The organism is Mesorhizobium sp. B2-4-1 (assembly GCF_006442185.1).
In the GTDB taxonomy this organism is placed as follows: Bacteria; Pseudomonadota; Alphaproteobacteria; order Rhizobiales; family Rhizobiaceae; genus Mesorhizobium.
Window position 1 is genome coordinate 57672 of sequence record NZ_VFVN01000007.1, and the last position, 115343, is coordinate 173014.

A 115343-nucleotide genomic window follows, 5' to 3' on the forward strand; every position below is an offset into this window, starting at 1 on the left:
CGATGGGTGGGAAGGTGCAAATCTTCCGCTGGAGGTGAAAAGACCATATGAAACGAACAATTGAAGGAAGGTTATGCAATTATTCCCGGTAGTTTTGCTTTTCGATTTTTCAAAACCTACTTTTTCGTTTGTCCATTTTGAGACGTGATGGACGAGCCATTGCTTCGGTGCCCTGCAATGGTTGGCTAACAACAGGGATCGGTCCCTTCGGACTGGTATAAGAGGAGAAATGTCATGAAGAAGAACTGGAAAAAACCGACCATGTGCCAGGTTGCTGCGGGCATGGAAATTTCTCGGTATCTGCCTGCCGAAATTGCTCCCAAGAGGTAGGCCGCAGAGGTGCGTGTCCCTGGCAACAGGGGCACGCATCCCCGCAAGGGTTTTGGCGAAAGGTTTTGACGCGTGTAGGGCGCGCGCGGCACTTTTCAGGGCTGCAAATTGCCTGCTGGTCAGAGAAGCCGCGGGGCGGGCGTTCTCATGCATTTGAGGATCATCGGATCGGCGGCAGGCGGCGGCTTTCCGCAATGGAATTGTAATTATCGTCTCAGTCGTGCGGCCCGCTCCGGGATGGCTGGCGTGCATTCACGAACCCAATCAAGTGTCATCGCTTCGACGGATGGCGTCGGCTGGGTTCTTTTCAATGCCTCACCCGACATTCGCCAGCAGATCGCGGCAACGCCAGAGTTGCAACCTGCGCGCGACGCGCCGCTGCGTTCGACGCCTATCCGCGCGGTGGTGCTGACCAATGCCGATGTCGATCATATCGCCGGACTGCTCAGCCTGCGCGAGCGGCAGCCTTTCGCCATCTATGCAACGGCGCAGGTTCTGGCGACGCTGGAGGCGAATTCGATTTTCAACGTTCTCGATCCGGCGGTCGTGCCGCGGCGCATCCTGCCGACAGCGAAAGAATTGGTCATCTGCGATGCGGAAGGCAGCGAGACCGGCGTGATGATCGAGAGCTTTCCGGTGCCTGGAAAGATAGCACTCTATCTGGAGGACAAAGACCATCCGGATGCCAATTTCAGCTCCGACGCCGGTGACACGATTGGAGTCCGAATTGCGGGTATCGGCAGCCGCGATTCTGTCTTCTACATCCCGGGCTGCGCGCGCATCGATGCGACGCTGCGCGCGCGTCTTTGCGATGCAGCCTGTCTTCTGTTCGACGGCACTGTCTACACCGACGACGAGATGATCGTCGCCGGCGTCGGTCAGAAAACCGGCGCGCGCATGGGGCATCTGGCGATTTCGGGAGACGCGGGTTCGATCGCCAGCCTGGCCGATGTGAGGCTGGGCCGCCGCGTCTTCGTCCATATCAACAACACCAATCCGATCCTTGACGAGAATTCGGCCGAACACGCGGCGGTCAAGGCGGCAGGCTGGGAAGTCGCAGGCGACGGCATGGAGATGGAATTTTGAACGATTTCCGCGATGCGGCCAAAGGCGGCCTGTCCACGAGCGATCTCGAAGCCGTGCTGAGGCAGGTCGGCGCCGAGCGCTACCACAATCATCATCCCTTCCATCACAGGATGACCAGCGGCGCGCTGTCGAAGGCCGAGATGAAGGCCTGGGCGCTGAACCGTTATTGCTACCAGGCTGTCATCCCGCGCAAGGATGCCATGATCCTCGCACATGCCGAGGATCCGGCGTTTCGCGCCGCCTGGCGCAAACGTATCGAAGACCATGATGGCGAGGACGGCTGGAGCGGCGGTATCGCGCGCTGGCTGCATCTGGCAACCTCACTCGGTCTGGACGCCGAGGCCGTGAAGAGCGAAAGGCTGGCACTGCCGGCGACACGGTTCGCCGTGGGGGCCTACCTCTCCTTTTGCACCAACCGGACGCTGTTCGAGGCGGTCGCGTCGTCGCTGACCGAGATGTTCTCACCGCTCATCATCGGCGAGCGCGTACCGGCGATGCTGGCCAAATACGATTATATCACCGAGGATACGCTGGCCTATTTCAAGCAACGGCCCGAACAAGCCTCGCGCGACGCCGACTTCGCCCTCACCTACGTGCTCAGCCATGCTGATACGGCGGAACGCCAGCAGCAGGCAATAGATGCGCTGGTGTTCAAATGCGATATACTCTGGGCCATGCTTGATGCGCTTCAACACGCCTATGGCGAGCCGGGAAACATACCGCCCGGCGCCTTCCGCCCCGAGGCAGCCCCATGATGCTGCGCGAAAGAGCCTTGGTGTCGCTGCGATCGATACCCTTCCTGCCGAAGCACGTGCGCATACAGTACGATTCCGTGCGGCAGGCGTTCGCCGTGCTTTCACCGGAGAGAATATTCTGGCCGAACGATATCAGCCTCGACATATTGCGGCGCTGCGACGGACGGTCCACGGTCGGCGAAATCATCGCCGGCCTTGCCACGGATTATGAGGCCGAGGAGGAGGCCGTGGCGGCCGACGTCATCGCCTTCCTGCAAGAGTGGTCGGACAAGCTGCTGGTGAAGCTATGAACACGCCCCTCCTCCCTCCTATCGGCATGCTGGCGGAACTGACACATCGCTGCCCGCTGCAATGTCCTTATTGCTCCAACCCGCTCGAATTGCAGAAGGCCAATCGCGAACTCGACACACAGACCTGGCTCAGCCTGTTCTCGGAGGCCGCCGATCTCGGTGTTCTGCAGGTGCATCTGTCAGGCGGTGAGCCGACGCTGCGCCGCGACCTCGAGCAATTGATCGCCGGACTTTCAGCGCGCGGCGTCTATACAAATCTGATTACCGCGGGCGTCGGCATCGCCGAAGGCCGCATCGAAGCATTTGCCGAAGCCGGGCTCGACCATCTGCAATTGAGCTTTCAGGGCGCACGGCCTGAGACCACCGAACGCATCGGCAACCACAAAGGCAGCCACGACAAGAAGCTGGAGACGGCACGCCGCGCGCGAGCTGCCGGCTTGCCTCTCACCATCAACGCGCCGATCCATCGCCATAACATCGAGGAGGTACCGGAGTTCATCGATCTTGCCCTTTCGCTGGACGCGGAGAGGCTCGAGATCGCCAACGTCCAGTACGCTGGCTGGGCTTTGATCAATCGCGATCAGCTGATGCCCGAGCGTGCAGCAGTCGACCGGCAGGCGGAAATCGTCGCGGAAGCACGCGAGCGGCTGGCCGGCATTATCAACATCGATTTCGTGACACCAGACTATTTCGCCATCTACCCCAAACCGTGCATGGGTGGCTGGGCGCGTGACGCGTTCATGGTGGCGCCTGACGGCACCGTGCTGCCGTGCCATGCCGCGCAGACGATCCCGTCGCTCAGCTTCGAGCGTTTCAAACCACACACCCTCTCCTCGATCTGGGCCGATTCGCCGGCGTTCAATGCCTTCCGCGGCACGGACTGGATGCAGGAACCCTGTCGCGGCTGTGAACGACGCGAGATCGACTGGGGCGGTTGCCGCTGCCAGGCGATGGTGATCGCCGGCGATGCCGCCGCAACGGATCCGGCTTGCGCGAAGTCGCCGATCCACGCGCGCATGGCGATGCTGATCGACGAAGCCAAGCGTACCGCGACAGTTCCTTCGGAGGACGAACCATTCACCTACCGGCGTATCGGCGTCGTGACCGAGCCCGCCTGACAGGTTCTTTCATTCCGCCGTATTCTCGCGCTCGCGCACTGCGTCGGCGAAAGCCAGGGCATCGCGATTGATCCCGACATTGTGCACACGAAAAATCGAAGCACCCTTCAACCGCAGGATGACGCTGGTTGCAGCTGTGCCAACGTCCCGCCCTTCGTCGCTTTCGCCGACCAGGTGATGGGCAAGCCGCTTGCGCGAGGTGCCGACGAGCCATGGAAAACCAAGAGCGCGCAGTTCGCCGAAGCGAGCCATGAGTTCAAGGTTCTCCTCTCCGCTCTTGGCGAAAGCGAAGCCTGGGTCCAGCACGATGCAGTCGTCCGGAATGCCGGCGTTGCGAGCGATCTCCAGCGATCTGTTCAGGAACAGGAACTGGTCGGCGATTACATCGGCCAATTTTTCCCGGTCGCGCCCGGTGTGCATGATGACGAGGCCAGCGCCGGCTTCCGCTGCGACGTGCGCAATGTCGGGTTCGCGCTGCAGGCCGTGTACGTCGTTGACGATATGTGCACCCGCCGCGACCGCGAGACGCGCCGTCTCGGCCCGATAGGTGTCAACCGAAACGATGCAGTCGCCGTCCGACGACAGCGCCTCGATGATCGGGAGGATACGCGATTGTTCCTCAAGCGCCGAAACGCTGCCGGCGCCGGGCCTGGTGGACTCGCCCCCGACATCAATGATCGCCGCGCCCTCGCCGATCATACGCCGTGCCTGTTCGAGTGCCCGCTCCGGCCGATCGAATTCTCCACCGTCGGAAAAACTGTCCGGCGTAACGTTCAAGATCCCCATCAGTAACGATCTCGCACCAAGATCGAGATACCGTCCATGAGCAAGTTGCCAACGGTTCATCGGGCGAGCGCGGCGAGCATCGACGCCACGCCTCCCTGGTGATCGCTCGGACATAGTCTGCCGGGTGCATTCTCGCGAGGGATGCTGAGCTCCATGCCACGCAATACCGCAGTTGGTGTCGTGGTCATCGTCATTGTGGAATTCGCGTCGTATTCGATCTTTCGGTCGCCCAGGCTATCATAACCCCACAGTGCGAGAAGCGAATGTTCGGGCGCCGCAGGGTGTGCGAAAGCCGCCGAGGAAGGAACCACGGAGATGGCAATGGCAATTTCGATTTTCGGCTGGTGTCGTCAGTTCGGGCCAGAGATTAACGGAGCCATCGCTGCATAGGTGTCTGCCTCAATGAGTATGGACGGATTCACTCATGCGCAATATGTATGAGGATTAAGCCTGCCGTGGCGCTCACATTTTGCCCGCATCGCTAAGGCAAGTAATGCTCGTTCAATGACGCTGCTAACGCCGCCCGCCTAAGTGTCGATATCAGGGGATCTGGTCAATGACCGACAACAAGTCAGACGTTACCAAGGATTGGCAAGCGACGCAGGGCCAGAAGTCCTCCGCCACGCGTCTTCGTCTTTTCGCCGCACTCTCGTGGATCGTCGCCATTGGCGGCGAAATCTACGGGATTATGCTGCTTCGCCAGAACAAATTCGATCAGGCACACCTGCCGCTGATCATCGGCCTTCTGGTCGGCATCGCGATTTTCGCAATCGCCGGCAACTTGCTGTGGAAGGCGGCGAACAGGCATGATCCGGCCCGTGCATCCGACACGGCCAGGTTCTTCTTCCAAAACCAACTCGGCGCAATCATCACGCTGATTGCCTTTCTCCCGCTGGTTTTCCTCATCCTCACCGACAAAAACATGGACCCGCGGACCAAGAAGGTTGCCGGCGGCGTCGGCGCTGCGCTGGCCGTGCTCGCGACGGTCATGGGGATCAGCTTCAAACCCCCGTCGGTCGAACAATACACCCAGGATATGAACGCATGCGCAGCCCAGATCAAGTCGGGGCAGCCCACCACTGCCTGTTCGCCCGACGTCGCCGCTCAGGCGCAGGCGATCGCCACGGACACCGCCGCGGTGACGGCGGCGACGCGGGACGCGAGCCACCCCGCAGGTCAGGATGTCGTCTACTGGATCGCGCCCGAAAACGGAGCCGCGAAGTCCACCGAGCCGCATGTTTTCCACCTCTGCGCAGGCGTGAGTCCGCTAAAGGACAAGACCGTGAATAGTGGCTCCGTGACGGAAGCCTACGCACAGAACGCCGTCCGCATCACGAAGCAGATCGATATGGAACAGAAGCAGTGCGGGTTCACAGCCACAACCAGCACCAACTGAACCTGGCTGCGCTCGATCGCTTCCAGCCGTTGGTCTTGTCGAGAGAGGCGCGCAAGCGCAGGTCAGTATCGACTCGCCGGAGCAACGCTATTTGCCATGGCTCAGAGCCCTAGCAGTCCGGCATGGCGTTGCTTGCCAACAGTGACGGCCCGATGTCTCGGTCGAGCGTAAAGCGCTCGCAACGCTCGCCGTCGGACTCGTCGATGAAGCTTTCGACAGGTTTGAATCCAAGCTTCGCAAATATCCGCACCGAGGCAAAATTGCGCGCCGCCGCTTCGCCCGTCACCCGTTCAAGCGCCAGAGTTTCGAAAGCGTAGCGGAGAACTTCGCGCGCCGCCTCGCTGCCCAGTCCGTGCCCCCAATGCGCACGCGCGAGCACAAATCCCAATGCGGCTGCCTTGGCGTCGGTTGCGCCGAAGGACAGGGTTATTGTCCCGATCGCTTCCGAAACTCCTACTTGATCTATGGACCACTGGATCGCCGTACCGTCAGCGAAACGCTGACGCGAACGGGCGAACCATCGCTCGCCCGCGCTTATGTCGTCGGGAACAGGATCGCCGGCAAGAGAGGCGGATTCGACATCCGTCGCGCGCGCAAACCATGCCGGGATATCCCGTTTTCTCGGCGCCCGAAGCACGAGCCTTGGTGTCGTGAGCTTGGGAAATCGGACAGTTTCCATCGAAGCATTTTCCACTTGAGACGGCGCCAATGATAGCCGGAAAGCGGCGATCATAAGCCGTCGGCAAGGCAGGCCGTCAAACCGCCAAGTGTCAGTCGCGCGATATGGACAGTCCCGCGAGAAGCGGAGCGTACGCGGCGAGCCTGCGGGATACGAATTCCGTGAAGAGCCGCACGCGCTTCGTCTTGCGTGTCTCCCCCTGCGTGAGAAGCCAGAGCGTTCCGTACATGTGCAGGTCGGTGCCCGGCACCCTCACCAGCAGGGGGTCGGCATCTCCGACGAAGCACGGCAGTGTCGTGATCCCGAGCCCTTGCCGTACAGCAACGATCTGCGCCTCGGCGTCCGTGGTCCTGAATGGAACCCCCGTGGTGCGAACCTCGCCCTCGCGGGCCCAGTCCGGAATTCCATGAATGCTTATGACGATCCACCGGATGGGATCAGGCGCGCCCACATGCCAGGCGGCCAGTCGATCGCGGGCCATATAGACGCCGCCGAACAACTCCGGCCCCTTCAGGCCGTGAAGATTGAGCGGCAGGGTTTTGCGGTCATAGACGACGCGGATCGCCACGTCGGCCTCTCGGTTGGTCAGATTTGCCAGCTCCCCGGACGACAAGATTTCCATCTCGATGTCCGGATGCAGGCGCGCGAACTCGGCGAAATCCGGCATGAGCAGGTGTGTCGCGAGGGTCGGAGCCAATGTCACCCGCAGAAGCCCGCGCACGCTCTGGTCGCGCCCGAAGACGCGTGTCTCCAACTGGTGCGACGACGCTTCCATCTGGTTCGCGAGCTCGAGCACCTCCTCGCCCGCAGCCGTCAGGCGGTAGCCCGAAGGCAGCTTTTCGAACATTTGCGCCCCGAGGCGTTCCTCGAGCTGTGCGACGCGTCGTAGCACGGTCGAGTGGTTCACACTGAGGCGCTCGCCGGCAGCCCGCACCGAGCCTCCGCGCGCCACGGCCAGAAAATAGCGAACATCATCCCAGTCGATCATGGCGCGATCCCGCACCGCGCGGTGCGCTTTCCAAAGCCCGTATCCAACGCAGTCGTACAGCAGTGTGGGCGGTTATCATAGCTTATGTCGACGAGCGCGGCCCAATTCCGAACGACGGACACCGATTCGTCGCGGCTGGCGGCAGTCGTCCGACCGGATCGATTTTGCACCACCGATGTGCGCACTTCCGCACTCAAAGCCTGACCCCTGCAGACTTATTTCCAGGCTCTCGGGGTTCTTCCCGAACGATCAAAGGCAGAGCCTGGAAGGAAAAGTCATGGGAAAGCTAAACGGGAAGGTTGCAGTCATCACCGGCGGCGCTACCGGCATCGGCCGCGCCGCGGCAAAGCGCTTCATCGAGGAGGGCGCCTTCGTCTTCATCTTCGGCCGCCGGCAGGAAACGCTCGACGCGGCTCTGGCCGAGCTCGGGCCAAATGCCCGCGCGGTGACGGGCTCGGTCTCGGATGAGGCCGACCTCGACCGACTCTACGCGACGGTGAAGGCCGAGCGCGGAACCCTCGACATTGTCTTCGCCAATGCCGGGGCGGGAAGCCAGCTTGCGCTCGGCGAGATCACCGCCGAGCACATCGACGAAACCTTCGACACCAATGTGAAGGGTACGATCTTCACTGTCCAGAAGGCGCTGCCGCTGATGGGCCAAGGCGGTTCGATAATCCTGACCGGATCGAGCGCCGGCACCACGGGCGCCCCGGCAATGAGCGCCTACAGCGCGAGCAAGGCGGCAGTGCGCAACCTCGCGCGGACCTGGGCGGAGGACCTGAAGGGCACCGGCATCCGGGTCAACGTGCTGTCGCCCGGGGCGACCGCCACCGAACTCGCGAAAGAAGCGCTGGGCGAGGAGGGCCAGAAGGTCTTCGCCGCGATGACACCGCTCCAGCGAATGGCTGATCCGGCGGAGATCGGGGCCGTCGCCGCCTTTCTCGCGTCGTCGGACAGCAGCTTCATGACCGCCAGCGAGGTCGCCGTCGACGGCGGCCTTGCGCAACTCTGAGGCGCCACGCCCGGCCGGCACTCCATTCAATTAACCAGCGCCGTTGAGGGCCGGGAATCGACATCAACACGGATCGGAGAAGTATTATGAGCTATGCGATTGTAGGATTCGGTAAAATAGGCCAGGCCCTCGCGCAGGCCTTCGCCCGTAAGAACATCAAGGTGGCCGTCGCAAGTCGCCGGCCGCCCGAGGCATTGGCGCCGCAGGCTCGGGCAATTGGACCCACGGTCATCGCCAAGTCGCTGCGGGATGCGCTCGAGGCCGACACAATCATCTTGGCGGTCCCGTTCTGGGAGCATCGCGAGGTCGCGAAAGCCCTGCCGAACTGGGAAGGCAAGACGGTCATCGACGCGATGAACACTTTTGGAGTTCTCCCCGAAGAGCTGGACGGTCTGCCGTCCTCGGCCTTCGTCGCGAAGGCGTTCATCGGCGCCAAGCTCGTCAAAGGGTTCAATCACCTGGCTGCGGCCACCCTGGCTGCCGATCCGATCGTCGAGGGCGGCCACCGCGTGGTTTTCCTGTCGAGCGACGACGAGGACACGACCGCTCCCGTGGCGGCCTTGGCCAAACAACTCGGGTTCGCACCCGTCAAGCTGGGAAAACTCGACGAGGGTGGCGCGCTTGTGCACGCACGCGGCCGCACTTGGGGCCATCTCATCTTCCAGGATTTGTTCAAGAAGGAGCAGTAATCGATCTACGACCGCGTGATCGACGCTGGTCGCGCGCTAACTTCTTCGAGCAGCGCGCGACCGAATATTTGAAGACCACAAGGTCGCGAAGGCTGGCGTGGGATTGACGGCGTATGGGCGCCGTTCGAAGAGCGGGGAGCGGCCAAGCGTGCGCCATGCGGCGGCCGCAATTGGTCGTAGAGCTTTGGGCTGCGGACTGACCGATTGCGCCGGCAGCAATGCCATGCGGCGGCGCGAAAAGGCACTTGGTTGCTGGGCAACGCCCTAAAAGGGCGGAAGTACCGCGGTCAGTCTAATGATCCCTGACCAGCTGCATGAAAGCCTCTATCGGACGTAGCGTTTGGCGAACCTTCAGACACGCCGCGAAGGATTGCGTGAACGGCTTGTGATCCGAGATCGAAAGCGCCGTCAAACGATCGTCCGGAAGGTACTCGGTCCTGGAAACAATGCCGGCGCCAAGGCGGCTATGGCACGGTCCACGGGCGGGCCCATCGGCGCTTCACGGTTCGGCCACAGCACGATGCCATCATATTGCTTGGCGATCCACGTATCGATCACCTGGCCCATCTTGTTGTCGTCGAACTCGGCGTCGATCACCTCCAGTTCGATATTCGGATGGCGCTTGGCTTCCCAGGCGGCGGTGTCGGCGAGGCTGATCAGCCAGGGATGGTTGAAGCCATGGAAGACCAGGCCGATGCGATATTTCTTGCTGGCGTCGAGCACCGGACCTTCAGGCAACGGCAGATAATCCGTGAAAGGCGCCTTGATGTGCAGCTTGCTGTAAGGGCCGACGAAGCTGGCGCCCATGCCCGGCTTCCAGACGAATCCGCCGGCGAGGTCCCCGACCGGATAGACGTCGAGATAGTCCCGGAACCGTCCTTTTCGAACAGCGCACTGACGTCGGCATTCGATATGCCCGCCTTGGCTTCGTCGGAGTATTTCTTGATCAGGCCATTGAGAACGGCGTGGACGGAGTCTTCGGCGAAGGCCGGAACTGTCGTCAGCGGTGCAGCAGCGAGAACGGAAAGCGCCCCGGCTGTCTTCAGCAGATGGCGACGTGATAATTTCAGCATTTTAGGTCTCCTCCATATTTGCTTTCAGCCCGGGATATATCCCGACAAGTTCAAGTCACTCCTCCTTCCACCAGGATGTGGACGTAGCCGTCCGACACCTTGGTTTCGTAGGTCTTCAGCCGCTCGGTAACGGGCGGTGAAAGCGGTGTGCCGGTGGGGATGTGGAACAGTCCCTGATGCAAAGGACACTCCACCGTCTGGCCGTCGATATAGCCTTCCGAAAGGAAGGCGTGGGCGTGCGTGCAAATGCCTGAAGTGGCGTAGAACTTGCCGGCAAGATTAAAGATGGCGATACATACCCCCTGGTGCTCGATGCGCGTCGCATCGTCGACAGGAAGACTGTCGGCACGGACCGCCTGGATCCACTGCCTGCTTTCTGGATTAGTCTGCGCGTCCATGCGCCTCCCCATATCCGTTTGTTTCGTTTATTTTCGTTCTCTTTCCTTCGCTCGCAAATTCATTGTGGGAATAGAGATATCGATGAACCCCATGCCGAGTGATCGACCACAGGCAAGCAATCGCCGAAAATACGGCTGCATGGCAGCCGGACGCGGCGATATGTCAGGCACGGAGATCTATCGGAGGGGTCGAACTGGTCGTGCCCGAGACAATGCGCGAAGCGCCAATCTGGTGATCAGAAACAATGCCCTCACGTCCATCGCGATGCGAACGGCCGGAGGGGCCTGCAATTCGTGCACGGAACGCTCCAAAGGAGCCGGAAACGCGAACTTGGAAGCGGGCTGCCAAGGCAGCATCAAGCCGGCAATTGGCGACGATAGTGACTTGCTAGCTCGCTTCGAGATGGAAAAATCGTCTGGGGCAGATGTACCAAAACACTGATCCCGTATGCCGAAGATCGTGGACCGTGAATGGCTCTAGCGGTAACTTCCTTCTTCGCCCGAACGCTTCCTCGGAGATGGAGTCAGCGGGAAGCGTCATCAGAAACGTCCGTGGTCGATCACGCTCCTCTGCCTGCGCGAGCTTGCGATCGAGATATTCCACCCGCTGTTCTTCGAGCTTGGCCAGCCGCGCCTGCTCGGCACGCCGCTGGCGGGCAATCTCACGAGCCGTGCCCGCTCGTGGGTGAAGCGGAACACGCTTGTTCGTTCAGATCGCGGCGAGCGCGATCTTTCGCAAATCGTCGGCGTAGAGTTCCGGCGTTTCCCAGGCCGGAAAATGCCCGCCACGCGGAAAGACGGTGTAACTCTGCACATTGTAGAGCCGCTCGGCCCGCTCGCGCGGCGCGAGCGCCAGATCATGTGGCCACATCGCGACGGCGGTGGGAACATGCACGAAGTCATCTGCCCGCAGCGGCGGCCGCAGCCGGGCGGCATCGTAATAGTAGCGGACAGACGACCCGATCGTGTTGGTCATCCAGTAGATCATCAGGGTGTCAACCAAGGCTTCGAGGGGCCAGACAGAGAAGACCTCGCCATCGCAGTCCGTCCAGGCCCGGAATTTCTCGACAATCCACGAGGCGAGGCCAACAGGACTGTCGGCAAGCCCAAAGGCAAGAGTTTGTGGCCTCGAGCTCTGGATCGCCTGATAGCCCCCTTCCTCCCGGATCCACAGTTGGAGGCGCTCGTCATAGTCGATCTCGGCTTTCGACAGGGGCGACGCATCTTCTGGAATCGGCTTCGGCGCGACCGCCGAGACATGGAGAGCCAGCAAACGCGCCGGATGCCGAAGCGCCATCCGGGTGGCAAGGCCGGAGCCGATGTCAGTCCCAGCCACGACGAACCGCCTATAGCCCAGCATCGTCATTAGCTTCGGATAAAGGTCGCTGGGCTCCGCCTCGTAGGGCCGGGTTGGCCTGTCCGAGTAGCCGAAGCCGGGCATGGTGGGGATCACGACATCGAATGCCGGCGTTCCCTGGGTAAGCAGCGGTGCTATACGCTGAAACTCCACGAAGCTTGACGGCCAGCCGTTCATCAGCAGTAGCGGGATCGATCCCCTTTGGCCGCTGCGAAAATGCAGAAAGTGTATGCCATGGCCGTCGACCGTCGTCCGGAAATGGGGAAGCTGGTTAAGCCGGTCTCGTCGCTGCGCCCAGTCATAGCCGTCACGCCAGAAATCGATGAACTGGTTGAGGACGCCGCGCTCGGTTCCCATGGTCCAGTCGTCAGTTACCGCGTCGGCCCAACGCGTCCGTGCGAGGCGGCTACGAAGGTCAGCGGCCTGGTCCGCATCATAGGGAATCTGGAAGGGAGTGATCATGATCGATTCCTTGGCTGTAGTGCAGCGGAGGGCTGATGTCGGTGGTTCAGCCGATATCGACGTTCATGGCGAAGTCCCAGGTGCCGGCGCCGTTTTTGGCGAGGCCAATCATCATCAAACCGAGCGCCTCCAGCGTCTGGGCCATGTGCAAGCCGCCCACGTCGAGCGGACGCAGCCCGAGACTTTCGAGAAACGTCGAGACGCGCGCTTTCGCCTCCGCATCGTCGGCTGCGATGAACGCGTCGAGGCGTCCGCCCTTCGCAAGCACGTGACCAAAGATCGTGTTGAATGCCTTCACAACATGCGCGCCGGCGGGGAGGCCCTTTGCGGTCTCCTGCGCGCCGGAACTGCCGTGGGGCGTGACGAGGCCTGAGAGGTCGGGGGCAACCGGGTTGGCGATGTCGACGATCACCTTGCCATCGAGCGCTTTCCCAAAGTCGACTACCGCCGCCGCGGCACCGCTGTACGGCACGGCGAGGATGACGATGTCGCCCGCGGGGGCGGCGCCGTATGTCCCGGTGGTCGCTCCGACTCCAAGTTGGTCGACGAGCACCCGCGCCTTGGCGGGGTCGCGGCTGACAACCTCGACGGTATGTCCGGCCTTGGCGGCACGGCCCGCGATCGCGGCGGCCATGGCTCCTGAGCCGATGATGCTGATAGTGCTCATGTGTTGTCTCCTTGTGAGTTGGGTGGACGGATCACGGGATCGCGATACGATCCGCCGGGAAGTAATGGCCGTTGTCGAGGTCCTCGAGCAGGCCCGGCTGAGCTGGCTCCCAGCCGAGCGTCTGGCGGGTGATGGCGTTGGACGCCGGAAGGTCCAGCGTGACCAAGTTCGCGAGAAAGCCGAAGAAGCCCGGCAACATCAGTACGTCCGCAGGGATGGGCACAGCAGGCATGCCCATACGGCTGCCAATGGCCTCAGCGATCTCGCGGAACCGGATGCCCTCACCCTCAATCCCGTGCCAATATTTGCCAGCCGGCTCCTTCTCCAGCGCCAGGCGGAACAGGGAGGCCAGGTCGCGGGCATGCACAGCCGGCCAGAGGTTCGCGCCGTCTCCGGGGTAACCGATTACGCCCTTCTCCTTCGCGAGACCGATCAGCAGCTGGAGGAAGCCGGCATCGGTCGTGCTGTGCGCGATGGGAGGAATTCGGACGACCGAAGACCGCACGCCCCGTCCCGCTAAGCCGATCACGGCGAGTTCCACGGCGTTGCGAACCCGCAGGGTGCCCTTGTATGCTTCGCCGCCGGGAAGAGCCGGATCTTCCTCGGTGGCTGGCCGGCCCAGGCCTTCCCACCCCGGCGAGCCGATGCTCCCTGAGACGACGAGCGGCTTTCCGGTCCCCGCCAGCGCCTCGCCGTAGGCGAGCATGATCTGGAGCTCCGCGGCTGCCACGGCGTCGATCCCGCCGGAGGGCAGCAGGTCTTGCCGGTGCGCGACGTGGATGACGCCGTCGGACTCCGCCGCCGCGACCTTGAGCCGATCGAGGTCGGTGATATCCCCGCGACGTACCTTGGCGCCGAGTGCCGATACCGCAGTCGCGGACGTGTCCGACCGGGCCAGGCCAATGACCTCATGTCCGGCCGCGATGAGCTCGGGGATGACATACGAACCGATATGGCCGGTCCCGCCAGTAACGAAAACGCGCATGCTGCTGCTCCTTGGGTAATGTGATGCGAGACGTGGTGCCGCGGGCTCAGCCGAGGAGGCTGACGCGGATTGAGAAGTTGGTGTGTTTGACGGAGTGGGTCATGAGGCCCAGCCACAGCATGCAGGCGTGCTCCAGCGTTCGGGCCATAATCAGCCGCCCGGTATCCATCGGACGTAGTCCGAGGCTGTCGATGAACGCCGAGACGCGCGCCTTCGCTTGAGAGTCGTCCCCGGCGATGAACACGTCCAAAGGATGGCCCCCGATTGGACCGGCAGCCAAGACCCGGGCGTTCTGGGTGTTGAACGCCTTGACGATAGTGGCATTGGCAGGAGCAACCTTGGCGATCTCCTGCGCGCCGAAACTGTCTTCAGGAGTCAAGAAACCCGTGAAGTCGGATTTGATGGGGTTGGTGATGTCGACAATGAGCTTGCCTGCCAGCTTTTCGCCGTACTGCTTCACCACGTCGAGAACGGCCGAATAGGGAACCGCCAGGATGACAATGTCCCCGACCGGAGCGGCGCCAAACGTTCCGGTCGTCGCGCCGGCTCCGACCTGCTCGGCCAGCGCCCGCGACTTGGCACTGTCGCGGCTCATCACCTCGACGGTGTGTCCGGCCTTGGCGGCAAGGTCGCCGATCGCTGCGGTCATACCGCCTGACCCGATGATGCTGGTAGTGCTCATGTTCATTTTCCTTGCGGGGCGGGCAGCGCCTTTGTTGCCATTTGTGCAGACGCACTCTATTTAGTGGTTCACCGATCCGCTTAGTAACTGGATCATCGATCCACATATACGGATCACTGATCCGCTTATCAAGGCATCTCATGCGAGCCGACGCAAAAAAAAATTACAGCCATATCCTCGCGGTCGCGCGTGACGTCGTCGCCGAGCACGGTATCAATGCGTCCATGCGCGATATCGCCCGTCGGGCCGAGGTCGGGTTAGCCACGCTGCTTCGTCATTTCCCGACGCGAGAAGCCCTGTTCGAGGCGCTGCTGTGTACGAATCTGGACGCACTGACTCAGAGGGCAGATGAACTCGAAACCTCGGATTCGCCTGACGAAGCGCTCATCTCCTGGTTCCAGGAGTGGTTGGCGTTCGCCCAAAGCTATAGGGGCGTCGTCGCCATGATGGCCGCCGCCCACACGAATCCGAACTCCGCTCTTTACGCTTCATGCGCAGCGGTGCACTCGGCGAGCGCGCGACTGCTGCTCCGCGCACAGGCCGAAGGCGCGGCGCGGCCCGACATGAATGGGGATGACCTGTTCGCCCTGATGACGGCGCTCGGCTGGGCGGTCGACCAACCCTCATTCGCGCCGCGGGCCGATCATCTCTTTCGCATCATTACGGGCGCCATCCTGGCGAACCCGTCGACCGGATCGGCTTCTGCTGCGCTCGACCGTCAAAACTAAGTATTCATCATACTGCTGACGAGAGGCGGAGCACTTCATCGTTTGCTTCCAAGCATCACCTCGGCCGCACGCATCGGATAGTGCTCGATCCGATGCGTGCATCGTGTCCCTGCCGGTGGGGACGTCATGTTCATCAGTCAAACTTGACCAGGTCCTTGAAGACCAGCCGGCCCCAGTTGTTCCTGCGCGCCTGCACGAGCAGTCGCCTTCGGAAAGCCCGCCTAGCTTTATCGGCGCAAAGCCGAGATTTTCCGCGAGCGTACCAATCTGCGCCGCGGCGTCTTCATCATCGCTCGCCAGGAATATGACTCTCCTGCCGCCCTTTACGGCCGGATCCTGGTCAAGGATGGCAGCGATCAAATGATTGAAACCCTTGACCAGTTTGCACCTGAGAAGGCCTGCTCAATGAACTTGGAAGACGGCTGTCAGAGTTGGGCTAGGCCGCCGTCGACCGCTACCTCGCTGTCATGAAGCTGCTGTCCGATGAGGCGAGGAAGGGTGCCGCCGCCCCGAGCTCTGCCGGATCGCCCATGCGCTGAAACGCAGTCATTGAGCCGTAAGCCTTCAAGCCGTCCTCTCCGAGCGCTTCGGTCGCGAGTTCGGTCGCGATGCAAGCGGGAATAGCTGCAAAGTCCAAGCTGAAACGTGAGTGTACCGCTTCTCAGGCCGCATACGGAACGGCCGGTTTCGGAATCGCCGTGCACACTCCTGACCGACGACAATGGGGCTGCCGGCTTGCGAGTTGAGCCGCCTCTCCTTAGGGCCGCCATCTGTCAGGTTACGATCACCAGAAGGCGCAAGCGAACAGAGTGATTGAAAAGGAACTCGATTTGCTGTCGCGAACGAACTCGGTCGCCTCGCGCGCCAATTTGCTGTCCGGGATCTTGATCCTGGAAATCACGTTACCATTCATTATTCTGCTCCATCAATTCTCGAGAACGGCCTGGGGCGTATTCCGAAAGCTGATGGCCATTCGGTTGTAGCTGTTCATCAGGCTGATCGCGATCGTCAGGTCGACGAGCTGCTTTTCATCGAAGACGGCACGCACGGCTTCATAGGCGGCGTCCGGAACCCCGGTCTGTGCAACATTGGTCACGCTCTCGGCCCAGCGAAGCGCGGCGCGCTCTCTCTCGCTGAACAGGCTGCCGCCTTCCTGCCAGGCTTGCACCAGCGCGATCTTCTCGATCTTCACGCCCTTCTTGACGAGGTCACGCGTGTGCATGTCAAGGCAATAGGCGCAGTTGTTGATCTGGGAGACCCGCAGATAGACGAGCTCGACCAGTTCGGCAGGCAAGCCGCTCTGGAGAACATAGCCGTAGACGGTGCCGAGCGCCTTGGCGCCGCTCGGGGCGATCTGGTTGTAGTCGAGCCTCTTGGCCATCGTTCCGATCCGTTCAATTGAGGGGAGTAGTGAGGGCCTTGTCGTCGGAATCGACGACGAAGACCGCAAGCAGCTTCGCTGGCCTGGTCTTGCTGGCGTTGCGGCTGACCGAATGGGTTGCGTTGGGCAGCTCCGACCAACTCTCGCCCGCTTTGTAGATGCGGGTCTCGCCATCGTTCACCTTGGACTCGATCTCGCCCGAGACGACATAGGCGAAGATAAAGGCGGACCTGGCATGCCGGTGCGGCTGCGAAGCGGCGCCCGGCGCATAATCGACCTCGACGACGACCATCGATTTGCCGGGGATGTTGGGGATCACCTGCTCGAACTTCGGCGTGACCCTCTCCGATTGGTCGTCGCGCGCCCAGGCCGGCCCGACGATGGCAATCGCGGCGCAGGCGGCGGTGAAAATGGCACGAATTCGCATTGGCATCTCCTTGCCCGTCTAGATGCCGGCGAATCGGGCCAGGAAAAAGCACCAAGAACGCAAAAAAATCGTGTACTGAGGCTTCATGAGCAAGCCGCTGGACCTGGATTTGGATCGCGCCGCCAAGACTTCCCTTGCGGAGCAAATTCGCAAGGGCGTGGCCGTCGCAATCGAGGAAGGCGCGCTGGAACCAGGCGCACGGTTGCCCTCATGGCAGGACCTGGCAGCACAGCTGGGCGTCGCGCGCGGCACCGTCCGGACCGCCTATGAGAAGCTCGCGGCCGCCCAGTTGATCGAGGCAACGCCAGCTGAGGGAACGCGCGTCGCACAGCGCCCCCGCACCGTCGCGAAATCCGAGCCGGTGCCGGATGAAGGCTCCTTCATGCGGATTTATCAGGAGATGACACAGGGTCCCCGGATCTTCCAGATGGGCATCCCCGCAAGCGATATCTTCCCCGCCACCTTGTTCGCGCGGATACGCGCGCACGCCATCCGCGCCGAAGCCGCTGCCGCCGCCCTCTACCCCGATCCTCGCGGCGAACTCGAGTTGAGGCGGGAAATCGCTGGCTACCTCGCCGTAGCACGGGGCATCATCTGTCTGCCGTCGCAGGTCATTATCACTGGAGGTTTCGGTGCGGGGCTCGGCCTGGCGCTATCCGTTCTGAAGCTGGCGGGGGAGACCGCCTGGATCGAGGAGCCCAGTTTCCCATGGACCCGAAAGGGGCTCGAACTCGCCGGTTTGTCTCTCGCTCCGGTCCCGGTCGATTGCAACGGCATCGATCTCGATGACGCACTGTGCCAGCATCCGACCGCGAAGCTTGCCCTGGTCACACCGGGTCAACATGCGCCGCTCGGCTCGACCTTGTCGCTCGAGCGGCGCCTGCGCCTGCTCGAATGGGCAGCTTCGACCCAGGCCTGGGTGATCGAAGACGATTATCTGAGCGAGCTTCAGCTGACCGGCAGGGCCGCGCCGGCGCTCGCGTCGCTCGACCGCGACGGGCGCGTCATTCACATCGGGTCCTTCAGCAAGACAATCAGCCCGACCCTTCGGCTGGGTTTCGCAATCGTGCCGGCCAGCCTCGTATGCGCTTTCGCTGAAGTCGCGGCGTGCTTAGCGCCCGCCCCGGGGCCGGCAGTGCAGCTCGCGACCGCCGAATTCATGCGGGAGGGCCACTATATTCGCCATCTCCGCCGCACGAAGCGGGCCTATGTCGCAAGGCGCGCGACGTTGCTCGAGCAGCTTTGGGCGAATGTGAATGCTGACCAGATTGCAACGCCGGGCCTGGCCGTGCTGCTGAAGCTGCCGAGGGAAATATCGGACATTGCCGTGGCGCGCGAGGTTTCGGCCTTCGGGATGTCGCCCGCACCGCTCTCCGCGTGGTATGCGTCGCCCGCAACTGCCGAATCCGGCCTCTTGCTCGGGGTCGCCACCACGCCGGGCAAGAACCTGGCAAAATCCTGTGATCGGCTCTTCGAGGCGATTAGGCGGATCGACGGCGGACAGCCGATTTGAGACTGCTCCAAGTAAGACGTTGCTAGGCAGCGACACTCGTTGAAACAAGCGACCACTGAACGAGGCCGTCTATGGTAACGCGAATCTTCGCCGGCAGCGCCTTTGTCTGCGGCCACAGGACGCTGATCGGCAGTTCGCCGCCTGACAGGCCCTCCAGGACAATCTGAAGGGCCCCGTCTTGAAGATCGCCTTCCACCATCCATGACGGAAGTTGCGTCAGACCGTGTCCTGCCTTAGCGGCCATTAGCACCGTCTCGAAATCCTGCAGTTCATGCTTGACGGGGACGGCCTGCCGCGCTGTCGAGCCGTCGGGTTGCTTCATCAGCCAGGCGATGCGGTTGCCTTGCCGTCGTCCGACGATGCAATCGTGTCCGGCAAGATCGCTCCAGGATCGCGGAACGCCCCGCCGTGCGAGATAGCCAGGTGCTCCGACTATCACCGTCTGCTGGACCCCAATCTGTCGCGCGACGAGGTCGGTCGAATCCTCAAGATTGCCGATACGCACGGCGAGGTCGATGTTTTCGCCGATCAGGTCGACCCGCCGGTCGGTGAAGCTGACATTGAGGTTCAGCGCTGGATAGCGTTTCGCAACCCCTAACAGTACGGGCATGACGTGCAGTCGACCGAACGCCGTCGGGAGATCGATGCGGACTTCGCCGCCAGGCGTGTCCCGCGCGAGCGCGAGGGCGCTCTCGCCACGCTCAAGTTCGTCGAGTGCCGCGACGCAGTGCTCCAGCCAGGCCTCTCCGGCAGGCGTCAAGGTCAGGCGGCGGGTCGTCCGGTGGAGCAGCTTGGAGCCCAAGCGCGCCTCCAGACGCGACACCGCCCGGCCGATCGCGGACTTGGCCATGCCCATTTCCGCCGCAACCGCGGTGAAACTACCGAGCCGAATAACGGCTACGAATTCGGCGATGCCATCGAAACGCGAGTTCATCCGCCTATTGTAGCTTCAGGCCGGCACTAATCTGCTGAGGAGTATCCCTTTATATCTTCTGGAGCTTTAATTCTCCACAGGAGCCGCCCCATGCCCTCTCTATTCGATTCCTTCGATCTAGGTCCCGTCCACCTCACGAGCCGCATCGTCATGCCGCCGATGACGCGCACCCGCACCTCCGAGGGTGCTCTTCCGACAGATGGCGACCTCCCGAACGAACTGACCGTCAAATATTACGGTCAGCGAGCTAGCGCCGGCCTGATCATCTCCGAAGTCAACGACGTGGATCAGTCCAGCCACGGCTACGCGCGGATTCCCGGGATTCACTCCGAAGCCCAGAAGCAGGCCTGGCGCCCGGTGACCGAAGAGGTTCATCGTCAGGGCGGCACCATCTTCATGCAGCTGTGGCATGTCGGCCGACTGGCGCATTCCTCGCTTCTGCCGAACGGCCAGGCGCCAGTGGGCGTGACCGCGGAACAGGCCGTCGGCTCAGAGGTGTTCGCCCATGGCCCGGACGGCCGGTTGCGCTTCATGGCGGCAGAGACGCCGAGGCCGCTCAGCACCGAGGAAGTGACGGCCATGGTGGGAACCTTCGCCAAAGCCGCCGCCAATGCGCGGGAGGTCGGGTTTGACGGCATCGAGATCCATGCCGCCAACGGCTATCTGATCGAGCAGTTCATGAACTCGGTGCTCAACACCCGTACCGACCGCTACGGCGGCGGCAGCATGGAAGATCGTGCGCGCTTCCTGATGGAAGTCGTCGACGCGGTCGTGGCGGAATTCGGCGCGGGACGCGTGGGGGTTCGCCTCTCACCGTTCGGCAAATATGGTTCAATGCCCGCTGATCCGCTCGTCGAGGAGACGTTCCTGTACATCGTCGAGCAGCTCGGGCGCCGTGGCGTGGCCTATGTCCATCTGCTCTACGAACTGCTGCCCGACGGCAACATGGAATCGGCCACATTCGAGGCGCGCCATCTCGACCACGACATGCTCGCCAAGGCGCGAGCGTCGTTCCCCGGCGCGTTCATCTGGTGCGGCGGCTTCAATGACGTCGAGCGCGCCCAGGCAGCGCTCGATACCGGGCTGGTGGACCTGATTGCCTTCGGCAGGCCGTATATCGCGAACCCGGATCTCGTCGAGCGTCTTCGGAGCGGCTGGCCATTGGCCGTAGCGGACCGGTCCGTCTATTACACCCGCAATGGCGAGGTGGGGTACACGGACTTCCCCACCTATTCGAAGAATGGCGCCGCAAGCAGGGCCGCCTGACACGACGATAGGCCGAGCAGGAGTCCGGCGCAGCGCCACGCACTCCTGCCGGTCGAGACGACCTCCATAGGTTCCGGCGGAGTCGCCCTGTGCCCGCGCAGATCCTGGATCTGGGTGCGCCTGACCGCCCTTCTTTCACGACAGGTAGAGACATCATGACAAAGCGAACATTTCTCGTCACCGGCGCCAGCAAGGGCATCGGCCGCGCGCTCTCGGCGCGGCTCGCCGCCGACGGTCATCACGTTGTCGGCATCGCTCGTGGCGATGATCCAGCGGACGAGCTTGGCGTGAAGGCCATCGCGAAATGGAAGAGCAGCCCGCCTCGAGGCCATTGGCAGGAGGCGGGCGTGACGATTAAATATTCGCTTGTGCTAATATAAAAATGACGTAACGTAATGTCCGGCATCTTGAGGATGCGCAACCGTGGGGGAGTACGATGAGAGTTGCTATATTTTGCGCGGCTATCATGATCGCTGCGACTGGTGGCACCATTGCCAAGGAAAAGAAAGTGGTGGTCGGTGATGCTGCGGCCCTGTGCTCTACGAAGCATTCGACCAAGAAGCAGGTGAGAGATCTGGACTGCGGTTTGACTGGCACAGCCAAAATGCCGGATGGAGCAACCCCGGAAAAGCCGCGCCTCGGATACGACACCGATCCGTGGATGGTCATTGGCTTTTAAAGCTGGCTGCAGATAGCCGCCAACTTGCGGCGTGGCCGATGGTCGCCAGGTACTTGGAATGACACTCGTATCAAATTCCAGTACAACCAAACGAATTACCGCAATCCACCAGCAATCCCCAATTGCCGTGAGCCCATCGGGCGCTTGGCGAATTGGGACGATGGTTTCGCACGACTACCTGCCGACAAAGTAGCTATCTGCGTGCCGATTGTTGCTGATTATCTATGGAATGTTTTACTTTTGTTTTCAGCACGTTACGTCGCGGGTTTCGGCGACGTTTGAGTGGGGGTCAGTAATGATCCGGTGGTGGGCCGAACTCGACGATCCTGCCACGATGCATGACAGAGAACCGCTCGCCAAATGGGCGACGACGGCAACATGGCATGGTGCACCGGCTGCATACGATCTGAGGCGTCACGTTTGCACTCACAAAAAGCTCCATCTCGGCCCTGCGATATTCATGGATGAGGCGTAGGTGTGATAGTTGTGGTAAGGGAATGACGCTTTCTTTTCATGGAGATTGCGATGAGGGAGAGAACCATTGAAAGCGGCCTCAGCCCGCAAATGCAGGAGGCCATTCCGATAATTCGACGCGTTTTCAGACAACATGCGCCGAGGCGGCTTGAGCTTGAGCTTACTGCTGGAAAAGAGTGGTATAATCATTCCCGCTGGTCCCTGCATCATTCCGGCAATGCGGTTGATATTAGGACGAAAAAGCTGGCGGATCGCGGGACCGGTATGTTGTCAATCCTTTTAGGATACTTTTTGCAGCAGGAGCTTAACTCTGAACTTGGCAAGGCCAAGTATTTAGTCCTGGTGAACGATCAAGGGCCTATGTTTCCGCATATTCACGTTCAGTATAATCCAGGGGCCAGAATGAGCACACCTGGGGACTATGACGGCAAGCGACGGCGAGCGGTCTAGCCGCCCAAAGGAACTCATTTGCGTGCTTGGTTGCCTTTTGCACGCTAGCGCGGACAAAAGCCTCGCCGCGCTCTTGCGCCATGCCGTGGAAGGCATCCTTCAATCCACCGCGCGGATACAAAGCCGTTTGATGCGCCGGTACCATCCGCCCAAATTACTCGAAGAAATAAGTAAAGCCCCCGTCGGAGGCTCCGACGGTCACCTTCGTCATCTTTTCACCGTCAAGCGACCGGTTGAGCACGCCGCGGCTTAATTCCGGCAGAAGCGTGTTGGTTAAGATGGCATCGATCATCCGCCCGCCGGATTCGATTTCCGTGCAGCGTGCCCTGACCAGATCGATGACGCCGTCGCCGATCACCAGTTCCGCGCCACTGGTTGCACGCAGCCGGCGAGCGATCCTGGCGAACTGATGACGGGTGATCGCCTCGATCATCGAATCCGACAGCGGGTAGTAAGGAATGGTTACCACCCGTCCAAGAAACGCCGCCGGAAAAACCTTCAGCAACGGCCGGCGCAAGGCCGTATCCAGATCTTCGAGGCCGGTCCGAACCGTGCCGTTCCTCGTCCGGTCCATGATGACTTCGGAGCCGACGTTCGAGGTGAGCAGGATCAATGTGTTCTTGAAATCGATGCGCCGCCCTTCGCTGTCGTCCATCATGCCCTTGTCGAAAACCTGGAAGAAGATTTCATGGACGTCCGGATGCGCCTTCTCGACCTCGTCGAGCAGGATCACCGAATAGGGTTTGCGCCGAACCGCCTCTGTCAGGAGGCCACCCTTGCCGTAGCCGACATAGCCGGGGGGCGCTCCCTTTAAAGTCGAGACAGTATGCGCCTCCTGAAACTCCGACATGTTGATCGAGATCAGGTTCTGTTCGCCACCATAAAGCGTCTCCGCCAAGGCCAGCGCGGTTTCGGTCTTGCCGACGCCGGAGGGGCCACAAAGCAGGAACACCCCCACCGGCTTTTCCGGCGCGCCGAGCCCGGCGCGGCTGGTCTGCACACGCTTGGCGATCATCTCCATGGCATGCTCTTGGCCAACCACGCGCTCGCACAGAGTGGCCGCGAGCCGGAGGGCTTTTTCGGTCTGGCTCGACAGCATGCGCCCCGTGGGGATGCCGGTCCAGTCCTGGACCACCGCGGCCACGGCATTTCGATCAACCGAGGGCAGGATCAGCGGCGCCTCGCCTTGCGCCTCGGCCAGTTCAGCCATGCGTTCGCGCAACCGGGTAAGATCGGCGACCGGATCAGGTGGAAGTCCATCGGCAACAGCCGTTTTCACTTTGGGATCGGATGCCTTGTCCTTGGGCGTTTGGATCTCAGGCAACTCAGACTCAGAGGCGTTGGCATCCGCTGGCGTTTCCATCGCATCGAGCGGCATACCGTCGCCGCGCAGCCGGGCACGCAATTCGAGTATCTCGGCAACTAAAACTCTTTCGCGGTCCCAACGTTGTTGCGCGGCAGCCAGCGCGACCCCTGTTTCGGCAAGTCCGGTGTCGACCCGTGCCTGCCGTTCGGTCACCTCGATCCCGATCGCCGCCTCACGATCGATGATGCCGCGCTCGACCTCCAGCGCCTGGCGACGCCGTATGATATCCTCGAGCTCGGCCGGCGTGGCATGCTGCGAGATTGCGACCCGGGCGCAAGCGGTGTCGAGAAGGCTTACCGCCTTGTCGGGTAGTTGCCGCGCCGGGATATAGCGGTGTGACAGGCCCACTGCCGCCTCGATCGCCTCATCCAGTATCTGCACCCGGTGGTGCTGCTCGAGAACTCCGGCCACCCCGCGCAACATGAGAACGGCCACAGCTTCGGAAGGCTCGTCGATCTTTATCACCTGAAACCGACGGGTCAGCGCCGGGTCTTTTTCTATGTGCTGCTTGTATTCAGCCCAGGTCGTTGCCGCGATGGTACGCAGTTCACCGCGTGCCAGCGCCGGCTTCAGGAGATTGGCCGCGTCGCCGGTTCCAGCAGCGCCGCCTGCGCCGATCAAGGTGTGAGCTTCATCGATAAAAAGGATAACCGGTGTTTCGGACGACTGCACCTCGTCGATTACAGCCTTAAGCCGTTTTTCGAACTCGCCCTTTACGCTTGCCCCGGCCTGCATCAAACCGACATCGAGCATGCGCACGCTGACGCCCTGTAGCATCGGCGGCACATCGCCCTGGGCAATACGCAAGGCGAAGCCCTCGACGACCGCGGTCTTGCCTACCCCGGCTTCGCCCGTCAGGATCGGGTTGTTCTGCCGCCGCCGCATCAGGACATCAACGATCTGCCTGATCTCGGGGTCGCGGCCGACGACGGGATCGATCTTGCCGTCGCGGGCGCGCTGGGTCAGGTCGGTGGCGTATTTCGCCAGCGCCGAATCCCCACCCGGAGCCCGCCGTGGCATCTCCGTTGCGGAGACCGTGGTCGAGGTGCCAGCTTCGAGTGAGCCCTCCATGACATCGGCGAACCGCGCGATCACCGCGTCGGCGTCGATCTCGTCGAATGCGCCGCTGATCTTCGACAGCAGGCCTTCTAGGACCGGGGTCTTCAGGCAAGCGAGCAGAATATGCGCGCTGCGGACTTCCTCGACGCTGAACTCAAGCGTCGCCAAGTTCCAGGCCTCCTGGATGGCATGAAAGATGTGGTCGGAAAATTCCTCGATCGATGTGGCGCCGTATGGCAGCTTGTCCACGGCGCGGGTCATATCGGCCGTGAGCCGGCTGGCATCCACTCCCGCATCGGCGATGATCATTTGCACGTCCGAGCGATCGGAAAGCACCAGTTGCTCGATGAAGTGGACGAGTTCGACGTAAGGGTTGCCGCGCAGCTTGGCGGTGTCCGCGGCTGCCTTGAAGGCGCGCACGCCGACAGGATTGAGCTTGCCGACCAGTTCCTTACGCTTGAAGCTCTGTGACGACCGGCGCTGTTCCATCGAACCTGCTCCTGCAATCTGCCAGTCGACAACCTGCCACATAAGCCGTCGCTTGACAAAGCGCCTGATGGACGGCGTCGCCAAGGCCGTTCGCGGGGCCGTCAGCCTTTGGAAACCCGAACCACTGGCGGCAGAAGAATTCGCGCACCCGTGTGGTGTATTTTGCCGACTGGGTTCGGCAGTCTCGCCAAGCCATCCCATAGCGAACACGCGGTGGTCAGCTTTCGTTAGCTTTTAAGCAGCGGCTTTAATTGGCGTACGGCACATCAGTGTGGTAACCTTGGGTCAGGTGCCGTTGAGGGCCGGTCGCTGGGGGTCTGTGTGATTGATGTCGCACTTTGGCTTACTCCGCTCGACGGTGAAAATCCGTCAGGGGAGGATTTGCGCAACGACCCGGCCTTTCATGAGCTGGAGCGACTGACGGAACAGCAGAAGAAAGTCGAGTTCCAAGGCAGCAAAAACACTGAAGTCGACGTTCCGATAGACTGGCCTACCGTGCTTACCAGGGCTGAAGAGTTGCGGTCTCACGGCCGGGACCTGCGCCTTCTCGTCATTGTTACGCGTGGACTGGCCAACGAGCATGGGTTGGCCGGCCTGGCTGCCGGCCTGACCCTCATCGCGCAAACTGTCGATCAGCATTGGACGACCATGCATCCGGCCCTGCGGTCCGGTGCCACGCCGCGCGAAGCAGCCTTGCGCCGCATCAATGCGCTTACCGACCTTCAGAACAGCCAGGACGGTCTACTCAAAGATTTGCGGAAAATGACATTCTTTGCGCCGCGCGCCATTGGGCCGATCCTGGGCGCGGATCTGGAGAAGGGTTCGCTTGACGAGCGGGTCATGCTGCAGGAGGCTGCTTCGGGACTGAATGCGGCCGAGAAGGCGAAGCTGGCAAGCGAGCACAGCCAACTGGTGAACCGGGTGCGCAGCGCATGCGCGGCGCTGATTGATCAGGCCGGGCCAGAAATGACGTTGCTCATAGCCGACGCCCGCGCCGCGATCGCCGCTCTCGAGAGCGTCGAAGCCGCCTTTAACTCCCGCCTCGAAGGCGCTGGCGCCACGCTTCCCGAGTTAAAGCGGTTTCTGCAGCGTCTGCTGACGACCCTCGAACGAAACGCGACCGGTGCCACTGCCGCGAACGGCCTCGCAAAGCCGGTCGCGACGCCAGCAGAACCGGCAGCACGTGTTCGCAACGGCGATGGAGCCGATACGATGGCAAGCGTGGCAAGCTACGCAGAATCCGGCGACAGCGGCCTGCCCGACCGGATCTCCTCGCGCGACGATGTCGTCAAATGCCTCGATCTCGTCGTCGCCTTCTATGACAGCACCGAACCGTCCAGCCCGATCCCGCACCTGGCGCGGCGCGTGCGCCGAATGGTGCATATGGATTTCGTTGAACTGATGGAAGATCTCGCCCCGTCGGGACTGAAGGAATTTCGGCTTCTTGCCGGCGTTCCCGATGTCAAGAAGACGGCACAGAAAGATGAAAGGTAAGACACATGCCAGCCGAAAGCAAAGCCAAGGTCATCGAACGAAATCGCGCGCCACGGGTGCAGATCGCCTATGACGTGGAAACCTACGGCAGCCCGACGACGATCGAACTGCCGTTTGTCATGGGCGTGATGGCCGACCTTTCCGGTGCTTCGCAAACCAAGGAAGCGTCAAAGTCGGTTCTGGACCGCTCCTTCGTCGAGACCGACGCGAACCGCTTCCCCAAGTTCATGGAGGCGCTCGGACCCCGCGTCAAAGCGCGGGTGAAGAACACGCTGCCGCAGGCCGAAGGCCAAGAGCGCGACGAGGAACTGGCGCTCGATCTCACCTTCACCAAAATGGGCGATTTCGCCCCCGACAAGATCGCCGAGCAGGTTCCGCAACTGGCCGAGATCCTCAAGATGCGTCGTCAGCTCGAGGAATTGCTGGGCTTCATGGATGGCCGCGTAGACGCCGAAAAGCGTATCGCGCAGTTGCTGAACAACGAGCCACTTCTTGGCAAGATCGCCAGCCAGGCGCTGACTGACGACGACAAGGCGGGAGAATAAACCATGGCCGAACAGCAAAAGACCGCCACCCTCGCCGCCGAGGCTGAAGCCATAGACCTTGGAGAATTCAGTGGACTCCTCGAGAAGGATTTCAAGGTCAAGAAAGACGACAGCGAGAAGCTGCAGCAACTCGTGCGCAATCTCGCGCTCGCAGCGCAGTCCCGTTCCGACACCACAACCATCTCGTCCAATGCCATCAAGTCGATCAAGTCGCTGATCGCCGGTATCGACAAGATGCTGACGGCTCAGGTCAACGAGATCCTGCACGCGCCGGAAGTGCGCGAAATGGAAGGCACATGGCGCGGCCTGTGGTACCTCGTCAACAACACCGAGACCGACCAGAAGCTTAAAATCCGGGTGATGAACATCTCCAAGGAGCAGCTGGCCGACACGCTCGAAGACTACGAAGGCCAGATGTGGGATCAGAGTCCGATCTTCAAGAAAGTCTACACAGACGAATATTCGATGCTTGGCGGTGAGCCGATCGGCTGCGTGATCGGCGCCTACGAATTTTCCAACCACCCGCGCGATGTCGGTCTGCTACGCAACATCTCCGGCATCTGCGCTTCTGCGCACACGCCTTTTATCGCGGCCGCCTCGCCTCGACTGTTTCGTATGGATAGCTGGCAGGAATTGCCGAACCCTCAGGATTTGCAGCAGATCGTTTCCAACCCGGCCTATGCCTCCTGGCAGTCGCTGCGCGAAAGCGAGGATGCTCGCTACATCGGGCTGACCATGCCCCGCGTCCTGGCCCGGCTGCCATATGGCACGGACACCGTTCCGGTGAAGGGCTTCACCTTCGAGGAAGAGGTGCAGGGCGATCACAACAAGTATGTCTGGATGAACGCCGCCTTCCCGATGGGCGTCAACATCAACCGCAGCCACAAGCTGTTTGGCTGGGGTACCCAGATCCGCGGCGTCGAGAACGGCGGAACGGTGCTTAATTTGCCGGTGCACAGCTTCCCGACCGATGATGGGTCGATAGCGATGAAATGCCCCACGGAAGTCGCCATTGATGACCGGCGTGAGGCGGAACTCGCCAAGCTTGGCCTGATGCCGATCCTGCACCGGAAGAACACGGATCTTGCGGCTTTCATCGGTGCCCATTCGTTACAGGACGACGAAACGCGCGCCGGCCGACTGGTGGACCCCGATGCGCAGTCTAATGAGCGGCTGAGCGCCAACTTGCCCTACTTGTTCCCGGTTTCGCGCTTTGCGCACTATCTCAAAGCCATAGCGCGAGACAAGGTCGGGTCGTTTAAGGAACGCTCCGACATGCAGATCTGGTTGACCGAGTGGATCAACCGCTACGTGCTGGCCAACCCGGCCTTTGCCGACGACAAGGCGCGCGCCAAGCGCCCGCTCGCCGCCGCCGAGGTCCAAGTGGACAGCGTGGAGGGGCGGCCGGGCTACTACAACGCCCGCTTCTATCTGCGCCCGCATTACCAGTTGGAGGGCATCAATGCCTCGCTTCGACTGGTGTCGGAACTGCCGTCCGTTAAGACTTGATTGCAGCAACAACAATCTTTTTTTTGACAATGGTGGAGAGAGACAATGCCAGTAAAGATTGATGGTTTTCTGAAGGTTCCCGATATCAAGGGCCCCAGCACCCGCGACGGCCACGATGATGAGATCGAAATCCATGGCGTCGACTACAAGATGGTCGCACCCTATGACCCGAATTCGCTCTCACGTCGGGGGCGCGTGTCCATGGGCATGATCAAGTTCATCAAACACTACGACAAATCTTCGCCTTATCTCAAGAAAGCCTTGTTCGAGAACAAGGCCCTCGATGAAGTGGTGTTCTCGGCACGTCGGACGATCGATGGCGAGACTAAGGATTATCTGGTCGTCACCCTCACCGACGCCTCGATCATGGAATACGACATGTCGCAGGCCGAGGATGAGGAAGACCTGATCCAGGAAGAGGTCAGCTTCGCCTACAAGAAGATCAAGTTCGTCTATGACGGCAATGATGAAGCCGAAATGGATGTCTATGTCGGCAAGTGAGGGTCGGCGACCCGACGCTGGCAAGCAGCACAGTACCGGCAGCTTGCGGGCAAAAAGCGAGGCCGTCCAGCCGTCGCTTTGGGATCGCCTCGTCAATGACCTGCCTGGTCTGACCTCGGAGATAGACGGGCTGCGCCATGTCTTGCTCGACGAGCTTGGCGCCGACCGTGTCGACGCCCTCGTTGGCGCCAGCGCGCGGGCCATCGACGCTGATGCCGAACTCACAGCCGAGCAAAAACGGCGTCTGCATCGATTGGCCTTTCAGACCCAGCATCGGGTCGAGATCGAAAGTCGCGGCGTTGTGGTGTCAGCCCGCGTGCTCAGAGAAGCAGTGCGGCGTGACGTCGAGGCGCTCTTCAACACCGAGCGCTTCGAGGCCACGCCGCTCCTGTCCGATCTGGAAAATGAACAGGTATCGGACAACCCACCGTCGCTCGCAGATTTCCCGGAGGTGCGCCGGAGCGTGGTCAATTACGGCGTCCCCTCCTTCTCGGGCAGGTCTTCGCGCGACTTTGATCGCGATGTGCTGGCGCGTGAGATCCGTGCGGTGCTCGCCACCTTCGAGCCCCGCCTCAAGGAAAGCGCAACAAAGGTCACAGTGACGCTTGGCGACAAGACCGCCGGCCTCAAGATCGAGATTGACGGTGTGCTGATCATAACCCCGACACCGGAACGCATGCGCCTGCGCACTACGATCAATCTCGATAACGGCGCGGCGCGGACCGAAATCAGGGACGCCTGAGATGGATCGGGTCTTCGTCGAATATTACGAGGAGGAGTTGACCCACATCCGCGGCCTTGCGGCCGAATTTGCCGATATGCATCCAGCGGTCGCGCGCAACCTTTCCCTCGACACGGTCCCCTGTCCGGACCCCTATGTTGAGCGGCTGCTGGATGGCGTGGCTTTCCTCGCGGCGCGCACCCGGCTAAAGGTCGACGCCGAGCGTTCGCGATTTTCGCGCAGTGTGCTCGACGTTCTTTATCCCGATCTGGTCACCCCGGCGCCGGCAACGGCGATGGTGGTGCTCAAACCAGGCCAGCAGGTCCAGACCATGCTCGACGGCCACGTCGTCAGGCGCAACACCCGGCTGGTTTCCAGCCTGCGGCCCGGCCTTTCGACGCGCTGCACTTTCTCGACCGCGCAAGAGACGACCCTGTGGCCGATAGCAATCACTTCGGTCAGCTATTTTCAGGACCGCAGCGCGTTGGCGGCGGCCGGGATGGCCACGGTCGGCGGTGTGCGCGGCGAGGCGGCGCTCCGCATCACGCTGGCCCCGACCGGTAAAGGCAAGCTCCACGAATTGACGCTCGACCGGCTCGATATTTATTTTGCCGGGCGAACCAAGGCGCCGCTGCTATTCGACGCGATCTTCGGCACTTGCTCAAGCGTTGGCGCACGCGCTGAGGGCAAGAGCAACCCGTTGTCGCCCTTGCCAGCGCCCGAAATGGTTGGCATCAGCGACGACGAAGCCTTGATGCCGCGTACCCGCCCGACATTCGAAGGATATCGCCTCCTGCGAGAATACTTCATAATGCCCGAGCGCTTCCACTATGTGCGGGTTTCGGGGCTACAGCCTGTCGTGCGTCGATGCGACGGAGGGCTTGAGATCGTCTTCCAATTCAGGCGTCCGGTGCCAGAGTTGGCCGATCTGACATCGGCCGACTTCGAACTTTTCGCAACGCCGATCATCAATCTTTTCGAACGTGAGTGCAACGTCGTCGAGATCGATGCGCGTAAGACACGCCAGGTTTTGCATGCAGACCGCACGAGGGCGCGCGACTTTGAAATCTATCGGATCATTCGTGTTGAGGACGCCGACACCGAAGGCAACGACGCCGAAATTCCGGAACTGTTCAGCCTGGGGCAGAACAGCGGCAGTGGGTGGGTCTACTCAACCGAGCGGCGCCCTCGGCGCGCGACCGAAGACGAACGGCGCGACGGTCTAACGCGCACGTCATACACCGGCGACGACGTTTTCCTGGCCGTATCGCGACCGCTCGCAAGCCCGGCGTACCGACCTCTGAAGCGTCTCGACGTCGTAGCACTGTGCACCAATCGTGACCTGCCGATCCTCGATGACAATCCCACATTGACGCTTGAGGCCGGCGACCCGGTCGAAATCGTCAGGCTCCTTGGAGCCCTGCGTCCACCGCAGCCGGCGATCCCCGCAGCACTGCCCACAGGGGCCGAGGGTGAATCGCGCGCCGACGATCTCGCCTGGCGGTTGGTGGCACAGCTCATGCTCAACTTCCTCAGCCTTGCCAAGGAGGGCCGCGGCGTCGACCCGTTGCATGCGCTTCTCGATATCTATGCCGACCGAGGCGATCCCAGCCTGGCTCGCAATGTACATTCGATCGCCCGCATCGACTCGCGGCCCGTCGTGGAGCGGCTTCAGATCGAGGGGCCGATGTGCTTCGGACGCGGCACCGAGGTGACGTTGCATGTCGATGAATCCATCCTGGCTGGCCAAAGCACTTTGCTGCTTTCGGCTTTGCTGGCGCGGCTGTTCGCCCGATATGCCGGAATAAACGGTTTCGTGCGGACCCGCACGCGGCTGCTGCAGAAGCAGGAGGATGTGCCATGGCCGATGACGCCCGGCAATCGCTCCCTGATCTAGACAAGCCCAGCCCAAACCCCGCTGAAGGTCTGTCCGAAGGGTTCGACTTTTTCGAATTGCTGCGCCGTCTCGAACAGCAAAATGCCGTGTTCGGCCATTCCGGCCGTCCCGACCGTGAGCCGGCAAGGCTTGGCCAGCATGTGCGCCTCGCCTTCTCGGCCAGGGACCTAGTCCATTTCCGCGAAGCCGACAACGGCAAGCCGGCCCGGGTCACGATTGCAAATCTGGGTCTCTTGGGCCCCGAGGGTCCAATGCCGCTGCATCTGACGCGCTGGGTGCTCGACCGGCTGTCGCAGCGGTGGTTCGCCGGGGCCAACGCACAGCTGACCAGCGACACTACTTTCGTCGATTTCGTCAACATTCTGCAGCACCGCATGATCGCCCTTTACTATCGGGCGTGGGCGGATGCGAATCCGGCCGTTCAGGTTGAACGCGCGGTCGGTGGCCGGGTTCGCGCCATGCTTGCGGCCATGGCCGGTATCGGACTTCCCGGCACCCGAAACATCGATCTCGACGTGGTGAAGCTTCGCCAGGCGGCTTCGCTCGCCAGCCAGGTCGAGGGCCCGGAACGACTGACACTGTTCCTGGCGGAAGCCTTCAAGGTGCCGGTAAAGATCAAGGAATTCGTCGCCGCCTGGACAATCATACCAGCAGGCCTCCAGACCCGCCTCGCAAAATCCTTTGCTGTGCTCGGTCGGGGGGCGACGATCGGCCCACGCGTTTTCACCCGCCAAAGCAGGATCGAACTGCGGGTCGGCCCTTTGAAGTATGATGATTTCAAGACATTCCTGCCGGGCAGCCAGCGGCTCAAACTGTTCCAGCACGCGGTTCGCGACATGGTCGGAGAATCTCTCGATGTCGATCTGCGTATCGTGCTTGCGCGTGAAGCAGTGCCGCCGCCCCGTATTGGAGCGGTGCAGCTCGGGCGAACCGCCTGGCTTGCGCGACCCGCTGAAAGGGGAGATGCTGATGATATGCGGCTGCGCACAATCGTCGGATGGCGGCCGGAAATGGCGGGGGGCGCGGCATGAGTCTGCTGCTAACGCTAGAGCAAGGGCCACGCACCCAGGCGGTGCGGCAAACTCGCCTGGACGAAGGTGAGCTGGTGATCGGCCGCAGCGCCGATGCAGGCTGGCAGATCGATGATCCCGACATGTTCGTTTCACGTGCTCACTGCAAAATCTCTGGCGGGCGAGATGGATATTTCGTCACCGACACATCGAGCAGCGGTTTGTTCATAAACGATTCCGATAGCCCGCTTGGTCCAGGCAGGTCCGCACGCCTTCAAAGCGGCATGCGGCTCAGGCTGGGCGATTACGTCGTCTGTGTCGACCTGCAGATCGCGGCCGCTCAAGCGCCCGCAGTCATCCAGCCGGTACCAGAACGTCTGCCAGCGGCATCGCGGGCGCCGGTAAGCATCGGCCGCGATGACTTCTTTTCCGCCAAGGTCGAAGAAGCGCCGCAACGGCCTCGACCTGCTGATCTGCCGAACCCGTTCGAGCAGCCGATCCCAGGGGCGTTCGAGCGCGCGTCTTCCGGCCAGCGCAACTCGCCTGCTTTCGACGACCCGTTCAGCCTCGATCCGGTTTCAACGCCGGTGTCGAAAAACGCCGCCGCTTATGTCGAGCAGGGCGGGGTGGGCAGCCGGGCGGATCCATTCAGCCTCGACCGGCCCCCCCCTCCCAGCCACGGAGCTGAATCCGCAGCGGGAAAGCTGTCCGACTTCAACGATGATTTTGGTTTCGGACCGGTCTCCTCGCCCAGTTCGACAAATAACTCGGCCTCGACCGGCCAGCGCGAGCGCATTGCCCAACGGCCACCATCCGCCAATCCCTGGGATATTCCCGCGCAACCGGCCGATGTCCTGCCTCCAGCGCGCATGGGTGCTGCTTCCAAACCTGCCCGCCCGCCGGCAAGCGCGCAGCCCGCCGAGATGGCGCTCCGCGCCGCCTTCTTGCGCGGCATGGGCGTCGAGGAAGCCGATTTCCCCGGGCGCGACAGCATCGTGGAAATGGAGAAGTTCGGCCGCGAATACCGGCTGATGATGGAAGGGCTGATGCAGCTTCTGCGCAAGCGGACCGAGGAGAAAGGAAATGCTCGCGTCGCCCAGACAATGGTCGGTGCCTCCGAAGTCAATCCGCTCAAATTTCTGCCGACGGTCGACGACGCCATCGTGACGCTGGTCGCCGAGCGCAGCCCCGGATTTCTCGCCGGGGAGGCGGCAATCGCCGATGCAGTTCGCGATCTCGCGCAACATCACGTGCGCGCTTGGCGAGGCATACAGGCCGCTTTGCGACGGATGATCGATCGTTTCGATCCCGCAGCGATCGAGGACGAGCTGAAATCGAATTCGGCGATCGGCACCCTGCTTTCGGGCGGGCGCGGCGCCAAGCTGTGGGAGCTCTATCAAAAACGCCATCGCGAAATCGCCGAAAGCGCGGAAAAAAGCTTCCTTGGCGAAATCGGCACTGATTTTCGAGATGCATATGAGGAGGAGTAAGCCATGATCGACCGACGTGAATTGATGATTGCCCTGGGCGCGACCGGGCTGGTTGCAGCGTGCCAGAGCGGTCCGCCAAAGCCGTCGGTGATCACCGTCAACGTGACCGGCGGGGCCGGCATGAATCCGGGGCCAGGTGGCGGCGACCGGCCGGTGACGGTTCTCGTGATGCGGTTAAAAAGCACCGGCAAATTCAATTCCGCCGACTATTTTGCGCTGCAGGGGGATGCCGGCAGCGCACTCGCAGGAGATCTTATCGGTTCCGACCAGATCGCCGTCGGGCCCGGAAAATCCGCATCCAAGACCATCACGGTCGAGCCGGACGCGACGGCTCTGGGCTTCGTTGCACTGATCCGCGAACCTGGCGGCAGGAACTGGCGGACAACCAAGTCGGTGTCGCCGGGATCAAAGTTCACCATCAATGTCACGTTGGGCAGCGGCGGCATCTCCGCCTAGCAGCCAAGGTAAGGGAGCTCAATGCAGAGAGTAGCGGCATGAGCGATGCAAACAGGGTGCTATGGTCCGAAGGACTTTTCCTGCGAACCCAGCATTTCCAGCAGCAGGATCGTTTCTTCGAGGCGACGGTGCGCGGCGCGTTGCAGGCCGGACAACTGCATACGTTCGGCTTTCGACAGCTGACGCTGGACCAGGCATTGCTGGAAGCCGGCCAGGTCGCGATCCTGTCGGCCCGGGGCATCTTCCCGGATGGGACACCTTTTTCCATTCCGGATTTGATGGACGCGCCGCGACCGCTGCCGGTCACCCCCGAGACGGGCGCAGGGCCAGTGCTGGTCGCCTTGCCGCTGGAGCCTCCCGGTGGTGCCGGCTTCGATCCGGCACACGCCGCCGCCTCTGGAGCGCGATATCACGGGCGGATCGTTTCGGTGCGCGACGCTGTCCAGGGCGGTTCGGATCCTGAAGAAATCGAAATCGCCCGTCCGCAGGCGCTGCTGCTTGCACCTGGCAAGTCGGTTGGTGGCTACACCGCCTTGCCGATAGCCGACCTCAACGGAGTTCGAGCCGATGGCGGCGTCTCTCTGGACGAGAGCTTCCTGCCACCGGCACTGGTTACCGGCGCGGTGGCCTGGTATCGGCAATTGCTTCTGGAAGTTGTCACCGGCCTCGACCAGATCGCCGAGGCGCATGGCAAGATGGTCATGGGCGGGCCTGGGCGCAGCGTCGAAGACCTGTTGATGCTCAACCTCGCCAATGCGGCGCGTCCGCGACTGGCTCACATGCTGGCGCAGGATGTCTTCCATCCGGCCGAGCTTTACCTGGAACTCGCCGGGCTCGCCGGTTCGATGGCAACTTACGGATCGAGCGCGCGGCGGCTGGGCGAGTTGCCCGCTTACGATCACATGGCGCCCGGCCCTGCCTATTCGGCGCTGGCGGATGCGCTGCGCTCGCTCATTCTCAGCCTTCGCTACATCGAGCCGAAATCGCGTGCGCTGCCCGTCATGCGGCACTCGACCAATGTCTGGAAAATTCGCATCGACAACCCAAAGCTGTTGGTGGCCAGCCGCATCGTCATCCGGGTCGGCTCGGAGCTGTCGGAGGATGCCTTGCGCAAGATCTTCGTCAATCAGGCGACCGTCGGCTCGGCCGACGAGTTCGAGGGCCTCTGGAAATCGCGCTTGCCGGGCATTCCGCTAAAGCCGCTTCATTCCCAGCCACGCGAAATCCCCTACGACGGCGATCGACTGTGCCTCGAATTGGATCAGAAAAGCGAACACTGGGCCTCGCTGCTCGACGCACCAGGCTTCGTCATCGGTGTTTCGGGCGTGTTGCCAAGCGAGCCGCAGGTGGACTGCTATTCGGTGAACAGGTGAGATCATGAGCCGCGATGATCCTTTCGGACTGTCGGAGGATCGCGAACGCACTCGCATACGATTGAGCGGCGCGCCGATGCCAAGGCCCATGGCGCCACTTTCGCCGGGCGCACTGGTAAAACGCTCTCGCACCCACCCGAACGCGCTTGTCAACGCCTTTGCGCCCTTGCTCGAGTTCGCTCCCGAGCTCGAAAGCGCAATGCCGCCAGACAATCCGGAAGTCTTGCGCACCCGCTTGCTCGAAGAACTGGTTCGGGCACGCGACACGGCTATGTCGACGGGGTCCTCGATGGAGCGAGCCGACCAGGCAGCCTGGGTGGTGGCTGCGTTGCTCGACGATCTGGCCCTGAACACGCCTTGGGGCGGGGCCAGCGCCTGGCCGCGGCAGCCGCTCGTCGTCATGCTGCGCGGCGATGTCGATGCCGGCACGCAATTCTTCACGCGACTCGACGAACTGGAACGACATCCTAACCGGGACCGAGAATTGCTTGAACTGCAGTACCATTGCCTGGCGCTCGGCTTCCGTGGCAAATATCGCGTGCCCGGCCGCTCAGGCGACCGCTCGCTCAATGCGGTTCGCGTGGCGGCGGCCCGCTTCCTGCGCAATGCCGACGCCGAAGGCGCGCCTTTAGCGCCAAACTGGAAAGGTGTCATCGCCTCCGACCAGCCGCAGCGCTTCATCGTGCCGATCTGGGTCATGGCGCTCGGTGCTGCGGTTGCAGCCGCGGCGATCCATATCGGGCTGTCGATGGGACTGAGCAGCCAGGCGGTCGAGCTTTCCGCACTTGTTCGTGCCCTGCCACCGCCTGCCCGCGGCGACATCATCCGCGCGTCGCCCAAAGTCGACGCCCCGCCACCGGAAAAAGTGGATTTCGCGCTGTTGCCGGAATTCCAGGCGGGGGCGCCGGCCGAGCTCAAATCCGCTCTCAGCGGCACCGAGAGCGTTTCACTGGCCAAGCTGATCATCCAGGCCTCCAACCCCGAGCTATTCCAGTCATCGCGGCCACAACTGACCGATGGTTTCGAACCCTTGATTGGTTCGATCGCCAAGGTGATCCTCGCCAATCAGGAGCTGATCGGAAACATCACGGTGGTCGGCCATACTGACAGCGTTCCTTTGCAAAAGACCAACCCGCTGTCGACCAACCAGCGACTATCCGAGGCTCGCGCCCGGACGATTGCCGACATGCTGGTTCAAAACGGAGTGCCGCAGGATCGCGTCCATTCGGAGGGCCGGGCTGCCACCGATCCTGTGGCCAGCGACAGCACGCGCGAGGGGCGAGCCTTGAATCGCCGCGTCGAGGTGCTCGTCGAAAAGAGGCTGTGAGATGTTCATCCTGCGCTTCCTCTGGGCGGTCCTGACATCGCGCTGGCTGTGGACGCTGATCGGCCTGACGCTGCTATCCCTGGTTATCTGGATCTTCGGTCCGATCGTCAGGGTTGGTCCCTACGACCCCTTCGCCTCCGAAAATGTGCGCATCGTCATCATCGCGCTGCTGGTCATCTTCTGGCTGGTCTGGCTGATCGTTGCCCAGCGCCGGGCGATCCGCGCCAACCGCATGTTCGTCGCCGAGATTGCCGCGCCAGCGGTGGAAAAGCCGCTCAGCCCAGGCGAAGAGAACGTCGCCGCCGTGGGCGCCAAGTTCGCCGAGGTGATGACCGAACTGAGGCGCCGCAAGCTGGGCGGGCGCAAGTTCCTGCGCGAGATGCCTTGGTATGTGATCGTCGGGCCGCCGGCCACCGGCAAGACCACCGCCTTGCGGCAGTCCGGACTGAATTTTCCGATCGACCTCACAGACGACTTGCAGGGGGTCGGTGGCACGCGCAACTGCGACTGGTTCTTTTCCGAAAACGCGGTTCTAATCGACACCGCCGGCCGCTATGTCCAGCAGGAGAGCCAGCCGGATGTCGACGCGGCCGAATGGCTCGGTTTCCTCGACCTCTTGAAGAAACATCGCGGCCGCCGTGCGCTGAACGGCGTGATCGTCGCGCTTTCGATCGACGTCCTTTCGGAGGGCGACGAGGCCATCAAGGCGCACGGGCGCAAGATCCGCCGCCGGTTGGCCGAGCTCAACGACCGGCTTGAAATCCGCCTGCCGGTCTATCTGATGCTGACCAAGGCCGACCTGATCAAGGGCTTCGAGCCCTTCTTCGGCGGCCTGTCGACCGCCTCGCGCGAACAGGTGTGGGGGACGACGTTCGCGCTGGATGCGCGCGTGGATGGCAAGACCATCGAACGAGAAATCGCGACGCTGGCGACCGAACTCGAGCGGCGCCTGGTGACGCGCCTGGAGGACGAGGACAAACTCGCCGCCCGTGCCGAAATCTTCAGGTTTCCCGCCCAACTGACAAGCTTGTCCGAACCGATCCAGGTGCTGGTCGAAGCCATGTTCGGCGAAAGCCGGTATGAGGAGGCTGCCTGGCTGCGCGGCCTCTACCTGACATCGGCGACGCAGGAAGGGGCGCCTATCGACCGGCTGACCGCCGCGCTGTCTTCCTCCTTCGGTCTTCCGCCGCGGCGCGCCTTGCCCGCATCTCGGGTCGAGAAACGCAGCTTCTTCCTGAAGAACCTCCTCACTGAAGTCATCTTCAAGGAAGCAGGCCTCGGTACATTTGACCCACTGGCGCAACGCCGCCGAGCCTGGATCTGGCGCGGCGCCGCTGCCGCATGCGCTGCGGCGGCGTTGCTGGCAGGCGGCCTGTTCACCTGGTCCTATTTTGACAACCGCCATGCGATCTCGGCGCAGGCAAGCCAGTTCGAAGCGCTGCAAACGCCGCTGACCTCCGCTGCCGCAACCCCGGCATCGGTGGAGCGGCCTGCCATGGACGGCGCGCTCGAGGCGATGGACGCGGTCGCAAATGCCCGGACAGCACCGCCGGGCGCTGCCCACGATCTGCTTGGCCCATCGGCCTCGGCGGAACTGGTCAGGGCACAGGCCGACACTTATGACCACGCCCTCCGCAACGTGCTCGAGCCCCGGATGGTGGCCCTGCTCGAGGCGACGATGTGGCGCCAGATCCGCGATCCCGACTTCATGCTCGGTGCGCTCAAGACCTATCGCATGATGACGGGCCTGTCGCAGATGGATCCAGACTACGCCCAGAACTGGTGGGTGAACAGTCTGCCCGAATTCGCGGCCGCGGCGCCATTTCCGACAGCCGACGCCGAAGAGCATCAGCTTGCCGCGATCCGCCGGATGACGGTCGACGAAAGCTACGTCGCGCCGGACCAGGCCCTGGTTGCCGAAGCTCTGAAAACGGTCTGCACGATTTCGTTGCCGGCGCGTGGCTACAAGCAGTTGTTGGCCGATCCGGCAGTGGCCGGGCTGAAGGAGTGGATACCGGCCAATTTCGCCGGCCCAAACGGCGGCAAGGTGTTTGCACGGCGTTCGGGCAAGACACTACGCGTCGGCATTTCGGGCGCTTTCACCTATTCCGGCTTTCACGACGTCATTCTCGACCGCATCGACGATGTCGCCGCCCAGGCGGCGCTCGATCGTGCGGTTTTCGCCGGCGGTTGCTCGGAAAATGCCGAGACATCCGTCTCGGCGCTGTCCGAGGATATTCTGAAGCTCTACTACGACGACTACATCGCGCAATGGGATAGCTTCCTGCGCGACATGAGGCTTGCACCATTGACCGATCTCAATGTCGCCGGCGAAAACCTGAAAGACCTCTCAAGTGCGGATTCAGCGCTGAAGCGGCTGCTTACGGCGGTCGTTCAGGAGACAGAACTGACCCGTTCCGACGAAGCGCCTGCCGACGACAAGGCGGCAGCCAAGGGCACCTCGAAGCTGCTCGGCAAGCTGGGTAAGCTTGGCAAGCTGGCGACATCGGGTGCGAAACTACTTCCCCGCGCCGGATCCGCCAGTGAGGTGGACCTGACCGGCAATCTGGTGGCCGAACATTTCAAACCGCTGAAGAGCACCATCGCAGAGGTCGACGGCCAGCCACCGGCGCTGGATGCTGCCGTTGTCGCACTGACCGCGCTTTCGAACGTCCTGCAAACGGTCACCGCGAACCCCAATCCACAGGATGCCATCAAGAAACAGGGAGGCCTTGCCGAACTGACGGGCGCGGTGGCAAGGCAGGCCCAGATCCTGCCCGATCCCATCAACAGCTGGTTGGGCGGGATAGCCGGCGACACCAGCAATTTGACTCAGAAGGCGGTCACTTCGGAACTCAACGCCATCTGGCGGGCCGACATACTGCCTTTCTGCCAGGCGGCGCTGAACAATCGCTATCCCTTCAGCGAAGCCAGTGCGGTCGACGTCAACGTGCGCGATTTCGCCCGCCTGTTCGGGCCCGCCGGGCTGATCGACGGTTTCATCAACGACCACCTGATCAATTATGTCGACACGACCGGCGAGCCTTGGAAGTGGCGCGCCGATTTCGGCCTCGACCCTTCGGCGCTGGCGGCGTTCGAGCAGGCCAGGCACATCCGCGACGATCTTTTCCCCGGGGGTGCCGGACCGGTGATGAGCTTCACGCTCGAACCGAAGGATCTGTCTCCCAACCTCACGCGCGTCACGCTCAATCTCGATGGCCAGAGCCTCGTCTACTACAACAACGCAACGCGGCCGCAACCGATGACCTGGCCCGGCAAGGACGGCACCGGGGTCATTTCGCTCGCCTTCCAGCCGATCGACGGATCGCCCGAAATCATGCTCAACGAGACCGGCAGCTGGGCGTGGCTGAGGATGTTGCGCAGCGGCCGATTCACCGGAACCTCGCTTTCGGATGTCTACAGTCTGCGCCTGGGCACGAAAGGCATGTACGCCGATTTCGAGCTCAAGGCCGCCAGCGTCGAAAATCCGTACAATCTGGAAATGTTCAAGAAGTTCACATGTCCGCCGCAGATATGATCCTGCCTGGCTTTTACGGCAAAATGCCCGCCACCGGCGATTTCGTGACACGGCGGCTGCCGGGGGAGTTTGTGCGCGTCTGGGACCGCTGGCTGGCGCAGCACATCGTTCCGCTGATCGGCTCCGAATTTTGGCCAAGCCCAAGCACAACCGCGCTGCGCTTCCTGGCAGGCCCGGCTTCCTTCGGCGCATCGGCAGGCATCATTTTGCAGAGTGCCGACAGAGTTGGCAGGCAGTTTCCTTTGAGCGTAGTTGCGCAGCTTGCTGAGGCTCCCGTTCGGCTGGCCGATGCCGAGGCGTGGTTTTCCAGCATCGAACAGGCGGCCTTCGCCGCCCAGCGTGGCGACCTGACGCCCGACGGACTGGATGCCGCGCTGGGCGCCCTGCCCGTGCTGACTGTCGAGCCGGGCGACGAGGTCATCAGCGGCATGGTGATATGGACCACCCGTTCGGATATTTTCGACATCGATCCGCAATCGCCGCAAGCGACGCTGGAACAGATCTTTGCCGCCAGTTGGGAGACTAGCTGATGCAGATATTGCCAAGACAGTTGAAGGCTCGCTGTTTCACCACCGCGTAAGGATGCGTGGTTCAAATGTGGATATTGTCCAACGAGACGCCATTTGCCGCCCAGGAAAGCTGGACGCGTGACGAGCGCGGACATGAGGTCTGGCTGATCGCGATCAAGGCGTCGTTCGAGATCGATCCTGACGGCAAACAGCGGCTCCTGAAGGATCAGACGCCGGTGAATCTGGCACCCGTTCACGGTGCGGATCCGAACGAGCTTCTCGACGAGACGGACCTCAATCTGGAGAAGAAGCATACGGACGTTTTGGTCGAAGGACACGTCTACACGCCCGGCGGGCGCCCAGCCATTGAGAGCGCGGCGCGCATAAAAATCGGCGACGTGGACAAGACCGTCAATGTCGTGGGCGACCGTGTGTTCATGCCGGGCGCGGTGTCGGTGCGGATGAGCCGGGCGGAACCATTCACGAAAATGCCTATCAGCTGGCGCCGGACCTACGGCGGCACGGATATGGAAGCATCGACGCCGAACTGGGACCAGCGCAATCCGGTCGGCACCGGCTTTGCTGTCGATCCACAGCGGCTGATCAGCAAGACCGGACCCAACTTTGAGTATCCAGATGCTCCCTATCGCGACCACAGAAGCGGTAGACCGGCAGGTTTTGGGCCAGTGGCACGACACTGGCAGCCGCGCATAAAGTATGCCGGCACTTATGGTGACGAGTGGGAGAAAACGCGCGACCCGCTTCTGCCCCGCGATTTCAGCCGCATGTATTACCAGTGCGCCCCGGAGGACCAGCAGACCAGGACACCGCTCATCGGCTATGAAGATGTGCGGCTAGGTAACTTCACCGGGAATGGCTTCCTGCAGTTTCTGCTACCGCGCATCACCTTCGACATGACCACCGAGTTCTACAACCGCCCGGATCGCAAAAACGGCGAAGCCGTCATTCACACGCTACGCATCAAGCCCGATCTCAGGCAGTTCTCGATCACCTGGATGTCGACCCTGCCGGTGCCTTATGACGAGGAGCGGCTGAAGATGACCACCATCGAAGTCAGAGCGCGCACGGGCGTTTCCCGGTCCGTGACCGCGACGGGTGTGTGGCTGTCGGAAGACGTCGAATGATGGCAAGGAGCGGCACCATCGTCGTTGTCGGCGTAGGGGCACGCACGCCGCTCGGCTTCGATGCGACGTCCAGTGCGGCGGCGGTGCGCGCCGGCATCTCGGCCATTCAGGACCATCCGTACATGATCGATCGTTTCGGCGAGCGGATGAAGGTTACGCGTGACGCCGGCGTCGATACGAGCCTTGTCGGTACCGCGCGCGCGGTCGAGATCGCGGTTCCCTCTGCATTGGACGCCCTGCGGCCGTTGCTCGGATCGACGCAGCAGGCCTCGGTTGCGCTCACCCTCTCCACGGGCGAGCCTCGCCCGGGTCAGCCGGAGGGCTTCGCGGCGGAGGTAAATGCGAAGCTGCGAAAGCAGCTGGCCGAGCATATCGTCCTGGAGGGTGGCGGATCGACGGCCGGCGGCCATGCGGGCGGGCTGCTTGCCATCTACCACGCCTGCAAATTGCTGCGGGACGGGAGGGCGAAATTCTGCCTGGCTGGCGGCGTCGACACCTATCTGGAGCCGGAAACTCTGGAGTGGCTGGACGAAAACGAACAGCTGCATTCCGAGAACAACATTTATGGCTTTTGCCCTGGCGAGGCGGCTGGGTTCTGCCTGCTTTGCACGATCGGCACGGCAAGAGCCTATGGGCTGCAGCCGCTGCTTGAGATTGTCGCGACATCGACGGCTGGCGAGGAAAACAGGATCAAAACCGAAACAGTCGTGCTTGGCGAAGGGCTTGGCGCGGCGTTCCGTTTCCTGTTCGAGGAGGCGCCTATCGATCCGGTCGACCGGATAATCTGCGACATGAACGGCGAACGCTATCGTGGCAATGAGTACGGGTTCGCCGTGCTGCGCAATTCCGGACGTTTCAAAGATGCGGCCGATTTCGAAACGCCGGCCGATTGCTGGGGCGATGTCGGCGCCGCTTCGGGACCATTGTTCGTCAGTCTTGTCACGGAGGCCGAGGCGCGAGGATATCAGAAGGGGCCGCTGTCTCTGCTCTGGGCGAGTTCCGAGAATGGCGCCCGGGCGGCAGTGCTGCTCGGCGGACCGAGAAGGTCGAGCTGATGCCCAGCCATATCGTCGTCAACGGGCTGGGGCTAACCTACAAGGGAACGATCGGCCTTTCCATCGCGACCATTCCAGACGTCTGTAAAACACCGAGCCCAGGCGGCCCGATCCCGCTGCCCTACCCGAACATCGCCAATCAGGGGACGCTGAAAGACGGCACGACGACGGTTCTCGCCAAAGGCGGCAAGATGATTGCGGTCAAGGGCTCGCAATATGGGATGAGTTCAGGTGACGAGCCCGGCACAGTGGGCGGAGTCAAATCCAACGTGTTCAAGAAGGCCACTGACTGGATCACCTACTCGTTCGACGTAAAGATGGACGGGAAGAATGCCTGCCGCCACACTGATAAGAAGTTTCACAACGACAAAAACACAGTGGACTTGGCCGGCAATGTCGACCCGATGTTCGCAGTCGGCAATGCTGGAGACAATGCGCTGAAGATCGAGTGCAAGGATGCGCCTAAGAGCAGCGACACGAAATACACCACATGCGAAAAGATGGAGATTTGCGCGAAGTGCAAAGCGATAAATGAAGAGTGCGCAAGGACTCGAAACGCGGAGGCGCCACAACGCTCATCGGCGGGCGTCAGAAGACGGACAGACGCACAGCGCGCTACGGCGCGGCTGGATTCACTTGTAACCATTGAAGACCTAAGGGACGACATCAAAAGTGGGAAGGCGAAGGCGGTCCCGCATGACGGACTTACAAAAAAATGCAAAAAGGAGGTTATGGACAAGGTTAACAATGACATGGTCGGTATCGATATCGATCACTCAGTCGATCTGCAGATCGGTGGCCATCCGACTTCGAGCGCCAATTTGAGAGTAATGTCGAGGGGTCCAAACCGAAGCATGGGCTCACAACTCAAAGAGATGGACAACTCGCATACGGGCGTGGCACCAGACTGCTGTGCCGGAGGGAGTTAAAGGCGATGAGCAAGAATTCAAACATCATTTCGCTGGCAGACCGTCTGCTCGAACTAATGCGTGAATACTACCTGTTGGCGGTTGACAGGGAGTATCCTGGAAAACGCGGCGAACCGGCAAGCGAGGAGCAGATAGCGAAAACAGAAAGTATTCTGGGGCGTCAGTTGCCGGCGGACTTTCGGACGTTTCTGTCCAACTACAATGGATGGTCAAGGTTCGAAGGCGCGGGAAAGATCCTGTCCACAGAGGATCATGGCACTCCGTGGGAAGCGGATATCATTGAAAGTTGGACGAGCATTTGGGAATCGGACGACGATGACCCGTTCAAATCAGATCATTTGCTGGTCGTGGCCGGCGACGGGCTTCCCTATTTCATTGTTCTCGTTCCGAACAGGGAAGACCCGAACGGAGATCCAGTCTTTATCGAATATGAGTACATGAAAATAAATGCGACGTTTAAGACGTTTGAAGAGTACTTGACATATAGAATAGAGGTGACGGAGTCATCAATCGACGAGAAACGCAATGGTCGCGAGGAGGATTGATCGATCGTTCAGCTTCCGCCACCACTGCAGAAATCCTTTTACCACGATGGCGTTGAGCCAGCGATTTGCAAGGTTTTGCTCGACCTAACTGTTTACCTGACAGGGCCTAGCGTCGCGGAACTCGATCATCTTGTTGCGGTGTTTCTTTCCCTTGTGCCTAAGGGATCAGTGCGTATGTACAAGCTCGCCGAGCTCGCGGACTGGAGGAGCACGGATCAACCGGAAACGACAGCCAGCGTGAAGGTCGCGATGGCGGCAGGTCGCTGGCTCCCCTACCTGGAGCCGGCGCGGAAGCGCATACGCGAGGGGCGCGGGTTCGAACTCAGGCTATGGGACGGGCGCGGAATCGAAGATCCGGCTGGAAGCTACAGTCTCTCCCTGTACGGAGTGCATTTCCGCGATCGTGAGGTTATGAGTTGCGCGCGCTTTCTGTTCCCCGTCGGCTTCGACGTCGAGAGGATGGTCGAGGCTTCACGCGATATCGCTGCCCGGGTTCGACTCAAGTCAGGCCACGGGGGGCTGACGTTCGCTTACAACCCGACATACAAGGCGGTTGCGTTTGAAGAGATCTATTATCTGGCCCGGCGATTCTGGGGCATCGATGTCGAAGATCTCGAGGCGACGTTGACGGCACGCTCGCCCGGGCTAAAGACGGTCAGTTGGATTACAATGCTAGGGGGCGCACTCGACTTACACCCCGAACTGTCGCAGCGGCTGAAGGAATACTCCCAAAAGAGCCGTCTCGATCTTACCGATCATCACTATGGGTCCGTCGTGGTAATCGGATCGCAGCCTGTTGTTGGAGACGTCAATCGGCCAGGCAGCATTCCGAAAGAATATTTCCAGACTTCCCGCATCCTTGAGCCGGCCTTCATTCAGGATCATCCGGATTTTTACACCGACTTTTTTGTTGACCCCAACACGATGAACTGGATCAGGCGTTTCATCGATCCTGCCGGCTGGCGCTGAGATCCAAGTCAAACCGGCCTTAGCTTGGCCCCCCACGCCTTCACTTTGTCCGCGAACGGCACGCGCGCAACATCATCTCCAAAATGCTCTTCGAAGGCCGGCCCGACATGGCTTGGTTCGGTCGTGAACAGATCCGCTTCGCGCGCCTCGGGGAGAAGCTCTAAAAGCGCGGCACCAGCCGCCACCGAAAGCGCCGGGGTACGCATCTGGCGGATCAACCAGCACAGGACGGTCCGGTCGCCGAGCATGCCTGATCCGCGCACGGCGATGGCGGCGGTTTCGGAGTTCTTCAGCAGCCCGCCCATCCAGGCGCGGACGTCCTGTTCCGGTCCGGCCTTGACGACCGCGCGGAGCGCGGCCAGCGCGTCGGGTCCGCCACCGGCTGCGACCTTCCGGAGTTCAGGGCTGGCGATATCGCCCTCGCCGAGTTCCGTCAGCGACCAAGCCGCCCAGAAACGCGGGGGCTCCTCCCGATCGGAGAGCGCGTTCCGCAACTCGTGAGCCAGATCGGCGCGCTTCAATTTGCCGGCAAGCCGCAGGCTGGTAGCCCGAACGCGCGTATCCGGATCGCGCACAAGTCTTGCCAGCATCTGCTTCGGGTCGACGCCATGCCCGAGGCAGGCCGAGATGCCGAGAAATCGCTTGAAAGCATCCGGCGCCCCGATCCAGTCCCGCACCAGTGGGGCGATGGTTACAGGCTTGTGCCACGCCAACGCACCGACTAATCCACGAGCGTCGTCCTGGCTTTGGCGGCCGAACTCGACCGCCTCGGCCACGCGGCGGTCGTCGTTCTGCTCGATCGCCATCCATCCATAGAGGAACAATTCGCCCTTTTCTGGGAAATCCTCATACGCCGCCACTACAAACGGCCAAGCGGCCGGTCCGGCGATACGCAGACCATCCAGGTTGGCTTCCAAGCGCCGGTCGACGCCGGCGACCACATGAAGATCCGGCGGATCATCCTCCATAAGCGTGTCGCGCTGCGCCCAGAAGAATGCGACCTGCTCGGCGTGCTGCCTGACGACATCCGGTACTATTCGCCGCTGCTCCGGCGCGCCTTCTGGTTTCTTTCCGGTTGCCGCCAACATCAGTTGAGATCGATCGAGCCGCCGCGGATGCGATTGGCGGCGCTCGCCTGGCTGGTGACATAGGTGCCCCGAATGGTAATGCGGCCATCTTTTTCCATGAGGATCGTCGCCTTGCCGCAGCGTAGTTCGATGCGCTCTTCCCCAATGATGCGAATGCGCTCGCCGTCGCGCACGACCTGCGGCGCGGCGGTCTTGCGCGCCGGCTCTACGATGCGGCCGACGATCAGCGGTTTGATGGGGTCGCCCTCCTGAAAGAGCAAAGCCACCTCCGAGCCGACCATATCGGACGTCAGTCCGGTCAGGCTGCGCGCGGGCAAGGCTGTCTCTTCCGGGTTGCCGGGGAACACCACCAGCGGCGACGCGGCATCGTCGAAACCGAGAAAGATGCCGATCACCACACCATCAATGCGTTCGCGAACGTCACTCATCGCTGCCCCTTAATTCTCCGCAATCTTCGAGCCCTTCATCGTGATGTCGCTCGACGCCTTGATGCTGATCTTGCCCGACCCCTTGACCGAAATGTCCTTGCCTTCGATTGCGATCGTGCCGTCTTTCTTCATCATGATCTTTGCCGATCCAGTCTGGATCAGGATCTCGTCCCCTGCGTCTATCACCAGCTTCTTGCCTACCTTGATCGAGCTATTCCCGCTAATGCTGATCGCACTATCCTTTGCGACGCTCAGTGAATGCGCCCCTCCAACGCTCGTGGAATCATCGGCCGCGATGCTGGCGCTGCGCGCCGCGCCGACGCTGAAAGTCTGTGCGCTACCGACGGTGACGCTTTGATCGGCGCCAACATTGACGGTTTGCGCCGCCGCAATCGTCCAGCTGTCGCTCGCACCTATGCTGTGGTCCTGCGCTGCCCCAACCGTCACAGACCGTGTCGCGCCGATCGTGTTGGTCTGCGGCCCGCCGACGCTTCTGGTCTCCGATGCTCCGACTGTATCGACACGCGCAGCGCCGACACTCACCGTCTGCACAATCCCCACGGTCTGAGAATGATTGGCGTCGATGTTCTCCGTCGAGTTCGACACGACATGGATGGTCTCGTTGGCCATGACCGTCAGCGAACGGTTGGCGCCCACCGTCTCGGTGTCGTTCGAGCCGATGTTGGTGGTCTGGTCGACGCCGATCTTGACCGTCTTGTTGTTGCCGACGTCCTCGTCGAGGTTGTGGCCGACGGAGTGCTTGGCGTCGTGGTCGATGCGGTCGGACTGGTCGTGCTGCACCAGCTTGGTGCGGTCGTGCTTGATCAGAAGGTTGTGGTCCTTCTGGGCCTGGAAATTGACCAGTTCGGAGCCGGCCTTGTCCTCGAACATCAGCTCGTTGTAGCCGCCACCGCCTTTGGAGGAGTCCGACTTCCAGCCCGATTGCGTGGCGTTGCCCGGCAGGCCGTAGGGCGGCATCTGCGAGGCGTTGTAGACCCTGCCGGTGATGATCGGCAGATCCGGGTCGCCTTCGATGAAATCGACGATCACCTCCTGGCCGATGCGCGGTATCTGGATGAACCCCCAGCCACTGCCGGCCCAACTCTGCGACACCCGTACGAAACAGGAACTGTTCTGGTCCTTCTTGCCGACGCGGTCCCAATGAAACTGCACCTTCACGCGTGCATGTTTGTCGGTGAATATCTCCTCGCCGGATGGACCGACCACCGTCGCCGTCTGCGGGCCGCGCATGATCGGTCGTGGCGTGGTCCGCGGCGGGCGATAGGGCAAGGCTGTCGGCGCCACACCGAGGACCACTTTGAAACTCTCGCTTTCGACGTCGGCCTGGGCTCTATAGCCGGGGTCAAACAGCCTGTATTCGGCGCTGACCACCAGATATTCCTGGTTCTGGTCTTCGCGCGGAAAACCGTCCAGCTTGAACGTGCAGCCGGAATACAAGCCGCGCACGGTGCCGGCCGCGGCGATGCGCTGGTGCAAGGCCTGGATCTCCTCGCGCCGGATCGAAGCCAGGCTGTCGCCCCGGCTTACTTCGAGATGCGCGCCCGGCTGGCGGTAGTTCTCACCCGCGGACAGTTTGTGACTGAACGGCTGGGCCGACTTGGCCATGAGGTCGGCGCCCGGCTTCTTGAAATCATAATCGGTGTGGGCATAGGCGCCTGGGCGCACCGAGCTGCCCGGTATCCATTCGGTGATGTATTCGACGTCGCGCCGGGAGCCCTGACCTTCAAAGTTATAGAGCACTTTCTCGTAGCCCGGCGCAGGCTTCAGCTTGCTCATCGCATCGGCCAGGACAAGCGTATGCTTGCCGTCATCGTGCTCGAAGAAATAGAAGATACCTTCGTGCTCCAGCAGCCGCTGCACAAAGTCCAGATCGGTCTCGTCGTATTGCACGCAGTATTCACGCGCCGGATAGGACCCTTGCAGGCGTAGATCGAATTCGGAAATACCGTATTTCTTGAAGACATCCTTGACGATGTCGACGACGCTCTTGTTCTGGAAAATATAGCAATCTGTGGTGTTGCCGAGAAACCAGAGCCACGGCCTCATGACGGCCTCGTAGTAGGCTAGCCGGTCCTCCATGCGGGTGAGCCGAAACTCCGATACGATTCCACTGAGCCAGCGCTTTGGATCGGATTCACCTTCGATCGAGACAGGCCCGCCCAGCATCTTCAACGGGTCGATATCGGAGTCTGTGCTCACGAACCCGACCGTGTAGGCAAAGCAACGGCTGATCTCATCGCGTCCGACAAGATGCGTGAAGGTCAGCAAATCGGAGCCAACCGGTGTGCGGACAACGGTGGCACGTTCATTCGGCATGGGTCGAGCCCCCTCCTGGACGCGGCCGCCAATGTGATGGATTTGAAGTTCCCGCTATATCAACGGTGTCATTAGCGGTGTTACGTTCAGGAACTTTCCAAATCCGCCACGCCAGGCCATGTTTAGCCTACCACATGTTTTCCCGCTGACCAAAGAGGACAGGCGGGCGACAGAATCTTATCCGTCGACTCGTCGGCTTGAAACGCCGCTGTCCTGTTTTGCCTGCAAGCTGCTAGAATGTTGGAGTATCGATCAACGATCGACGGCGATCTTGGATGTACATCAGTCTGCGGATCAACAATGTCGACGCCCTGCTCGCTGGCACCTCGACCAGCTACGTGGCGCGTGATAGCGGCTTCGAAATCGGGCGCGATGCTTGTGACTGGACCTTGCCCGACCCCGACAAGTTCATCTCGGGTCGGCACTGCGAGGTTCGATACGAGGCGGGCGCGTTCTGGCTGTACGACATCTCGCGCAACGGGACCTTCATCAATGGATCGAGCCAGCGCATGAGCGGCCCGCATCGGCTGGTCGATGGCGACCGGATGCTGATCGGCCGCTATGTCGTCTTGGTATCGGTCGAAGAAGAGCGCGCCACGGCAGACCACCCCAGCCGCGATTCGACACAGCGGGAAACGCCGGTCGCGACAGGCCGGCCGCTGGAATTCGGAGATGGGCCTTTCTTCGAGCCCGCGCAGCAACGGTCCGCACAGCGCAGTTCCGCGCCGACATTCTCGTCGCCTGCCCTTCCCTCAACCAGGGACGAGGTGCTGCGGGAGATCGCGATCGCAGCCGGCATTTCGCCGGAATTGCTTCAATCGCGCGACCCCCATGAAGTTGCCGCCGAAATCGGCGCGGTCTTGCGGGACGTGGTCGAGGAGCTGACCCTGCTGCTGAAAGCACGCGCGGCCGCGAAAATGTTGGCCAAAAGCACACAGCGAACGATGATCAGCGCCGCCGACAACAATCCGATGAAGTTCGTTCCAGGAACCGACGACATCCTGGAAATCATGTTCGCCCGGCGCAGGACCGGCTATCTTGATGCCAGGCGCAGCATCGAAGATGCATTCCGCGATCTCAAGACTCACGAGTTTGCCACTTATACCGCGATGCAAACCGCGCTCTCCCGGCTGCTTGACGACCTGTCGCCCGAGGCGATCGGCAGGAAACTCCCGCCTACCTCGTTTACGAAGAAGAAGAGCCAAGCCTGGGACGTCTATGTCGCGACATGGCGGACCATGGAGGAGGCACATGAAAACGGCATGCTTGATATATTCCTGGCCTATTTCAGCGAGGCCTACGCCAAGGCCGGCAAGCAGAAATAGGAGGTCCCAGGAAGGCACGGCCCCGGGAAACGTATGGCCAAAAAGCATATGGCCAAAAATGCATGGCACGGCAGTCGGCGAAGAAAAGTCTCGCTGACGCCCGGCGTCCGGTTCCAATCGACGATTTCTGAGATTACGATCGCATAAGACAGTTCGCCAAGCGGGTAAGACTCATTGAGCTGAGGGTCTGCGGCAAATGTCATGTCACTGCGTGATAGCATCTTCTAGCCATTGCCACGGCCGGCAGCGGCTGCCTTTCCTTTACCTGGCCGGAAACCGTTCTGCGCCCATCTCACCCCATCGCCGGCGCCCCGCCTGCACGGACGATCTGCGATGAGTTCGAAGGACGACCCCTTCGGCCCGGCGGGCAAGACGGTCATTCGCGCAAATCCGCGGAGCAAGCAAAAATCGACGCTAATTCCCGAGCTGCCCGTCGCGGACAGAGGCCAGTCCTCTCCAATCAAGGATTCGACGGTGTTCGATCCAGGCGGCGGGCGGTCGCCAGGCTGGGCATCCGGAACCATGATTTATCAAGGTGGCCCCGGCGATGTTGGTGCGCCGACAGGCTCTGCTGGGACTGCGCCGAGGACAGGCATCGAGCAGGAAAGCCTATTCAACGCCGGGAGCGGCATCAAATACGCCGCGGCAAACCCCATTCTCGCCGCGGCGGCACCTTTGCTGATGCTGCTCGGACAGCTCAGGCTCTTGCCCGTTGAAAGACAGGCGGCGCCATTGGCGCAACATATCACCGAGGCGATTGAGAAATTCGACCGGATAGTTGAGAAGTCAGGCGTTGCCGAAGAGGATGCCCGGATTGCGAAATTCGCCCTCTGCGAAACCGCCGACGATCTCATCGGTAACCTGCCCTGGCCCAGGAATGACGCCTGGGCGCCACACGGGATGCTGCGGCAATTCTTTCACCTCGAGCCCACCGGCACCGGCTTCTACGAAGCGCTGAACAAGATCCTGGCCAGTCCCGAAAAACACTACGATCTGCTCGAACTGATGCATGCCTGCCTGTCGCTGGGTTTCGAAGGCCAGTATCGAGGCGTGACGCGACAAGACAACAATCTCGAACGCGTTCGTCGCGACGTTTACGAGACGCTTCGCTATTTCAGGCCGCGTTCCGGTGGAGACATCTCGCCGCATTGGCAGGGCCTAGCGGCGACGATGGCGCAGTCCTCCGCCCGCCTGCCGCTTTGGGTCGTCGCGGCAGCGGCGACCGCGTTGCTGACAGCGGCGTTCTTCGCATTGCGGGTCTTCATCACCAATGAAGGTGAGGCGGTCGCGGGTGAATTGCTGGCGCTCGACCCATCAACACCAGTCGTCATAGAACGCGCCAGCGTGGCGCCGTTGGCTGAGCCGGCGAAAGTCACCCCACCAGCGGCCACCGCGCAGATTGATCGTATTCGTGCGGCATTGGCCAAGGATCTCGAAGGCGGCGGGCTGACCATCGGCACCAAGGGCGACTTCATCGTCGTGGAGATCAACAATCTCCTGCTGTTTCAGTCCGGCAGGGCCGAGGCGAGGCCGGAATTCCAGCCCATTGCCACCGACATCGCCGCGGCTCTGGAACACGAGCCTGGACCAATCCGGATCGTCGGCCACACGGACAATGTGAAACCACGAAAGTCGAGCGCGTTCAAATCCAACTTCGACCTTTCCGTCGCCCGGGCGAAGGCAGTCGAAGTGTTGATGGCAGTGAAATTCACCGATCCCTCGCGACTGACGGTCGAGGGTAAGGGCGAGGACGAGCCGATCGCCGACAATGCGACACCGGATGGCCGCGCCAAGAACCGCCGTGTCGATGTGATGATCCCCAGGGAGGAAACACTGTGAGCACGGCCCGCTGGAACCACCCATGACGCGTTGGCTGTTGCGGATATTCAGCGTGATCGCGCTGGTCGGCTTCGTCGCGGCAGTGTGGTTTGCCGGGCCATTGATCCGCTTCGCCGACATCCGGCCGCTCGGACCTGGGTGGCTGCGCGCGACGATCATTGGTGTGATCCTCGCGCTGCTGGCGCTTTTTTACGCGCTGCGTTTCTGGAAAGCGAGGAAGGCGCAAAAAGCGCTCGAAGCCGTCGTTGCGCACAATGCCGACCGCGATGACGATTCTCGGGTGCTCGAAGCGCGGATGAATGAGGCCGTGGCGGCGCTCAAACGGTCGAGCGGCAAGCGCAACTTTCTCTATGAGATCCCCTGGTACGTTGTCATCGGCCCGCCCGGTGCCGGCAAGACGACGGCTCTGGTCAATTCAGGCCTGAATTTTCCGCTTGCCGGTTCGGGGGACGCCCAACCGGTGGCCGGTGTTGGCGGAACACGTGCCTGCGACTGGTGGTTTACCGATCAGGCCGTGCTGATCGACACCGCAGGTCGTTATACGACGCAGGACTCCAATCCCGAGATTGACAAGAAGAGCTGGCTCGCATTCCTGTCACTGCTCAAGAGGTACCGCACCAGACAACCGATAAACGGCGTCATCCTGGCCATCAGCCTTGCCGATGTGATGAGCTTCGATGATCAGCAGCTTGATGCCCACATCGTCGAGATACGCAGCCGCCTGAGAGAAATTCACGAGACGCTGAAGATCCAGTTTCCCGTCTATCTGCTTTTCACCAAGGCCGATCTGGTTTCAGGGTTCACGGATTATTTCGGCGGTTTCGACGAGGCGCGCAGACGCAAGGTATGGGGCACGACATTCCAGACGGCGGAGCGCGATAGGAACATGGCCGCCGCGGCTCCTGCCGAACTCGATGGGCTGGCGGAACGACTGGCGGACGAGATGGCCGACCGCCTCCAGGAAGAGGCTGATCCGGTCACGCGCATCTCCATCTTCGGCTTTCCGGCTCAGTTCGGCGCGCTGAGGGCTCGCATTACCAGTTTTGTCGCCGGTCTATTCGACCCGTCCCGCAGCCAGGTGAAAGCCAGCCTGCGTGGACTCTATTTTTCGTCAGGCACGCAAGAGGGAACGCCCATCGATCAGGTGCTGGGCGCAATCGGCCGCAATTTCGGGGGCAATTCCCGCCCGCACCTTTCCGGAACCGGCAAAAGCTTCTTTTTGCATGATCTGCTGACGGACGTCATTTTTGCCGAATCGGGATGGGTTTCGTATGACAAATCAGCTGCGAGGCGGGCGGCGGTGGCCAGATTTGGCGGCCTCGGTACGATAGCGCTGATCGCTGCTGCCGCACTCGGTACGCTCGCTCTGAGCTTCGCGGCCAACCGCTCGCTGATCGCGTCCGCAACGGTTGCTATGGGCCAGTATCGCGCGACGGCGGAAACGCTGCTCAAGGCGGCCACGGTTACCGATGTGGACCTTGAAAACGTCATCGGCCCGCTCGACCAGTTGCGCGACCTGCCGGCCGGGTTCGAAGCCGCTGAGCTAGCGACACCGATCGGGGAGACGTTCGGCCTCAGTCAGCGGGAAAGACTTCTTTCCGCGTCCCGGACCGCTTATCGGAAAGGCCTGGAACGCATGTTGCGCTCGCGCCTGCTGATCCAGGCCGAGCGAACGATCCAAGCCAAGATGGGCGATCCCGCCGCACTCTACGAGCCGTTGAAAATCTACCTCATGCTTGGTGGCAAGGCGCCGAAGGTCGATGACGCGCTGATCGTTTCCTGGATGAAGCAGGATTGGGAACAGAACCGATACCCGGGCGAAAACAACCGCGAGGGACGAGCGCACCTCGAAAAGCACCTGCGCGCCATGCTCGCCTTGGACGACGCCTATGACCCCGTTTTCGAACTGAACCAGCCCCTTGTTGAAGCCGCACAACGCTCTCTCGAACGCATGAGCCTTGCCGATCGAGCGACCGCTTTGATCAAGTCGGCGATCTACGCGGCGGCGCTGGAGGACTTTTCCATTTCCCAGCAAGGTGGTCCCGAAGCGCAACTGCTGTTCGAACGTATCGATGGCAGCGATCTGGCGGACCTTCGTGTTCCCGGTCTCTACACTAATGCCGGCTTCAACAGGTTCTACCTTGCCCAACTCTCGCGCATTGCGCAGATGCTCGTCGACGAGCAGTGGGTTCTCGGTGGTGGCGGAGAGCAAGGCGACATCGATCAGCAATTGCTCAGGCTCGGCCCCGAACTTCTCGATCGCTACGGCAAGGCGTTCGCCGCGGCGTGGAACAGCGTTCTCGACCAGTTGAAATTCAAGGCGATGCTGACAGACAAGCCGCACTATACCGCGCTTTCAGCCGCTGCCTCCCCCAGTTCGCCGATAAAGCGGCTGTTTTCGGCGATCGCCAACGAGACGGCGCTGACACGGGACCTAGGTGACGGTCCTGGCGCCGAGACAGAATCCGCGGCTCAAAACCAGCAACGCAGCGCCGCAGAATTAGCCAAGGGCTTAGCCCGTATCGGCATACACATAGCCAACGGCAAATCGCAAATCCGCGCCGGCGCACAGCCCGCTGACGTACAGAACTTGAATCCGGGCGCGAACATTGAAGCGCGATTCAAATCATTCCAGGTCCTGGTGAACGGGCCCGCCGGACATCGCCCGATCGACGCACTAACCCAGAACTTCAGCGACATCTATCAAAGCCTGCGACTGGCCACCGAAGTTCCTTCGCAGGTGGAGCGGCTCAACGGTAATCTGCAGCTACAGATTGCCACCCTTCGCGCCAATGTCTCGCGTCTGCCCAAGCAACTCGGCCGGATGGTCAACACGACGGCAGATGAGTTCGAAGGTAACGTCGCCGAAACCTCGGTGACAAACTTGAACCAGATACTCGACCAGACGGTCACAGCCCCCTGCGAGGCAGCGATCAACGGCCGTTACCCCTTCGACGGGAGCAGCACCGAGGACGTCGCCATGGCCGATTTCGCGAAGCTGTTCGCCCCAGGCGGACTGATGGACCGGTTCTTTGCACAAAATCTGGCCTCGCTGACCGACATGACCGGCCAGGACTGGCGTTGGAAACAGGATACGCGCTTTGGACGCAACTTGTCGAAATCGACCTTGAAGGACTTCCAGTTGGCTGCGGAAATCCGCATTGCCTTTTTTCCATCGGGCGCTTCAGTACCCTCCGTCAGCGTCACCTTCATACCCTTCTCGCTGCATGGCGATGCCGACATGGCCGTACTTGATGTCGATGGCCAGACCGTTCAGAGCAACCAGACCGGAAATGGGCCGAGCACGGTGACTTGGCCGACCGGTACGGCTACCCCATCCGCGAGCCTCAGCCTGACACCAGAAATGCCAGGGCGCCAGTCCGCCATCACGTTCGAAGGGCCGTGGGCCTTGACGCGGCTTCTGAACAAGGCGGCTATCACGGGCAACGAGGGCAGCATGCAGGCCCACTTCGTGATCGGCGGGCGCGACGTCACCTACACGATCCAGACAGGGTCCGGCACCAACCCCTTCCTGCTCCCTGCCCTTTCCGAGTTCACCTGTCCCAAGGCGTTCTGAGATTGAGATGATCCTGGGCAGTAAGCCGCAGAAGCGCAAAACCAGGCACACACATATTTTAGTTTTCGATACTTTAATGTTTGAGCCTGTGGCAAAGTGGCACGAACGCGCCCGAAGGCGCGTCGCGGAGGACGCTGGGTGAAGCGTTTGGTGGCAAATTGAACAATGTCGCCCTTCCCATTGAAAGCTTCGGCGTGAGCCACAGAGGCTGTGTGCGGGAGCTCAATGAAGACAACTACCTGGTCGAGCCCCAGGCTGGCCTGTGGTTGGTCGCCGACGGGATGGGTGGTCACGACGCCGGAGAAGTCGCTTCAGCCAGTATCGTCAATCATCTGGCAACGATCGGGATTGCCAGCTCCGCACCGGATCTTCGGGCGCGCTTCGAAGACAGGCTGAGCAGGGCTAATGCCGAGATCCGCCGCATATCCCAGTCTCGCGGGATAACAATCGGCTCAACTTTTGCCGCCCTGCTTGCCATAGACGGGCGGTTCGCCTGCCTCTGGGCTGGTGACAGCCGCGTGTATCTGATCCGCGAGGCCTCGATCTCGCAAATATCGAAGGACCATACTGAGGTTCAGGAACTCATCGATAAAGGCATGCTCACCGAAGCCGAAGCGCTCACCTGGCCGCGCCGCAATGTCATTACGCAGGCAGTCGGCGTCAGCGACGAGATTGTCATCGATTTCCAGCAAGGTGAAATCCTGCCGGGGGACATCTTTGTGCTGAGCACCGATGGCCTGACGGCGCATGTCACTGATGCTGAGATCAAGGCTGCGACAGTGTCCGCGACACCTCAGTCGGCGTGTGAAAACCTGCTGGAAACGGTTCTGGCGCGTGGCGGAACAGACAATGTGACCATCGTGCTTGTCAGGGTCGCGGGCGGATACGATAGCCAGTCGCCCCGTCCAGCTGCGTACAAAGCGCGGGGGCGGGGCTGATGAGCGCCGACGACAAGACGCGGATATCGCCAGGCGCGGCCAACACTGCCGTGGGCACGCAACTGAGCGGTATCTACGAACTTGACGAGCGGATCGCATTCGGGGGCATGGGCGAAGTCTACCGGGGCCACAACATCCAGACCGGCGACCACGTTGCGATCAAGATCGTTTTGCCGGAATTCGCGCGCGACCAAACGATCTTGTCCCTGTTTCGCAAAGAGGCAACTATCCTGAACCACCTGTCGCATGACGCGGTGGTGCGTTATCACGTCTTCACGATCGATCCGGGGATCGGTCGTCCGTACCTCGCCATGGAATTCGTCGATGGAGCGTCGTTGTTCGACATCATGCGACGTGGGGCGATGCCGACGGGAGAGGTACGAAAGCTGTGCCATCGCCTCGCTTCCGGTCTAAGCGCCGTGCACCAGGCCGGAGCAATACACCGCGACCTCTCGCCGGATAACATTATTCTGCCGGGGGACCGGGTTGACCGTGCGAAGATCATCGATTTCGGCATCGCACGCTCGGCGACGGTGGGCGGAGAGACCCTGATAGGCGGAAGGTTCGCGGGAAAGTACAACTATGTTTCGCCCGAACAACTCGGGCTCTACAGCGGCGACGTCAGAGAGCAGTCCGACATCTACAGCCTTGGGCTGGTATTGGTTGCCGCCTTGCGCGGCAAGCCGGTCGATATGAGCGGCTCGCAGTTCGAAGTCATCGAAAAGCGCCGGACCGTGCCTAATCTCTCCGATATCGATGACGATTTTCGCGGCATTGTCGAAGCCATGCTTCAACCGGATCCGCGAGACCGGCCCGTCAGCATGGCCGAAATCGCCAGGATGACACGTGACGACAACGAGGAGACAATCCCGCCGACTTCCCTCACACCCCGCGTTAGGCCGGGTTTGCCGCCGATAGGGCAAGCCGCTGCTCCAGCCAGCAAGAATGAGGTCGAGCGGCACGACGACGCAGACGCGACGGGTTCAGGTAGGCCGCGCTTCGTCCAGCATGTGCGGCCCGCGCATTTGTCTGGACCGCCGCGCCCGCCCCCCCTCGGCGCTGCACGTACGGCCATGGCCGAGGTGCCTGGCAAATCCACAAGGACCCGAACGATCGCGCTCTGTGCCTTGGCGGCGCTAGCCGTGGCCTCTGGAGGCGGCCTTTATCTGGGCGGCGTCATGACGCCCGCGACGCCGACTGTCGGCAAGACGTCGCTTTCCGCGGCAGAGCCAGCAAAGCCCACGCCCCAAACGTCACAGCCCGCCGCTACGCAGGATGTAGCGAACGCGCCCGAGCCGCCAAAGGTTGTTCCGCCGGCGCAGCCGGAAACGCAGGCCGGCACACCGCCCGCCGAGGATAAGCCACATGCTGTGGCAGCTCAAAGACTGCCGTCGGCCAAGCCCGTCGACATACCTCTACGAACCGAGGCGCCGCCGAAGCCAATCGCGACGAACGCGCCGCCGCCCGAAAGGGCATCGCCGGCAATCCAGCCCGACACGACGGCCAGCGATAGGCAAAAGCCGACTTCGCCCGCTACGACCGCTCCAACCCCGCCAGAAGCCGAAACGGTCCAAACTCCGCCGCCGGCTGAGACGGAGGTTGTCGAGACCAAAAAGCCCGAACCACGGGCCAGCCCGCCGGCCGCCCCAATCCCGGAACTGAAATCGAATGCAGGTCCAGCGGTGGATGCCAACGGCAACAGCCAGATTTCTGCATTGCCGACAGGCAAGCAGCCGAACCAACGCGTTGTAGCGTTGAACGTGCCCAAACCAGCGATCCCCCCGGCGGTCGACGATATCGCTCAACGCGTCGCCTGGGTTCGCGCCTTCGGCGGCGGCGACTGTTTCTATGCCGCCGTCACATCTGCTACCGACAAGGCCGCCGCAATCGAAGGATTTGGCACGGCCGTCCAGCCATTCGAACGCATGCTCGGCGATTTCCAGGCAAAATTCCATGTCGAGCCAGACATCAGCGTCCGCCTCATTGAGCCAAGCCAATGCGAGGTAACCAATTTTCTGCGCTTTCTGGGACAGACCGCGGCCGACCAGCCGCAGCTTGTTCTCGACCGAACATCCGTGCCGAACGGTACGCCGATTAGCGGTACATTGGTAACGCGCAGAGGACTCATCTCCAGCGTTCTGCTGATCGACCACAAAGGAATGGTGTTCAATCTCGACGACCGCATCGTCACCGGGTCGGACAAGGCGACCTTCAGGATCCCGATTGGTCTCGGCGCGGCCGATAAGGCTGCTGGAAAGTCCGTGCCGCAGATAATACTGGTGATCACGGGCCCTCGCGACATTCAGTCGGCTGCCTTCTCCGATCCCACGCCGGCTTCGGCGCTGTTGCCCAAAATCATCGAGGAAGTCGAGACCGACGGATCTCGGTTCTCAGCCACTGCCAAGTATTTCCGGCTCGGCGGATAGCGTGGGCCTAGCATGGAACGCCGCCGCTGGTGTTTGACCGCTTGGTCTGCCCTGCCCGAAAAGCAGCAGGTCCGGTTCCAGCCCTATCTGCCCCGAGGGCGCGCATGAAACTCGCGATTATTTTGGGCGCTCCCCTCGCCCTGCTGTTGTCCAGCCAAGCGCGAGCCGAGTTCACGGTCTGCAATCAGACACTCGATGTCGTCAATCTCGCCGTCGGCCAGAAGGTCGACAATGCGGACCAGACCGATGGATGGTGGACCATCGGCGCAAACCAATGCGTGAACGTTATCCGGGAGGAACTGACCAACCGCTACGTCTACATCTATGCAACTGACGTGTTTGGTCATGCCATCCTCGCCGGATTGACCGAAATGTGCATCGAACGGCGACGTTTCTCGATCCGCGGCAGTGACGAATGCTGGCAGCGCGGCCACATCACCGCCCGGTTTCTGGAAGTCGACACCCTCGAACAGGTGCGGTGGACCTTCTTCCTGACCGCAAGCAATCCGTGACACACCATATCGACACGAGCTTCAGACAGAAGAAGCAGGCGCGCGCCGCCCTTCGCAGGCGCACGCTATGGCGTAGATTGATGGTGGGTTTGACCTCGGCTGTGCTGCTTTGCGTGGCCGCCGGTTTTTACCTGACCGCGGACTATTGGTCATTCGGCGACGAAGACGAGGAGTTGCATGCGGTCGAGGGGGCGGACGATGTGCCGGCCGACGCATCCGTCTACGTGCCAGCGCTGATCGATCTGGCGGGGGACCCGATGTGGATCACCCTTGCGCCAGATGCCGGCGCCGCAACCAAAGGCCGAGTGGTCCCGCGTCCGGCAGAACTCGATCAGGCCGACGTTTCTCCCCAGCTCGAAGTCCTGTCAGACGTCATGCTGAGCGCCAGCGAAAAATTCATGACGACGATACCGTCGACGCAGGAGGATTTCGCATTCTTCCAAGCGCAACGAAAAACCGCTGCCGCGCCATCGGGCGATCTGGAGAACGATCTTCAACCCTCGCCTCCCGCCAGGGAACTTGAAGCGGCTTCCGGTCAGAAAGCCGACAGCGACGATCCCGAAGCCGGATGGGGTGAGACGATCGATGCAGGCGATGCAGCCCTGCCGGCATTCCAGAAGACCGAGATCGAGAACAACACGAGCGTCGTAGCCGTCACCAATGAGTACCAGCGATTCGCGGCGACCGAAGACACGTTCGTAAAGGTTCTCAATGATCGCAGTCTGGACAGCGTAGCGTTGGATGCGCACTTCTCCGCGCAGGATGCCAAGCTGGCAGGCGAGGCCCTGAGCGCGCTTTTCCACCGGGACGGCCTGGCAGCGGGTTACGTCGTTGCGATGCGAGGGTTCAGGCCGACGCGCGACACGAGCGCAATGTCCCTGATGCAGGTTTCGATCTACGCCAAGAACCTGTTCGTCGGCACGCTGACGCGCAACGGCGCGGGCGCCTTCGTGTCGGGTGTTGATCCCTGGGTTCGCGAAGATCTGTTCAACTATTCGGGCGCACAGGAAGAAGGTACGCATAAACGACAGTATCGTCTGCTCGACGCCATCTATTCGACGGCAGCCCGCAACAATGTTCCAACCGGCGTGATCGGCGAGGCGATCATGTATCTTTCGAGAGGACAGGATCTGGACGCCTTTGCAAGCGAGGACCAGCGTCTGGTGATGATCTATTCACAGACGCCCAGGGGCAAGGACGAGGGCGCGGGACGGGTTCTGTATGTGGGCGTGCAGGGGAGCGAGAAAAGCCTCGACTGTTTTGTCTTCCAGCAAAGCGACGGCCAGTTTGCGTGTGTTACAGGTGACGATCAGGTACGCTCGCTGACAGTCACCAACGGCATGGTCACGCCGGTGAATGGCGTCATGACCTCCACCTTCGGACCACGAAAGCACCCCATTCTGGGGACCGTGCGCATCCATAAGGGCGTCGATTGGGCGGCACCCGTCGGCACGCCGATCGCAGCCGCCTTCGATGGCGAGATCACCTTCCAGGGCGATGGGGGAAGCTACGGCAATCTGGTCAAGATCTTGCACAAAAACGGCCGCGAGACGCGTTATGCGCACATGCAGAAATTTGCAATCGAAGCCGGCGTCGGCACCAAGGTCAAGGCAGGCGACGTCATCGGCTATATCGGCACCACCGGATTATCGACCGGCCCTCACCTGCATTTCGAGCTTTACCAAAACGGCGAGGCGATCGACCCCTTGGGCACGGTTACCGCGGTCGCATCGAACGATTCCGCGGTCGAAACGCTCACCGAGCGCATCGTTCACGTCGAAAGTGGCGGTAGTGCTCGCGCCAAGAATCCTAATTCTTCCGCGACGGGCGCCGGCCAGTTCATAACCAAGACCTGGATCAGGATGATGAATACCTACCGCCCGGAGCTTGCACGCACGCTGTCGACCGACGACCTACTCGCCCTGCGCTACGACGCCACGATCTCGCGAGAGATGGTGCGCAACCTGGCGCGCGAAGGCGAGGCCTACCTGCGCCAGCGCGGCCACCAAATCACGGCCGGCCGGCTCTATCTCTGTCATTTCCTTGGAATGGAAGGCGCGCATCAGGTTCTGTCGGCATCAGGTTCGGCGCAGCTGAGCGCTGTCCTGGGGTCGGCCGTCATCCAGGCCAACCCGTTCCTCACCGGCAAGACAGCCAGCTACGTGGTGGACTGGGCCGAAAGAAAAATGGGCCAGAAGCTGACTCATCTGGCAACCGACGCCGGGTCACAGACAACGACCACCGAAATCCGTCAGACGTCGCCGGAGTTCGAAAAATACAAACAGGCCATCACTGCTCTCATGGGCTCGATCTCAAATACGCTCTGAGCGTCAGGTCTGGCATGAGTTTCTTGCGCAGAAGGGTTCCCCCTCGGTTTGCCGCGCAGTTTCGACGGTTATTGCGTTTTTATCCGCATTTCCACGCGGCGGTTGGCAGGATCGTACGGGTTGGCGTTGCGAGGGTTCTTCTCGCCCATGCCGACGGCGTTGATGCGCGCGGCCTCGACACCGCTGGCCGTCAGGAAAGCTGCCACCGATTTCGCTCTTCGTTGTGACAGACCTTCGTTGTAGCGCAGCGTGCCCGTCGCATCGGTGTAGCCTTCGACGACGAAGTTGAACGTGCTCAGCCGGTTGTCTTTCAAAGCCTTGGCGAACTCTTCGAGCTCAGCGCGCGCGGTTGCGTCGAGTTGGGCCGAATCCAGCCCGAAATTGATCAGCATGTCGAGGTTGGATCTGCCTTCCTGCTGCCCATTGGTGTTGCTCTTGTTGCACTCCTCTTCGGAACCGACACAAATTCCTCGAGATTTGCCAAGATCGGCTGCGCCGGCAAAAAACTTCACGATGTCTTCTGATTTCCGAGCCGGATCGGCGGAAGCATGGTTCGAGAAAAACACGACCGCCAACACAAAGGCTGAACGACTCCACTGCATAGCGCTCCTCCTGTTTGAGTATCCGATTTTGATCGACCGCGAACATATCAAATTCCAGCGCAATTGTCTGTGGCCAAACGTTGGAGGTGCGATAATCGCGACTGTTTTGGCCGTGGCACGGCTTGAGACTTGACCCGCGCCGTGCCTGAGGCTTGAGTGGCCAAAGTTCCTCGATGAAAGCGCGGCGTTCATGGCCCATGGGCTCCGATTCAAAACGGCACGGGATCTTTTCGCAGCTTGTCCCGCTATCACCAGGGACATGCGCACTCCTCCGACCGAACAGCACTCGATCGCGTTTTGCCGCGACCTCCTCGCCGGGCGCATTCCTGAGGAAGCGATTACATTTTGCGCCTACCTGCTTCCCGAGCGGGCCGCAGTCTGGTGGGCCCACGAATGCCTAAGCCATCTGAGCGACCTCTTCGATGAGACCGATCACCGGTTGCTCGGTCTTGTCCGCGACTGGGTGAGCGAACCCGACAGCCCCCGCCATCGAACAGAGATCAGAGCCGCCGCGGCGAAATCGCCAACAACCCCGGTCGGCTGGATTATCCTGGCTGCGGGATCGCGTGAAGATCGGTCAGCCGTGGCCGCGATGCCGGCACTGGATTTGCAACCTTCTCCTGCTGCCTATGCAATCAATGCCGGAATTCTGGCCGGTCTGGCACGCGTGGCGCTCGTGGACCGTTTCTCGGTGCTGTCGGCGTTCGTCGAAATCGGTATCCAGATGGCCGAGATCGAGGCCCTCCACCAGTCAACGGATGCATCTTAGGGGCACTCGCCCACACGACCGGCACCCACAGAACTGGAGGACGCCCTCCGTCCCGCCTACTTGCAACCCCCTTGAGCCCATTTGGCGAGCGCCACCTTGAAGCGTGTCCCAAGCGGATGCTGCAAGCGCAGAACGGAGACATCGTTGGCGGCGAAATTCTTCGCCTGATCACACAGTCGGGTCTCGTTCCACTCATGGCAGCCGTCGCAGTGCTTGCCCTGCCATACCGAATTATCGAGGCCCTCCACCGGACTGAAGCGTGGCTCGCCTTTTATGAGCTCCGCAATACTCTTCCCATCGATTTCGGGGTCGCCGAAATCGATCGGAACGTCGAAAAAGATCGGGTCGTCAGAGGCGAGTTTTGGGATTTTCTGACGGAGCACATTGAGTGCGAGTTGGGCGTCATTGGCGGAGCTCGACGGATTAGCAGTGGCATTGCGCGTATCCGAGCCGCCTTGCTGTCCGGGAACGCCCGCCTCACCGACGATCAGCGGTGCGTTGAGATCAACCTTGTGCAGGACGACCTCGGTGGTCAGCGAGACGTTGCTCCAGGGGCGCTGCTTGCTAGCGGTTGCCTTGAACACATCGGCGGTAACACGGTTCATCGCCTCAGTGATGGACACATTTGTCTCGCCAATGTGCGCAAGCAACGCCGAGGTGAACGGCGAATGTTTGCCGGATCCGTCATAGGCGACCTGATTTGGACTGGTGGCGAACGCGACAAGCGTACCGGCACCGCCATTCTCGATCGAGATTTCCGCAAGGCCGCTTTTTGCTCCCCTGACGCCGGCGGTCTTTGCCAGCACCTCGGCTAGAGGATTGTCGCGACAGGCGTCGAGGAAAATAAGCCTTATGCTGGTCTCGCGAGACATCTGTCGCAGAACGAAATCGACAGGCACCGCCTCGAAGTCGAGCGAAGTCTCGTCCTCCAGGGCGGCATCGATCGGAAGAAGGTAGTTGCTGCCTGAAACCTGCAAGCCATGGCCCGCATAGAAGAAAAGCGCGATGTCCGCCCCGCGCACCTGCTTTGCGAACTGCGCTATTGTCGTCTGGGTCTGCAACTTGGTCAGGTCGAAGCCGGAAACGACGTCAAAACCAAGACCCTTCAGGCTTTCGGCCATGGCTTTGGCGTCGCGCACCGGATTGGCGAGTGCCGGGGCGTGCTGATACTGGGAGTTGCCAAGCACCAGCGCTGTACGGCGCTCGGCATCGGCTGCCGTCAAAGTGAAAAGCAGCGCAACTGCCGCGAGCCCGATTGCGCGCAGAAGGCTACTGCGACGGGCGATCAGATCGAAACCCACCGGGACAACAGATCCTTCCTCAGTTGACGAGCTTGGTGGCGGAAAACTCAATGCGCCGATTGAGCGCCTTGTTCTTCGGCGTGTCGTTGCCGGCGACTGGGCGTTCCTCGCCGTAGCCGGTCGCCGTGATCTGCGTGCGCGGAATGCCCGCTCCAACAATGGCGTCGGCCACTGCCTGGGCCCTGCGCTCCGATAAGCGCTTGTTCTCTGCAACCGGTCCATCGGCATCGGTGTGTCCGGAAACTTCGACCTTTAGGCCTGGGCATTTGCTGACGACACCGACGACCTCAGCGAGGAGCGGGCGGCTTTGGGCATCGAGCCGCGCGCTCGCGGGGCGAAAATAGATCGCCCCGGTACGGGACAGCACCGCAAACCTGTTGAGGCATTCCTCATCGTTGAAGTTGGTCTTCGTCGCATCGGTGGCGACGGGCCCGACCTCGGTGCTTGTCGCAACGGTCTGGGCGGGGGGCGGCTTGCTTCCGTCGGCCGTGAACACGAAATCGAACGACACCGATGCGGTAGGAACAATGTTGGTCACACTGGCCGCCTGTTGGAGTTTGTCGACATTGGGCAATAGACCGAAGTCTTCCACATGCACCGCGACAGGGGCCTCCGAGGCGACCGACACCATGGTGTCGCTGACCATGGTCACCACGACATTGGCCTCAAGATCCTTGTCGACCCCATGCAGGTTGAGACGGAATGGAAGAACCGCCTTCATACGTCGCTTGGTGGCGAGGTCGGCAAATGCCGCCGGATCCACTTTCGCTGTCAGTTCGGCGGTTGGAAACTTGTAGGTCTCAAAGAAGAGGAACCGCATCCGGACATTGCGCAGGTCGACCCCGGTATCGACTGAGTTGAGGTCAAAGGAGACCTTGGCGTCGCCGGTCGAAGTGAGGCTGCCGGAAATATTCCTGATCTTGTTGGTTTCGACGATCGTGTTCTTCTTGACCGACTGATAGGTGAGGACCGAAGCGGTCGGATCGAGCGCCCAGTTCGTCTGCGCGTTCGCCGTTCCCAGTCCGGGCAAAAACAACACGAACAACGAAACGATCAAGCCAAGCGTCTTCGCGGCGACTCTGCTTCTTGACCGTGCTTTGCGCCAGACTCCGAGAACTTCGAACATGGCTCCCCCTGCCTACGACAACAGAACCCCGTATCGACATCACGACCATGCGGTGTCTCCACAGAGCATAGAGCACTTGCTGCCAATTGGCGAGCATCCCGGTTGGTGTGCTTGGCCAGCCCGCGATCCCGGCATCGCGATACCGCACCTTGCCTGAGTGCGGGGGGATTTGAAGGTCCTGCTATTCCCATCCCAGACACGTCAGGAACTCAGCGCGGGCGCGGATGATCCGCGGATCGAGGAACCGCTAGAAAGCTATCTTAAGTCCGAGCTTGGCGCCAATAGTTGAGCTATCCGACGACGCCTTACCACGGACTTCGCCGTTGACGGTCGTCAACTCCGAGACTTTCAGGTTGAACCCCGCCGATAGCGCCACGGAAAAATCCGCATCGTCGAAGGCGATCGTCCTGGTACCGATCTCGGTCGTGTTCTTGTAACCGAAACGCTGCTGCAATTCGCCACGCGCATAGGGGCTGAACACCATACCGTTGCTCAGCGTGTAATCGCCATAAATGCCAGGCTCGAACTTGATGGCGCCAAATGAAAGCAGGCTCTTGCCGAACTGATTGCCACCGCTGTCAGTGTAGGGATCGCCGCGGAATGAAACACCAAGCAGGCCGCCACGCAGATCGAAACGGGTGCGTTCGCCCAGCGCGAAGATGTGGCCGACAGATCCCGTGACCGCGTAGCCCTCGGTGTCATAGCTGCCGGTGGTGTCAAGCACCCCGTTCATCACGTCGCTTCGGCCGAAGAAACCGGAGGCCGAGACCAGCGCGTAATTGTAGTCCTTGCGCAACAGTGCGTAGCCGCCGAACAGTCCGGCCTTGTTGTTACCTTCCCCTATGGCATCAAATCCCTGGAAGGCCCCGAGATTGACGTCAGTCGAGGCGTAGCCGGCGAATACACCGATGTTCAGGCCATACTCATTGTCGAACTGGAAATGCTTGGCGGCATTGAAGTCCAGGCTGATGGCGGCCGAAAAATCATTGGCATCGAAGCTCGGGCCCGGGCCATTCAAGCCGCCGCCACTGATGTTATAGCCGTCATGCTCGGTATGAGCGAACTGGCCGGAAGCAAAGACCCCGAAGCTCGAAGAAACCGGTACCATTCCAGATCCGGATGCAGGCGAAAGGTGGAGGTCAGCATCGATCGCGTCGCGGTTTATGCCGTAGAGAGCGTCGAGTGCCACCTCGACCGCGCCCGCGTTGGTCGCGCTGGTCGGCGCCGCCGCAATGCCGAAACTGGCCGGCGTGGCACGCAGGAACAAGCCGCCATTCGGGCCGTTTACGATCTCATAGCTGAAAAGCGAACCCGGCGTGCCGGAAATACTTCCGAGACGGAAGGTGCCGGCAACCGGTCCGCTGGCCGAGACGATGATCGGGATATTGGTCACTTGGGCGAATTGGGGGGTGCCCAGCAGATTGACAATAATGGTGCTGGTGCCGGCAGCCGAAAACGCATTGGCAACGAGTTGATCCGACCGTAGCGTCTGTTGGTTGATGTCGAGGCCGATGGTGGCGCTGTTGAGGGCGAGGCCGCCGAGCATCAACACGTCGTCGGCGACACCGTCCATCATGTTGATCAGGGAATTTGTCGCGATGATCGAACCCGGCATAGTGACGTTGCCGTTGATGAACAGCGTTGAACCGTTACCGAGGTTGAGTTGGTTTATGCCCTGCGTGCCACCGCTGAAGCGAAGGGTCGAATGGTCGGCCGAAAAATTGTCGAAGCCGGCAAAGTTCTGGCTCTTGCCGCCGGCGGCAAGGTCGGTGTCGACGACTGTGCCGTTGGCGCCTGTACCGCTGAATAGCACCCCGTCGCTAAGGATGAGCGGCTCGACGGCGCCGATATGATCGATGGTTAGCGTGTTGGGTCCAAGGCCGGTAATGTCACCCTCGATCGTGCCACCCGACAAATGGACATGTTCGGCGTCGATGCCGCCCTTTATGTCGCCGCCGACGACCGAGACGCTGTCGAAGCCTTGGCCGCCGGTGATGTTGCCGCCTGTCGTGGCGCCTATGGTTCCGCCGTTTATGTTGACGGTGTCGTCGCCGTCATTGCCGAATATGCTGCCGCCAATGGTGGCGTTGCCAGCGACCATTATCGTGTCGTTTCCGCCCGCTCCGTCGAGGTCGAGGTCGACCGCGGCACTGCCGCTGACGCTGACCCGGTCATTGCCAGCCCCGGCATCCAGGGCATCAACTGTGCCCCCCGCAATGATGATGGTGTCATTGCCATCGCCCCCGGAGAGAACGCCGACGGTCGGCGCGCTGAAAAAAATTCCCTCCTCGGTAGTGAGGATGCCGATCGATAACAGGTCGTCACCTCTGCCGCCGGTCACATTGCCAACCTGTGTACCGTCACCGAATATCACGGCGCTGTCGGCACCATCTCCAAGGTCAATGTCCTGAATACTGCCGGCCTGAATGACGACCAGGTCATCCCCGGCCCCGGTATTGAGATTGGCCGCGACGGTTGGGGCGTACGGAACCCCCAAGAAATCCCCATAGAACATCTCAAACCGGTCGTTGCCGCCGAGGAGTTCGATTGTACCGTCCGCCGGCTGTAAGGAGGTCGACCCTCCCGCAGGCAGGCCGCCTACACCGGGTGTTGTCGCCGCTTTATCGGTCAGGAGGCCGCCAAAAATTCTCACGACGTCGTCGCCATTGCCGTCGTAGTCGTTGACGATGACTTCCGACGAGTTCTCGAACCCGCTAAATCGGGTGGTGAATACGCCATCGACGTCCTGAAAATCCCCGGTCGTCGTGCAGTTCACGGTAACCGATGTCGCCTGGAAGGGAGTGCCGCCGCCGTTTGCAGTAGCGGAGCAGGCCGCCGCGCCAGAGACTTGGAACGTGGACGCCGCCGCTAAGGCGAGCAACGAGACTCCCGTCCATTGATAGGCCTCGCGCGACACTCTCATTCGACCCCACCTTACGAGAAATCGATACCGTCACAAATCAAGGCAATTAAATAGATCAACGATCCATCTCATGGGATCGTTGACTGCTTAACCGGCACTGTACGCGTCGCGTTGCTGGGCGGCAATGGTTTGGCGTTCGTTCTCAGGAGACTATAAGGCTATCTGTGGCGACAAGGACACTATCGTAAACTTAAATGAGCCTGTCAAAAGCAGTGGCCAAACTTCAAAGGCATCTTTAAAGATCAGAATAGGCCGCCGAAACAGTCAGATCTCCCGCATGTGCAATCTTGCGATGGTAGCTTGCCCATATTTCGCCACCACACTGCTCAACCCAGCGGTGACAGAACGAGAAATCGGTAGGGAGGTCCAGTTCCGGCGTCACAATCTTCGCAAATGGCGTCAGGAAATTCTCGAACTGAGCGGTGTACTTGCTCTTTCTGTAACGAGACCGGTCCACCGTCTCGGGTAACTTCTCGATTATGGCCGTCACGCAGTCGCGGGAGACCAGAAAGATGCCCGTGCCGCATGACGTTACCCGGACAAAGCCTTCTTGCTCTTGCCGAGGTTCGACGACGGTTCCGATGAACTCCAGGCTTTGCGCAAAGGCTTTGTCGAAGGGCAGTGTCGAGAGGGAATGGAGTTTGCGCAGATCGATCCGGCGCCGCGGATAAAGGGTGCCGACGACTTGCTTATCCAGCGCCAGCATCGCCGCGATAAGATCAGGTGAAAAGCCCATGTCACTGTCGATCATCAGAATGTGACTGCAATCCGGTTTATTGTAGTAGAAATTCGTGAGCAGATAGTTCCGCGAAAATGGAATATCCGTGTACTCGATTTCCGACAGCGTGAAGGCGTAGTTGGACAGGCTCTTATGAGTTAAGGCCGCGAACAGGCTGCGAACGAACACGCTTTTGTAGGCTGCTCCATAAACCGGCAGCGCAAGATTGATCTTGGTCGGCATCTTGTCCTCCACAGTCCAATGACTGATCGCATACAAATCCCTTTTCCCTATCTTTGACAGGATTCTTGGTATAAATTTTGGTGACCTTCGCCGGTATGAGGGCAGGCGCTCAGGCTGATTGTGGTTGCGTCGTGGTGCGTCGGGAAGTTGCTGGACCAAGATTGAGGCAGGCCGGAGCGAGCGTGCTGACATGACCCACTGCAACGGACTTCTGTTTCGTGTCCCACTGTTTCTCATTTTCCTGCTTCTTGGCTCAGCTGGTGCTCGCGCCGCGGTCGAGCCGACCGCGGCGCCGCAGCCACGCAACCGGCTAGCGATCGTCATCGGGAATTCGAACTATCAAAGCAGCCGACTTGAGCATCTCCCCAATGCCGCAAATGATGCCGCAAAGCTCTCAGAGAGCTTGAAGCGGCTAAATTTTGAGGTCCTGACGGGCACCGATCTTTCGACCCAAGATTTTTCCAGAATCTTTCGAGAAGCTGATGCAAGGCTGCCTACCGTCAGCGCAGTTTTGATTATCTACGCCGGTCATGGCGTGCAGTTGAACGGCGAAAACTACCTGCTCCCGGTCGATACGCCCGATCCTGAAAGCCTGGAAAAACTCACCGCCACGGCCATCAAGCTGAATGATGTGATCGCGCGGTTCGCGCGCCGCGACCGCCAGACGTTCATATTCCTGGACGCGTGCCGCAACAATCCGCTCGGTGCCGGTGCCGGCAATGGTCTGGCGCAAGTTGAAGTCGGTGAAAACACGTTCGTTGCCTTTGCCACCCAGCCAGGCAATGTCACGGCCGATGGCGGCGGCGAAAACAGCCCGTTCACCATTGCGCTGCTGAAGAATCTCGAGATCCCCGGGCTCAGCATTTCGGATATGATGATCCGCGTCCGCAACGAAACCGAAGCGTTGACGGTTGGCCGTCAAGTGCCGTGGGATCAATCGAACCTGCGTGAGCAGTTCTATTTCACGGAGCAACAGGTACTCGATCCGGGACAGTTGAGCGCAAGCCTTTCACGCATCCTTGCGGACCCCGCGGCAAAGAAGAGATTGCAAGTCGAGCTTGCCTCCAATGACCTGCAGACCGCCGTGCTAATCGTCGGACAGACGTTGCGGTCGGTCGAGATTCCGGCACCGTCCGCCAGTTCACCCGAGCCGGTTGGCACACAGGTCGCCAATCTGTCTCCGACCGAAAGGGTTGAGGACGCTCGCCAAAGCGTCGTCTCCGGTCTCGAAACGCTCATTGTCGGCGCATCCATGGGCGAGGCGGACAAAGACAAGACAGCCGATCTTGCGCGCAACGTTCAGACCGAACTTCGTCGCTTGGGTTGCTACCGGATGCAGATTGATGGAGATTGGGGCACGGGTTCAATCCGTGCTCTCACCGACTACTACAAGAATACCAAGCAAGTCGCGGCGACGACGGAGCCGAGCGTCGGACTGCTGGGCGATCTCTTTTTGCGCTCAGGCAGAATCTGCAAGCAGCCGGTCATCGTGAAGGCCAAGCCGGCTAAGATAGCGTCGGACGCCGCCCCTTCACGAAACGGCTCCGTACGGACGACTGCGAAACGCTCGCAGGCCGCCCCGAGACGTCCCGCGCCTCCCCCACCGGACATCAGTGGCGGCATAGGCATTGGTGGTGTGTTTTAGGTTGGACCACGTCGCGTCAGTCCATCGCGGCGCAGCTTGCGTTGACGGCGGCAGAGGTGCGCTGAAGTTTCCGGCGCTACGTCTGCTGCGCGTATGGACGATAGCGAGCCGGTCAACAATGGGCCGCGCTCGAGTTCCAGATCAGGTGCTGCAGCCCAATAAGATGCGCGATCCTAGGATATGCTGGCGTAATTGTTCATTCATATTCGGTGGCTCAGTACAAGGTAGATAGCGGGGACTAACATCAACCAGCCCCCCATTCCCAACACCACCAAAATCGCCACGCGCTCGGTTCGCCTGACAAGGTCGGCAATGTTTTCCTCGTTCGTCAAAGAAACAGCGTCCAGTAGCGCAGGCGCATGATCATCGTTGTCATTTGCCGGTTGGTTTGCGTTGCCACTCTCATTGGTTCTCTGGATCGATGTCATTGTCTTTTGCTCACCAAACATACTGGAAATAGAGGGCCCGCCAGCCACCGAAGCGGCTTGCGGGCCCTATCAGCACAGGAAGGGACGTAGCTGTGCCGATCCACGACATGTCAGCCAAGGAATATGCCGATCACCAAAAATGTGACGGCTGCGGCGAAAGTTGGCGCGAGCAACCAACGCGCTTGGCCAATGCTTTTATCCATCTGCTTTCTCCGAGTCTGGAGAAGCAACTAGCCTAGCCCTAAGCCGTTCCGCCTAGTCTCAAGAGATAAGACCATTGCGTTTTGTGATCGGCCTTTGGTCTGGTCAGGATTCCGACTGAAGCCTGATCGAGGAACGTTCGGCCTGCCGACGTGTTCAGTTGCCTGGCGCACAGAAGACTTGTGCTGTCGCCGGAACAACAGGAGAAAAACCATGAGGATCCACCTTACCAGCACCGCTGCCGCGCTATTGCTTTTGGCCGGCGTCGGCGCAGTTGCGGCACAGGATGTTGTCATCACACCGGAACAGGACACCGTCGTGCGCAAATACGTGAAGAAGCAACCGCTGGCTTCCGTGAACCTTCTCGGACTTGAGCTGAATGTCGGCACGGCTCTGCCGGACACGGTCGAGCTCCATGAGGTCCCCAATGTCAAATACCGGTATGTGGTGATCGACAACCGCACGGTCTTGGTGGACCCGGGCACCCGCAAGATCGTCAAAGTCTACGACTGAGACCTAGAACGAACCCGACCTCCGCCATAGCTGGCGGCGGGTTGGGTATGTCAAATCGCCCTTCGGACAGTTGAGATAAACTCCTGAAGTCGAGACGTCGCAACCCCCTCGTGGCGCGCCTGGTGGATCTAGAACACGCGCTCAACTCGACTTGGCACAAGGTACTTACTTCCTGGTGATCCAATCCAGCAAGCCAACTTCGACCTGATCGCACCCGGCGTATTCGAGTACCAGGGTCTTAGCCAGATCGCGCCATTGACATTTGGGCGCGTATGTTCCCAACACCAAATCTTTGAACACTGCCCGGAGAACATCGGCATCGAACGCTGAGATAGCGAAGGGAACCGGGTCTGCATCCTCCCAAGCTCGGGAGGTGTCATCGCCATGGCTTTGGCGCAGCCGTTTCAGAAGCTCGCGTGATGCCGCGAGCACGCGTCGGGAGTGATCAATATCGCGCGGAAATGCGGCGCGACGTGGCAGGAAGGTGGCTTCAATAGCCGCCCGCGCAATGTCTGTATGGGTATCGAGCATCGCTGCCTCCCTTAAGCAGCTATCGGGGCTGCACCTTCTTAGGTGCTGAGCTGCGAATCTCAGTCATCAGCCCTTGCTCTCGGAGCCGAGCTGTCTTCGCATCCCGTGCCGCCCGCTCGACCTCGATCGACTCGCGCGCAACATCCGAGATGCGCTCTTTTCTCTCGTGCCTTTTTTGTCGGTGAACCGTTGCCTTCTCCGCATCGTCGCCCCGATCTGACGGTCCCGCGGTGTTGTCGCACAGAACGATTGTGGCCAGATGCGGGCGACCTGGGAGGTGTTTCACCTGCCGAGCCAGCAGCCGCTGCCGCTCGGGCTGCGACTGTTTTGCGAACCGTCTAAAAGGTTGGACATCATGGCCAGGCCAATCATCCACTTTGAGACAATAGGGCGTGATCCTGCGAACCTGCGCCGCTTTACGCGGAACTCTTCGGATGGGAATTCGAGATCGGCGGATCGGTGTCGCCGCTTGTTCCCGACGCACTATGGCTTCCTTGCCCTGCCTCCGGGGCTCAATCGGTAGCAGGGGCGTTGGAGGCGGGAGGAATTTTGATCCGGATGTAGTCCCGCTTCTTGGACGTGGTGCGCTTTTCAGAGCCCCCTTTAGAAACTCAATTTCCAAGGCTTGCCGGCCTACCAGCCGCTCCAGCGCTGCAATCCGCGCCTCATAGGTCTGCATTGTGTCGGCCGCCGCCACGTCTTCGTCGAAGGAGCCGGCCTCGTATTTCTGAACCCAGATGCGGATCAGGTTACGCGGCAGTTCGTGCCGCTTGGCGAGACCATGCAGCGTCTCGCCGGACAGGAACTCCTGCACTACCTGACGTTTGAACTCGATGCTGTGCGTGCGATAAGTCACCATGGGCTTCCATCCTTCGAAAGCCCGGCTTCCAAGTCAATTCTGCTTGTTCATCCTGTCCGGCCCGAGGGGCGCACTCCACACATGGGTCTCATTTAGCCGGTATTTGCACCGTCATGACGCAGAGAAGCTCGAACAGGAGGGTGGCACCGGTTAGCGCGGTGACGCCCGAAGGATCGAGCGGCGGCGAGACTTCGACCAGATCGGCGCCGATGATGTCGACGCCGGCCAGCGCTCGGATCATCTTCTGGGCCTCGCGCGTCGTTATGCCGCCGATCTCCGGGGTGCCAGTGCCGGGGGCAAAAGACGGATCGAGCGCGTCGATGTCGAACGAGACGTAGGTCGGCGCGTCGCCGACGATCGAGCGCGCCTCGGCCATCACCGCGCCCACGCCGCGCTCCATGAATTCCTCGATGAAGATGATCCGGATGCCGGCCTCGCGGGCGAAATCGTAGTTTTCCACATCGGAGATCGCTCCTCGGATGCCGATCTGGACCATGCGCTTGGGATCGAGCAGGCCTTCCTCGACGGCGCGGCGGAACGGCGTGCCGTGATTATAGCGGTTGCCGAAGAACTCGTCATAGGTGTCGGAATGGGCATCGAAGTGAATGAGGCCGGCCGGTTCCTTGGCGATGCCGCGCAGGATGGGCAGCGTGATCAGATGATCGCCGCCGACGACCAGAGACCGGGCGCCGGAGTGGTGGACGTTTTCGAAGAAGGCGCTGATCGTGTCCAGCGAGCCGGGCAGGTCGAGCGGGTTTACAATCACGTCGCCGCAGTCGCCGGCACGCACCTGTTCGAAAGGCGAGACGCCCGTGACATGGTGGACGCGCCGCACCAGGCTGGATTGGTTGCGGATTTCGCGCGGTCCATGGCGCGCGCCCGGCCGGTTGGTGGTGCCGCCGTCGAAGGGGACGCCGATCAGCGCGATGTCGACCTGCTCGGGGGTAGCCATGGGCAGGCGCATGAAGGTTGAAGGGCCGGCAAAACGCGGAACGCTGCCGGAATCGAGTGGCTGGAAATTTGTAATGCTCATGGTCTTGTGTCCTGTTGGCGCATCGGGTCGCTTGACCGCGAGGCGCACTCCGAAGGTGGTGCTATTTCTGTTGAAAGTCGGACCTGTGGGCGTCGCGCCAGGCGTTCTGCTTGCCGGCGCGCTTGGCCGCGAGGCAGAACAGGGCCTCGGCCAGCAGCCGGCCGGCCAGGATGCTGGTGGTGCCGCTGGAAGCATCGAAGTCCGGCGATACCTCCACGAGGTCGAATCCAGCAAAGCCGTCGCGGGCCACTATTCTTACGCCGCGAATGATCTCGCGCGAGGTAAGGCCGCCTGGTTCGGGGCTGTTGGTTGCAGGGGCAAAGGCTGGATCGACGCCGTCGATGTCGAGGCTGATATAGAGGCGCGCGCCGTCGGCGCTGGCGATGGCGCGTGCGCGTTCGGCAACCGTTTCGATGCCGAGGCGCTCGACTTCCTCCATGGAAAACACGGTGATGCCGAGCTTGCGGTAGAGCGGGGTCCATTCGAGCAGGTTGCGGGGGCCGCGCGCGCCGATGACAACGATGCGGCGGGGGGCCACCTTGTCGAGTTCGGCAATGCGCAGCAGGGGCGAGGCGCGGGTGAGGCGGTCGCCACCGAAGGATTCGCTGAGATCGAGATGGGTGTCGAAGACGATGAGCCCGACCGGGGTGTCGCCGGCGTCGGAGACCGCGCGTACCGCCGGATAGCTGATGCCGTGATCGCCACCGATGGTCAGCGGCACCGCCCCGTTGACCAGCACCGCGGCAAGCCGCGCTTCGAGGCGGGCGTAGCTGGCGGCATTGTCGCCCGGCACTACATCGATGTCGCCGGCATCGGCGACGGTGATATGGGCCAGCATGTCGAGGTCCCAGTCGAAGCTGTAGCTGCCGTAAAGAAGCGAGTATTTGCGGATTTCCTGCGGGGCGCGGCGGGTCGCGCCGCCGCGAAAGGTGGCGATGCCGTCATAGGGCATGCCCACCACCACAGCGTCGGCGGAAAGACCTGCCAGATCGCGCACATAGGGAAATGCCATGAAGGGTGGCACGTCGCCATACATGCGGGGAACACCTGCCGGGCTCAAACCTTCGCTCATGGTACGGTCCTCCGTCTTGTCGTGTCGATTGTGCCGCTGCCCTACTGGCCGGCGGTGGGCTCGCTCTGGAACAGCATGTTGCGCTGTCTCCAAGTGTCGAGGAATTCACGCAAGCGCGGGCTTTGCGGATCGTTGAAGAGTTTGGCGGGCGGGCCCTGTTCGATCACCTTGCCGCGGTCCATGAAGACGACACGGTCGGCGACCTGGGCGGCAAAGCCCATCTCGTGCGTCACCACCACCATGGTAATGCCCTCGACGGCCAGTTGCTTCATGGTGTCGAGAACCTCGCCAACGAGCTGGGGATCGAGCGCCGAGGTCGGTTCGTCGAACAGGATCACATGCGGCTCCATCGCGACCGCCCGGGCGATGCCGACGCGCTGCTGCTGGCCGCCGGAAAGCTGCGAGGGGTAGCGCTCGGCGAAATCCGCGAGGCCGACCTTGGCCAGCGCACGGCGCCCGCTTTCCTTCGCCTTGGCGGCGGGAGCGCGCTTGGAAAGACGCAATCCCAGCGTCACGTTATCCAGCACTGTCATATGCGGCCATAGGTTGAAGTGCTGGAACACCATGCCGACGTTGCGGCGCACGGAATCGATGTTCTGGTCGCTTTCTCGTACCAGTCCTTCGGCACCGCGCTTGTAGCCGAGCAACCGGCCCTCGATCTCGATCTCGCCGCTCGTATATTCCTCGAGGAAGCTCGCGCAGCGCAGCAACGTGCTCTTGCCCGACCCCGAGGGTCCGATGATGCAGACGACTTCGGAGAGGTTGATGTCGAGCGAGATCCCGGACAGGGCCGCGAATGTGCCGAAATCCTTGGTCAGATTCCGGATCTTGATGACGGGCTCGGTGGTTTCAGTGGCCATCGTTTATTCCCAAATTGGTGGTTGAGCGGCCTAGAACCGCACCCGGCGCTCAACATATTTGCCGAGCTGCGCGACTGCCTCGACCAGCAGCCAGTACAGTAGGGCGGCGGCGAGATAAGGTTCGATGACCGCGTAGGTCTCGTTGACGAATTGCGTCGTGTTCTTGGTCAGCTCGGCAACGGTGATGATGGACAGCACCGCGGACTCCTTGATGAGGATGATGATCTGGTTGACCATCGGTGGCGTGATCATGACCAGCATCTGCGGCAGCTTGATATGGCGGATGATCTGCGTGCCTGAGAGCCCGGCCATGCGCGCCGCCTCGATCTGGCCTTTGGAGATCGACTGGAAACCGGAGCGGAAGATTTCGGCGAAATAGGCGGCACCATAGAAGCCGAGGCCGAAAACACCCACCGCTTCGGCACTCAGCCGGAGGCCTATGCTCGGGCCGCCATAATAGAGCACGAACAGCAGGATCAGGATCGGCAGGCCGCGCATGATCTCGATATAGGCACGAACAGCCCAGCGCAGCGGCGTGAACGGCGTGCTCTCGAGGCAGGCGAGCAACAGGCCGATCGCCAGCCCGAGGGCTGTGGCAAGTGCGCAGATCCAGGCCGTCGTCGCCAGGCCGGCCAGCATCAGCGGTCCATATTGCACCCACAGGTCGAAGAATTGCGCCATGGCTCAGGCCCTCCGCGCCAGCCGTTGCTCGGCCATGCGGCCGATCAGCGACAGAAGGAAATTGATGACGATATAGATGACGGCGGCGGTGATGTAGATTTCGAACGGGCGATAAGTGGTCGCGACGATCTGCTGGCTTACCCGCATCAGTTCCGTCACCGCGATGACGGAGACCAGCGATGAGTTTTTCAGGATGCTGATGGTCTCATTGACCAGCGACGGGATGACGAGGCGCAATATCTGGGGCACGAGTATATGCTGGCGCCCCGCCCATTTGCGTATGCCTACCATGCGCGCCGCCTCCAGTTGCCCTGGTGGAATGGCCAAAAGTCCGCCGCGAAATATCTCGGCCTGGAAGGCGATCGTGTTCAGGGTCAGCGCGAGGATGGCCGCGAGGATGGGCGCTACATTGATGCCGATGAGCGGCAGCAGGTAATAGATAATCAGCAACTGCACGAGGATGGGCGTGCCGCGCCACACGCTTTGATAGATGCGCGAAAAGCAGCGCAGCCACGCCTTCTTCGAGGTGACGCCGAAGCACAGGACGAGGCCGAGCGGCATGCCGAGGATGATGGCGACGCCCGACACCAGGATGGTCATGCCCGCGCCCCAGAGTATGATGGGCAGGTTGTTCTGGATGAGGGCGAACATTGCCAAGTCGTCAGACCTTATGGACTTGAGGTCAGGCTTGCAGCCTGTGCGTTTTTAGGCAGGCGAGGCTGGAAAGCCTCACCTTTATCCGGGCGTTGGATGCCGACTCGTCAGCTCTTGGGTTCGGGCAGAGCGTCCGTCGGCAGTTTCATGGTGAAGCCGAACCACTTTTCCTGAAGTTTGGCCATGGTTCCATCGGCGGCGAGCTTGCGGAACTGGTCATCGATGAAGTCGGCAAGCGCCTTGCTGTCGTCGTCCTTGCGGAAGGCCCAGCTGAAATAGGTCGGGTCCCCGAACGTTGTGCGGATGGTTTCGAAGACGTCGCCGCGCTGCGTCTGCAGGTAGAGCAGATTGGGCAGGGAATTCACGACGGCATCCGTGCGCCCGGCAGCGAGATCGGCATAGGCTTCATTGAAGTCGACATAGGTCTGGATGGTGGCGATCGGCGCCAGGCCTTTTGCCTTTAAATTCTCGGAAAAGGCCTCGGTGCCCTTGAGCTGTGCCGAGCCGGCCTGCGTGCCGACATTTTTGCCGCTCAGGTCTTCGGGCGTGTTCAAGGCGGCGTCGCCTTTGCGCTTGACGTAGGAGAACGACGCGTCGGCGATTGGCAGAGACAGCCTGTAGGTATCGTAGCGCTGTTTGTTAACGGTGACGGAGGTTATGATGGCATCGAACTTCTCCGTCTGCAAACCGGGCAGCAAGCCCTGGAACGGCAGGTCGAGCCGGTTCACCTTCACGTCCGGCAGCGCCTTCATGACTTCTTCGAAGAGGTCAACTCCGTAGCCTACGATCTTGCCGTTTTCGACATATTCGAACGGCGGGTAGCGGGCCTCGGACGCGATGGTGATTTCCCCCTTTGCCTTGATCCGATCCAGAAGATCGGAGGCGGTGGCAATGCTCGCCACGGCGAGCGAGAGCGACGCGGCCAACAGCGTCGAAGTGCACAGTTTCAAAGTGGATCGCATAACTTCCTCCAGTTTCGTATGTTCCCGTTTATTATGGATTATTTGGAGTCTGAGGCTTCTGTACGCGCTCAGGAATCTCGCATGCGTGACGAGCCTTAAACCTCCAGGTCGTCAGCCGGCTGCAATGCCGGCCCGATTGTTTGCTTCCCCAGTGGCATGACGGCACGGCACCATCTGGTAGGGCAGCATGGCAGGATTGAATCTTTGATAAACATGGAAGGAATAGACTATACATCGAAGTTGACGATGTAAGGCTGATACGCAACACCGTCTGAGAGGCTCAAGGAGGAGTGTCAGAATGCGTCTGTCGGTTGCCGACATTCGTGCGCTCAGGGTTTTCCGCTCGGTGGTCGAGCATGGCGGATTTACCGGAGCACAGCTTGCTTTGGCGATGAGCCAATCGACGATCAGTTTCCAAATCAACGCGTTGGAGGAACGGCTGGGGTTTTCGCTATGCCAACGCGGCAGGCGCGGCTTCGAACTGACCGATAGGGGCACCGCGGTCTATGAATATTCCCATTCGCTGACTTCAGCGCTGTCGGCGTTCGAGATGCAACTGGGCGAACTGCGCTCCAAGGCGACGGGTGTGCTGCGCGTCGGGATCGTCGATGCCACCGTTACCGATTCAGCCCTGGGCCTCGATGACGTCATTCATCAGTTTATCAAGAAAGCCAGCGAAGTCGATCTGCGCATCACCATCGGCTCGCCTGAACAGCTTATCGCGGAAACCGCCAAGGGCGGGATCGACTTCGCGATCTCCCCCCGCATCAAATTGCTGCCCGGCTATTCGCAGACCGAGTTCCATTATGAAATCAACTCGCTCTACTGCAGCGAGCGCCACCCGCTGTTTTCCCGCAAGCTGGTGACAAAGGCTGATGTGGAAGCATCGCAGATGGTGGTGCGCCCTTATGCCAACAAGTCGGAATTGCAGCATTTCCCCAACGCGCATGTCGGCGCCTATGCTTCGAATATCGAGGCGCAGGCAATGTATATCCTGAGCGGCCACTTCGTCGGCTATCTGCCGGATCACATGACCGTCACGTTTAGACAGAACAACCGGCTTAAGGCGCTGCTTATTCCCGAGGCGCAGATCCGCTCGCCCTTCGTCATCATCGCGCCAAAGCACAAGAAAGCGTCGCTGTCGCAGAGGATTTTTTTTCAGGAACTGCGCAAAAGGGTGGGGAGTGCCGAAAAATCGGCCGGAAAAGGGCAAGCCGCCGACGCAAAAAACAAGATGCCCAAGGTACGCGGCATGTAAAAACTCCTTTATGCATTGATCCCGAAAAGCGGGAGCCGCTTTTTCGGGATCAATGGTCTGAATGCTGGCTGCGCTTTAAAGGCGCGGCGCCTTGGCGTCGATCCGATAATGCGCTTCGGTTGGAACGCAGCCTTGACCGTTTACCGGAATGAGGTCCTGGGGGCAGGCTGAGAACGCGACGATCAAATCCATTTCCGCGCACATCGACACATAGGAGCCCGGTCCCGCCACCGGTGCCTCGAAGGTGACCGAACCGTCTTCGCCGACGGGAATGTTCATGAACAGGTTGAGCGGCGAAGGGGTTTCGGGTGGCGTCAGCCCGACCGCGCCGAGGGCCGTCGCCAGATTGTCGGTGCAGTTGTCATGGTGCCCGACATGGCCCAACTGCTGGTAGCGATAGCGGTCGCAGGCGGCGATCAGCGTATCGTGCACGCCACCCGACGTGTCCTGTATCAGGGTCAGCATCGGACGCCGCCTGTTGCTGCACAGCGTGTCGCCGTTCTTCGGGTTCACCTTGAGCATGGCTCCACGACTGTGCTCCATCGACATGAATTCCGCGATATCGTCGGCGCAGAAGGCCCAGGTGTCCACCACCTGGGTGCCGTGGGTGTTGATGACGGTGATCACCTGGCCTTGGGCAACGCGCGTCGCCACGCCCTTGCGGGCAGGAATGACGTGAACCTGACCGTTACTTGCGTTCGTTGGCATCGTTGAATTCCTTTCGTTCAGCGTCCGCGCGCTCCGTGTTCGACAAAGATATAGCCGAGAAAGTTCAGGAGTACCTGTGCTGCTAGAAAGCCGGTGATGCCCGAAGGGTCGTAAGCCGGGGCCACCTCGACGAGGTCGATGCCGACGACGTCGCCGCGCTTCACAAGGCCCCGGAGCATTTCCATTACTTCATAATACAGGAAGCCGCCATGGCTAGGCGTGCCAGTGCCCGGCGCAATCGACGGATCGAAACCGTCGATGTCGATCGTCACATAGTAACGTACGCCTTCCGGAATGGTCGCCAGAACACCTTCGACGCCGAGCTTGCGCGCCTGGCGGACGGAAAGGATCGTCGAGCCGCGTTGGCGCGCATCCTCGTAACCGTCGCGGGCGGTCGAGGAGACGTTGCGGATGCCGATCTGGCTGAGGCCGCTGACATGCGACTGTTCGGCCGCGCGGCGCATCGGATTGCCGTGTCCTTCGCGCACGCCATGACGCACGTCGACAAAGTCGAGATGCGCATCGATCTGCACAATGTGAATGGGGCCATGTTCGCTGAACGCCCTGACGCAGGGAATGTTGATGGCATGGTCGCCGCCCAGGACGACGGGCAGCGCTCCGCGTTCAAGAATCTTGCGGACCGCCATTTCCGTATTCGCGTGGCTGGCCACGGTATCGGTATGCACGATATCCGCGTCGCCTATATCAACGATCCGTACCTTGTCGAGCGGCAGATAGATTTGGTCGTCCTCATGGTCGTAAGCGCCGGCATGACCGAAGGAAAACAGCGTCGAGGCCTCGCGGATGGCGCGCGGGCCGAAACGTGCACCGGAGCGGTACTGGGTCCCCATGTCGAAGGGCACACCCAGCACGGCGACATCCGCATCGATCTTGTCCCAATCAAGGCAGATCGGCCGTTTACCGAAGGTGCTAAGCCCAACGAAGGGGAGATCGAGCCGCCCGCCCTCATACCCGTGTCCAGACATCGAGACTCTCCCTTTCGGATAAACCTCACGCCATCCGGCGGCGACCTTCGATATGAGCCGAAGCGCTTAAGCTGGAGTGAGCACGACAGGCCTGCGGTCTGCCTGCCTCGTGGCTAGCATGGTCCTGCCACTCCTATCCATCACGAGTATCGGGCGTTCATATCGATTTATCCGGAAATTGGCCGTATTAGGGTTAGAACAAGAGCAGCCCGAAACCGATGGAAGGAAGACTCCCGCTCCGCCGGTGAGCGCTGTCGTTCGAGCTTGCTGTGCCCGAGCAGCACCTGGATGACGCTGATGTCGACATCCTGCTCAAGCAGGTGAGTGGCGAAGCTGTGCCGGAGAGTATGCGGGCTGAGAACGTTCTCACCGCTCCCAAAGCAATATCTCTTGTCAGCCGAGATTTGACGGCCGCGTCTCGCTATTGACGCACAGCTGAAGCAGGCCTACTGGTACATATACCGGACCACTAGACCTCTTCGGATGTAAGGACGGATGGACCTACGAGCGATTCTGACCGACGACGGGAGTGCGCTTGGCGGCGTGCCGAAGCATTCGATGAAGGACTTCGTCGTCCAGAAGATCGCGACATTCATTGCGACCGGCATTCTTGACGTGGGGGACCCGTTGCCAAGCGAGCGTGAACTTGCGGGCGCTTTGTCGGTAAGCCGCGAGACGGTGCGCGGTGCGATCCTAATCCTTTCCACAAAGGGCATCCTTTCCGTCGCCCAAGGCACGCGGACAGTGGTGGCCTCGACGGAAGTCGGGGAACTCGCGGTCCAATCGGCCCGCTATCGCGACATTTCCAGGTACAGTCTTGACGACGTGCATGAGGCGCGGTTGCTGATCGAAGATCAGGTGGCGCGGGCCGCGGCCGTCCGGGTTGAAGCCGCGACGCTCGAGACCCTGCAAAAATCGATCGAGGCGCAGGAAGCGGCGATCGACGATCCCGTTCGCTTCCTCATTTGCGATCGCGAATTTCACACGGCCATCTATCGGGCGGGCGGCAATGCCGCGCTGGCGGATATCGCCGCCGATCTCTATTCCTACCTTCTCGACCATCGGCGGCGAGCAGTCGCCCAGCCTTCAAGCATCGCAACGAGCATCGCCGATCACCGTGCCATTCTTGCGGGACTTGAGGCGCGCGATTCCGAGGCGGCCGCAAGGGCCTTCGCGGTCCACGAAACACGCATCTACACCACGACCAAGCAGCTTTTAACGCAATCCGCTCGAAAGGGATAAGAATAGGGGCGGATTGCCGGGCAACCATGCAGCACAACAGGAGGAGTTCCCATGCTGACAAGACGCCTTTTTGCCACCGCAGCCCTCGCGGGCGTTGTCGCGCTGACCGGCATTGCCGGGACGGCGACCGCCGCTCTCGCCGAATCCAAGGAGTTGGTCTATCTGACTCCAGGCCTTGATCTTGCCTTCTGGCGATACCTCTCCAAGGGCATCGAGAATGTCGCAACCAAGGGAGGCTACACCTATCAGGCGCTGGATTCGGGCAACAATGCCCAGACCCAGCTTAAAAATGCCAAGGACGCGATCGCCCGCGGCGTCGCCGGGATTATCATCTCTCCGACAGACAGTTCAACCGCGCCGGCCGTGCTCGATCTCGCCAAGCAGGCGAACATTCCCGTGGTCATCGCCGACATCGGCACGGACAGCGGCGACTATGTGTCCTTCATCATCTCTGACAATTATCAGGGCGCGAACGGCGTCGGCAAAGCGCTGGCCGAGGCAATGAAGGCCGCCGGCAAGCAGGACGGCAGCGTGGGCATTGTCGGCATCAGCCAGGCCCGCCTCAACGGCCAGGCCCGCACCAAGGGCTTCAAGGACGCGATGACAGAGGCTGGCATCACCAAGGAAGCCGGGCTGCAGCAGATGCAGACCTACACCGCGGACGAAACCTTCAAGTTCACGCAGGATATGACGACCGCGAATCCGGACATGAAGGGCCTCTTCGTCCAGACCGACGGCCCGACGCTGGGCGCCTTGCAGGCAATCAAGGCGGCCCGCCTCACCGGCGACGTGCTGGTTGCCGGTTTCGACGGCGTGCCGGAATTCGTGCCGTTGCTGCAGTCGGGCGAACTGGTCGTTTCGGGCATGCAGCAGCCGTATCTGATGGGCCAGGAATCGGGACGCGCGATGGTCGACCATCTCGGCGGCAAGACTCCCGAAAAGAAAATCCTCGTGCCGATCAAGATCGTGACCAGCAAGAACATCGAGCAGGAGCTTCCAACCATCAAGGAAACGGTCTTCGCCAACGAGATGTAATCGGGGCCTGGCCGACATAGGCCGTCCGGGGGCACCCTCCCCCGGACGCTTTATTCGTACCACTTGGAGTGTGTCCTCGGATGGTAGACAGCAGCAAGATTCCCGAGCCGCTTCTCGTGGCTCGTGGCGTCACCCGCCTGTTTGGGAACGCCTACGCGCTCAGCAACGCGTCGATAGCGCTCTGCCGGTACGAGATCTGCGGATTGCTGGGCGCGAACGGCGCGGGAAAATCGACGCTGTCACGGATCGTTTGCGGACACCTGCCGCCTTCATCGGGCGAGATACTCTTCAAGGGTGCTCCCTTGACCGTCGGATCCGCGCGCGACGCGCTGCGTTCCGGCATTGCCCTCGTGGCACAGGAAACCAGTCTGGCGCCCGACATGAGCGTGCTGGAGAATATCTTCCTACCCAGCTACGCGATGCCGGGCCGTCTGTCTTTCAGCCAGTTGCGACACAGGGCGCAGATCATCCTGTCGGAACTTGGCCACGACCACGTACTGCCACTCGACATCGAGGTGCGCCGGCTCTCGGCAGCGCAACGCCAACTCGTCGAAATAGCCAAGGCGTTGGCCCTCAACGCCGATCTTGTCATCTTCGACGAGCCGACGGCCTCCCTCTCGCCGATCGAGGTTGACCGGCTGTTCGAGATCATGGGACGGCTGAAAAACAGCGGGAAGGCACTCGCCTTCGTGTCGCATCGGCTCGAGGAGGTCTTCGCAGTCACCGATCGCGTCACAATCCTGCGCGAGGGCAAGACCGTGGCCGAAAGCGTGCCTACGGCGGGGCTCACGCAGGCCGACGTCATCCGCCACATGGTGGGACGCGACATCGGAAATGTGTATCGAAAGGCCGTCTCGCGAGTGACCACTAACGAGCAGCCGGTGGCTCTGGAGGTAATTGGGCTCAAAGCCCCGCCTTTCGTGCGTGACGTCTCGTTCACGGTGCGCAGGGGTGAAATTCTCGGCCTCGGCGGGCTTGTCGGAGCTGGACGCTCGGAGAGCGCCGAAGCGATATTCGGACTGCGCCACCGCAGCCGCGGGCGCGTCCTTGTCGGCGGCAAGGAGATTGCCCCCAACAGCCCTATCGCGGCAATCCGCGCCGGTCTCGGAATGGTCGCCGAGGACCGGCGGGCCCAGAACATCGTGCCCGACATGACGGTCGGCGAAAATCTCTTCCTCGCCCAGATGGGCAAGCACAGGGGTTTCGGGCGAGGCCATTCGGCGCGCCGCAAGCAGGCCAGCGAGCTGATTTCGCGTCTCGACCTTCCGACCGACCGCATGGATGCAAACCTTCTGCACTTCTCCGGCGGCATGCAGCAGAAGATCATTATCGCGCGCTGGCTGCTGATCGAGCCCGAAGTGCTCATCCTCGACGAGCCTACGAAAGGCGTCGACATAGGGACACGCCAGGCAATCTACGAGCTGCTGCGCGAGGTGGCCGAAAGGGGGATAGCCGTAGTCGTGATCTCCTCGGATTTCCAGGAATTACTGGGGATCTGCGAGCGGGTCGTCGTGGTGAGTGACGGCTATACCATCGCCGACCTGCCCGCCTCGCGACTGAGCGAAGAGAGCCTGACGCTGCTCGCCGCGCCCCGAAGCTCAGCCGAGCGCAACACGGCATTCCTGCGCGATCTTGTCGCCAGCCATGGCGGCACGGCATTTTGGGGATTGATCGACGACGACCGGTTCGTCTGCCTCGCCCTCGCCGAGGGTACGCCGGGTGCAACGATGGGACTCGCGGCCGGGCATGTCTATCTTGCGCAGGAGACGGCAATCCCCCTCGCGCTTGGAAGGCGTCAACCCGGCATCGTGACCGAGAATGACGGCCGCTCTACCTTGCTTGCACCACTGTCCAATCGCCGAGGGCACGATCTGGGATGGATCGGGCTCAGCCTGCCGGCCGGCTCCAGGCTGCCGGACGCCGGGGCCCTGTCGGCCCGGATCGCCGGCCTGTTCGATACACCTCAAGACGAAAAGATCGACGCATGAACGCGCCCACACGATCCTTTGCGATGCCCAGATTCGCCAGCACGCTTGAGTTCCGGATGCTCTGCCTCGCCATGGTGCTTGCGGTGATCCTGTCGTTCATCTCGCCGCACTTCTTCACCGAGCGGAACATGTTCAACATACTCGACCAATCGGTGGTGCTTGGCATAGTTGCCGTCGGCATGACCCTGGTGATCCTGACTGGCGGCATCGACCTTTCCGTCGGGTCGGTCGCGGGCGTGACCGGCATCATCCTCGCCCTACTCCTGAAGGAATTCCCCATTCCGGTGGCGATCGCGCTCGCCATAGGTTGCGGCGCCCTGATCGGGCTTTTCTCCGGCGTTCTCATCGCAGTGTTCGGCCTGGCGCCCTTCGTGGTGACGCTCGGGGTCATGGCGATGGGGCGCAGTCTCGCCTACATCGTGTCGGGACAGCGCTCGATTTCGGGACTGCCCATGGGGCTGCAGAATATCGTCTACACGAACCTGCTGGGCATCCCCGCCAACGTCATCTTCCTCATCGCGCTCTACCTCGCCACCTGGGCGTGGCTGACATATTCCAAGGGCGGGCGAACCATCTACGCGGTCGGCTCGAACATCGAAGCCGCCCGGGCGGCCGGCCTCAACACCCTCTTCTACTCGATCTTTCCCTACGTGGCGTCCGGTGCCCTTTCGGCGACGGCGATGACCTTTTCGCTGGCGCAGATCATGTCGGCTGACCCGATCGGGGGGAACCAGCTTGAACTCGACGCCATCGCGGCCGTGGTCATCGGTGGCGCGAGCCTCTACGGCGGACGAGGCACGATATTCGGCACGCTGATGGGGGTTCTGATCATGGTGATGATCCGCAATGGCCTCAACCTGCTCGGCGTCTCGCCGTTCTGGCAGGGGACCGCCATCGGCGCCATCATCATCCTCGCCTTGCTGGCCGAGCGCCTCATCACCTGGAAATCGCGCCGCGTTTGAGACCAGGAGAATCCTATGACACAGTCCGATCCTTCCCGCGCCGTCCGCCTCTACGGCACCGAAGAACTACCGGCAGAGGAGCGGCTACTGAGCGCCGGGCCCCTCAGCGTGCTTTTCGACGGCGCGAACCTGCGCGACTGCCGCATGCATGGCGAAGAGGTGATCCGCGCAATCTCGTTCGTGGTCCGCGACAAGGACTGGGCGACGCTCATTCCGAAGATCACCGACCTGGTCGTCGAAAAGGACGACGATCGCTTTCGTGTGGCCTATCGCGCAAGCGTTGCCAGCAAAGGCGAGACCTTCGGCTATGACGTGGGCATCGCTGGTACCGCGGCAGGCGTTCTGACCTATTCGGCTCGCGGAACCACGCCGACCGGGCTTCTCACGAACCGGACCGGCTTTGTCGTCCTGCATCCCATAGATGGCATAAGCGGCGCGGCCGCCACGATCACGCACACAAGCGGCGAGAGGGTCGAGACACGGTTTCCTGTGGAGATCGATCCGGTGCAGCCGATGATGGATCTGCGTGAAATCTCGCACCGTACTCCCGGCGGGCTGGAGGTCAGCTGCCTTATGGAGGGCGACGCGTTCGAGATGGAGGACCAGCGGAACTGGACCGACGCCTCCTACAAGACCTATGTTCGTCCCCTCGCTCTGCCCTGGCCATACAGGATCGAGCCCGGCGAGGTCGTCGAACAGAAGATCACCCTGACCGTCAAGGGCTCTCCCAAGGGTCCGTCGCGTCAGGCGGGAGGCATCGCCGCCCTGACGCTCGGCGAGGCGGCGGACGCGATTCCACCTCTCGGCGTCGGATTGCATCCCGATGACGCTTCGGCCGCATTGCGGCATGTCGAGACGCTTGCCCAGCTCGGCGTCGCCCATGTCATCTGCCATTACGATCCGCGGCTCGGCCATGATGCCGAAACGCTGGCGAGGCAGGTCGAGATCGCCATCGCAATGGGCGCCCAACCCTGGCTCGAAGCAGTGGTCGAGCATGCCGACGATGCTGGCGCCGCGGCGGAAATCGACTCCCTGGGCAAGGTGGCCGCGAGGCTCGATCGTCGCTTCACGACGGTTCTGGTGTCGCCCGCACCCGATCTTAAATGCACGCTGCCCGGCAGCATCTGGCCGCCAGCGCCGGATGCGGCGAAGCTCTATGCGGCCGTGCGCGCGGCCTTCCCCGCATCTCGCATCGGCGGAGGCATGTTCAGCTTCTTCACCGAGCTCAACCGCAAACGTCCCCCGGCCGAGGCGATAGACCTCGTGACATTCACGACGGCGGCGATCTTCCACGCTGGTGACGACCGCTCCTTGATGGAGACGCTCGAATGCCTGCCGCATATTGTCAGGACCGTGCCGGCGATCGCCAAGGGCCGCCCATATTCCGTTGGGCCGTCCGCAATCGGGTTGCGCGACAATCCCTATGGCGAAGCGCCGGTCGCCAATCCCGCCAACATCCGGCAGGCGGTCAATTTCAATGATCCGCGCCAGCGGGGCGTCATGGGAGCGGCCTGGAACCTCGGCTACTTCGCCGCCTTCGCGGAAGGCGGCGCGGCGGCCATCGCGCTCGGCGCCGCGGTCGGCCCGTTCGGCGTCCTCTCCGTGCCGACGTCGTTTCCGCAGCCCTGGTTCGAAGGCAAGGGCGAGCTCTATCCTGTCTGGCACATCGTGCGAGGCCTGGCGAAGCTCAAAGGCTGCCCGCTCCGTCCGCTGCGATCGTCGGTCCCTGGCGCAGTGCGAGGGATCGCGGCGGTTTCCGAAAAAGGCACCGAGCTGTGGTTATGCAACCCCTCGCCCAACGCGCTGGAGGTGCGCCTCCCCGAAGGCTTCGCGCGCGCTGCAATTCTTGACGCCTCATCTTTCGTCGCGGCATCGCGCCAACCGGATCTGCTCGATCGGCTGACGCATGACGGAACGCAAACCCTGTCGCTCGAAGCCTACGCAGTCGTGCGCGCGCTCAGGCAGGTCTGAAGCGGCATCACAAACCAGTCCCGGAAGAGAACGGAGCATCCATGCATATACTCATCATTGGCGCTGGTGGAATGATCGGCCGCAAACTCGCGGCCGAGCTTTCGCGGACAGCATCGCTTGGAGATCGAAAGATCGACCGGATGACGCTGGCGGACGTGACGAAGCCGCCGGTGCCAACCGGTGACATAGGTTTTGTCGAAGCCATTGCCGCCGATATTTCCGCTCCCGGCGCAGCGCAGGATCTGGCCGCGCGCCGCGCGGATGTGATCTTCCATCTCGCGGCCATCGTGTCCGGCGAAGCGGAACGCGATTTCGAGAAGGGCTATCGCATCAATATGGACGGCACGCGCGCTCTTTTCGAGGCGATCCGGCTGGAAGGAACCCGGCGGAAATATATCCCCAGGCTGGTGTTCACCTCCTCGGTTGCTGTCTATGGCGCGCCTCTGCCCGACCCTATTCCCGACGACTACATCCTTGCCCCGCTGACCAGCTACGGCACCCAGAAGGCGATATCCGAGCTGTTGCTGGCCGACTATTCGCGCCGCGGCTTCCTCGACGGCGTCGGGATACGCCTGCCGACGATCGTCATTCGGCCCGGCGCTCCCAACGCGGCAGCCTCGGGCTTCTTCTCCGGCATCCTGCGCGAGCCACTCGCCGGGCAGCGCTCCGTGCTGCCGGTGAAGGAGACCGTCAAGCATTGGCTGGCGAGCCCGCGCTCGGCGGTAGCCTTCCTCATCCATGCCGCGATGCTCGATACATCCGCGCTGGGCGCCCGGCGCACGCTGAACATGCCGGGTGTCGCGGCCACGGTCTCCGACCAGATTGCCGCGCTCCGCCGCGTGGCAGGGGCCGAAGCCGAGGCGTTGATAGACCGCACGCCGGACGAGGCGATCGAGGCCATTATTGCCGGGTGGCCGAAATCCTTCACGCCCAGGCTGGCCAACAGTCTGGGCTTTGTGGCCGAAAGCACGGTCGACGAACTGATCGCGGTTTACCTGGCGGACGACGCCCCGAAGACCATCCCTTAACCGTTAGGGCATGGTCGCCAAAGTTCCGTGAAAGTTGAAACTGGGGAATTCCGATGCTTCTGGGCTGCATAGGCGATGATTTCACCGGGTCTTCCGACCTGGCCAACACGCTTGCAAAGGGGGGCATGCGCACGGTCCAGTACAACGGCGTTCCCAACACCGCCTCCGACCGCTCGGTTGACGCGGGCGTCGTTGCCCTGAAGACCAGAACGATATCCGCCTCGGAGGCGGTGAAGCAGTCGCTCGCGGCGTTGGAGTGGCTTCGACGCCAAGGCTGCCGCCAATATCTGTTCAAGTACTGCTCGACATTCGACTCGACGCCCGAAGGCAATATCGGTCCCGTGCTGGACGCTCTTGGCGACGCGTTGGGAGCGGCACGCGCGATCGTCTGTCCGGCGTTTCCCGCAACCGGCCGGTCGATCTACCAGGGGCATCTTTTCGTCAACGATCAGCTGTTGAGCGAATCCGGCATGGAGAAGCATCCGCTTACGCCGATGACGGATCCCGATCTGCGGCGTTGGCTCGCGCGACAGACCAGGCGTGGGATCGGTCATATCCCCTACAGCGTCGTGGCGGAAGGAAGCGGCCCGATCAGGGATGCGCTGGAGGCAGCATCCGCCAGGGGCTCTCGTTACGTCGTGGTCGACGCCATCCAGGACAAGGACCTTATCGCCATTGGCGAGGCTGCCGAAGCCGATGTTCTGCTCAGCGGCGGTTCGGGAATAGCGCTGGGACTTCCGGCCAACTTTCGTCGGGCCGGGTTGATCGGCACGGCGGCCACGCATTGGAAGGGAATACAGGGGCCAGGGGCCGCGCTTTGCGGTTCGTGCTCGACCATGAGCCGGCGCCAGATTGCCGAGCACCGGAAAAACCATCCGACGCGCATTGTGGAGGTGGATGCGGTCGTGGACGGCACGGCCAATCCTGTTGAATATGCCGAGTGGGCGATCGGCCATCAGCACCACGGCTTGCCACTGGTGTTCTCGTCGGCCGATCCCGAAGCCGTCGCCGCCGCACAGAACCGCTACGGGAAGGAGCGCGTCGCGACGGCGGTTGAAGGTTTTTTCGGCGAACTGGCGCGTCAGCTTTCGGTGCGTGGCGTACGCCGGCTGGTTACGGCGGGCGGCGAGACATCGGGGGCCGTCGTATCAGCGCTCAACATTTCGTCATTCGAGATCGGACCGGAGATCGACCCCGGTGTTCCGGCGTTGAAGGCCCGTGACCCGGATATGGTGCTCGCCCTTAAATCGGGCAATTTCGGTTCGGCCGGGTTCTTCGAAAAGGCAGCCGACGTCCTTACGGGAGGCGTTCTACGATGAGCGATGAAACAAGACTCAGGGATCAGATCTGCAGCATCGCTGCGTCCATGTTCGCGCGCGGCCTCACTGCGGGAAGCTCGGGGAACATCTCCGCCCGCCTCGGCGATGGTCGGCTGCTCGTCACGCCGACAGGATCGTCCTTTGGCGCGCTCGACCCCGCCCGCCTGTCGCTCTTCGACGCTGAGGGACGGTTCCTGGACGGCGACAAGCCGACGAAGGAGATGCCGCTGCATCAGGCGTTCTACGAGACACGCGGCGCGCGCACCGGAGCGGTCGTCCATCTTCATTCGACCCATTCTGTCGCGGTTTCGCTTCTGCCCGACATCGATCCCGACAGCGTCTTCAAGCCGCTGACGGCCTATTCGATCATGCGGCTGGGAAAGGTGAAACTGCTGCCCTACATCCGGCCCGGCGATCCGGCGATGGGAGACGCCGTGCGCGGACTCGCTGGGAAACGGTCGGCCGTATTGCTGGCCCACCACGGACCCGTCGTCGCCGGCAAGGATCTCGAAGCCGCCGCCTACGCGATGGAGGAACTTGAGGAAACGGCCAAGCTCACGCTTCTCACCCAGGGCTTGCGGCCCAGGATCCTCGCGGCTCCGCAAATTCGCGAGTTGGTGGAACACTTTGACGTGGAGTGGGACGACTGATGCAACTTTCGGCCAATCTGGGATTTCTCTTTCGTGACCTAGCGCTTCCGGATGCGATCCGCTCGGCCAAGCGGCGCGGTTTCGCGGCGGTCGAGATGCATTGGCCGTACGATACCGACGCATCGGTGGTCGCGGCGCTGCTCGCCGAAACCGGTCTTCCGCTGCTTGGCATCAACACGGCCCGGGGGGATGTTGGGGCGGGTGATTTCGGCCTCTCCGCGCTGCCGGGCCGTGAAACGGAAGCGCGCGCGGCGATCGACCAGGCGGTTCAATGGGCAGCCGTAACAGGCTGCCGCAACATCCATGTGATGGCAGGAAAGGCAATCGGCGACGAAGCCTTCGCGACGTTCACCGGCAATTTGCGGTACGCTTCGAAGGCGGCGGCACGGCACAACATCGGCATATTGATCGAGCCCCTGAACCCGCGCGATGCGCCGGGCTATTTCCTCTCCGACCTTTCCACCGCATTGCGTGTGATCGATGCGACAGACGGTGCGGTAAAGGTAATGTTCGACTGCTATCACATGCAGATCATTCAAGGCGATTTGCTTAACTCGGTAAGGCAATTTTCCGACAAGATCGGCCATATCCAATTCGCCGCCGTACCGGATCGTAGCGAGCCCGATCACGGCGAGGTGGACTATGGCTGGCTCCTGCGCGCAATCGCGGACGCCGGCTATGATGGCGCATTCGGCGCCGAATATCGCCCCACTACCGATTCCTTTGCTTGGATGAAGCGTTTCGACCACTAGAGGCCTGAGTGCGCGTGCTTGGCGCGGCACGCTTTCGGCCCCGGTGGAGCCGATATCCACGCCAGACAGGAGGCGTGAGAACACCCGGTCGATAGCGGATCTGCCGCGTTCGGGATGGCCTTAGGCTAGAAAGCCGACCTTGCGTTCGAGGGGCCAATGCAACTGCCAGGGTCATATGCTGCTATGCTGCGATCAGGGACAAATGTCCCCTTTCAGAAGTTTGCAGAGCAAGTCTGTTCGACTGATATACGGCGCAAAGACGTCGTTCGCGTCATCAGCCGGGGTTGGCGATCTTCTCTGCGCACCGATTGTGGCTGATTGCCCCAGATAGGATTTATATTTGTTATCAGACAGTTACGTCGCGGATTGGCGTATTTTCGGCGGCGTTTGAGTGGGCCTGAATCACTCCCACTCAATTGTTCCCGGCGGCTTCGACGTCACATCATAGACCACGCGGTTGATGCCGCGGACCTCGTTGATGATGCGGGTGGCGGCGGCGCCCAGGAAGGCCATGTCGTAGTGATAGAAATCTGCCGTCATGCCGTCGACCGAGGTGACGGCGCGCAGCGCGCAGACGAATTCGTAGGTGCGGCCGTCGCCCATGACGCCGACCGTCTGCACCGGCAAGAGCACGGCGAAGGCCTGCCAGATGGCGTCATAGAGGCCGGCCTTGCGGATCTCGTCGAGATAGATGGCGTCGGCTTCGCGCAGGATCTCCAGCTTCTCGCGCGTGATGCCGCCGGGGCAGCGTATGGCAAGACCCGGGCCCGGGAACGGGTGGCGGCCGATGAAACTCTCGGGCAGGCCGAGTTCCTTGCCGAGTGCGCGGACCTCGTCCTTGAACAGTTCGCGCAGCGGCTCGACCAGCTTCATGTTCATGCGCTCGGGCAGGCCGCCGACATTGTGGTGCGACTTGATCGTCACCGACGGGCCACCGGTGAAGGAGACGCTTTCGATGACGTCGGGATAGAGCGTGCCTTGCGCCAGGAAATCGGCGCCACCGAGTTTCTTGGCCTCTTCCTCGAACACCTCGATGAAGAGCCGGCCAATGGTCTTGCGTTTCTTCTCGGGATCCGCCTCGCCTTCGAGCGCACCGATGAAGCGATCCGACGCGTTCACCAGAATGAGCGGCAAATTGTAATGTTCGCGGAACATCGAAACGACGCCGGCGGCCTCGTCTTTGCGCATCAGGCCATGGTCGACGAGGATGCAAGTGAGCTGGTCACCGACGGCCTCGTGGATGAGCAGCGCGGCGACCGAGGAGTCGACCCCGCCCGAGAGCGCGCAGATGACCTTGCCCTTGCCGACCTGCTTGCGGATCGCCTCGACCGCGTGCTCGCGGTAGGCGCGCATCGTCCAGTCGCCCTCGATGCCGGCGATGTTGTGGACGAAATTCCTGAGCAGCCGGGCGCCGTCGGGCGTATGCACCACTTCCGGATGGAACATGATGCCATACATCTTGCGCTCGACATTGCCGAAGATGGCGAAGGGCGAGCCTTCCGACTTGCCGAACACCTCGAACCCCTTGGGCAAGGAGATGACGCGGTCGCCATGGCTCATCCACACCTGGTGACGCTGGCCGATTGCCCAGAGGCCCTCGAACAGCGGACTTTCCTTCTCGATCTCGACGAAGGCGCGGCCGAATTCGCGATGATTGGAGCTTTCGGCAACGCCGCCCATCTGCACGCACATGGCCATCTGGCCATAGCAGATGCCGAGCACCGGCACGCCGGCCTCGAAGACGATCTGCGGCGCCCGCGGACTGCCGATATCCGTGGTCGAGGCCGGACCGCCGGACAGGATCACGGCTTTTGGATTGATGCGCTTGAATGCCGCCTCGGCCGACTGGAACGGCACGATCTCGGAAAACACGCCGGCCTCGCGGATGCGGCGGGCAATGAGCTGGGTGAACTGGCTGCCGAAATCGACAATCAGGACGGTGTCGGGTTGATTGGCTGTTTTCATGGCGAGCGTTTAGAGAAAGAAACGAGTCGGCGCAATGGGTTGCGAGCCTGACTTTCAGACCGGTCCCGCCACGTCACCAGGAGAACCCGTCCGAAGCAAGCCCGCGCCGATAGCCTGTTCGAGGCGCATGACGGCATCCGCCAGCTTTTCGTCGATGACGTGCAGATATTCGGTCCAGTCGCCGACATGCCTGAAATCAGCCGCGCCGTCGGAAATGCCGCGCAGCCCAATCAGGGGCACCTCGAACAGTTGGCAGGCGCGCAGGCAGGCGAAGGTCTCCATGTCGACCATGTCTGCCGCGATGGCGTCAAAGGCCGCGCCGGTGATGATTGCGCCGCCCGTCGACAGCGTCGCCTCCTTTATGCCCGGGATGCGCAACGGCAGCGGCACCGTAACCGGCAGGTCGAGGAACGGCGTCGCGCCTTTCTCAAAGCCGAGCGGCGAGGCGTCGATGTCACGATAGCTGACCGAGATGGCCTGGTAGATCTCCGTCTGCTCCAAGGTCCGGCTACCGGCGGAGCCGAGCGACACGACGAGGTCCGGCAGCGCATCTTGCGACTTCAGCCAGGACAATTCGGCGCCAAGCCGGACGGCTGCCTCGATCGGGCCGACACCGGTCATCAGCGGGGTAAACAGCCGCTGTAGATGCGGCCCGTATTCGGCCTGCACCGCCATGACGAAGAGGACGTTCTTGCCGGACAGGCGCGACACTTTGTCGGTCATGATGATTTACTCCTCCCTGTCCTGCAGTCTTCACCGCCTGCTCGCCGGGACCCGCTGCCTGAGGCAGCTCCCGGCGTTCGTGGCCTTTCATCGTGCCACTGGCACGATGAATTCGCCTGCGGCGAACCTGCGACTCACCCAGCAATCCCGTCGCGGCCCACCATCGTCATCATGGTGCCGGTCATGGTGGCGATCAACTTGGCTTCGCCGTCGGCGGCGAAGGCATAGGCCTGGCCGTCGGCGACGATGATGGTGCGGCCGGGCTTGGTCACCGAGCCGCGGAACAGGAAGCGCTCACCCCTGCCCGGCGCCAGCAGATTGACCTTGAATTCGATGGTCAGCACCCCGGAATTCTCCGGCATCAGCGAGAAGGCCGCATAGCCGCAGGCCGAGTCCAGCGCGGTCGAGATGACGCCGGCATGCAGGAAACCGTGCTGCTGGGTGAGTGCGGCCGAATAGGGCATCTCGATCTCGATGATGCCGGGCGTCACCAGCGTCAATTCGGCGCCGATGGTCGCCATCGCCTGCTGGCGCGCGAAGGACGCCCTGACGCGGTCCTCATAGTCCGGAGCGGGTACGATCTTTGCTGCCATGGCCGTCGCTGCTTTCACCTTTGCCGGAAAAGCTTATTGCAGAGGCGTGAGCGGCAAGCAATCATCCAATGCTGCACTGCAGCAATTTGGTCTCGAGGGCGCGCAGGACGGCTTCGCTTTCCGCACCATTCAGGAAGCCCTACGCAGCGCGCAGATGTAGAAACCGTCGGTGCCGCTCAGCGCCGGCGACAGGCAGATACCGCCCAGCGCGCCGAGCCGCATCGCCGTTTCATGGCCGGGAAAACGGCTGTCCCAGAGCCGGCGATGGTCGACCGGGGCAAAACCGCCATTGCGCTGGCAAAACGCTGCGACCTGGTCGCCATTCTCCTCGTCGAACACCGAACAGGTGACGTAGACTAGCAGGCCACCCGGCTTGACGAAGCTGCTTGCGGCATCGAGGATCGCCATCTGCTCGCCCTTGCGGGCGTCGAGCTGCCTTTGCGTCAGCCGCCATTTGGCGTCCGGGCGCCGCCGCCAGGTGCCGCTGCCGGTGCAAGGCGCGTCGACCAGGACGAGGTCCACATGGCCAGCGAGCGGCGACAATTCCGCCGGCTTGGTGACGATCTGCACGTTGCGGTTTTCCGAGCGGCGGATGCGGTCGAAGATCGGCGCCAGCCGCGCCTTCTCGGCATCATGGGCGAAGACCTGACCCGTATTGCCCATCGCCGCCGACAGCGCCAGCGTCTTGCCGCCGGCGCCGGCGCAGAAATCGAGCACCTGCATTCCAGGCTCGGCGCCGGCAAGAGCGGCGGCGATTTGCGATCCCTCGTCCTGGACTTCGAACCAGCCCTTCTGGAAAGCCGGCTCGGCCTGCACGTTGGGATGCCGGCCGTCGCCGTCGATCGGCGGTATGCGAATGCCTTGGGGCGCGATTTGGGCTGGCTTGGCGCCGGTTTCGGCAAGTTCCGCCAGCACTTTGGCCCGATCGGCCTGCAAAGTGTTGACGCGGATGTCGAGCGGCGGGCGGGTGGCGAGCGCCGCGCCCTCCTCGACCCAGGCCTCACCGAACGCGCGTTGCAAAAGCGGCTCGCACCAATCCGGTATGTCGGCGCGCACCGCGGGCGAGGCGTCGGCAAGCCGCCGCTCGTCGGTTGCCTGGAGTTCGGTAGCCGTCAGCAGCGGCGGCGCGAACCTGTCGCCGTCGAGCGCTTCGTTGAGCGAGCGCGCGGTCTGGCCCCATTCGAGCAGCAGGGCGCCGAAGCCGATGGCGCGCGGCGTGTCCTCGCCCAGCAGCCAGCCTGCCGAGCGCTTGCGGCGCAGCGCATCGTAGACGATGTTGCCGATCGCCGCACGATCGCCGCCGCCGGCGAAACGGTGCGACAGGCCCCAGTCCTTCAGCGCATCGGCCACCGGCCGGTGACGCCGGCCAATGTCTTCCAGCACTTCGATGGCCGCAGCCAGCCGTCCGCCTAGTCGCATTCTTCAGTCCACCAAATCGAGCGCATCATCTCGGTCTGCTCTTAGAGCCTTTCACGGTGAGATTGAACCCCGCCCCCTCTCGCGACGGCAAGCCGCCTGTTGGGATCGGCGAAAACCGCTCGAGCAGTAAATCTTCCGGTGCGGTCAACAGCAGATCGTCAATAGATGCAAGCTCTCTAATGTTCTTAACTGGCGGCTGCAAGCACGGTAGGGATGCGACAGCTCAGCTTTCCAAGTTTTTCGGTTGGGAATACTCTTGCCGCCATGATTCGCGGCGCGGAAAGCGTGGACCGGCGGATCGTCACGAGGAGATGGCAATGAAGACTTATCTGGCGGAAGTTCTAGGCACATTTCTGTTGGTGTTCATCGGTACCGCGTCGGTGGTGACGGGTGGCTTCGGCGGCGCGCTGCCGCTCGGGCAGGAAGGCATCGGGCTGGCCTTCGGCATCGGCCTTATCGCGGCCGCCTACGCGATCGGCCCCATTTCGGGCGCGCATCTCAACCCGGCTGTAACACTCGGCGTGTTCCTTGCCGGCCGGTTGCCGGCCAAGGACGTCATCCCCTACTGGATCGCGCAGATCATCGGCGCCATCCTGGCATCGCTGGCGCTGTGGATCATCGTCTCCGGCCAGGCCGGGGGACACACTGGCGGCTTCGGCGCCAATGGCTGGGACGAGACGAAATGGGGCGTCTCTTCCGCGTTCCTGTGGGAGTTGATCGGCACCTTCACCTTCGTCACCGTGATCCTCGGCGTTACCGCGGAAAGGCATGCGACGGCCTTCGCCGGACTGGTCATTGGCCTGACGCTGGCGGGTATTCACTTCGCCATGATCCCGGTGACCGGCACATCGGTCAATCCGGCCCGTTCCATTGGCCCGGCGCTGTTCTCGGGCGGCGCCGCGATCAGCCAGCTCTGGCTGTTCATCGTCGCGCCGCTGATCGGCGGCGCCATTGCCGGCGTCGTCGCCAAGGCGCGCGTCTTCGAAAAGGACTGATTTCTAAAGCCTGGACAAGAAAAGGCGCGGGGCCGAGCCTCGCGCCTTTTTTATGGGATGGAAAAATTCCGCCTGAATCAGGCGGTGATATCGAACCGGTCGGCGTTCATCACCTTGGTCCACGCCGCGACGAAATCCCTGGCGAATTTCTGCCCGGCATCCGCGGAGCCGTACACCTCAGACAGCGCACGCAGTTGAGCATGCGAGCCGAAGATCAGGTCGGCGCGGGTACCGGTCCACCTGACCGCCTTGGTCTTGCGGTCGCGCGCTTCGTAGATCTCATCCGAACCGGCGGCCGGATCCCAGACCGTGTTCATGCTGAGCAGGTTGACGAAGAAGTCGTTCGTCAGCGTGCCCGGCCTGTCGGTGAAAACGCCGTGCCTGGACTTGCCGGTATTGGCGCCGAGCACCCGCAGGCCGCCGACCAGCACCGTCATCTCCGGCGCGGTCAGCGTCAGCAACTGTGCCCGGTCGACCAGCATCGCCTCGATCGACATCGGCTGCGGCCCCCGGACATAGTTGCGGAAGCCGTCGACTTTCGGCTCAAGCGCGGCAAAGGAGGCGACGTCGGTCTGTTCCTGCGAGGCATCCATGCGGCCCGGCGTGAACGGCACCTTCACCTCGTTTCCACCATCCTTCGCCGCCTTCTCGATCGCGGCGACGCCGCCGAGCACGATCAGATCGGCCAGCGAGATCTTTTTCCCGCCGGTCTGTGCGGCGTTGAAGGTCTTCTGGATGGCTTCGAGCGTGGCAAGCACCTTGGCCAATTCAGCAGGCTGATTGACGTCCCAGTCCTTCTGCGGCGCTAGCCGAATGCGGGCGCCATTGGCGCCGCCGCGCTTGTCGGAACCCCTGAACGTCGAGGCCGAAGCCCAGGCGGTCGAGACCAGTTCGGAAACAGACAGGCCCGAGGCCAGGATCTTGGCCTTCAGCGATGCGATATCCTGTTCGCTGACCAGTTCATGATCGACGGCCGGGATGGGATCCTGCCAGATCAGCTCTTCCTTCGGCACGAGCGGGCCAAGGTAGCGAACGACCGGGCCCATATCGCGATGGGTGAGCTTGAACCAGGCGCGGGCGAAGGCGTCGGCGAACTGATCCGGATTCTGGTGGAACCGCCGCGAGATCTTCTCGTAAGCCGGGTCGACCCGCAGCGCGAGGTCGGTGGTCAGCATGGCCGGCGCGCGGCGCTTGGAGGGATCATGCGCGTCCGGCACCGTGCCGGCACCGGCGCCGCCCTTAGGCGTCCACTGATGGGCGCCGGCCGGGCTTTTCGTCAATTCCCATTCGTAGTTGAACAGGTTGTCGAAGAAGTTGTTGCTCCATTTGGTCGGCGTCGTGGTCCAGGTGACCTCGAGCCCCGAAGTGATGGCATCGCCGGCAATGCCCGACGCGTGCTTGCTCGACCAGCCGAGGCCCTGCGCCTCGATGCCAGCGCCTTCCGGCTCGGCGCCAACCAGCGAGGCATCGCCGGCGCCGTGGGTTTTGCCGAAGGTGTGGCCGCCGGCGATCAGCGCCACCGTCTCCTCGTCATTCATCGCCATGCGGCCGAAGGTTTCCCTGATATCGCGTGCCGAGGCCAGCGGATCGGGCTTGCCGTTCGGGCCTTCCGGATTGACATAGATCAGGCCCATCTGCACGGCGCCGAGATGGCCGCGAAGTTCGCGGTCGCCGGAGTAGCGCTCGTCGTCGAGCCATTTGGTTTCCGATCCCCAATCGACGTCCTGCTCGGGTTCCCAGACGTCGGCGCGGCCGCCGGCGAAGCCGAAGGTCTTGAAGCCCATCGATTCCAGGGCGACATTGCCGGTGAGGATCAGCAGGTCGGCCCAGGAAATCTTGCGGCCATATTTCTGCTTGACCGGCCACAGCAGGCGGCGCGCCTTGTCGAGATTGGCGTTGTCAGGCCAGCTGTTGAGCGGTGCGAAACGCTGCTGGCCGGCGCCGGCGCCGCCGCGGCCGTCACCGATGCGGTAGGTGCCGGCGCTGTGCCAGGCCATGCGGATGAACAGCGGCCCGTAATGGCCGAAGTCGGCCGGCCACCAATCCTGCGAATCCGTCATGACATGGTGCAGGTCCTTGATCACCGCGTCGAGATCGAGGCTCGCGAATTCCTTGGCATAGTCGAAGTCCTCGCCCATCGGGTCGGAGAGGTTCGACTGCTGGTGGAGAACGCTGAGGTCCAGTTGGTTGGGCCACCAGTCACGGTTGGTCCTGGCACCGGGTCCATGCGCGACAGGGCAGTTGCCCGCGCTGTTGTCGTCGGTTTTCGCGTCCATCTTGCACTCCAATTTTTTGCCGAGGGTTCCGGGCAGCCAGCGCCGCCATCCTGGAATGATTCCAGACTAGGCCAGCCTGCCGATAAAAACAAATTGCCTTTCCTGTTCCTTTCAATAGGATTTTCTTATGATAGGCCTAACCGTCCGCCAGATGCATTATTTCGACGCACTTGCGCAGACGCTGCATTTCGGGCGTGCGGCGAAACTTGCAGGCGTGAGCCAGCCGGCGCTGTCCTCGCAGATCGCGGAAATGGAGCAGCGGCTGAACTGCCGGCTGTTCGAACGCGGCGGCAAATCGGTGCGCATGACCGACGAGGCGGCAGCCCTTTTGCCGCGCATCGAACGCATCCTTTCCGACATACGCGAGGTCGAGACCATCGCCCGGCGTGGCCGCCCTGCCATGGGAGGGCGCTTCCGGCTGGGCATCATCCCGACCGTCGCGCCCTATCTTTTGCCGCGTGCGCTGCCCGAGCTGAAAATGCATTTCCCGGACTTGCTGCTCGAACTGCGCGAGGCGGTGACCGCCTCGCTCGTCGAGGACATCGCGTCGCAAAAGCTCGATGCCTTCATCGCCGCGCTTCCGCTCGACCATCCCGGCCTGGTGACCGAGGCTTTGTTCCCCGACCGGTTTTTCCTGGCCGTGCCGTCAGGCGATCCGGCTTTCGCCTCGCCGCCGGTGCCGCCTGAAAGCCCGGCGCTGGAAAGGCTGATGCTGCTGGAGGAGGGCCATTGCCTGCGCGAACAGGCACTGGCTGTCTGCGGCAATGTGCGGCCGGTGGCGATGGCAAGCTACGGCGCCACCAGCCTGACCACGCTCTTGCAGATGGTGGCGCACGGGCTCGGCGTGACGCTGATCCCGGAAATGGCCACGGGACCTGCCGGCACTATCCCCGATCTCAAGATCGTGCCGTTCCAGGAACCCATGCCGCAGCGCACGATCTGCTTTGCCTGGCGGCGCAACAGCACCTTGCACAATGAGTGCAGGGAGCTGGCGAAGATCATACGAGGATTGGCGGCGGCGGTGCAGGCGGTGTGAAGGACGAGGAGCCCAAGCTTACTATCGGCCCAGGCAAACCTCGAATGTGCGCCTGTTGAACGGCTTGAGTGGATAGCTCGTCTTCATAAAAGCAAGTGGGTCAAGTGCCACGGAACGTGTTGGGCAGAATTACGGACCGGGCTCATCGTTGGGTCCATAATGGCATACAGGAAGAATGCGACACGCCTGCGAACCGGCCGTTGCGCAAGCCGGCGGGCGTCGCGACTTCAGGCGGCGGTGCTGGCGCGGCTTGGCTCAAGAATAGACTTGACCTTGTCGGCGACCGCGCGGCCGAGATCGGCGTTGTTGCCAGCGGTGAAATGGATGCCGTCGATACCGTCCGTGGTGACGAAATCGCCGGCATTCAGAAAGTCGATCTTCATGAAATCCGCCATCGCCTTGTACTGCCTGGCCAGCTCCCTGGACTTTTCGTGGCCGCCGCCGAACATACCCTCGAACCAGGGATCGGGCATCGGGGTCAGCGGCGGCGGCGCGATGACCAGCGCCTTCGGAGCCGGATAAGGCGTGCCGATACCGCCGGCGCTCGTCAGGATCTGCCCGACCAGTTTCGCCATTCCGTTGGCGATCTCGTAGGGTGTCCGGCGAAAATAGGACTTCGTGTCATTGGTGCCCAGCATGACGATGACCAGATCCAGCGGCAGATGGCTGGCGATGGCCGAGGGCAGATAATTGGCGCCATTGAGGCGCGGATCGTTGGGATCGTCGAGACAGGTCGTGCGCGCACTCAAACCTTCTTCGATGATGTGGTAGCCCGCTCCCAGCGCCGCCGCCATAACACCCGTCCAGCGCTGATCATAGGGGTAGCGGTAGGTCGGCGACCCTTCCTTGACCGGAACCCAGCCCCAGGTCAGCGAGTCGCCGTAGCACATGATATTTTTTGGCGGTGACATCCATGTTTCTCCATCTGTTTGCAGTTGTCTGAACGTGCAGATCTATCGATCCAGCCCTAACGCCGGTGCCGGCTTGCCTTGTTTCGATTCAGGAGGTTCGCACGCGCACTCCGTAGAAGATCGCCGCACCGAGGATGATGACGCCCTGGGCGATGAGCTTGCCGGGTTCGTCGATGCCGAGCACCGTCATCACGACGAACAAAAGCGCGAAGCACAGCGAGCCGAAGAAAGGTCCCCAGACGCCGCCGTCGCCGCGACCGAAGGCGACGCCGCCAAGGATTGTCGCCGCGACTGCCAGGATCGGCAGGTCGAGACCGACGCGCACGCTGCCGACGGCGATTGAACCTGTCTGTACCAGGGCCGCGATCGCCGCGATCAGGCCGGCGAGCGTATGCGCCAGGATGACCGTGCGCTGGACCGGCACGCCGGAAAAATGGGCGGCTTCGGCATTCTCGCCGACAGAGGCCACGTAACGACCAAACACTGTCTGCGACAGAAGCAGCCACACCGCGGCGGTCAGCATGATCCAGAACAGCACCGGCGTCGGAACCGACAGGAACTTCGTGTTGTAGAGGTCGTTGAACAGTTTCGGCACATCGCCGGGTGGATTGCCGCTCGACAGGAACTGCACCAGTCCGACCAGGATGATGCTGACGGCCAGCGTGACTATGACGGCCGACACCCGCCGGATGCCGATCATGAAGCCGTTGAACAGGCCAATGACGAGGCCCGTGGCGAGCGCCAGTACGACGAAGAAGGGCAGCGACGCGCCCGGGAAACTGCCCGACGAGATGAAATAGTTGATCAGCAGGATGATGCCGCCGCCGGAGAGGTCGATCGATTTCACGCGCATGACGACGAGCTGCCCCAGCACGAGAATGCCGAGCGGAACGATCTGCCTGATGAAGATGCCCATGATGTTGAGGTTGAGCATGTTCGGCCGTGCGACCCACAGCGTGGCCAGAAGCACGAGGAAGACAAAGTAGGACGGCGGTATGCGAAGCAGACGCCGGGCGATCGGGTTTGCGAGAACGGCAGTCATCGCTCAGAGCCCCATCTTCTTGCGGGATTGCAGCCCGACCACGGCCAAGAGAATGCCGCCCTTGATCGCCGTCTGGACAAAGGGCGAGACGTTGGCGAGGTTCATGCCATTGGCCAGCAGTGCCATCACAAGCGCGCCGATCACCGTGCCGTGCAAGCTGCCGATTCCGCCTGAAAGCTGGGTGCCTCCAAGTGCCACGGCGGTGACCGTGTCGAGTTCGAAAAGCAACCCGACATTTGGATCACCCGACACGATGCGCCCGGCCAGGAAGACACCGGCAACGGCCGCGAAACAGGAGCAGACCACATAGGCGAGGATGATGTTGCGGCGATCGGAGACGCCGAAATTGCGGGCAGCGCTTTCGGCCCCCGACGCGATGCCGCCGCCGATCGCAAACAGATGCAGGCCGTATCGCGATCCGTAGAGCAGCTTCCAGGCCAACAGCATCACGACGATTCCCCAAAAGACCGGATAAGGAATACCGAGGAAACTGCCTGAGACGGCAGCAATGACGATCTCCGGAACGGTGCCGCCGGAGACGGGACGCAAGATGCGCGTGATGCCAAGGACAATGTACTGCGTCGATAGCGTGGCGATGATTGGATGGACGTTGAAACGGGTGATCGCCAGGCCGTTGATCAGCCCGATGAATGCGGCCAGCACGAAGACCGCCGGGATCAGCACGATCGCCGGCTGGTCGAGCGCCAGCACCGCCGTCGTGAAACTGATGACCGAGCCGACCGATAGATCGAGCCCGCCGACGAGCACGACGACGAGTTGTCCGGCCGCCGCGATGACCAGCGGCATCGCCTGCGCAACCAGGTTGAAAAGGTTTTCGGCCGTTGCGAACTGCGTCGTCTGAACCGACAGCCACAGCGAAATGAGCAAGGCAACCAACAATGGCAGAACCCATTGGCCCTGCCGTGTGTTCCGGCCACTCACGATGTTGGACAGGCTACGATACATGGAAGGCCCCTAGTGCCGGCGCGCCGAGCCGCCCGTCAGGGCCGCGTCGAGGATCTTGTGCTCCGTCGCCTGTGCTGCCGGCATTTCGGCCACGACTGTGTCGTGGTGGACGACATAGATGCGGTCGCACAGCCCGATCAGCTCGATCGTCTCGCGCGACAGCACCAGCACCGCGCCACCCTTGCGGGTGAAGTCGCGCAGCAGATGGTAGATCTCGGACTTGGCGCCGATGTCGACGCCACGGGTCGGCTCTTCCACCAGGAGAAGATCGAGATCCGCGGCGAGGTAGCGGCCGAGCAGTACTTTTTGCTGATTGCCGCCCGACAGCGAACCGACCGGAGCGGACGGCCCTGTCGCCTTTATGTTCATGACATCCATCATGCGGGCGATGACGCTTCGATAGGGCCGCGCCGGCGCAAGTTCGCGTCGCCTCGAATGCAATCCGATGGCGATGTTGTGGGCGATCGGCAAAGCGAGAAAGAGCCCCTCCTCCTTGCGGTCCTCGGGGACGAAACCGACCTTCAGCTGCTGCAAATGGCGAACGCCTGATGATGTCGGGAGCGGCATGTCGAGCGTTTTGCCGTTGATGGAAATCGTCCCGGCAAAAGGATGGTAGCGGCCGATGAGGGAGCGCAAGAAGCGCTGCTGGCCCTGTCCCTCAAGCCCGGCGAGGGCGACGATCTCGCCCTTGTGCAACGTCAGCGACAGAGGCTGCGATGTCTCGGTGATCCTGAGATTCTCGACGCGCAGGATTTCGCCGCCCCTGTCGCCCGTGCGATCTGGGAACAGGTCCTGGAGTTCGCGCCCGACCATCATGGCGATGAGTTCGTCTGCGGTGATCTCGGACACCGTTCTGGTGCCGACCAGTGCGCCGTCCTTCAGCACCGTCACAGTGTCGCACAGCTCGAAGATTTCCTCCATGCGATGCGAAATGTAGACGATTGCCTTTCCCCTATCGCGCAGGCGGCGGATATTGCGGTTGAGCACATCGACATCGGCCGCGTTGAGCGCCGCTGTCGGCTCGTCGAGAATAAGCACGCCGGCGTCGGCCTGGATGCAATGCGCGATCTCGACGAATTGCCGCTCGGCAATGGTCAGGTTGGAAACGAGTTGCGAGGAGTCTAGCGTGAGACCGAGTTCGCCGAGTGCCTTGGCGGTTCGGCTGTTCATCGCGGAATAGTCGATCGAGCCGAACCGGTTCGTCGGCTCCCGGCCGAGAAACATGTTCTCGGCGATCGACAGATTAGGCAGCAGCGAGTGTTCCTGGAAAACGGTCGAGATGCCGGCATCGAGCGCGGCGCGCGGTGACTTCAGATCGAGCTTTTCCCCATTCATGAAGATCCCGCCGGAATCGGGCTGATACACGCCCGCCAGGATCTTCATCAAGGTCGATTTTCCGGCGCCGTTCTCGCCCATCAGGGCGTGAACGCTGCCGGCCTTCAGATCGAGGGAAACGGAGTGGAGCGCCTTGCTTCCCCCGAATGCCTTCGAAATGTGCGACATCTCGATAAGATTGGCCACTAAACCCTCGCTTCACCACTGGAAGGGCCCGCGGGGACGCTTGTCCACTCCCCGCCGGCCACGGCGTGTCACTTCTTGCCGTAATATTCCTTGAGCTTTTCTTCGGGGAGTTCGCTCGGCCACCAGACATTGGCCGTCAGGTCGTCGCGATAGTATTTCGCGGCCTTGTCCTTGTCCCAGCCATCAGGGTTGTAGACATAGCGCTTGTAGAGTTGCTTGCCCTCGAGCAGGGCTACAGCGGCGCGCACGCCGGCAGCACCCTGGGCCGGGCTGTATTCCGGAGAGATCGACTTGAATCCATCCGTGATCCACTGGCCGAAATAGCCATTGTTGCCCTCGCCCGAAATCGGCGGGATCGGCGTGCCGAACTGCTTGAAGACATCGACGCAGGCGCGCGTCATGTCGGCGCCGGACGACCAGATGCCGTCGACCTGCGGATTGTTCAGATAGAGCGTCTCGCACAGCTTCTTGGCCTTGTCATACTGCCAGTCGCCATGCTCCTCGGCGATGATCTGCACATGCGTGCCCTTGAGTGATTCCAGTAGCCCGTTGTAGCGGTTGGTGTCTTCCGGGTGGCCGGCAAGGCCGCGCAGGACCCAGATCTTGCCGTTGTCGCCAACGGTCTTCACCAGCCAGTCGCCCATCACCTTGCCGAAGTGCTCGGCTCCACCTTGGATTTCGGTGGTGTAGGCATCGGAATCGATGCGGCCGGTGTGAAGGATGACGGGGATGCCGGCGGCGACCGCCTTGGCGATGCTGGCGTTGGCCGACGTGCTGGTCACCGGCTGAACGATGATCGCGTCGACATGCTGGGCGATCAGATCCTCGATATCGGCTACCTGCTTCTTCTGGTCGAAGCCGGCATCGAGCAGGATGAACTTCGAGATGCGCTTGTCCTTCGCCGCGGCATTTTCCGCCTCATGCGCGACCTGCACGGTCCAGGTGTTGGCGTTGACGCCGAAGTCGCTCATTCCGATGACCCAGGGGGGATCCTTCTTGAATGCGCCGGCCGCGGTCATGCGCGTGTCGTCGGGGCGCGGCGCGACGCCGTCCATCAGCTTGATATCTTCCGCGTGCGCCAGGGACGTTACGGCAAGCGCTGATACAACGAGCATCCCCAGCCCGACGGTTTTCAGCAATCCTAACATTGAACTCCTCCTTGTGGTTGCTCCAGCCGTACGGACGCGCACGGGCCGCGAGACGCTCTCCCCATGCATGCTTGTCGTCGCGAACCGACCTATGCACGCAATTCTCCCGCCCCCGAACACATGTGTGTCGAGGCCCAATTTCGGCTGGACAATGATGACGGTCGAGAACTCCTCCGGGCACTTTAGAAGCATAGTGGGTTTGACCTGTCAATAGTTAGTCATGTTGAATGACTATTCCGTTGCTTGCCATTCGCCACTCCGCTATTCATCATGAAGAGCGCTCGTCCTGCACCGGCGCGCGGTCAGTCCCGGCGGGAAATCATGCGATCAGTCTTGTGCTACGGCGACTCCAACACACACGGCCAGATCCCCGGCAAGGGGCCGCTCGAGCGCTATGGCCCGGCTGAGCGCTGGCCGGGGATACTGCGCGCTCAGCTAGGCCCCGACTGGTATGTCATCGAGGAAGGATTGAGCGGTCGAACCACCGTCCACGACGATCCGATCGAGGGGGCACACAAGAACGGTAGAACCTATCTCCGCCCCTGTCTGCAGAGCCATGCGACGCTCGATCTCGTCATCATCATGCTCGGCACCAATGACCTCAAGATCCGCTTCAACAAACCGCCGTCGGAAGTGGCTATGGGCATAGGCTGCCTTGTCTACGACATCAAGGAACTGGCGCCCGGTCCGGGCGGCACCACACCCGAAATCATGATCGTCGCACCGCCGCCGATGCAGGACGACGTCAAGGAGTGGAAGTCCATCTTCGCCGGCGCACCGGAGAAATCGCGGCTGCTGGCGCTCGAGTTCGAGGTGCTGGCGGATTCGCTCGAACTGCACTTTTTCGATGCCGGCTCGGTGGTGTCCTGCAGCGAAGCGGACGGATTTCACATCGATGCCGAAGCGCACAGACTGCTTGGCATCGCACTCGCCCGCGCGGTCGATGCGATCGGCTGGAGCCGCTCGACATGAGCAACCATACCGCCGCCCGGCAATGCGCTCTTACCGATGGGGCGACCCTTGCCTGACATGAGGTTTGCACCACCCAATCCCTTGCGCATCGCCGATCGTGCGAGCGGGCTGAACGCGTTGAGCGTGCGCAGCTACAACGAGCGTCTGGTGCTGTCGCTGCTGCTTCAGAACGAGGGCATATCGCGGATGGAAATCGGCGAGAAGACCGGTCTGTCGGCGCAGACGGCCTCGGTCATCGTCCGCTCCCTCGAACAGGAAGGGCTGGTCTCGCAGGGCGAGGCGCAGCGCGGCCGTGTCGGGCCCCCCACCATCCCGCTTTCACTCAACCCGGAAGGTGCCTACGCGGTCGGCGTCGGCTTCAGCCGGCGCAGGATCGACATCGCGCTCATCGACTTCATCGGCACCGTGCGCTTCCACACGCAGTTGCCCGCGGATGAAGCCAATCCGTTTCCGCAAAACAACGATTTGCTTGCGACGATCAGGCAAGCCATGACGAGCCTGCCGGTCGAGGCGCGCAGCCGGGTCGCGGGTATCGGGCTGGCCGTTCCCGATGAGGTCGACGCCATGGCTGCAACCGGCAACGGATCGAGCACGTCCCTGAAGGCTTTGCAAAGCGAGATCGAAGAGCAGATCAAGCTGCCGGTCTTCGTCCAGAACGACATCACCGCGGCGGCCGGCGGCGAGAGCATGTTCGGCGTCGCAAAGCCGCTGAACGACTATTTGTTCTTCTATCTCGGAGCTAGGCTGCAGAGCAGGCTCATCCTCAACCACCAGATCTATAAGGGAAACTCCAGTGCCAGCTTCGATCATGGCCTCATGCGCCTGGAAAGCGAACTGGCCATGCGCGGACGCTCGTCCGAAATCATCTGGAGCAGCAGCCCTGAGTGGCCTGATCTTGGAGAGGCCTACACCGAATGGCTGGGGGAATGCTCAAACCGCCTGAAAGCATCGATCTCGGCGCTAACCCAGTTTGTCGAGTTCAGGACGGTCCTCCTGTCCAGCTATGCGCCGCAGAAAATCGCCAAGGCCTTGTGCGCCGATATCGGCCGGGAATTTGCCGCTGTCCAAGCGTTGCCAGCGCGGGTGACCATCAGCCCGAAAGCCGTCGGCGCAGCCAGCCTGCCGTTCAGCTCGCGGTTTATGATTCAATGATCGGAACGCTGATAACAGAAGGGTTGCAAAGCCCCATCTGAGACGTGGATGCACGCGGTTTGAATGTCGGCTGACTCCGGTGCGAGAAGCTGTCCCTCACGCCATCTTCTGTGACCTCGCGCATCAGGAACGGGATGCCGACGACCGTCATCGGCAATTCCGCGCGGAAGCGGATGTGCGTGGGACCTCGTAATGCACGATCTGGCCTGGGGTGATGGCCCGTCACCCTGTCGGAGCACCGCGACGCCGGCGTAGTGGCTTCCCAATTGCCAGAAGGGCAGCGGGAACCGCCCCCGCTCCTCTTCAACGATGCGGAAGCCCGCCTCTCGGATCAAGTGCAGCGGTTGGCGGTTGAGATGACAGCCGCCGGCGATCTGTCCCCACGGCTTGTTCAGCCGCTCCTGCCATCTGCGGCCGCGCGGCCCCTCGGCCTGGCCGTGCTCGATGAAGATCAGCCGGCCCATAGGTTTCAATATGCGGCGGATCTCGGTCAGCGCCGCGTCAGGGTCGGGAATGGTGCAGAAGGCATAGGTGACGACGACCGTGTCGGCGAGGCCGTCGATCAAGGGCAGCCTTTCGCCGCTGGCCCGGATGCAGTCGACGTCGAACGGCAGGGAACGGATCTTCGGTTCGGCCAGGCCAAGCATCGTGCCGTCGGGATCGATGCCGACCAGCCGCTCCACCCTGGCGGCGTCGTAATAGGGAAGGTTCAGGCCGGACCCGAAGCCGACTTCGACGACAATGCCCTGCGCCCGCGGGATCAGGCGCCTTCGCATGCGCGCGAACACGTTTGCCGAACAGCCGGCGTGGACGAGGTAGGGAGCAATGCAGCGTGCGTACCAGGAGAGACAGGATTGGCACATGTCTCAGCCTCCTTTCCCTGCGTTCTTGACGCCGATGGGAACGCCACCCCCGGCAATGGCCTCGGACGTGCAATGCTGGCTGAGAGTATTGACCGGTGACATTTCTCGCTCCAAGGAGTCTCCTGATCGGGCCCGATCGGCCCGACGTCGTGGGATGGATAGAAGGCCGGCGTCCCCTGAACGTCCCCGCTCGGCCGCGTACGGGTCGATGGAAAGATTGGAGTTCCGACTTCTGGGGTTTCCGGAGTTCCGTCTGAACGGGCAGCCGGTGGAGCTCGCCTTGCGCAAGGCGGCCGCGCTCCTCATCTATGTCGCCGAGGCCGGCGGGCCCGTGGCGCGCGAGGTCGCCGCCACGCTTCTGTGGCCCGAAACCGACGAAGAAGCCGCACGAGCACGCCTTCGGCGCACACTGCATAAAATTCGCATCGCGTTCGGCACGGAGGTCATCGCCGCCACGGGGGCATCCCTCAGCCTACACCCGGCGCTTTTCGTCGAGCTCGACTCCAAGATTTTCGAGCATGCCTGCAATGTCGGCCCGCTCGACGAGGCGGCCGACATCTATAAGGGCGACTATCTCGGCGGCCTCTCACTCCCGGATTGTCCGGAATTCGACGAATGGGTCTTTTTCAGGCGCGAGGCCTTGCGTAGCCGACTGGTGCAGACGCTGGAGCGTACCATCGAAGCGAAGATCGCCGGCGGCGAACCACGCAGCGGGGTGGTGCATGCGACGCGCCTGGCGGCACTCGACCCCTTGAGCGAAAGTGCGCACCGTCACCTGATCCGCGCCCACCTGGCGGCCGGGGACAGGGCGGCAGCCGAGCGCCAGGCCGAAAGCTGTGTCCGGCTGTTACGAGACGAACTCGGCGTAGCGCCGGACCCGGCCACGCTTGCCCTGGTGCGGGAGCCAACTCAAGATGTCACTTTGGACGTGCCCAGGACGCGCTACGTCGAAGTAGACGGCATCCATCTCGCCTATCAGATCGTCGGCAGCGGACCGACGGACATCGTGCTTGTTCCCGGCTTCATTTCGCATGTCGAGCGTATCTGGGAAGACAGACGCTGCCGCGCCTGGATATCAGCGGTTTCGCGCTTGGGCCGCCTGATCCTGTTCGACCGGCGCGGCATGGGACTTTCCGACCGTGTCGGTGTCCGTGCCACAGTCGAAACGACAGCGCAGGATATTCTGGCAGTCATGAACGCGGCCGGCAGCAGCCGGGCCTTGCTCATCGGCGCCTCGGAAGGCGGGCCGGGTTGTGTCCGTTTCGCCATCGATCATCCGGATCGGCTCATCGGCCTTGTCCTGTGGGGCTCGCTCGCGAAAGGCAGCCGCGCGTCGGACTATCCCTTCGCCTTGACCGCCGCGCAATACGATCTGTGGAAGCAGCGGCTGATCGCCGGCTGGGGCGGCCCGGCGGAAATCGAGACCTTCGCCCCCAGCCTCTCCGGAGACCGCCAGGCGGAGACCTGGTGGGCGGGATTGCTCAGGGCAGCCTCCAGCCCCGGCGCGGTCGCGGGTCTGCTCGAAGCGCTGCGTGATACCGATGTCCGTTCCCTGCTCGCAAAAGTCTCGGCCCCGACGGTGGTCCTGCACCGATCCGGCGACCGCGCCGTGCGCGTCGAGGCAGGGCGGCTCCTGGCCGCCGGGATCCCGGGCGCGCGGTTCATCGAGATCGCCGGTGACGACCACTGGTTTTGGGTCGGCGACCAACAGCCGCTGCTCGACAGCATCGGCGCGCTTGCACGAAGCAGTTGATGCGCGGATGCGGCATCTGCCGCCGTCAGTTCCGAGTGTGCAAATGGTTGTGGGGACTGGCCGCGAATGGCGAGGCCGGCGCGGATGCCATTTTGGCCATGCTCCGGGACGACGCCGGGCGGCGTCGAACACGACGTCCGGTGGAAGGCCGGTTTTCGGCCTATTTCGGTGCAGCGGCAGCGGTTCCGCCCGGCGGGATGATCCGCATCATGGATGTCGACACCGTGTCGCCAGGCTTGAACGGGCCCGGGACCTTGTTGCTTACCGGCTTCACGCTTTGCAGGAACGCCGCGATGGCCATGGCATCGTCCGCTGTGAGATGCGCAAAAGCAGGCCAGGGCATAATCGGCGCCAGGGTGCGGCCGTCCGGCCGCTGGCCAGTCTGGATCGCAGCGACGATCTGCTCCGGGGTCCAGCTGCCGATGCCGGTCTCCCTGTCGGGCGTGATGTTTCGACCGGGAAAGACACCGACGCCAGGTATCTCAAAGCCCACATCCGAGCCGCCAAGAAAGCGCGACATATCGGGTTTGCCGAAGAAGTAGCCGGGCGTGTGGCAGTCGTTGCAGCCGGCGATCGTGACCAGGTACTCGCCACGCGCGACCTGCGCGTCGTCGGCCACGGCGACGTATGATGGAAGGGCGACGACCGAGGCCGTGAGCAATGCGAGACGAACTGACGCTGGAAACATGGTTTTCTCCCTTGGTTGTTCTTGGCTTCTCCTATGACCTTTGTCGTGCTCCCGTCGGGGGCTGCCGTTACGCAGCCCGGCCAGCCGATTGCGGCGCACCTGATCCGCTCTACGTTGCGCCTTACGGTTTGCGGCCGATCACGGCGCCGTTCGCGGCGGGAGCATCGAACCAGACCGTCTCGACGTGCCTGAATCCGGCTTCCTCGAGCCACGCCGAATACTCGGCCGGGGTGTAGTTTCGTCCTTCCGTCTCGATCAGCATGTTGAGGCTCATCAGCGCGGCCAGCGCCGGGCCGGTCTTTTCATCATTGACGAGAAGCTCGCTGATGACGACCGCGCCGCCGCTTGGCAAAGCCTCGAAGGATCGGCGCAGCAGGGCGCGATTCTTCGCCTCGTCCCAATCGTGCATGATCATCGACAGGAGATGCACGTCGTGATCCCCGGGAAGCTGTTCGAAGAAATTGCCGTCCGCGGTCTCGATGCGGTCGGTCAAGCCGGTCTCGGCGATCTTTCCCGCGGCGATCGCGGCGACATGCGGCAAGTCGAACACGGTCGCACGCAGCGCCCCATATTGTTTGCAAAGCTCGATGTCGTACGCGCCCGAGCCGCCGCCGATGTCCAGGAGGCGGCGGAAATGACTGAGATCCACGGCTTCGCCGAGCTTGCGCGCGGTCATCGTGGAAAGCGAATGCATCGCCTCCCAGAAAAGCGCCAGCATCGTAGGATCCTCGCCCTCGAACATCGAGGATTGCACTGCCGGATCCCATGTGGTTGGCCGGTTCGTGCGCAGCGCCTCTGCAAGCCTTCCCCAGCCCGCATAGAGTCGCTTGTCGGCCATCTGCACGAAGCCACCGAAGTAATACGGCTTACCGTTCACGAGATAAGTTTCGCTTAAGGGCGTGTTGCGATAGCGGCCGTCCGTTTTCTCCAGGAGCCCAAGTGCAGCGCAGCCGGTCAACAGCATCTCGGCC

The 115343-nt window shown here is 61.8% G+C and carries 102 protein-coding genes and 5 pseudogenes (2 of these 107 cut by a window edge); 59 read left to right on the plus strand and 48 right to left on the minus strand.

The window, feature by feature from the left end:
* From FJ949_RS18765 to pqqE, 5 genes are all read left to right on the plus strand, one after another.
* A protein-coding gene (locus tag FJ949_RS18765; RefSeq protein ID WP_140498247.1) for a PQQ-dependent catabolism-associated CXXCW motif protein crosses the window boundary here: on the plus strand, positions 1–64 show its 3' end. Its footprint begins 497 nt before the window's first position; only the last 64 of its 561 coding nucleotides appear in the window; its start codon lies beyond the left edge, outside the window; its stop codon occupies positions 62–64.
* A 413-nt stretch (positions 65–477) separates the two neighbouring features.
* Positions 478–1416 (plus strand): pyrroloquinoline quinone biosynthesis protein PqqB, encoded by a 939-nt coding sequence (pqqB, locus tag FJ949_RS18775; RefSeq protein WP_140498251.1) that lies wholly within the window; start codon positions 478–480, stop codon positions 1414–1416.
* Positions 1413–2171: a pyrroloquinoline-quinone synthase PqqC gene (gene pqqC / locus FJ949_RS18780; RefSeq protein ID WP_140498254.1), complete on the plus strand. Its 759-nt coding sequence runs from the start codon at positions 1413–1415 to the stop codon at positions 2169–2171. The genes pqqB and pqqC overlap by 4 nt, the downstream gene beginning before the upstream one ends.
* The gene (gene pqqD / locus FJ949_RS18785) at positions 2168–2461 is read left to right on the plus strand and encodes a pyrroloquinoline quinone biosynthesis peptide chaperone PqqD (RefSeq protein WP_140498256.1); all 294 of its coding nucleotides are present in this window, start codon (positions 2168–2170) and stop codon (positions 2459–2461) included. The genes pqqC and pqqD overlap by 4 nt, the downstream gene beginning before the upstream one ends.
* Entirely contained in the window at positions 2458–3579 is a 1122-nt protein-coding gene (pqqE, locus tag FJ949_RS18790) for a pyrroloquinoline quinone biosynthesis protein PqqE (protein WP_140498258.1), read from the plus strand. The genes pqqD and pqqE overlap by 4 nt, the downstream gene beginning before the upstream one ends.
* A gap of 9 nt (positions 3580–3588) precedes the next feature.
* On the opposite strand, the gene folP is transcribed toward pqqE, so the two are convergent.
* Entirely contained in the window at positions 3589–4365 is a 777-nt protein-coding gene (folP, locus tag FJ949_RS18795) for a dihydropteroate synthase (RefSeq protein WP_246679090.1), read from the minus strand.
* A 556-nt stretch (positions 4366–4921) separates the two neighbouring features.
* Between folP and FJ949_RS18800 the strand changes: the two genes are divergently transcribed.
* Entirely contained in the window at positions 4922–5761 is an 840-nt protein-coding gene (locus tag FJ949_RS18800; protein ID WP_140498263.1) for a hypothetical protein, read from the plus strand.
* Between the two features lie 109 nt (positions 5762–5870).
* Here the strand turns inward: FJ949_RS18800 and FJ949_RS18805 are convergent, their stop codons facing one another.
* Positions 5871–6440: a GNAT family N-acetyltransferase gene (locus FJ949_RS18805; protein WP_140498264.1), complete on the minus strand. Its 570-nt coding sequence runs from the start codon at positions 6438–6440 to the stop codon at positions 5871–5873.
* A gap of 91 nt (positions 6441–6531) precedes the next feature.
* Entirely contained in the window at positions 6532–7428 is an 897-nt protein-coding gene (locus tag FJ949_RS18810; RefSeq protein WP_140498266.1) for a LysR family transcriptional regulator, read from the minus strand.
* A 277-nt stretch (positions 7429–7705) separates the two neighbouring features.
* Between FJ949_RS18810 and FJ949_RS18815 the strand changes: the two genes are divergently transcribed.
* Positions 7706–8440 carry an SDR family oxidoreductase gene (locus tag FJ949_RS18815; RefSeq protein WP_140498268.1) on the plus strand — a complete coding sequence of 245 codons (735 nt, stop codon included), beginning with the start codon at positions 7706–7708 and terminating at the stop codon, positions 8438–8440.
* Between the two features lie 86 nt (positions 8441–8526).
* Positions 8527–9129, plus strand: coding sequence for an NAD(P)-binding domain-containing protein (locus tag FJ949_RS18820; RefSeq protein WP_140498270.1), 603 nt, complete (start codon positions 8527–8529; stop codon positions 9127–9129).
* Positions 9130–9537: 408 nt separating this feature from the next.
* On the opposite strand, the gene FJ949_RS18825 is transcribed toward FJ949_RS18820, so the two are convergent.
* From FJ949_RS18825 to FJ949_RS18850, 6 genes are all read right to left on the minus strand, one after another.
* Positions 9538–9936 carry a substrate-binding domain-containing protein gene (locus FJ949_RS18825; RefSeq protein ID WP_140498271.1) on the minus strand — a complete coding sequence of 133 codons (399 nt, stop codon included), beginning with the start codon at positions 9934–9936 and terminating at the stop codon, positions 9538–9540.
* A gap of 316 nt (positions 9937–10252) precedes the next feature.
* Complete coding sequence (locus FJ949_RS18830) at positions 10253–10600, minus strand: non-heme iron oxygenase ferredoxin subunit (RefSeq protein ID WP_181167172.1); 348 nt, start codon at positions 10598–10600, stop codon at positions 10253–10255.
* A 709-nt stretch (positions 10601–11309) separates the two neighbouring features.
* Complete coding sequence (locus FJ949_RS18835; protein ID WP_140498273.1) at positions 11310–12419, minus strand: epoxide hydrolase family protein; 1110 nt, start codon at positions 12417–12419, stop codon at positions 11310–11312.
* A 46-nt stretch (positions 12420–12465) separates the two neighbouring features.
* The gene (locus FJ949_RS18840) at positions 12466–13086 is read right to left on the minus strand and encodes an NAD(P)-binding domain-containing protein (protein WP_140498274.1); all 621 of its coding nucleotides are present in this window, start codon (positions 13084–13086) and stop codon (positions 12466–12468) included.
* Between the two features lie 31 nt (positions 13087–13117).
* Complete coding sequence (locus tag FJ949_RS18845; protein WP_140498275.1) at positions 13118–14071, minus strand: SDR family oxidoreductase; 954 nt, start codon at positions 14069–14071, stop codon at positions 13118–13120.
* A 46-nt stretch (positions 14072–14117) separates the two neighbouring features.
* The gene (locus FJ949_RS18850; protein WP_140498276.1) at positions 14118–14753 is read right to left on the minus strand and encodes an NADPH-dependent F420 reductase; all 636 of its coding nucleotides are present in this window, start codon (positions 14751–14753) and stop codon (positions 14118–14120) included.
* Between the two features lie 140 nt (positions 14754–14893).
* Here FJ949_RS18850 and FJ949_RS18855 point away from each other — a divergent pair, with 140 nt between their 5' ends.
* Positions 14894–15481: a TetR/AcrR family transcriptional regulator gene (locus tag FJ949_RS18855; RefSeq protein WP_140498277.1), complete on the plus strand. Its 588-nt coding sequence runs from the start codon at positions 14894–14896 to the stop codon at positions 15479–15481.
* 133 nt (positions 15482–15614) lie between these two features.
* Here FJ949_RS18855 and FJ949_RS30705 read toward each other — a convergent pair.
* From FJ949_RS30705 to FJ949_RS18875, 4 genes and pseudogenes are all read right to left on the minus strand, one after another.
* Positions 15615–15906 (minus strand): annotated as a pseudogene (locus FJ949_RS30705) (NADP oxidoreductase coenzyme); the annotation flags it as partial.
* Positions 15907–16088: pseudogene (locus tag FJ949_RS18865) on the minus strand (SDR family oxidoreductase); the annotation flags it as partial.
* Between the two features lie 318 nt (positions 16089–16406).
* A complete protein-coding gene (locus FJ949_RS18870; RefSeq protein ID WP_140498278.1) occupies positions 16407–16862 on the minus strand; it encodes a carboxymuconolactone decarboxylase family protein in 456 nt (151 codons plus the stop codon).
* 13 nt (positions 16863–16875) lie between these two features.
* On the minus strand, positions 16876–17289 hold the full coding sequence (locus tag FJ949_RS18875; protein WP_140498279.1) for a cupin domain-containing protein: 414 nt from the start codon (positions 17287–17289) through the stop codon (positions 16876–16878).
* Between the two features lie 85 nt (positions 17290–17374).
* Between FJ949_RS18875 and FJ949_RS18880 the strand changes: the two genes are divergently transcribed.
* Positions 17375–18802, plus strand: coding sequence for a PLP-dependent aminotransferase family protein (locus FJ949_RS18880; protein WP_140498280.1), 1428 nt, complete (start codon positions 17375–17377; stop codon positions 18800–18802).
* 22 nt (positions 18803–18824) lie between these two features.
* On the opposite strand, the gene FJ949_RS18885 is transcribed toward FJ949_RS18880, so the two are convergent.
* Positions 18825–19736, minus strand: coding sequence for a LysR family transcriptional regulator (locus tag FJ949_RS18885; RefSeq protein ID WP_140498281.1), 912 nt, complete (start codon positions 19734–19736; stop codon positions 18825–18827).
* A gap of 90 nt (positions 19737–19826) precedes the next feature.
* Between FJ949_RS18885 and FJ949_RS18890 the strand changes: the two genes are divergently transcribed.
* The 4 genes and pseudogenes from FJ949_RS18890 to FJ949_RS18905 all read left to right on the plus strand — a co-directional run bounded on the left by FJ949_RS18890 (position 19827) and on the right by FJ949_RS18905 (position 22605).
* Positions 19827–21002, plus strand: a complete 1176-nt coding sequence (locus FJ949_RS18890; RefSeq protein ID WP_140498282.1) for an alkene reductase — start codon at positions 19827–19829, stop codon at positions 21000–21002.
* A gap of 155 nt (positions 21003–21157) precedes the next feature.
* Positions 21158–21274: pseudogene (locus FJ949_RS18895) on the plus strand (SDR family NAD(P)-dependent oxidoreductase); the annotation flags it as partial.
* A gap of 194 nt (positions 21275–21468) precedes the next feature.
* Complete coding sequence (locus FJ949_RS18900) at positions 21469–21681, plus strand: hypothetical protein (RefSeq protein WP_181168590.1); 213 nt, start codon at positions 21469–21471, stop codon at positions 21679–21681.
* A 525-nt stretch (positions 21682–22206) separates the two neighbouring features.
* On the plus strand, positions 22207–22605 hold the full coding sequence (locus FJ949_RS18905) for a hypothetical protein (RefSeq protein ID WP_140498284.1): 399 nt from the start codon (positions 22207–22209) through the stop codon (positions 22603–22605).
* Positions 22606–22759: 154 nt separating this feature from the next.
* Here FJ949_RS18905 and tssH read toward each other — a convergent pair whose 3' ends face one another.
* Complete coding sequence (gene tssH, locus FJ949_RS18910) at positions 22760–25519, minus strand: type VI secretion system ATPase TssH (protein WP_140498285.1); 2760 nt, start codon at positions 25517–25519, stop codon at positions 22760–22762.
* A 321-nt stretch (positions 25520–25840) separates the two neighbouring features.
* Here tssH and tssA point away from each other — a divergent pair, with 321 nt between their 5' ends.
* From tssA to FJ949_RS19000, 18 genes are all read left to right on the plus strand, one after another.
* Complete coding sequence (gene tssA / locus FJ949_RS18915) at positions 25841–27013, plus strand: type VI secretion system protein TssA (protein ID WP_140498286.1); 1173 nt, start codon at positions 25841–25843, stop codon at positions 27011–27013.
* 5 nt (positions 27014–27018) lie between these two features.
* Positions 27019–27558: a type VI secretion system contractile sheath small subunit gene (gene tssB, locus FJ949_RS18920; protein ID WP_140498287.1), complete on the plus strand. Its 540-nt coding sequence runs from the start codon at positions 27019–27021 to the stop codon at positions 27556–27558.
* Between the two features lie 3 nt (positions 27559–27561).
* Positions 27562–29067, plus strand: coding sequence for a type VI secretion system contractile sheath large subunit (gene tssC, locus FJ949_RS18925; protein WP_140498288.1), 1506 nt, complete (start codon positions 27562–27564; stop codon positions 29065–29067).
* A gap of 45 nt (positions 29068–29112) precedes the next feature.
* Positions 29113–29568: an Hcp family type VI secretion system effector gene (locus FJ949_RS18930; protein ID WP_115143971.1), complete on the plus strand. Its 456-nt coding sequence runs from the start codon at positions 29113–29115 to the stop codon at positions 29566–29568.
* Positions 29555–30310, plus strand: coding sequence for a type VI secretion system baseplate subunit TssE (gene tssE, locus FJ949_RS18935; RefSeq protein WP_140498535.1), 756 nt, complete (start codon positions 29555–29557; stop codon positions 30308–30310). Before FJ949_RS18930 ends, tssE begins: the two co-directional genes overlap by 14 nt.
* A gap of 1 nt (position 30311) precedes the next feature.
* A complete protein-coding gene (gene tssF, locus FJ949_RS18940; RefSeq protein ID WP_140498289.1) occupies positions 30312–32186 on the plus strand; it encodes a type VI secretion system baseplate subunit TssF in 1875 nt (624 codons plus the stop codon).
* On the plus strand, positions 32150–33217 hold the full coding sequence (gene tssG, locus FJ949_RS18945; protein ID WP_140498290.1) for a type VI secretion system baseplate subunit TssG: 1068 nt from the start codon (positions 32150–32152) through the stop codon (positions 33215–33217). The genes tssF and tssG overlap by 37 nt, the downstream gene beginning before the upstream one ends.
* Positions 33214–34686 carry a type VI secretion system-associated FHA domain protein TagH gene (tagH, locus tag FJ949_RS18950; protein WP_140498536.1) on the plus strand — a complete coding sequence of 491 codons (1473 nt, stop codon included), beginning with the start codon at positions 33214–33216 and terminating at the stop codon, positions 34684–34686. Before tssG ends, tagH (FJ949_RS18950) begins: the two co-directional genes overlap by 4 nt.
* A 3-nt stretch (positions 34687–34689) precedes the next feature.
* Entirely contained in the window at positions 34690–35142 is a 453-nt protein-coding gene (gene tssJ, locus FJ949_RS18955; RefSeq protein ID WP_140498291.1) for a type VI secretion system lipoprotein TssJ, read from the plus strand.
* 38 nt (positions 35143–35180) lie between these two features.
* A complete protein-coding gene (gene tssK / locus FJ949_RS18960; protein WP_140498292.1) occupies positions 35181–36515 on the plus strand; it encodes a type VI secretion system baseplate subunit TssK in 1335 nt (444 codons plus the stop codon).
* 4 nt (positions 36516–36519) lie between these two features.
* Positions 36520–37842 (plus strand): type IVB secretion system protein IcmH/DotU, encoded by a 1323-nt coding sequence (icmH, locus tag FJ949_RS18965; protein WP_140498293.1) that lies wholly within the window; start codon positions 36520–36522, stop codon positions 37840–37842.
* Between the two features lies 1 nt (position 37843).
* Positions 37844–41380: a type VI secretion system membrane subunit TssM gene (gene tssM, locus FJ949_RS18970; protein WP_140498294.1), complete on the plus strand. Its 3537-nt coding sequence runs from the start codon at positions 37844–37846 to the stop codon at positions 41378–41380.
* Complete coding sequence (tagF, locus tag FJ949_RS18975; protein ID WP_140498295.1) at positions 41377–41910, plus strand: type VI secretion system-associated protein TagF; 534 nt, start codon at positions 41377–41379, stop codon at positions 41908–41910. The genes tssM (FJ949_RS18970) and tagF overlap by 4 nt, the downstream gene beginning before the upstream one ends.
* A 65-nt stretch (positions 41911–41975) precedes the next feature.
* The gene (locus FJ949_RS18980) at positions 41976–43034 is read left to right on the plus strand and encodes a DUF2169 domain-containing protein (protein WP_140498296.1); all 1059 of its coding nucleotides are present in this window, start codon (positions 41976–41978) and stop codon (positions 43032–43034) included.
* Entirely contained in the window at positions 43031–44089 is a 1059-nt protein-coding gene (locus FJ949_RS18985; RefSeq protein ID WP_224519098.1) for a beta-ketoacyl synthase N-terminal-like domain-containing protein, read from the plus strand. Before FJ949_RS18980 ends, FJ949_RS18985 begins: the two co-directional genes overlap by 4 nt.
* Positions 44089–45018 (plus strand): DUF4150 domain-containing protein, encoded by a 930-nt coding sequence (locus FJ949_RS30710; RefSeq protein ID WP_224519099.1) that lies wholly within the window; start codon positions 44089–44091, stop codon positions 45016–45018. The genes FJ949_RS18985 and FJ949_RS30710 overlap by 1 nt, the downstream gene beginning before the upstream one ends.
* A gap of 5 nt (positions 45019–45023) precedes the next feature.
* On the plus strand, positions 45024–45563 hold the full coding sequence (locus tag FJ949_RS18995; protein WP_140498297.1) for an SMI1/KNR4 family protein: 540 nt from the start codon (positions 45024–45026) through the stop codon (positions 45561–45563).
* 174 nt (positions 45564–45737) lie between these two features.
* The gene (locus tag FJ949_RS19000) at positions 45738–46532 is read left to right on the plus strand and encodes a type VI immunity family protein (protein WP_140498298.1); all 795 of its coding nucleotides are present in this window, start codon (positions 45738–45740) and stop codon (positions 46530–46532) included.
* A gap of 8 nt (positions 46533–46540) precedes the next feature.
* Here the strand turns inward: FJ949_RS19000 and FJ949_RS19005 are convergent, their stop codons facing one another.
* The 3 genes from FJ949_RS19005 to tssI form a co-directional block, all read right to left on the minus strand.
* The gene (locus FJ949_RS19005; RefSeq protein ID WP_224519100.1) at positions 46541–47500 is read right to left on the minus strand and encodes a HEAT repeat domain-containing protein; all 960 of its coding nucleotides are present in this window, start codon (positions 47498–47500) and stop codon (positions 46541–46543) included.
* Positions 47501–47619: 119 nt separating this feature from the next.
* Entirely contained in the window at positions 47620–48048 is a 429-nt protein-coding gene (locus tag FJ949_RS19010; RefSeq protein WP_140498300.1) for a DUF6484 domain-containing protein, read from the minus strand.
* A 9-nt stretch (positions 48049–48057) separates the two neighbouring features.
* Entirely contained in the window at positions 48058–50385 is a 2328-nt protein-coding gene (gene tssI / locus FJ949_RS19015; protein ID WP_140498301.1) for a type VI secretion system tip protein TssI/VgrG, read from the minus strand.
* Positions 50386–50660: 275 nt separating this feature from the next.
* Here tssI and FJ949_RS31080 point away from each other — a divergent pair.
* The 8 genes and pseudogenes from FJ949_RS31080 to FJ949_RS19050 form a co-directional block, all read left to right on the plus strand.
* Positions 50661–50930, plus strand: a pseudogene (locus tag FJ949_RS31080) (FHA domain-containing protein); the annotation flags it as partial.
* Positions 50931–51710, plus strand: coding sequence for a type VI secretion system-associated FHA domain protein TagH (gene tagH / locus FJ949_RS19020; protein WP_318013584.1), 780 nt, complete (start codon positions 50931–50933; stop codon positions 51708–51710).
* Between the two features lie 522 nt (positions 51711–52232).
* Positions 52233–53549, plus strand: coding sequence for a type VI secretion system protein TssL, long form (tssL, locus tag FJ949_RS19025; RefSeq protein ID WP_246675711.1), 1317 nt, complete (start codon positions 52233–52235; stop codon positions 53547–53549).
* 22 nt (positions 53550–53571) lie between these two features.
* Positions 53572–57126, plus strand: coding sequence for a type VI secretion system membrane subunit TssM (gene tssM / locus FJ949_RS19030; RefSeq protein ID WP_140498304.1), 3555 nt, complete (start codon positions 53572–53574; stop codon positions 57124–57126).
* Positions 57127–57284: 158 nt separating this feature from the next.
* On the plus strand, positions 57285–58064 hold the full coding sequence (locus tag FJ949_RS19035) for a protein phosphatase 2C domain-containing protein (RefSeq protein WP_140498305.1): 780 nt from the start codon (positions 57285–57287) through the stop codon (positions 58062–58064).
* Positions 58064–60490 carry a serine/threonine-protein kinase gene (locus FJ949_RS19040; protein ID WP_140498306.1) on the plus strand — a complete coding sequence of 809 codons (2427 nt, stop codon included), beginning with the start codon at positions 58064–58066 and terminating at the stop codon, positions 60488–60490. The genes FJ949_RS19035 and FJ949_RS19040 overlap by 1 nt, the downstream gene beginning before the upstream one ends.
* Positions 60491–60519: 29 nt before the next feature.
* Positions 60520–61002, plus strand: coding sequence for a DUF1036 domain-containing protein (locus FJ949_RS19045; protein ID WP_224646917.1), 483 nt, complete (start codon positions 60520–60522; stop codon positions 61000–61002).
* Positions 60999–63329 (plus strand): M23 family metallopeptidase, encoded by a 2331-nt coding sequence (locus FJ949_RS19050; protein ID WP_140498539.1) that lies wholly within the window; start codon positions 60999–61001, stop codon positions 63327–63329. Before FJ949_RS19045 ends, FJ949_RS19050 begins: the two co-directional genes overlap by 4 nt.
* Positions 63330–63397: 68 nt before the next feature.
* Here the strand turns inward: FJ949_RS19050 and FJ949_RS19055 are convergent, their stop codons facing one another.
* A complete protein-coding gene (locus FJ949_RS19055) occupies positions 63398–63931 on the minus strand; it encodes an OmpA family protein (protein WP_140498307.1) in 534 nt (177 codons plus the stop codon).
* Positions 63932–64190: 259 nt separating this feature from the next.
* Between FJ949_RS19055 and FJ949_RS19060 the strand changes: the two genes are divergently transcribed.
* On the plus strand, positions 64191–64700 hold the full coding sequence (locus FJ949_RS19060) for a hypothetical protein (RefSeq protein ID WP_224619122.1): 510 nt from the start codon (positions 64191–64193) through the stop codon (positions 64698–64700).
* 56 nt (positions 64701–64756) lie between these two features.
* On the opposite strand, the gene FJ949_RS19065 is transcribed toward FJ949_RS19060, so the two are convergent.
* The 4 genes from FJ949_RS19065 to FJ949_RS19080 form a co-directional block, all read right to left on the minus strand.
* Positions 64757–66001 (minus strand): caspase domain-containing protein, encoded by a 1245-nt coding sequence (locus tag FJ949_RS19065; RefSeq protein ID WP_140498309.1) that lies wholly within the window; start codon positions 65999–66001, stop codon positions 64757–64759.
* 19 nt (positions 66002–66020) lie between these two features.
* Positions 66021–67127: an OmpA family protein gene (locus FJ949_RS19070; protein ID WP_140498310.1), complete on the minus strand. Its 1107-nt coding sequence runs from the start codon at positions 67125–67127 to the stop codon at positions 66021–66023.
* A 247-nt stretch (positions 67128–67374) separates the two neighbouring features.
* Positions 67375–70050, minus strand: coding sequence for an autotransporter outer membrane beta-barrel domain-containing protein (locus FJ949_RS19075; protein ID WP_140498311.1), 2676 nt, complete (start codon positions 70048–70050; stop codon positions 67375–67377).
* Between the two features lie 235 nt (positions 70051–70285).
* Complete coding sequence (locus FJ949_RS19080; protein WP_140498312.1) at positions 70286–71011, minus strand: hypothetical protein; 726 nt, start codon at positions 71009–71011, stop codon at positions 70286–70288.
* Between the two features lie 190 nt (positions 71012–71201).
* Between FJ949_RS19080 and FJ949_RS19085 the strand changes: the two genes are divergently transcribed.
* Positions 71202–72656, plus strand: coding sequence for a caspase family protein (locus FJ949_RS19085; RefSeq protein WP_140498313.1), 1455 nt, complete (start codon positions 71202–71204; stop codon positions 72654–72656).
* Between the two features lie 200 nt (positions 72657–72856).
* Here the strand turns inward: FJ949_RS19085 and FJ949_RS19090 are convergent, their stop codons facing one another.
* On the minus strand, positions 72857–73084 hold the full coding sequence (locus FJ949_RS19090; protein ID WP_140498314.1) for a hypothetical protein: 228 nt from the start codon (positions 73082–73084) through the stop codon (positions 72857–72859).
* A 414-nt stretch (positions 73085–73498) separates the two neighbouring features.
* On the opposite strand from FJ949_RS19090, the gene FJ949_RS19095 reads away from it, so the two are divergent.
* Entirely contained in the window at positions 73499–73798 is a 300-nt protein-coding gene (locus tag FJ949_RS19095; RefSeq protein ID WP_140498315.1) for a DUF1236 domain-containing protein, read from the plus strand.
* A gap of 165 nt (positions 73799–73963) precedes the next feature.
* Here FJ949_RS19095 and FJ949_RS19100 read toward each other — a convergent pair whose 3' ends face one another.
* The 8 genes from FJ949_RS19100 to FJ949_RS19135 all read right to left on the minus strand — a co-directional run bounded on the left by FJ949_RS19100 (position 73964) and on the right by FJ949_RS19135 (position 80450).
* A complete protein-coding gene (locus FJ949_RS19100) occupies positions 73964–74329 on the minus strand; it encodes a hypothetical protein (RefSeq protein ID WP_140498316.1) in 366 nt (121 codons plus the stop codon).
* Positions 74330–74348: 19 nt separating this feature from the next.
* A complete protein-coding gene (locus FJ949_RS30715; RefSeq protein ID WP_224646906.1) occupies positions 74349–75188 on the minus strand; it encodes a transposase in 840 nt (279 codons plus the stop codon).
* A gap of 88 nt (positions 75189–75276) precedes the next feature.
* Positions 75277–76221, minus strand: a complete 945-nt coding sequence (gene speB / locus FJ949_RS19110; protein WP_140498317.1) for an agmatinase — start codon at positions 76219–76221, stop codon at positions 75277–75279.
* A gap of 61 nt (positions 76222–76282) precedes the next feature.
* Complete coding sequence (locus FJ949_RS19115) at positions 76283–77293, minus strand: agmatinase family protein (protein WP_140498318.1); 1011 nt, start codon at positions 77291–77293, stop codon at positions 76283–76285.
* Between the two features lie 41 nt (positions 77294–77334).
* Positions 77335–78153, minus strand: a complete 819-nt coding sequence (locus FJ949_RS19120) for an amino acid ABC transporter ATP-binding protein (RefSeq protein WP_140498319.1) — start codon at positions 78151–78153, stop codon at positions 77335–77337.
* A 30-nt stretch (positions 78154–78183) separates the two neighbouring features.
* On the minus strand, positions 78184–78834 hold the full coding sequence (locus FJ949_RS19125) for an amino acid ABC transporter permease (RefSeq protein WP_140498320.1): 651 nt from the start codon (positions 78832–78834) through the stop codon (positions 78184–78186).
* A 3-nt stretch (positions 78835–78837) separates the two neighbouring features.
* The gene (locus FJ949_RS19130; protein ID WP_140498321.1) at positions 78838–79485 is read right to left on the minus strand and encodes an amino acid ABC transporter permease; all 648 of its coding nucleotides are present in this window, start codon (positions 79483–79485) and stop codon (positions 78838–78840) included.
* Between the two features lie 110 nt (positions 79486–79595).
* Positions 79596–80450 (minus strand): transporter substrate-binding domain-containing protein, encoded by an 855-nt coding sequence (locus tag FJ949_RS19135; protein WP_140498322.1) that lies wholly within the window; start codon positions 80448–80450, stop codon positions 79596–79598.
* Positions 80451–80748: 298 nt separating this feature from the next.
* Between FJ949_RS19135 and FJ949_RS19140 the strand changes: the two genes are divergently transcribed.
* Positions 80749–81708 (plus strand): LysR family transcriptional regulator, encoded by a 960-nt coding sequence (locus FJ949_RS19140; protein ID WP_140498323.1) that lies wholly within the window; start codon positions 80749–80751, stop codon positions 81706–81708.
* Positions 81709–81783: 75 nt separating this feature from the next.
* Here FJ949_RS19140 and FJ949_RS19145 read toward each other — a convergent pair whose 3' ends face one another.
* The 3 genes and pseudogenes from FJ949_RS19145 to FJ949_RS30720 all read right to left on the minus strand — a co-directional run.
* Positions 81784–82416 carry an urea carboxylase-associated family protein gene (locus FJ949_RS19145; RefSeq protein WP_140498324.1) on the minus strand — a complete coding sequence of 211 codons (633 nt, stop codon included), beginning with the start codon at positions 82414–82416 and terminating at the stop codon, positions 81784–81786.
* 17 nt (positions 82417–82433) lie between these two features.
* Complete coding sequence (speB, locus tag FJ949_RS19150; protein WP_140498325.1) at positions 82434–83402, minus strand: agmatinase; 969 nt, start codon at positions 83400–83402, stop codon at positions 82434–82436.
* Positions 83403–83662: 260 nt separating this feature from the next.
* Positions 83663–83800, minus strand: a pseudogene (locus FJ949_RS30720) (tyrosine-type recombinase/integrase); the annotation flags it as partial.
* A gap of 97 nt (positions 83801–83897) precedes the next feature.
* On the opposite strand from FJ949_RS30720, the gene FJ949_RS19160 reads away from it, so the two are divergent.
* From FJ949_RS19160 to FJ949_RS19200, 9 genes are all read left to right on the plus strand, one after another.
* Positions 83898–84644 carry an FCD domain-containing protein gene (locus FJ949_RS19160; RefSeq protein ID WP_140498326.1) on the plus strand — a complete coding sequence of 249 codons (747 nt, stop codon included), beginning with the start codon at positions 83898–83900 and terminating at the stop codon, positions 84642–84644.
* Between the two features lie 51 nt (positions 84645–84695).
* The gene (locus FJ949_RS19165) at positions 84696–85679 is read left to right on the plus strand and encodes a substrate-binding domain-containing protein (protein ID WP_140498327.1); all 984 of its coding nucleotides are present in this window, start codon (positions 84696–84698) and stop codon (positions 85677–85679) included.
* Between the two features lie 80 nt (positions 85680–85759).
* A complete protein-coding gene (locus tag FJ949_RS19170) occupies positions 85760–87667 on the plus strand; it encodes a sugar ABC transporter ATP-binding protein (protein ID WP_140498328.1) in 1908 nt (635 codons plus the stop codon).
* Positions 87668–87690: 23 nt separating this feature from the next.
* Positions 87691–88629, plus strand: a complete 939-nt coding sequence (locus FJ949_RS19175) for an ABC transporter permease (protein ID WP_224619126.1) — start codon at positions 87691–87693, stop codon at positions 88627–88629.
* A 15-nt stretch (positions 88630–88644) separates the two neighbouring features.
* Positions 88645–90600, plus strand: a complete 1956-nt coding sequence (locus tag FJ949_RS19180; RefSeq protein WP_140498330.1) for a hypothetical protein — start codon at positions 88645–88647, stop codon at positions 90598–90600.
* A 41-nt stretch (positions 90601–90641) separates the two neighbouring features.
* Positions 90642–91628, plus strand: a complete 987-nt coding sequence (denD, locus tag FJ949_RS19185; RefSeq protein WP_140498331.1) for a D-erythronate dehydrogenase — start codon at positions 90642–90644, stop codon at positions 91626–91628.
* A gap of 53 nt (positions 91629–91681) precedes the next feature.
* Positions 91682–92947, plus strand: a complete 1266-nt coding sequence (gene otnK / locus FJ949_RS19190) for a 3-oxo-tetronate kinase (protein ID WP_140498332.1) — start codon at positions 91682–91684, stop codon at positions 92945–92947.
* Positions 92944–93597, plus strand: coding sequence for a 3-oxo-tetronate 4-phosphate decarboxylase (otnC, locus tag FJ949_RS19195; protein WP_140498333.1), 654 nt, complete (start codon positions 92944–92946; stop codon positions 93595–93597). Before otnK ends, otnC begins: the two co-directional genes overlap by 4 nt.
* Complete coding sequence (locus tag FJ949_RS19200) at positions 93597–94349, plus strand: TIM barrel protein (RefSeq protein WP_140498334.1); 753 nt, start codon at positions 93597–93599, stop codon at positions 94347–94349. Before otnC ends, FJ949_RS19200 begins: the two co-directional genes overlap by 1 nt.
* 402 nt (positions 94350–94751) lie before the next feature.
* Here FJ949_RS19200 and guaA read toward each other — a convergent pair whose 3' ends face one another.
* The 3 genes from guaA to FJ949_RS19215 form a co-directional block, all read right to left on the minus strand.
* Positions 94752–96314, minus strand: a complete 1563-nt coding sequence (guaA, locus tag FJ949_RS19205) for a glutamine-hydrolyzing GMP synthase (RefSeq protein ID WP_140498335.1) — start codon at positions 96312–96314, stop codon at positions 94752–94754.
* Positions 96315–96368: 54 nt separating this feature from the next.
* The gene (locus FJ949_RS19210) at positions 96369–97037 is read right to left on the minus strand and encodes a 5'-methylthioadenosine/S-adenosylhomocysteine nucleosidase (protein ID WP_140498336.1); all 669 of its coding nucleotides are present in this window, start codon (positions 97035–97037) and stop codon (positions 96369–96371) included.
* A 134-nt stretch (positions 97038–97171) separates the two neighbouring features.
* Positions 97172–97630: a PaaI family thioesterase gene (locus tag FJ949_RS19215; protein ID WP_027146613.1), complete on the minus strand. Its 459-nt coding sequence runs from the start codon at positions 97628–97630 to the stop codon at positions 97172–97174.
* On the opposite strand from FJ949_RS19215, the gene FJ949_RS30385 reads away from it, so the two are divergent.
* A complete protein-coding gene (locus tag FJ949_RS30385) occupies positions 97629–97790 on the plus strand; it encodes a hypothetical protein (protein ID WP_181172106.1) in 162 nt (53 codons plus the stop codon). The two genes, FJ949_RS19215 and FJ949_RS30385, sit on opposite strands and share 2 nt — an antisense overlap.
* On the opposite strand, the gene FJ949_RS19220 is transcribed toward FJ949_RS30385, so the two are convergent.
* On the minus strand, positions 97760–99049 hold the full coding sequence (locus FJ949_RS19220) for an RsmB/NOP family class I SAM-dependent RNA methyltransferase (RefSeq protein WP_140498337.1): 1290 nt from the start codon (positions 99047–99049) through the stop codon (positions 97760–97762). The two genes, FJ949_RS30385 and FJ949_RS19220, sit on opposite strands and share 31 nt — an antisense overlap.
* Before the next feature lie 317 nt (positions 99050–99366).
* On the opposite strand from FJ949_RS19220, the gene FJ949_RS19225 reads away from it, so the two are divergent.
* Complete coding sequence (locus tag FJ949_RS19225) at positions 99367–100044, plus strand: MIP family channel protein (RefSeq protein WP_140498338.1); 678 nt, start codon at positions 99367–99369, stop codon at positions 100042–100044.
* Between the two features lie 77 nt (positions 100045–100121).
* Here the strand turns inward: FJ949_RS19225 and katG are convergent, their stop codons facing one another.
* Positions 100122–102320, minus strand: coding sequence for a catalase/peroxidase HPI (gene katG / locus FJ949_RS19230; protein ID WP_140498339.1), 2199 nt, complete (start codon positions 102318–102320; stop codon positions 100122–100124).
* 127 nt (positions 102321–102447) lie between these two features.
* On the opposite strand from katG, the gene FJ949_RS19235 reads away from it, so the two are divergent.
* Positions 102448–103356: a hydrogen peroxide-inducible genes activator gene (locus FJ949_RS19235; protein WP_140498340.1), complete on the plus strand. Its 909-nt coding sequence runs from the start codon at positions 102448–102450 to the stop codon at positions 103354–103356.
* 227 nt (positions 103357–103583) lie between these two features.
* Here FJ949_RS19235 and FJ949_RS19240 read toward each other — a convergent pair whose 3' ends face one another.
* The 5 genes from FJ949_RS19240 to FJ949_RS19260 form a co-directional block, all read right to left on the minus strand.
* Positions 103584–104267 (minus strand): SGNH/GDSL hydrolase family protein, encoded by a 684-nt coding sequence (locus tag FJ949_RS19240; protein ID WP_140498341.1) that lies wholly within the window; start codon positions 104265–104267, stop codon positions 103584–103586.
* A gap of 88 nt (positions 104268–104355) precedes the next feature.
* Positions 104356–105309, minus strand: a complete 954-nt coding sequence (locus FJ949_RS19245) for an ABC transporter permease (protein WP_140498342.1) — start codon at positions 105307–105309, stop codon at positions 104356–104358.
* Positions 105310–105312: 3 nt separating this feature from the next.
* Positions 105313–106275 carry an ABC transporter permease gene (locus FJ949_RS19250; RefSeq protein WP_140498343.1) on the minus strand — a complete coding sequence of 321 codons (963 nt, stop codon included), beginning with the start codon at positions 106273–106275 and terminating at the stop codon, positions 105313–105315.
* A 9-nt stretch (positions 106276–106284) separates the two neighbouring features.
* Positions 106285–107796, minus strand: a complete 1512-nt coding sequence (locus FJ949_RS19255) for a sugar ABC transporter ATP-binding protein (RefSeq protein ID WP_140498344.1) — start codon at positions 107794–107796, stop codon at positions 106285–106287.
* A gap of 68 nt (positions 107797–107864) precedes the next feature.
* Positions 107865–108944, minus strand: a complete 1080-nt coding sequence (locus FJ949_RS19260; protein ID WP_140498345.1) for a substrate-binding domain-containing protein — start codon at positions 108942–108944, stop codon at positions 107865–107867.
* Positions 108945–109265: 321 nt separating this feature from the next.
* On the opposite strand from FJ949_RS19260, the gene FJ949_RS19265 reads away from it, so the two are divergent.
* Both FJ949_RS19265 and FJ949_RS19270 read left to right on the plus strand, forming a co-directional pair.
* The gene (locus FJ949_RS19265; protein ID WP_140498346.1) at positions 109266–109916 is read left to right on the plus strand and encodes an SGNH/GDSL hydrolase family protein; all 651 of its coding nucleotides are present in this window, start codon (positions 109266–109268) and stop codon (positions 109914–109916) included.
* An 81-nt stretch (positions 109917–109997) separates the two neighbouring features.
* Positions 109998–111068: an ROK family transcriptional regulator gene (locus FJ949_RS19270; protein ID WP_224646902.1), complete on the plus strand. Its 1071-nt coding sequence runs from the start codon at positions 109998–110000 to the stop codon at positions 111066–111068.
* On the opposite strand, the gene FJ949_RS19275 is transcribed toward FJ949_RS19270, so the two are convergent.
* Positions 111062–111856, minus strand: coding sequence for a class I SAM-dependent methyltransferase (locus FJ949_RS19275; protein ID WP_224646900.1), 795 nt, complete (start codon positions 111854–111856; stop codon positions 111062–111064). The two genes, FJ949_RS19270 and FJ949_RS19275, sit on opposite strands and share 7 nt — an antisense overlap.
* 283 nt (positions 111857–112139) lie before the next feature.
* Between FJ949_RS19275 and FJ949_RS19280 the strand changes: the two genes are divergently transcribed.
* Positions 112140–113684 (plus strand): alpha/beta hydrolase, encoded by a 1545-nt coding sequence (locus FJ949_RS19280; RefSeq protein ID WP_140498348.1) that lies wholly within the window; start codon positions 112140–112142, stop codon positions 113682–113684.
* A gap of 160 nt (positions 113685–113844) precedes the next feature.
* Here the strand turns inward: FJ949_RS19280 and FJ949_RS19285 are convergent, their stop codons facing one another.
* Both FJ949_RS19285 and FJ949_RS19290 read right to left on the minus strand, forming a co-directional pair.
* Positions 113845–114372 (minus strand): cytochrome c, encoded by a 528-nt coding sequence (locus tag FJ949_RS19285; RefSeq protein ID WP_140498540.1) that lies wholly within the window; start codon positions 114370–114372, stop codon positions 113845–113847.
* Between the two features lie 121 nt (positions 114373–114493).
* Positions 114494–115343 carry the 3' portion of an acetylserotonin O-methyltransferase gene (locus FJ949_RS19290; RefSeq protein ID WP_224646891.1) on the minus strand. Its footprint extends 275 nt past the window's final position, so the window shows 850 of its 1125 coding nt (coding positions 276–1125); its start codon lies off the right edge, out of view; the stop codon is at positions 114494–114496.

Coding starts and splice junctions, on each gene's coding strand:
- FJ949_RS19000 (WP_140498298.1), top strand. CDS start 45,738: ATGTACAAGCTCGCCGAGCTCGCGGACTGGAGGAGCACGGATCAACCG.
- katG (WP_140498339.1), bottom strand. CDS start 102,320: ATGGACGCGAAAACCGACGACAACAGCGCGGGCAACTGCCCTGTCGCG.
- FJ949_RS19235 (WP_140498340.1), top strand. CDS start 102,448: ATGATAGGCCTAACCGTCCGCCAGATGCATTATTTCGACGCACTTGCG.
- FJ949_RS19200 (WP_140498334.1), top strand. CDS start 93,597: ATGCAACTTTCGGCCAATCTGGGATTTCTCTTTCGTGACCTAGCGCTT.
- FJ949_RS18875 (WP_140498279.1), bottom strand. CDS start 17,289: ATGCGAATTCGTGCCATTTTCACCGCCGCCTGCGCCGCGATTGCCATC.
- FJ949_RS19095 (WP_140498315.1), top strand. CDS start 73,499: ATGAGGATCCACCTTACCAGCACCGCTGCCGCGCTATTGCTTTTGGCC.
- FJ949_RS19180 (WP_140498330.1), top strand. CDS start 88,645: ATGACACAGTCCGATCCTTCCCGCGCCGTCCGCCTCTACGGCACCGAA.
- tssF (WP_140498289.1), top strand. CDS start 30,312: ATGGATCGGGTCTTCGTCGAATATTACGAGGAGGAGTTGACCCACATC.
- FJ949_RS19115 (WP_140498318.1), bottom strand. CDS start 77,293: ATGAGCGAAGGTTTGAGCCCGGCAGGTGTTCCCCGCATGTATGGCGAC.
- FJ949_RS18890 (WP_140498282.1), top strand. CDS start 19,827: ATGCCCTCTCTATTCGATTCCTTCGATCTAGGTCCCGTCCACCTCACG.
- FJ949_RS19260 (WP_140498345.1), bottom strand. CDS start 108,944: ATGTTAGGATTGCTGAAAACCGTCGGGCTGGGGATGCTCGTTGTATCA.
- FJ949_RS18800 (WP_140498263.1), top strand. CDS start 4,922: ATGACCGACAACAAGTCAGACGTTACCAAGGATTGGCAAGCGACGCAG.
- FJ949_RS19240 (WP_140498341.1), bottom strand. CDS start 104,267: ATGTCACCGCCAAAAAATATCATGTGCTACGGCGACTCGCTGACCTGG.
- FJ949_RS19135 (WP_140498322.1), bottom strand. CDS start 80,450: ATGCGATCCACTTTGAAACTGTGCACTTCGACGCTGTTGGCCGCGTCG.
- FJ949_RS18835 (WP_140498273.1), bottom strand. CDS start 12,419: ATGATCACTCCCTTCCAGATTCCCTATGATGCGGACCAGGCCGCTGAC.
- FJ949_RS30715 (WP_224646906.1), bottom strand. CDS start 75,188: ATGGTGACTTATCGCACGCACAGCATCGAGTTCAAACGTCAGGTAGTG.
- FJ949_RS19145 (WP_140498324.1), bottom strand. CDS start 82,416: ATGCCAACGAACGCAAGTAACGGTCAGGTTCACGTCATTCCTGCCCGC.
- FJ949_RS19210 (WP_140498336.1), bottom strand. CDS start 97,037: ATGACCGACAAAGTGTCGCGCCTGTCCGGCAAGAACGTCCTCTTCGTC.
- FJ949_RS18810 (WP_140498266.1), bottom strand. CDS start 7,428: ATGATCGACTGGGATGATGTTCGCTATTTTCTGGCCGTGGCGCGCGGA.
- tagH (WP_140498536.1), top strand. CDS start 33,214: ATGAGTCTGCTGCTAACGCTAGAGCAAGGGCCACGCACCCAGGCGGTG.
- FJ949_RS19080 (WP_140498312.1), bottom strand. CDS start 71,011: ATGCCGACCAAGATCAATCTTGCGCTGCCGGTTTATGGAGCAGCCTAC.
- FJ949_RS19160 (WP_140498326.1), top strand. CDS start 83,898: ATGGACCTACGAGCGATTCTGACCGACGACGGGAGTGCGCTTGGCGGC.
- otnC (WP_140498333.1), top strand. CDS start 92,944: ATGAGCGATGAAACAAGACTCAGGGATCAGATCTGCAGCATCGCTGCG.
- FJ949_RS19175 (WP_224619126.1), top strand. CDS start 87,691: ATGCCCAGATTCGCCAGCACGCTTGAGTTCCGGATGCTCTGCCTCGCC.
- FJ949_RS18825 (WP_140498271.1), bottom strand. CDS start 9,936: ATGGGCGCCAGCTTCGTCGGCCCTTACAGCAAGCTGCACATCAAGGCG.
- FJ949_RS18885 (WP_140498281.1), bottom strand. CDS start 19,736: ATGAACTCGCGTTTCGATGGCATCGCCGAATTCGTAGCCGTTATTCGG.
- FJ949_RS19060 (WP_224619122.1), top strand. CDS start 64,191: ATGCGCACTCCTCCGACCGAACAGCACTCGATCGCGTTTTGCCGCGAC.
- FJ949_RS18980 (WP_140498296.1), top strand. CDS start 41,976: ATGTGGATATTGTCCAACGAGACGCCATTTGCCGCCCAGGAAAGCTGG.
- FJ949_RS18870 (WP_140498278.1), bottom strand. CDS start 16,862: ATGGCCAAGAGGCTCGACTACAACCAGATCGCCCCGAGCGGCGCCAAG.
- FJ949_RS18930 (WP_115143971.1), top strand. CDS start 29,113: ATGCCAGTAAAGATTGATGGTTTTCTGAAGGTTCCCGATATCAAGGGC.
- FJ949_RS19215 (WP_027146613.1), bottom strand. CDS start 97,630: ATGGCAGCAAAGATCGTACCCGCTCCGGACTATGAGGACCGCGTCAGG.
- FJ949_RS18830 (WP_181167172.1), bottom strand. CDS start 10,600: ATGGACGCGCAGACTAATCCAGAAAGCAGGCAGTGGATCCAGGCGGTC.
- tssJ (WP_140498291.1), top strand. CDS start 34,690: ATGATCGACCGACGTGAATTGATGATTGCCCTGGGCGCGACCGGGCTG.
- FJ949_RS19125 (WP_140498320.1), bottom strand. CDS start 78,834: ATGGCGCAATTCTTCGACCTGTGGGTGCAATATGGACCGCTGATGCTG.
- FJ949_RS19250 (WP_140498343.1), bottom strand. CDS start 106,275: ATGTATCGTAGCCTGTCCAACATCGTGAGTGGCCGGAACACACGGCAG.
- FJ949_RS19005 (WP_224519100.1), bottom strand. CDS start 47,500: ATGGAGGATGATCCGCCGGATCTTCATGTGGTCGCCGGCGTCGACCGG.
- FJ949_RS18845 (WP_140498275.1), bottom strand. CDS start 14,071: ATGCGCGTTTTCGTTACTGGCGGGACCGGCCATATCGGTTCGTATGTC.
- FJ949_RS19100 (WP_140498316.1), bottom strand. CDS start 74,329: ATGCTCGATACCCATACAGACATTGCGCGGGCGGCTATTGAAGCCACC.
- tssM (WP_140498294.1), top strand. CDS start 37,844: ATGTTCATCCTGCGCTTCCTCTGGGCGGTCCTGACATCGCGCTGGCTG.
- FJ949_RS18805 (WP_140498264.1), bottom strand. CDS start 6,440: ATGGAAACTGTCCGATTTCCCAAGCTCACGACACCAAGGCTCGTGCTT.
- FJ949_RS19285 (WP_140498540.1), bottom strand. CDS start 114,372: ATGTTTCCAGCGTCAGTTCGTCTCGCATTGCTCACGGCCTCGGTCGTC.
- FJ949_RS18815 (WP_140498268.1), top strand. CDS start 7,706: ATGGGAAAGCTAAACGGGAAGGTTGCAGTCATCACCGGCGGCGCTACC.
- pqqB (WP_140498251.1), top strand. CDS start 478: ATGCATTTGAGGATCATCGGATCGGCGGCAGGCGGCGGCTTTCCGCAA.
- FJ949_RS19280 (WP_140498348.1), top strand. CDS start 112,140: ATGGAAAGATTGGAGTTCCGACTTCTGGGGTTTCCGGAGTTCCGTCTG.
- FJ949_RS18850 (WP_140498276.1), bottom strand. CDS start 14,753: ATGAGCACTACCAGCATCATCGGGTCAGGCGGTATGACCGCAGCGATC.
- tssI (WP_140498301.1), bottom strand. CDS start 50,385: ATGCCGAATGAACGTGCCACCGTTGTCCGCACACCGGTTGGCTCCGAT.
- otnK (WP_140498332.1), top strand. CDS start 91,682: ATGCTTCTGGGCTGCATAGGCGATGATTTCACCGGGTCTTCCGACCTG.
- FJ949_RS30710 (WP_224519099.1), top strand. CDS start 44,089: ATGCCCAGCCATATCGTCGTCAACGGGCTGGGGCTAACCTACAAGGGA.
- FJ949_RS18880 (WP_140498280.1), top strand. CDS start 17,375: ATGAGCAAGCCGCTGGACCTGGATTTGGATCGCGCCGCCAAGACTTCC.
- FJ949_RS19220 (WP_140498337.1), bottom strand. CDS start 99,049: ATGCGACTAGGCGGACGGCTGGCTGCGGCCATCGAAGTGCTGGAAGAC.
- FJ949_RS18855 (WP_140498277.1), top strand. CDS start 14,894: ATGCGAGCCGACGCAAAAAAAAATTACAGCCATATCCTCGCGGTCGCG.
- FJ949_RS19075 (WP_140498311.1), bottom strand. CDS start 70,050: ATGAGAGTGTCGCGCGAGGCCTATCAATGGACGGGAGTCTCGTTGCTC.
- FJ949_RS19225 (WP_140498338.1), top strand. CDS start 99,367: ATGAAGACTTATCTGGCGGAAGTTCTAGGCACATTTCTGTTGGTGTTC.
- FJ949_RS19140 (WP_140498323.1), top strand. CDS start 80,749: ATGCGTCTGTCGGTTGCCGACATTCGTGCGCTCAGGGTTTTCCGCTCG.
- tssH (WP_140498285.1), bottom strand. CDS start 25,519: ATGGAACAGCGCCGGTCGTCACAGAGCTTCAAGCGTAAGGAACTGGTC.
- FJ949_RS19245 (WP_140498342.1), bottom strand. CDS start 105,309: ATGACTGCCGTTCTCGCAAACCCGATCGCCCGGCGTCTGCTTCGCATA.
- FJ949_RS19120 (WP_140498319.1), bottom strand. CDS start 78,153: ATGGCCACTGAAACCACCGAGCCCGTCATCAAGATCCGGAATCTGACC.
- tssK (WP_140498292.1), top strand. CDS start 35,181: ATGAGCGATGCAAACAGGGTGCTATGGTCCGAAGGACTTTTCCTGCGA.
- FJ949_RS18820 (WP_140498270.1), top strand. CDS start 8,527: ATGAGCTATGCGATTGTAGGATTCGGTAAAATAGGCCAGGCCCTCGCG.
- FJ949_RS19265 (WP_140498346.1), top strand. CDS start 109,266: ATGCGATCAGTCTTGTGCTACGGCGACTCCAACACACACGGCCAGATC.
- FJ949_RS18985 (WP_224519098.1), top strand. CDS start 43,031: ATGATGGCAAGGAGCGGCACCATCGTCGTTGTCGGCGTAGGGGCACGC.
- tssL (WP_246675711.1), top strand. CDS start 52,233: ATGATTTATCAAGGTGGCCCCGGCGATGTTGGTGCGCCGACAGGCTCT.
- tssE (WP_140498535.1), top strand. CDS start 29,555: ATGTCGGCAAGTGAGGGTCGGCGACCCGACGCTGGCAAGCAGCACAGT.
- FJ949_RS19070 (WP_140498310.1), bottom strand. CDS start 67,127: ATGTTCGAAGTTCTCGGAGTCTGGCGCAAAGCACGGTCAAGAAGCAGA.
- icmH (WP_140498293.1), top strand. CDS start 36,520: ATGAGCCGCGATGATCCTTTCGGACTGTCGGAGGATCGCGAACGCACT.
- FJ949_RS19085 (WP_140498313.1), top strand. CDS start 71,202: ATGACCCACTGCAACGGACTTCTGTTTCGTGTCCCACTGTTTCTCATT.
- denD (WP_140498331.1), top strand. CDS start 90,642: ATGCATATACTCATCATTGGCGCTGGTGGAATGATCGGCCGCAAACTC.
- pqqD (WP_140498256.1), top strand. CDS start 2,168: ATGATGCTGCGCGAAAGAGCCTTGGTGTCGCTGCGATCGATACCCTTC.
- FJ949_RS18905 (WP_140498284.1), top strand. CDS start 22,207: ATGAGGGAGAGAACCATTGAAAGCGGCCTCAGCCCGCAAATGCAGGAG.
- guaA (WP_140498335.1), bottom strand. CDS start 96,314: ATGAAAACAGCCAATCAACCCGACACCGTCCTGATTGTCGATTTCGGC.
- tagH (WP_318013584.1), top strand. CDS start 50,931: ATGCTGATCGGCCGCTATGTCGTCTTGGTATCGGTCGAAGAAGAGCGC.
- FJ949_RS19165 (WP_140498327.1), top strand. CDS start 84,696: ATGCTGACAAGACGCCTTTTTGCCACCGCAGCCCTCGCGGGCGTTGTC.
- FJ949_RS18900 (WP_181168590.1), top strand. CDS start 21,469: ATGATCGCTGCGACTGGTGGCACCATTGCCAAGGAAAAGAAAGTGGTG.
- FJ949_RS30385 (WP_181172106.1), top strand. CDS start 97,629: ATGGCCGTCGCTGCTTTCACCTTTGCCGGAAAAGCTTATTGCAGAGGC.
- folP (WP_246679090.1), bottom strand. CDS start 4,365: ATGGGGATCTTGAACGTTACGCCGGACAGTTTTTCCGACGGTGGAGAA.
- FJ949_RS19040 (WP_140498306.1), top strand. CDS start 58,064: ATGAGCGCCGACGACAAGACGCGGATATCGCCAGGCGCGGCCAACACT.
- tagF (WP_140498295.1), top strand. CDS start 41,377: ATGATCCTGCCTGGCTTTTACGGCAAAATGCCCGCCACCGGCGATTTC.
- FJ949_RS19170 (WP_140498328.1), top strand. CDS start 85,760: ATGGTAGACAGCAGCAAGATTCCCGAGCCGCTTCTCGTGGCTCGTGGC.
- FJ949_RS18995 (WP_140498297.1), top strand. CDS start 45,024: ATGAGCAAGAATTCAAACATCATTTCGCTGGCAGACCGTCTGCTCGAA.
- tssB (WP_140498287.1), top strand. CDS start 27,019: ATGCCAGCCGAAAGCAAAGCCAAGGTCATCGAACGAAATCGCGCGCCA.
- tssM (WP_140498304.1), top strand. CDS start 53,572: ATGACGCGTTGGCTGTTGCGGATATTCAGCGTGATCGCGCTGGTCGGC.
- FJ949_RS19130 (WP_140498321.1), bottom strand. CDS start 79,485: ATGTTCGCCCTCATCCAGAACAACCTGCCCATCATACTCTGGGGCGCG.
- pqqE (WP_140498258.1), top strand. CDS start 2,458: ATGAACACGCCCCTCCTCCCTCCTATCGGCATGCTGGCGGAACTGACA.
- tssG (WP_140498290.1), top strand. CDS start 32,150: ATGGCCGATGACGCCCGGCAATCGCTCCCTGATCTAGACAAGCCCAGC.
- speB (WP_140498317.1), bottom strand. CDS start 76,221: ATGAGCATTACAAATTTCCAGCCACTCGATTCCGGCAGCGTTCCGCGT.
- FJ949_RS19010 (WP_140498300.1), bottom strand. CDS start 48,048: ATGAGTGACGTTCGCGAACGCATTGATGGTGTGGTGATCGGCATCTTT.
- speB (WP_140498325.1), bottom strand. CDS start 83,402: ATGTCTGGACACGGGTATGAGGGCGGGCGGCTCGATCTCCCCTTCGTT.
- FJ949_RS19090 (WP_140498314.1), bottom strand. CDS start 73,084: ATGACATCGATCCAGAGAACCAATGAGAGTGGCAACGCAAACCAACCG.
- FJ949_RS19055 (WP_140498307.1), bottom strand. CDS start 63,931: ATGCAGTGGAGTCGTTCAGCCTTTGTGTTGGCGGTCGTGTTTTTCTCG.
- FJ949_RS18840 (WP_140498274.1), bottom strand. CDS start 13,086: ATGAGCACTATCAGCATCATCGGCTCAGGAGCCATGGCCGCCGCGATC.
- tssC (WP_140498288.1), top strand. CDS start 27,562: ATGGCCGAACAGCAAAAGACCGCCACCCTCGCCGCCGAGGCTGAAGCC.